The organism is Streptomyces sp. NPDC002580 (assembly GCF_042889485.1).
Lineage (GTDB): Bacteria > Actinomycetota > Actinomycetes > Streptomycetales > Streptomycetaceae > Streptomyces.
In genome coordinates this window covers 276318-391660 of sequence record NZ_JBIAQZ010000008.1, presented here as the reverse complement: position 1 = coordinate 391660, position 115343 = coordinate 276318, and the positions used below count along the sequence as shown (strand labels likewise).

The 115343-nt window shown below is 72.4% G+C and carries 87 protein-coding genes, 3 pseudogenes and 2 riboswitches (1 of these 92 only partly in view); of the genes and pseudogenes, 22 read left to right on the top strand and 68 right to left on the bottom strand.

Annotated elements, in window-relative coordinates; all coding sequences use genetic code 11:
- Complete coding sequence (locus tag ACFYW7_RS25565; protein WP_389506224.1) at positions 1–1635, bottom strand: FAD-dependent monooxygenase; 1635 nt, start codon at positions 1633–1635, stop codon at positions 1–3.
- A gap of 216 nt (positions 1636–1851) precedes the next feature.
- Here ACFYW7_RS25565 and ACFYW7_RS25560 point away from each other — a divergent pair, with 216 nt between their 5' ends.
- Entirely contained in the window at positions 1852–2448 is a 597-nt protein-coding gene (locus tag ACFYW7_RS25560) for a hypothetical protein (RefSeq protein WP_389506222.1), read from the top strand.
- Between the two features lie 64 nt (positions 2449–2512).
- On the opposite strand, the gene ACFYW7_RS25555 is transcribed toward ACFYW7_RS25560, so the two are convergent.
- Positions 2513–3673: a PP2C family protein-serine/threonine phosphatase gene (locus tag ACFYW7_RS25555; protein WP_389506220.1), complete on the bottom strand. Its 1161-nt coding sequence runs from the start codon at positions 3671–3673 to the stop codon at positions 2513–2515.
- A gap of 189 nt (positions 3674–3862) precedes the next feature.
- Entirely contained in the window at positions 3863–4318 is a 456-nt protein-coding gene (locus ACFYW7_RS25550) for a hypothetical protein (RefSeq protein WP_389506218.1), read from the bottom strand.
- Positions 4319–4517: 199 nt separating this feature from the next.
- On the opposite strand from ACFYW7_RS25550, the gene ACFYW7_RS25545 reads away from it, so the two are divergent.
- Positions 4518–5156: a TetR family transcriptional regulator gene (locus tag ACFYW7_RS25545; protein ID WP_389506216.1), complete on the top strand. Its 639-nt coding sequence runs from the start codon at positions 4518–4520 to the stop codon at positions 5154–5156.
- A gap of 234 nt (positions 5157–5390) precedes the next feature.
- Here the strand turns inward: ACFYW7_RS25545 and ACFYW7_RS25540 are convergent, their stop codons facing one another.
- A complete protein-coding gene (locus tag ACFYW7_RS25540; protein WP_389506214.1) occupies positions 5391–6953 on the bottom strand; it encodes an MFS transporter in 1563 nt (520 codons plus the stop codon).
- 419 nt (positions 6954–7372) lie between these two features.
- The gene (locus tag ACFYW7_RS25535; RefSeq protein ID WP_389506212.1) at positions 7373–7990 is read right to left on the bottom strand and encodes a GNAT family N-acetyltransferase; all 618 of its coding nucleotides are present in this window, start codon (positions 7988–7990) and stop codon (positions 7373–7375) included.
- A 100-nt stretch (positions 7991–8090) separates the two neighbouring features.
- Between ACFYW7_RS25535 and ACFYW7_RS25530 the strand changes: the two genes are divergently transcribed.
- Entirely contained in the window at positions 8091–8849 is a 759-nt protein-coding gene (locus ACFYW7_RS25530; protein WP_389506210.1) for a siderophore-interacting protein, read from the top strand.
- 188 nt (positions 8850–9037) lie between these two features.
- On the opposite strand, the gene ACFYW7_RS25525 is transcribed toward ACFYW7_RS25530, so the two are convergent.
- The 14 genes and pseudogenes from ACFYW7_RS25525 to ACFYW7_RS25460 form a co-directional block, all read right to left on the bottom strand.
- Positions 9038–9760: an FAD binding domain-containing protein gene (locus tag ACFYW7_RS25525; RefSeq protein WP_389506208.1), complete on the bottom strand. Its 723-nt coding sequence runs from the start codon at positions 9758–9760 to the stop codon at positions 9038–9040.
- 184 nt (positions 9761–9944) lie between these two features.
- Positions 9945–10256 (bottom strand): hypothetical protein, encoded by a 312-nt coding sequence (locus ACFYW7_RS25520; RefSeq protein WP_389506205.1) that lies wholly within the window; start codon positions 10254–10256, stop codon positions 9945–9947.
- Positions 10257–10372: 116 nt separating this feature from the next.
- Positions 10373–11107 (bottom strand): hypothetical protein, encoded by a 735-nt coding sequence (locus tag ACFYW7_RS25515; protein WP_389506203.1) that lies wholly within the window; start codon positions 11105–11107, stop codon positions 10373–10375.
- Between the two features lie 54 nt (positions 11108–11161).
- Complete coding sequence (locus ACFYW7_RS25510; RefSeq protein ID WP_389506201.1) at positions 11162–12685, bottom strand: catalase; 1524 nt, start codon at positions 12683–12685, stop codon at positions 11162–11164.
- Between the two features lie 153 nt (positions 12686–12838).
- A pseudogene (locus ACFYW7_RS25505) lies at positions 12839–13048 on the bottom strand (DUF6328 family protein); the annotation flags it as partial.
- 25 nt (positions 13049–13073) lie between these two features.
- Positions 13074–13253 (bottom strand): annotated as a pseudogene (locus ACFYW7_RS25500) (DUF6328 family protein); the annotation flags it as partial.
- A gap of 147 nt (positions 13254–13400) precedes the next feature.
- Positions 13401–13727 carry a plasmid stabilization protein gene (locus ACFYW7_RS25495; RefSeq protein WP_389506199.1) on the bottom strand — a complete coding sequence of 109 codons (327 nt, stop codon included), beginning with the start codon at positions 13725–13727 and terminating at the stop codon, positions 13401–13403.
- Between the two features lie 236 nt (positions 13728–13963).
- Positions 13964–14434 (bottom strand): hypothetical protein, encoded by a 471-nt coding sequence (locus ACFYW7_RS25490; RefSeq protein WP_389506197.1) that lies wholly within the window; start codon positions 14432–14434, stop codon positions 13964–13966.
- A 144-nt stretch (positions 14435–14578) separates the two neighbouring features.
- Positions 14579–15250: an HAD family hydrolase gene (locus ACFYW7_RS25485; protein WP_389506195.1), complete on the bottom strand. Its 672-nt coding sequence runs from the start codon at positions 15248–15250 to the stop codon at positions 14579–14581.
- Positions 15251–15455: 205 nt separating this feature from the next.
- Positions 15456–15812, bottom strand: coding sequence for a hypothetical protein (locus tag ACFYW7_RS25480; protein WP_389506193.1), 357 nt, complete (start codon positions 15810–15812; stop codon positions 15456–15458).
- 105 nt (positions 15813–15917) lie between these two features.
- Positions 15918–16193, bottom strand: coding sequence for a hypothetical protein (locus ACFYW7_RS25475; RefSeq protein ID WP_389506191.1), 276 nt, complete (start codon positions 16191–16193; stop codon positions 15918–15920).
- Positions 16194–16322: 129 nt separating this feature from the next.
- The gene (locus ACFYW7_RS25470) at positions 16323–16781 is read right to left on the bottom strand and encodes a hypothetical protein (RefSeq protein ID WP_389506189.1); all 459 of its coding nucleotides are present in this window, start codon (positions 16779–16781) and stop codon (positions 16323–16325) included.
- 165 nt (positions 16782–16946) lie between these two features.
- Complete coding sequence (locus ACFYW7_RS25465; RefSeq protein WP_389506187.1) at positions 16947–17471, bottom strand: STAS domain-containing protein; 525 nt, start codon at positions 17469–17471, stop codon at positions 16947–16949.
- Positions 17472–17740: 269 nt separating this feature from the next.
- On the bottom strand, positions 17741–18055 hold the full coding sequence (locus ACFYW7_RS25460; RefSeq protein WP_389506185.1) for a helix-turn-helix transcriptional regulator: 315 nt from the start codon (positions 18053–18055) through the stop codon (positions 17741–17743).
- An 84-nt stretch (positions 18056–18139) separates the two neighbouring features.
- Between ACFYW7_RS25460 and ACFYW7_RS25455 the strand changes: the two genes are divergently transcribed.
- The gene (locus ACFYW7_RS25455; protein ID WP_389506183.1) at positions 18140–18499 is read left to right on the top strand and encodes an STAS domain-containing protein; all 360 of its coding nucleotides are present in this window, start codon (positions 18140–18142) and stop codon (positions 18497–18499) included.
- 713 nt (positions 18500–19212) lie between these two features.
- On the opposite strand, the gene ACFYW7_RS25450 is transcribed toward ACFYW7_RS25455, so the two are convergent.
- Entirely contained in the window at positions 19213–21621 is a 2409-nt protein-coding gene (locus ACFYW7_RS25450; RefSeq protein WP_389506181.1) for a SpoIIE family protein phosphatase, read from the bottom strand.
- A 1279-nt stretch (positions 21622–22900) separates the two neighbouring features.
- Here ACFYW7_RS25450 and ACFYW7_RS25445 point away from each other — a divergent pair.
- Positions 22901–25666, top strand: coding sequence for an ADP-ribosylglycohydrolase family protein (locus tag ACFYW7_RS25445; protein WP_389506179.1), 2766 nt, complete (start codon positions 22901–22903; stop codon positions 25664–25666).
- A gap of 258 nt (positions 25667–25924) precedes the next feature.
- Here ACFYW7_RS25445 and lpdA read toward each other — a convergent pair whose 3' ends face one another.
- Both lpdA and katG read right to left on the bottom strand, forming a co-directional pair.
- A complete protein-coding gene (gene lpdA / locus ACFYW7_RS25440) occupies positions 25925–27325 on the bottom strand; it encodes a dihydrolipoyl dehydrogenase (protein ID WP_389506177.1) in 1401 nt (466 codons plus the stop codon).
- A 194-nt stretch (positions 27326–27519) separates the two neighbouring features.
- A complete protein-coding gene (gene katG, locus ACFYW7_RS25435; protein WP_389506175.1) occupies positions 27520–29742 on the bottom strand; it encodes a catalase/peroxidase HPI in 2223 nt (740 codons plus the stop codon).
- A 592-nt stretch (positions 29743–30334) separates the two neighbouring features.
- On the opposite strand from katG, the gene ACFYW7_RS25430 reads away from it, so the two are divergent.
- On the top strand, positions 30335–30745 hold the full coding sequence (locus ACFYW7_RS25430) for a Fur family transcriptional regulator (protein ID WP_389506173.1): 411 nt from the start codon (positions 30335–30337) through the stop codon (positions 30743–30745).
- Positions 30746–30939: 194 nt separating this feature from the next.
- Positions 30940–31410, top strand: a complete 471-nt coding sequence (locus ACFYW7_RS25425; protein ID WP_389506463.1) for a GNAT family N-acetyltransferase — start codon at positions 30940–30942, stop codon at positions 31408–31410.
- Positions 31411–31465: 55 nt separating this feature from the next.
- Here the strand turns inward: ACFYW7_RS25425 and ligA are convergent, their stop codons facing one another.
- The 10 genes from ligA to ACFYW7_RS25375 form a co-directional block, all read right to left on the bottom strand.
- Entirely contained in the window at positions 31466–33550 is a 2085-nt protein-coding gene (gene ligA, locus ACFYW7_RS25420) for an NAD-dependent DNA ligase LigA (RefSeq protein ID WP_389506171.1), read from the bottom strand.
- Positions 33551–33756: 206 nt separating this feature from the next.
- Positions 33757–34179, bottom strand: coding sequence for an ArsR/SmtB family transcription factor (locus ACFYW7_RS25415; protein ID WP_389506168.1), 423 nt, complete (start codon positions 34177–34179; stop codon positions 33757–33759).
- A 233-nt stretch (positions 34180–34412) separates the two neighbouring features.
- Positions 34413–34787 carry a hypothetical protein gene (locus tag ACFYW7_RS25410; RefSeq protein ID WP_389506166.1) on the bottom strand — a complete coding sequence of 125 codons (375 nt, stop codon included), beginning with the start codon at positions 34785–34787 and terminating at the stop codon, positions 34413–34415.
- Between the two features lie 235 nt (positions 34788–35022).
- The gene (locus ACFYW7_RS25405; protein ID WP_389506164.1) at positions 35023–37026 is read right to left on the bottom strand and encodes an acetoacetate--CoA ligase; all 2004 of its coding nucleotides are present in this window, start codon (positions 37024–37026) and stop codon (positions 35023–35025) included.
- A 28-nt stretch (positions 37027–37054) separates the two neighbouring features.
- Complete coding sequence (locus ACFYW7_RS25400) at positions 37055–37633, bottom strand: RBBP9/YdeN family alpha/beta hydrolase (RefSeq protein WP_389506162.1); 579 nt, start codon at positions 37631–37633, stop codon at positions 37055–37057.
- The gene (locus ACFYW7_RS25395; protein WP_389506160.1) at positions 37630–38988 is read right to left on the bottom strand and encodes an MFS transporter; all 1359 of its coding nucleotides are present in this window, start codon (positions 38986–38988) and stop codon (positions 37630–37632) included. The genes ACFYW7_RS25400 and ACFYW7_RS25395 overlap by 4 nt, the downstream gene beginning before the upstream one ends.
- Before the next feature lie 34 nt (positions 38989–39022).
- Positions 39023–39931, bottom strand: a complete 909-nt coding sequence (locus ACFYW7_RS25390) for a TauD/TfdA dioxygenase family protein (RefSeq protein WP_389506158.1) — start codon at positions 39929–39931, stop codon at positions 39023–39025.
- Between the two features lie 47 nt (positions 39932–39978).
- Positions 39979–40953 carry a quinone oxidoreductase family protein gene (locus ACFYW7_RS25385; RefSeq protein ID WP_389506156.1) on the bottom strand — a complete coding sequence of 325 codons (975 nt, stop codon included), beginning with the start codon at positions 40951–40953 and terminating at the stop codon, positions 39979–39981.
- Positions 40954–41254: 301 nt separating this feature from the next.
- Entirely contained in the window at positions 41255–42307 is a 1053-nt protein-coding gene (locus ACFYW7_RS25380; protein WP_389506154.1) for a 3-keto-5-aminohexanoate cleavage protein, read from the bottom strand.
- Between the two features lie 343 nt (positions 42308–42650).
- A complete protein-coding gene (locus ACFYW7_RS25375; protein WP_389506151.1) occupies positions 42651–43652 on the bottom strand; it encodes an AraC family transcriptional regulator in 1002 nt (333 codons plus the stop codon).
- A gap of 80 nt (positions 43653–43732) precedes the next feature.
- Here ACFYW7_RS25375 and ACFYW7_RS25370 point away from each other — a divergent pair, with 80 nt between their 5' ends.
- Entirely contained in the window at positions 43733–44884 is a 1152-nt protein-coding gene (locus tag ACFYW7_RS25370) for a TauD/TfdA family dioxygenase (protein ID WP_389506148.1), read from the top strand.
- Positions 44881–46374 carry a long-chain fatty acid--CoA ligase gene (locus ACFYW7_RS25365; protein WP_389506146.1) on the top strand — a complete coding sequence of 498 codons (1494 nt, stop codon included), beginning with the start codon at positions 44881–44883 and terminating at the stop codon, positions 46372–46374. Before ACFYW7_RS25370 ends, ACFYW7_RS25365 begins: the two co-directional genes overlap by 4 nt.
- Positions 46375–46703: 329 nt before the next feature.
- Here the strand turns inward: ACFYW7_RS25365 and ACFYW7_RS25360 are convergent, their stop codons facing one another.
- From ACFYW7_RS25360 to sigK, 8 genes are all read right to left on the bottom strand, one after another.
- Positions 46704–48359: a cation acetate symporter gene (locus ACFYW7_RS25360; protein ID WP_389506144.1), complete on the bottom strand. Its 1656-nt coding sequence runs from the start codon at positions 48357–48359 to the stop codon at positions 46704–46706.
- Entirely contained in the window at positions 48356–48784 is a 429-nt protein-coding gene (locus tag ACFYW7_RS25355; RefSeq protein WP_389506142.1) for a DUF485 domain-containing protein, read from the bottom strand. Before ACFYW7_RS25355 ends, ACFYW7_RS25360 begins: the two co-directional genes overlap by 4 nt.
- A 369-nt stretch (positions 48785–49153) precedes the next feature.
- Positions 49154–49801 carry a hypothetical protein gene (locus tag ACFYW7_RS25350; RefSeq protein WP_389506138.1) on the bottom strand — a complete coding sequence of 216 codons (648 nt, stop codon included), beginning with the start codon at positions 49799–49801 and terminating at the stop codon, positions 49154–49156.
- A 296-nt stretch (positions 49802–50097) separates the two neighbouring features.
- The gene (locus ACFYW7_RS25345; protein WP_389506136.1) at positions 50098–50589 is read right to left on the bottom strand and encodes a peptidylprolyl isomerase; all 492 of its coding nucleotides are present in this window, start codon (positions 50587–50589) and stop codon (positions 50098–50100) included.
- A gap of 418 nt (positions 50590–51007) precedes the next feature.
- The gene (gene glpK, locus ACFYW7_RS25340; RefSeq protein WP_389506134.1) at positions 51008–52525 is read right to left on the bottom strand and encodes a glycerol kinase GlpK; all 1518 of its coding nucleotides are present in this window, start codon (positions 52523–52525) and stop codon (positions 51008–51010) included.
- 24 nt (positions 52526–52549) lie between these two features.
- Positions 52550–53395 (bottom strand): MIP/aquaporin family protein, encoded by an 846-nt coding sequence (locus ACFYW7_RS25335; RefSeq protein ID WP_389506132.1) that lies wholly within the window; start codon positions 53393–53395, stop codon positions 52550–52552.
- A 196-nt stretch (positions 53396–53591) separates the two neighbouring features.
- Positions 53592–54326: an anti-sigma factor domain-containing protein gene (locus tag ACFYW7_RS25330; RefSeq protein ID WP_389506130.1), complete on the bottom strand. Its 735-nt coding sequence runs from the start codon at positions 54324–54326 to the stop codon at positions 53592–53594.
- Positions 54323–54916, bottom strand: a complete 594-nt coding sequence (gene sigK, locus ACFYW7_RS25325) for an ECF RNA polymerase sigma factor SigK (protein WP_389506128.1) — start codon at positions 54914–54916, stop codon at positions 54323–54325. The genes ACFYW7_RS25330 and sigK overlap by 4 nt, the downstream gene beginning before the upstream one ends.
- A 438-nt stretch (positions 54917–55354) precedes the next feature.
- Here sigK and ACFYW7_RS25320 point away from each other — a divergent pair, with 438 nt between their 5' ends.
- The 5 genes from ACFYW7_RS25320 to ACFYW7_RS25300 all read left to right on the top strand — a co-directional run bounded on the left by ACFYW7_RS25320 (position 55355) and on the right by ACFYW7_RS25300 (position 59291).
- On the top strand, positions 55355–55708 hold the full coding sequence (locus ACFYW7_RS25320) for a hypothetical protein (protein ID WP_389506126.1): 354 nt from the start codon (positions 55355–55357) through the stop codon (positions 55706–55708).
- Between the two features lie 307 nt (positions 55709–56015).
- Entirely contained in the window at positions 56016–56375 is a 360-nt protein-coding gene (locus ACFYW7_RS25315) for a DUF6204 family protein (RefSeq protein WP_389506124.1), read from the top strand.
- A 61-nt stretch (positions 56376–56436) separates the two neighbouring features.
- Positions 56437–56895: a MarR family transcriptional regulator gene (locus ACFYW7_RS25310; protein WP_389506122.1), complete on the top strand. Its 459-nt coding sequence runs from the start codon at positions 56437–56439 to the stop codon at positions 56893–56895.
- 298 nt (positions 56896–57193) lie between these two features.
- Positions 57194–57952 (top strand): IclR family transcriptional regulator, encoded by a 759-nt coding sequence (locus tag ACFYW7_RS25305; protein ID WP_389506120.1) that lies wholly within the window; start codon positions 57194–57196, stop codon positions 57950–57952.
- A 91-nt stretch (positions 57953–58043) separates the two neighbouring features.
- Positions 58044–59291, top strand: a complete 1248-nt coding sequence (locus ACFYW7_RS25300; protein WP_389506118.1) for a PP2C family protein-serine/threonine phosphatase — start codon at positions 58044–58046, stop codon at positions 59289–59291.
- Between the two features lie 115 nt (positions 59292–59406).
- Here the strand turns inward: ACFYW7_RS25300 and ACFYW7_RS25295 are convergent, their stop codons facing one another.
- The 4 genes and pseudogenes from ACFYW7_RS25295 to ACFYW7_RS25280 all read right to left on the bottom strand — a co-directional run.
- Complete coding sequence (locus ACFYW7_RS25295; RefSeq protein ID WP_389506116.1) at positions 59407–60366, bottom strand: expansin EXLX1 family cellulose-binding protein; 960 nt, start codon at positions 60364–60366, stop codon at positions 59407–59409.
- A 190-nt stretch (positions 60367–60556) separates the two neighbouring features.
- On the bottom strand, positions 60557–61831 hold the full coding sequence (locus ACFYW7_RS25290; RefSeq protein WP_389506114.1) for an acyltransferase family protein: 1275 nt from the start codon (positions 61829–61831) through the stop codon (positions 60557–60559).
- A 549-nt stretch (positions 61832–62380) separates the two neighbouring features.
- Positions 62381–62575, bottom strand: coding sequence for a hypothetical protein (locus ACFYW7_RS25285; protein WP_389506112.1), 195 nt, complete (start codon positions 62573–62575; stop codon positions 62381–62383).
- Positions 62576–62642: 67 nt separating this feature from the next.
- Positions 62643–62933 (bottom strand): annotated as a pseudogene (locus tag ACFYW7_RS25280) (RNA polymerase sigma factor); the annotation flags it as partial.
- Positions 62934–63148: 215 nt separating this feature from the next.
- Between ACFYW7_RS25280 and ACFYW7_RS25275 the strand changes: the two are divergent.
- Positions 63149–63421, top strand: a complete 273-nt coding sequence (locus tag ACFYW7_RS25275) for a hypothetical protein (protein WP_389506110.1) — start codon at positions 63149–63151, stop codon at positions 63419–63421.
- A gap of 209 nt (positions 63422–63630) precedes the next feature.
- Here the strand turns inward: ACFYW7_RS25275 and ACFYW7_RS25270 are convergent, their stop codons facing one another.
- The 14 genes from ACFYW7_RS25270 to ACFYW7_RS25205 form a co-directional block, all read right to left on the bottom strand.
- Positions 63631–64401 carry a cell envelope biogenesis protein OmpA gene (locus ACFYW7_RS25270; RefSeq protein WP_389506108.1) on the bottom strand — a complete coding sequence of 257 codons (771 nt, stop codon included), beginning with the start codon at positions 64399–64401 and terminating at the stop codon, positions 63631–63633.
- 118 nt (positions 64402–64519) lie between these two features.
- Positions 64520–64585 (bottom strand): putative leader peptide, encoded by a 66-nt coding sequence (locus tag ACFYW7_RS25265; RefSeq protein ID WP_323178258.1) that lies wholly within the window; start codon positions 64583–64585, stop codon positions 64520–64522.
- Between the two features lie 36 nt (positions 64586–64621).
- A riboswitch (SAM riboswitch) is annotated at positions 64622–64767 on the bottom strand.
- Positions 64768–65141: 374 nt separating this feature from the next.
- Entirely contained in the window at positions 65142–65933 is a 792-nt protein-coding gene (locus ACFYW7_RS25260) for a VOC family protein (RefSeq protein WP_389506106.1), read from the bottom strand.
- 198 nt (positions 65934–66131) lie between these two features.
- A complete protein-coding gene (ssuE, locus tag ACFYW7_RS25255) occupies positions 66132–66689 on the bottom strand; it encodes an NADPH-dependent FMN reductase (protein WP_389506104.1) in 558 nt (185 codons plus the stop codon).
- Between the two features lie 227 nt (positions 66690–66916).
- Positions 66917–67693 carry an alpha/beta hydrolase gene (locus tag ACFYW7_RS25250; RefSeq protein ID WP_389506102.1) on the bottom strand — a complete coding sequence of 259 codons (777 nt, stop codon included), beginning with the start codon at positions 67691–67693 and terminating at the stop codon, positions 66917–66919.
- A gap of 1 nt (position 67694) precedes the next feature.
- Complete coding sequence (locus ACFYW7_RS25245; RefSeq protein ID WP_389506100.1) at positions 67695–68744, bottom strand: LLM class flavin-dependent oxidoreductase; 1050 nt, start codon at positions 68742–68744, stop codon at positions 67695–67697.
- Positions 68745–68840: 96 nt separating this feature from the next.
- A complete protein-coding gene (locus ACFYW7_RS25240; RefSeq protein WP_389506098.1) occupies positions 68841–70181 on the bottom strand; it encodes an LLM class flavin-dependent oxidoreductase in 1341 nt (446 codons plus the stop codon).
- 61 nt (positions 70182–70242) lie between these two features.
- Positions 70243–71079, bottom strand: a complete 837-nt coding sequence (locus ACFYW7_RS25235; protein WP_389506461.1) for an ABC transporter ATP-binding protein — start codon at positions 71077–71079, stop codon at positions 70243–70245.
- Between the two features lie 134 nt (positions 71080–71213).
- Entirely contained in the window at positions 71214–72143 is a 930-nt protein-coding gene (locus ACFYW7_RS25230) for an ABC transporter ATP-binding protein (RefSeq protein WP_389506096.1), read from the bottom strand.
- Entirely contained in the window at positions 72143–73030 is an 888-nt protein-coding gene (locus ACFYW7_RS25225; RefSeq protein ID WP_389506094.1) for an ABC transporter permease, read from the bottom strand. The genes ACFYW7_RS25230 and ACFYW7_RS25225 overlap by 1 nt, the downstream gene beginning before the upstream one ends.
- A gap of 2 nt (positions 73031–73032) precedes the next feature.
- On the bottom strand, positions 73033–74061 hold the full coding sequence (locus ACFYW7_RS25220) for an ABC transporter permease (protein ID WP_389506092.1): 1029 nt from the start codon (positions 74059–74061) through the stop codon (positions 73033–73035).
- 31 nt (positions 74062–74092) lie between these two features.
- Positions 74093–75664 carry an ABC transporter substrate-binding protein gene (locus ACFYW7_RS25215; RefSeq protein ID WP_389506090.1) on the bottom strand — a complete coding sequence of 524 codons (1572 nt, stop codon included), beginning with the start codon at positions 75662–75664 and terminating at the stop codon, positions 74093–74095.
- Between the two features lie 596 nt (positions 75665–76260).
- Positions 76261–77205 (bottom strand): DsbA family protein, encoded by a 945-nt coding sequence (locus ACFYW7_RS25210; RefSeq protein ID WP_389506088.1) that lies wholly within the window; start codon positions 77203–77205, stop codon positions 76261–76263.
- On the bottom strand, positions 77202–77636 hold the full coding sequence (locus ACFYW7_RS25205) for an RrF2 family transcriptional regulator (RefSeq protein WP_389506086.1): 435 nt from the start codon (positions 77634–77636) through the stop codon (positions 77202–77204). Before ACFYW7_RS25205 ends, ACFYW7_RS25210 begins: the two co-directional genes overlap by 4 nt.
- A gap of 138 nt (positions 77637–77774) precedes the next feature.
- Between ACFYW7_RS25205 and ACFYW7_RS25200 the strand changes: the two genes are divergently transcribed.
- The 4 genes from ACFYW7_RS25200 to ACFYW7_RS25185 all read left to right on the top strand — a co-directional run bounded on the left by ACFYW7_RS25200 (position 77775) and on the right by ACFYW7_RS25185 (position 81040).
- Positions 77775–78284 carry a cupin domain-containing protein gene (locus ACFYW7_RS25200; RefSeq protein ID WP_389506084.1) on the top strand — a complete coding sequence of 170 codons (510 nt, stop codon included), beginning with the start codon at positions 77775–77777 and terminating at the stop codon, positions 78282–78284.
- Positions 78285–78535: 251 nt separating this feature from the next.
- Positions 78536–79597, top strand: coding sequence for an enoyl-CoA hydratase/isomerase family protein (locus ACFYW7_RS25195; RefSeq protein ID WP_389506082.1), 1062 nt, complete (start codon positions 78536–78538; stop codon positions 79595–79597).
- A 255-nt stretch (positions 79598–79852) separates the two neighbouring features.
- Positions 79853–79998: riboswitch (cobalamin riboswitch) on the top strand.
- Positions 79999–80038: 40 nt separating this feature from the next.
- Positions 80039–80260 carry a CbtB-domain containing protein gene (locus ACFYW7_RS25190; RefSeq protein WP_389506080.1) on the top strand — a complete coding sequence of 74 codons (222 nt, stop codon included), beginning with the start codon at positions 80039–80041 and terminating at the stop codon, positions 80258–80260.
- A gap of 21 nt (positions 80261–80281) precedes the next feature.
- Positions 80282–81040: a CbtA family protein gene (locus ACFYW7_RS25185; RefSeq protein WP_389506078.1), complete on the top strand. Its 759-nt coding sequence runs from the start codon at positions 80282–80284 to the stop codon at positions 81038–81040.
- 170 nt (positions 81041–81210) lie between these two features.
- Here ACFYW7_RS25185 and meaB read toward each other — a convergent pair whose 3' ends face one another.
- From meaB to ACFYW7_RS25150, 7 genes are all read right to left on the bottom strand, one after another.
- On the bottom strand, positions 81211–82194 hold the full coding sequence (gene meaB, locus ACFYW7_RS25180; protein ID WP_389506076.1) for a methylmalonyl Co-A mutase-associated GTPase MeaB: 984 nt from the start codon (positions 82192–82194) through the stop codon (positions 81211–81213).
- Positions 82191–84362, bottom strand: coding sequence for a methylmalonyl-CoA mutase (scpA, locus tag ACFYW7_RS25175; protein WP_389506074.1), 2172 nt, complete (start codon positions 84360–84362; stop codon positions 82191–82193). The genes meaB and scpA overlap by 4 nt, the downstream gene beginning before the upstream one ends.
- Positions 84362–86170 (bottom strand): methylmalonyl-CoA mutase family protein, encoded by a 1809-nt coding sequence (locus tag ACFYW7_RS25170; RefSeq protein ID WP_389506072.1) that lies wholly within the window; start codon positions 86168–86170, stop codon positions 84362–84364. Before ACFYW7_RS25170 ends, scpA begins: the two co-directional genes overlap by 1 nt.
- A 192-nt stretch (positions 86171–86362) precedes the next feature.
- On the bottom strand, positions 86363–87424 hold the full coding sequence (locus ACFYW7_RS25165) for an iron-siderophore ABC transporter substrate-binding protein (protein ID WP_389506070.1): 1062 nt from the start codon (positions 87422–87424) through the stop codon (positions 86363–86365).
- A gap of 10 nt (positions 87425–87434) precedes the next feature.
- Positions 87435–89273, bottom strand: coding sequence for an ABC transporter ATP-binding protein (locus tag ACFYW7_RS25160; protein ID WP_389506068.1), 1839 nt, complete (start codon positions 89271–89273; stop codon positions 87435–87437).
- Positions 89270–90964 carry an ABC transporter ATP-binding protein gene (locus ACFYW7_RS25155; protein WP_389506066.1) on the bottom strand — a complete coding sequence of 565 codons (1695 nt, stop codon included), beginning with the start codon at positions 90962–90964 and terminating at the stop codon, positions 89270–89272. The genes ACFYW7_RS25160 and ACFYW7_RS25155 overlap by 4 nt, the downstream gene beginning before the upstream one ends.
- Positions 90965–91128: 164 nt before the next feature.
- Positions 91129–92475 carry a lysine N(6)-hydroxylase/L-ornithine N(5)-oxygenase family protein gene (locus tag ACFYW7_RS25150; RefSeq protein WP_389506064.1) on the bottom strand — a complete coding sequence of 449 codons (1347 nt, stop codon included), beginning with the start codon at positions 92473–92475 and terminating at the stop codon, positions 91129–91131.
- A gap of 83 nt (positions 92476–92558) precedes the next feature.
- Between ACFYW7_RS25150 and ACFYW7_RS25145 the strand changes: the two genes are divergently transcribed.
- Both ACFYW7_RS25145 and argB read left to right on the top strand, forming a co-directional pair.
- Positions 92559–93506, top strand: coding sequence for a methionyl-tRNA formyltransferase (locus ACFYW7_RS25145; RefSeq protein WP_389506062.1), 948 nt, complete (start codon positions 92559–92561; stop codon positions 93504–93506).
- Complete coding sequence (gene argB, locus ACFYW7_RS25140) at positions 93503–94369, top strand: acetylglutamate kinase (RefSeq protein WP_389506060.1); 867 nt, start codon at positions 93503–93505, stop codon at positions 94367–94369. Before ACFYW7_RS25145 ends, argB begins: the two co-directional genes overlap by 4 nt.
- An 88-nt stretch (positions 94370–94457) precedes the next feature.
- Here argB and ACFYW7_RS25135 read toward each other — a convergent pair whose 3' ends face one another.
- From ACFYW7_RS25135 to ACFYW7_RS25125, 3 genes are all read right to left on the bottom strand, one after another.
- A complete protein-coding gene (locus tag ACFYW7_RS25135) occupies positions 94458–95339 on the bottom strand; it encodes an ABC transporter ATP-binding protein (protein ID WP_389506058.1) in 882 nt (293 codons plus the stop codon).
- 112 nt (positions 95340–95451) lie between these two features.
- On the bottom strand, positions 95452–96471 hold the full coding sequence (locus ACFYW7_RS25130; protein WP_389506459.1) for a FecCD family ABC transporter permease: 1020 nt from the start codon (positions 96469–96471) through the stop codon (positions 95452–95454).
- Positions 96472–96571: 100 nt separating this feature from the next.
- Positions 96572–97597, bottom strand: a complete 1026-nt coding sequence (locus ACFYW7_RS25125; protein ID WP_389506457.1) for a FecCD family ABC transporter permease — start codon at positions 97595–97597, stop codon at positions 96572–96574.
- A 190-nt stretch (positions 97598–97787) separates the two neighbouring features.
- Here ACFYW7_RS25125 and ACFYW7_RS25120 point away from each other — a divergent pair, with 190 nt between their 5' ends.
- A protein-coding gene (locus tag ACFYW7_RS25120) for a non-ribosomal peptide synthase/polyketide synthase (RefSeq protein WP_389506056.1) crosses the window boundary here: on the top strand, positions 97788–115343 show its 5' portion. It continues 4722 nt past the right edge of the window; the window shows 17556 of its 22278 coding nt (coding positions 1–17556); the start codon lies at positions 97788–97790; the stop codon falls past the right edge of the window.

Sequence of the window (115343 nt, the reverse complement as noted above, 5' to 3'; positions counted from 1 at the left end):
CTACGGTCCGGTGTCCGGGGCGAAGGTCCGGGCGAGGTGGGCCGTGAGTCCCGCGGCCGTCGGAGGACGGAGACGGGCGCCGACGTACCCGTCCGGGCGGATCAGGAAGGCCGTCGCCCCGTCGGAGAGTCCGTAGAGCCGGGCGAACTCGCCGCTCGTGTCCACGTACGACGGCGGGCCGGCGGCCTCCGGGGCGGTCCCGGCGGGCAGGATCACGCACGTGTCCACCCGTCCGCCCGAGAACTCGCGCGCCGCGTCGGCGAGTTGTTCCGCGAGGTCGCCGCCGCCGTACACCAGCAGCACATGTCCGCGATCCCGCAGGACGTCGTACAGGCGCAGCCGATGGGTGGCGATGTGCGTCGACAGGCCCGCGCAGTCCGGTGCCCGGTCGCCCGGCTGGGGCCCGGGCCCCTCGGACGCCGCGTCCACGAGCGGGCTGCCGCGGTAGCCGACGAGGAGCTGGGCCTCGCGCAGCATCAGGGTCCCCGGATCGGCCGGGTCCGCCGGCATGCCCTGGGTGGCGTGCCGGACCGTGCGTGCCACGACTTCCTCACCGACCGGCCGCCGCTCGGCGTCGTAACTCGCCGCCAGACCGGGGTGCGCGCCGCCCTCGAGGGCGAGGGCGAGCTTCCAGGCCAGGTTCCAGGCGTCCTGGATACCGGTGTTCATGCCCTGGGCCCCGGTCGGGGGGTGGATGTGCGCCGCGTCCCCGGCGACGAACACCCTGCCGTGACCGTACCGGTCGACGATCCGGTGGCTGATGCGGAACACCGAGGACCAGCGCAGCGCCGAGGCCTTCGTGGGGCGCGGGGACAGCCGGTCCAGCACCGCCTGGATGTCGGACAGCGCGGGCGCGTGCCCGCCCTCCAGACCGTGCGCGACCTCGTCGGCGGGCGCGTCCCCCCGCGCCGCCGCGGAGAGTTCGGGCGGCACCTTCATCGACATCCGGTACCGTCCCCGGCCCGGCAGCGGGATGCACACCAGCAGGTCGTCCACCTCGCCCGCGGCGTCCAGGTGCGTGGCGCGGACGCCGTACCCCCGCGGCAGGTCCCAGTCCACCTCCACGTCGCCGAGCATGTACTCCTCGGGGAACGCGCTGCCCTCGAAGGTGAGGCCCAACCGCTTGCGCACCACGCTGTGCGCGCCGTCGCACCCCACCAGGTACCGGGCCCGCACCTCCTCCTCGGCGCCGGATGCCGACCGCAGCGCGACCGTCACACCGTCCGCGTCCTGGTCGAACGAGACCAGTTCGGTGCCCCGTTCGATCGCGGTCCCGAACCGCGCGAGGAACGTGTCGAGGATGCGCTCCGTCTCGTACTGCGGCAGGGCGGCGAACCCGTACGGGACCTCGGGCGGCAGGAAGAGGTCGATCCGGGCCTGTTCGACACCGTTCACGTACGCCAGCTGTCCGAGCATCGGCACCGCCGCCTCCAGCGCGGCGCGCGCCAGCCCCATGCGGTCCCACACCTCCAGGGTGCGCGGCTGGATGCCCACCGCCTTGGCGTACGGCAGGCGGGCCGGAAGCCGGTCGACGATACGGCAGCGCACCCCGCGTCTGCGCAGTTCCGCGGCGGCGGTGAGGCCCACCGGGCCGCCGCCCGCGACCACCACGTCGGTTCCGAAGGTGCGTGCCACGGGCGCCTCCCTGCGTACGCCCCCCTGTACCGGGTCGATCTCCCTCCATCGTGGCGGCGGGGAGACCGGCCGCGCCACTCGATCACGACGGCGGGGCCTCCCGCGGAGCGTCGGGCGGAACGGATCACCGGATGCGAACGGGGCAGGCGGAAGCCACGATGGACCGTGAGGGGAGGGGCATCGGGCCTCGCCCTGGACAGCCACGGGAGGTGCGCGGTGGCAGGCGCCGAGCCGGGCGGCAGGACGGGCAGCATCTTCTTCGGGTTCGCGCCATGGATCATCTTCGACGTGGTGGCGAGCCCCAGCACCTGGGAGTACGCGGCGCTGGCGGCCCTGGTGGCATCGGTCGTGCTCAACGTCGGCGACATCCGCCGGGGCCGGCCGAAGATCCTGGAGGTGACGGGGATCGTCTTCTTCGCCGTCCTCAGCTTGCTGGCGCTCGTGGTGGACCGGCACGAGCTCATCTGGCTGGAGACGTACGCGCAGGTGGTGGCGAACGGGCTGATCGCGGTGGTGGCCCTCGGCTCCCTCGCCTTCGATCCGTTCACGGCGCAGTACGCGCGTGAGACGACGCCGCGCGCTTACTGGGAGTCGCCCGCGTTCCGGCACATCAACCGGGTCCTCACGGCGGTCTGGGGTGTCGTCTTCGTGGCGATCGCCGTACTCGGCCTGCTCGCCATCCACACCGACGGGTCCTCCGACTGGCTGAACTGGGTCCTCCCCGTGGCTCTGCTGGTCCTCGCCGTCCGGTTCACCGAGCGCTATCCGGACCGGTACACCGCACGCGGGGCCGACGGACGCGCCGCCGTCTGATCTCCTCCGGAGTTCGACCGGCCGATCGAGCCCCCGGCTCCCCGCCGTCCGGCGCGGAGCCCGCTCAGCGCCGGACCGGAGGGGGCGATCCGTCGGACCGCGGCCGGGGGTGGCCGTTCAGCGGCCGGTGCGGGAGGTGGACGTGGTGGGAGGCGGTGCGTTCGAGGATCAGGAAGGCGGCGTCGTCCCCGGGCTGGTCGCCGATGTGACGGACGAGGTCGTCGTGGATCCGGCGGAGCAGGGCGTCGGGTCCGGAGGGGGGAAACGAGGCGACCCGCTCGGCCAGCGGGTAGAACTCCCCCTCCGGCGAGCGGGCCTCGATCACACCGTCGGTGCAGAGGAGCAGGAAGTCGCCGGTCTCGAAGGCGAACGGGTCGGTGTGGTGGTCGGCGGCGGGCAGTTCGCACAGGCCCAGCGGAGGCACGGGGTGTCGTGCGTGCAGCACGGTGACCTCGTGGTCGCGCAGCAGCAGCGGCGGCGGATGGCCGCAGTTGATCATCTCGGCCGGGGTGCCGTCGTCGGGGATGTCGAGAACGAGCGCGGTGATGAAGTGCTCGCCCGGGTCGTACCGGGTGTCGGCCACCTCGTCCAGGTCCCGGCACACGCTCACCTCCAGGGCCGCCGTCAGTTCCGGCAGCGTGCCGTAGCGGTGGGCGCCCTCGCGGAAGGCGCCCAGCACCACCGAGGCCTCACCGATGGAGGCCAGTCCGTGACCTCGTACGTCCCCGATGATGACGCGGGTCGAGGAGTCGGCGGAGCGGGTGACCGCGAACAGGTCGCCGCCGATCTGGGTGTCGTCCTCGGCGGCCAGATACAGCCAGGCCACCCGCAGCGGACCGATCCGGCGGGGCGGCGGCCGCAGCAGGACCCGCTGCGCGGTCTCGGCCACCGACCGGGCGCGCACCAGCTCCCGCGCCCGGCGCTCCCGGACATGGCACACGAACACCACCAGGGCGGTGAGTACCACCAGCGCGATGAGCTGGGCGATGTGGTTGGTGGTGCCGATCCCGCCGTGCAGGACGGCGATGACCACCTGGGCCGCCACGGCCAGGATCCCGACCAGGGCTGTCAGCAACGGCCCGGAGAGCGAGGCGGTGAGGGTCGGCGCGATGACCAGCAGCGGCCCCAGGTGGACGTCCGTGGGGGACCGGACGTCCACCACGGTGATCACGACGATCAACGCCAGCGGGATCGCCACCAGACCGCGGCCCGGCGGTTGCTCCACGAGACGGTCCACTGAAACGCGCCGGTTGCCCACGTGCCCCATTTTGTACCTGTTTCTGCGGCTGTGGGGTCCGGGCGGCATCGGCCACGGTGTGTGCCACACGCGAACGCCGTGCGCTGGGTGAGCCCCACCGGAGCGGCCCCGGGCCGGTGTGCCGGCGTGCGACGCCGTGTCACCGGCGGGCGGGTGTCAGTTCCACAGCGGGTACGTGACCGTGTGCGCGTATCCCTCCGGCCGGTCGCCGGTGTAGACCAGCGTCATCTGCGAGTAGTGCCGCACCTGCGGCTTCTTCTTCCACGGCTGGGACTGGTCCAGCAGGACGACGACCGGATACGCGTGGAACTTCCCCGCCGCGCAGTACGGCTTGCAGTCGTTCACCAGGTTCACGCCCTCGGCCACCGCGGAGTTCTGGTTCCAGTGCGACCAATGGAGCGAGACGAGGCGGCTGTTGCCGTCGCCGCAGGCCAGGATGAAGTTCGCGGGCTTCACCTCGGGGTGCCAGAAGCAGTCGACGAGTACGGGCGTCGTCGGCCGCGGCTTCACGGTCGGCGAGGCCGGAGGAGCGGCGGAGGCGGTTCCCATGACGGCGGCGAGCGACGCGGCCGCGCAGAGGGTGATCGCTGTTCTCACTGAATTTCTGCGCATATCTGCTCCGTGCGGGACGCTCTGCGATGGGTGATCAGCGTTTCGCTTCTGCCTCGACGCTACGGCCCCGAAACGGGATGCACCACTCATACGGATTAACGACATCATTTCGTGAGAAGTGGCCCGGCGGGAACCGCACCGGACGCCGGCCGACCCGGTCACCGGACCCCGGCGGGCACCGCGCCACTAGAATTCTTCCGTGACGAACGGATCCGGGCCGCTGCGCGGGCGCCGTCCGGGAAGCCCGGACACCCGGGCCGCGATCCTGGACGTCGCACGGCGCCGCTTCCTCGAGGACGGCTACCACGCCGTGACCCTGCGGTCCGTAGCGGCCGAGGCCGAGGTCGACATCGCCCTGATCAGTTACTACTTCGGTTCGAAGAAGGGGCTGTTCGGGGCCGCTCTGGCGCTGGGCGCGAACCCGGCCGAGGTGCTCGCGCGCGTCGTCGAGGAGGGAGACCTCAGGACGCTTCCCGAACGGGTCGTCCGTCAGGTCGTCGACGTCTGGGACGATCCCGTGACGGGGCCGCCCCTGATCGCGATGCTGAAGAGCGCGATCGACGACGACTCGGTCGGTCAATTGGTCAGACAGGCGATCGGGCGCGAGATCGTGGACCGGATCGCGAGCCTCGTCCCGGGACGCTCCGCCCGGCAGCGCGCCGCCTCGTTCACCACCGTGATCGCCGGACTGATCGTCACGCGCCACTTGCTGCGCATGGAGCCGATCGCCTCCATGACGGCTGACGAGGTGGTCCGTTTCGTGAGCCCGCAGGTGCGGCAGGCGCTGCGCGGTCCCGGTCGCCCGGCGGCGAGCGCCGGCCCGGCACCGCCCGCCTGACCCTCCCCGCCCCAGGGCCCCGGCGGACACCGACACCGACACCGGCACCGGCGCCGACGAGGGGTCCCTCGCCGCCCGCCGCCCGCCGCTTGCGGTCGTACGGGGAAGTGGGGGGGGGGGCGGGGAGGCGGGCCGGGGACAGGGAACGAGGCGGTTCGTCCGCCGGGTCACGGCCGCGGACGACAACGCCGGAACCGGCGTCTCGCACGGGGCGGGACGCCGGTTCCGGTGCCTTCAGAGGTACGAGGCCTGCTTCTCGGCATCGACGGGACGCGGCACCTCGTGGTCGTCGTCCGACGTTTCCGGCAGCGGAGCGGAACGCAGCAGCAGGGCGACCGCGACGGCGGCGAGCAGGGCGGCCCCGGCGGCGCCCAGAAGTGCGAGGTGCATGCCGTCGACGAAGGCGGTCGTCGCCGTGTCGGACACCGGGCCGCCGATGGCGTGGGCGGCGGCGAGGGAGGAGCGCGCCGCGTCCGCCAGGTGGTCCGGCAGCCCCGGCAGGCTCAGGTGATCGCGGTAGGCGGCGCTGAGCAGGCTGCCGAGAACAGCGATCCCCAGCGCACCGCCGAGCTCGCGCGCCAGGTCGTTCATGGCGGAACCGATGTTCTGCAGCGAACGCGGCAGAGCGTCCGTGATGGACGTCGTGGCCGGTGTCATGGCGAGACCCATCCCCGCGCCCAGCGGCACGAGACCGGTGGCGATGAGCCAGTACGGGCTGGACGCGTCGAGCCGTGAGAGCACTCCCATCCCCGCCGCGACACCGGCCAGGCCGGCCACCCAGGGCCCCCGGAAGCCGAACCGGGCCGTCAGGGCGGGGGCGGCACGGGAGACCGGCACCATGGTCACGGCCATCGGCAGCATCGCGGTGGCCGCCATCAAGGCGCTGTCGCCACGCACCAGTTGCAGGTACTGCATCATCACGAAGATGAACCCGAAGAACACGAAGAACTGAAGCATGATCGACAGCGAGCCCGCGGAGAAGTGGCGGTTGCGGAACAGCCGGGGGTCCAACAGCGGGTGCTCCCGGCGCAGTTCGAACAGGACGAATCCGATCAGCACTGCCAGGCCGAGGGCGATCTCCGCGAGCGTCACCGGGTCGGCCCACCCGCGGGTCGGGGCCTCGATCACCGAGTGGACGAGCGCGACCAGGCCCACCACGGAGAGGACCGCGCCGCCGACATCGAGCCGCGGCTGCCGCGGTTCCGCGGACTCGGGCACGAAGAGCAGCGTGCCGACGAGGGCGACCAGGGCCAGCGTGACGTTCAGCAGGAACACCGAGCGCCACGACCACCCTTCCAGGAGCGCTCCGGTGGCGAACAGGCCCACCAGGGCGCTGGCCCCGGCGACGGCGGCCCAGACGCTGACGGCCTGCGCGCGCTGGGCCCGCGGGAAGGTACTGGTGATCGTCGACAGCGTGGCGGGCATGACCAGCGCCGCGCCCACGCCGAGGACACCGCGCAGGGCGATGAGTGTGGAGGGTTCGGTCGTCAGCGCGGCGGCGGCCGATCCGGCCCCGAACAGCGCCAGTCCCGCGAGCAGCGCCCGCCGGCGCCCGAAGCGGTCGCCGAGGGCGCCGGCGGGCAGCAGCAGCGACGCGAAGACGAGGCTGTAGGAGTCGATGATCCAGGACAGCTGCGTCTGCGTCGCGTGCGTCTCGCGGGCGAGATCGGGGAGCGCGACGTTGAGCGAGGCCATGGCGGCGACGACCGTGCCGAGGGCGAGGCAGGTGACCACCAGGATCAGCCGGTGACGTGCGGCCGGCGCGGAACCGGCGGCAGGGGCGCGCGTGGAGGGCATGGTGCTGTCCTTCGTCCGAGCGGTCCGGGGGGATCCCGGCGCCTGGCTCCAGAGTCGGGAGTCCGTCGGATGATTTCCATGCCGATGAATTAGCGGTACGCCCCGGCGGCCGGCCGTCAGGGGCCGTGCCCGGGCGCGGCCCCTCGCGGTCGAACGAGGTAAATGTGCTGTTCAAAGGACTGGATTGGCCGAGCCCGTGGCTGGTCGGAGGCGGCTCCGCTCGCCGGACCGGCCTCGGATCGGTGAGCCGGGCGGGCGCTTGTTGAATTAAGTCCGAGCGAAGCCGCTGCCGAAGGTTCGCGGTCCGGTTCGGCGGCCCGTCCGGCCGTCGGCGGCGTAACCGCTTGTGGCGCGCACCCGCGGATGCCGCCCGACAGCGACGCGACCGCCCTCCGGGAGGCGCCGGTCCGAACGGGTCGTCAGGATCCGTCGGGGAAGGCGACCTCTCGCGGCAGGAAGGCCAACCGGGCCCGCTTCTCAGGGAGTTGTACCTCGGGAAGGTCGACTCTGGGGAGCACGACCTCCGGGCCGGCGAGGAATCCCTGTCTGCGCAGTCGACTGATCGCCTTCTCGTTGCGGACGTCCGGATCCGTCACGACCCTGTTCCGGTCGAGGGTGCGCAGCACGTACGAGGCGAGGACCGCGGCCAGTGACGCCGTCCAGCCGGCCTGTCCCCCCTCCGGGCTGGCGGGGGCCAGCAGCAGATGGACCCCGATGTCCCCGGGGCGGACGTCGTAGCACTCGCTGATGCGGTCGGCCGCCGGTTCGTAGGTCTGCAACAGCGCGACCGGCGCGCCGTCCTTCCTCACCAGGTAGGCGTTGTGGGTGCTGAGCGAGTTCATGTGGGTGTAGATGTCGGCGACCTGTTCCCGGGTCAGACCGTTCATGCCCCAGAAGGCGGCGCGTTCCTGGTCGGCCCAGCCGTGCACGGTCTCCGCGTCGGCCGTCGCGTCGAGAGGCTGGATGCGGAACGTGCCCACGCCGTCGATGTGCTCCTCGTGGACGAACGGACGTACAGGGGTGCATATTTCAGACATTTGTCTCCTCGGGCCGACCGACCGCGCGCGACCGGAATCATTGATATTAGGTTAGGCTTGCCTAATAAGATCATGAGGTCATTTCGAAGGGAGAAGCCGGATGGGGCAACGACGTGGATGGGAGGGTGCGGTCCTCAAACTGCTGCGTGCCAGGGACTTCGTCCTCACGGTGACGGACGTGGAGGAGGTCACCCCGCTCTACCGGCGACTTCGGGTCAGTGACGGAGGCCTGCTCGCGGCGACCGGCATCCACCCGACGATGTGGGTCCGGCTCTGGTTCGCGGGCGCCGGGCGGCCTCACCAGCGGGCCTACACACTGGTCGCCCCGGATCCGGCCACAGGGACGTTCGCGCTGGAGTTCGCGCTGCACGAGGGGCGCGCGAGCGACTGGGCGCGGGCCGCGAAGCCCGGCGACACGGTCGAGGCGACCGTACAGGGAACGGACTTCCAGGAACCGGTGCCGGCGCCGTCCCGCCTGTACGCGATCGTCGACCCGGCGTCGCTTCCGGCGCTCAACTCCCTGCTCGGCTCGCTGGGTTCGGCACCCGCGACGATCTGGTTCGAGGGGGATCCGGAGGGGCTGCCGTGCGACGTCGATCCGTCCCGCCACGACCTGCGGATCGTCCCGCGCCGAGACGGGGGCGGGCACCTGGTGGAGCGGGTGCGGGCGGAGCTGCCGGAACTCCTGCGCGACGACCCCGACCCTTATGTCTGGACCACCTGCGACACCACGACCACGCGGACCCTGGCGTCGTACGTACGGAAAGAGCTGAACGTGCCGAAGCAGCGGGTCCACGCGCTGGGGTACTGGCGAGCGGTCGAGGCCGCGGCGCCGGTCGGCGGCGCCGTCGACGCGTAGGACCGGACGGTCGGGGAGGCGCGCGGGCCCGCGCGCGAGCGCCGCGTCACCTCGGACTCGTCGCATCGGACGCCGTGCGCCGCCTGGCGGCTCGCCACGTCGGACGTCGCGCGCCGGGTCGGACGCCGTCCGGCCGCTCGCCGCGTCCGACGCCGTGAGCTGATCCGGCGTCGGACGCGGGACTGTCCTCAGGCGTCGGCGGGGCGGGCCGGCAGATCCGTGACGTGCCGGTGGACGGAGTCCCAGGTCGCGGCCTGAAGTCGGCCGAAGGGTCCGTCGCGCAGGGTGCGGAGGTCCTGGTCGACGTCGCCCCGGGATACGACACTGTCGCTGAACACCTCACCGTCCTCGCGGACGGCCACCCGAAGGCACCGCTGTCCGTCGTCGGCTGAGTGCAGCGCGGCGGCGACGACCAGGGGCGGCGGCCCGCCCGCCTCACCCACGGCCTTCTGGTAACTGCTGGCGATCGGCGCGCGCCAGCGCAGACTCAACAGCAGGTGGCGCTTGGCCAGCACCTCGGCCAGATCGGTCTCGTGGACGCCCTCCGGGTCCAGGACCACCGCTTGCGCGTCCAGGACGAGTGCCGCGGGCAGCAGGCAACGCAGCGTGCTGCCGACGAGGTTGCCACCGACCGTGGCCGTCCGGCGCACGGCTCCGGTCCCCACCGTGGAGGCCGCCCGGCGCAGCGCCGCGGGCAGGCGGTCGTCCATGCGATGGAGCAGTACGGCCGCGCCGAGGGTCTCGTGTCCTATCTCGTTGGCCTCCGGGAGTTCGCGCAGCGACATGGCGTGGTCCGGGAATCCGTCCCGTTGCCAGGCGGCCCACACCAGTGTGGCGCCGCCTATCGGCACCGCACCCTCGATCAGGCACTCCTGTGCTTCGGACACGGACGTGGGGAGACGCAACAGCACGGCAGCCGACCTGCTTTCGTTTTGGCTTGGCGGCGGGATACGTGATGTCCCGGCCACATGGCCGTCGACAGGCGCATTTTCGCCGCACGGACGGGGGCGCGTACAGAGCTCACATATTCAATCGATGCGCCCCGTCGGTGCGTTGACCGACGGGGAGGCACTTGGCCGGGCCCGCGCCCGTTGTTCACGCCCCACTCGGCGGCAGCCGTTCCGTTCCTCCCGGTCCTGTGCGACGGCTTGCTGCGGATGCTTCAACTACCCTTGTGGAAGCCGGAACATGCCGCCCCCCCCGTCCTTCGTGCCGGACCACGGTGACCCGGCGCCCGAAGCAGCGGGTCATCCAGGAATCCGTCAGGGTCTCGCCGACGGGACCGAGCGCGAGGAAGCGGCCCGCGAGCAGCAGCAGGGTGTGGCCGACGGCCGGGGACGGTTCCTCCAGGTGGTGGGTGACCGCCACGGTGGCCAGGTCCAGGCGGCTCTCGGCAGGCCTCTGCACGCCCCACACGTTGAGTGCAGGGGCGTCTTGTTGTTCCGCGTGTCCGCTTCGTGGGCCGTGGCGCGGGCCTGTGCGCCGAGGACGGGACGGCCGGTTCCGGCCGGGGCGGGTGAGGGTCACTGCAGGATGTTGACGGCCCGCGCCACCACCAGCACCACGGTCACCAGTGAGACCGTGGACTGGAGCATCATCAGCATCTTGGCCCAGCGGGACAACGGCATCACGTCGGTCGGGCTGAACGCGGTGGAGTTGGTGAACGAGAGGTACAGGTAGTCCAGGAACGCCGGCTCCCAGTCCGGCGGCGCGGCCTCGGGGCTCTGCATCTGTACGAAGAGGAAGTCGGCGAACTGCCGGTGGCCCATCATCCGGTCGGCCGGGCCGCCTCGGTCCCACTCCCAGTACCACAGCGCGAACACGATGACGTTCGTCAGCCAGATGTTGCCGCCGGTCAGCAGCAGCGCCCCGGCGTTCGAGCCCTCGGTGCCGTTCACCAGGCCCCTGACGAGTTGGGCCGCCGCCCAGCCGTTGGCCAGGCTGATCACACAGATCAGAGCCAGTCCCAGCCACCGCAGCCGCTTGTTCCGGAGTTCCACCCGCCGGGGGTTCGCGGCGATCAGGCCCGTCAGCAGGACCACTTCCAGGACCGGCAGCGCCCAGGAGGGCGACAGGGTCAGCCGCTCCGGCAGTTTCGACTGGAGGGTGACCGCCACCAGGATCGAGGCGGTCACCGCCCAACGCGGCTCACCGTGTGTCACCCTCCGCCAGGCGGGGGCAACTTCGCGTTCGCCGGACTCCAGGAGGCGCTCGATCCTGGCGAGTCGGCCCTCGGTGTCGCTCGATCCGTCGTTCATGGAGACGATTGTCGCGCCCCGCGTGTCGATCGAGAGGCCGGCCGGCTGTTCGACTCAGGCCTTGTCCTGCATGCTCCGCCGCGCGGGACTGCCCTGCTCCGAGGCCTTGGGGTCCGTCTCGTCGGCCTTCGCGCGCACTCCTTGCTCGATGCGCTCACCGATCGCCTTGTCGATGTTCGACCAGTACGCGAACGCCCGTCGCAGCACGGGCTCGGTGACCCCGTTGAGCAGGTGGCCCACGACGTTGTCCACGAGCCGGTCCCGCGCCGCGTCGTCGAGGACCTCGCGCACCATGGTGCCTGCCTGGCCCCAGTCGTCGTCCTGCGGGTGCGAGACGTAGGCGGCCCGGGTGATGTCTCCGTCGGCGTGCCAGCTCGGCGGGTTGCCGTAGCGGTCGGTGTCGGCGGCCGGACCGCCCTTCGAGTTCGGGGCGTAGACCGGATCGGAGGTCTTGCGGTACGCCATCGCCCCGTCCTTGGAGTACGTGTGCACGGGCGCGACGGGGGCGTTGACGGGCAGTTGCTGGTAGTTGGACCCGATGCGGTGACGGTGTGCGTCGGCGTACGAGAACAGCCGCGCCAGCAGCATGCGGTCCGGGCTCGGGCCGATGCCCGGGACCAGGTTGTTCGGCTGGAAGGCCGCCTGCTCGATCTCGGCGTGGTTGTCGGTGGGGTTGCGGTCCAGGGTCATCCGCCCCACCTTGATCAGCGGGTAGTCGCCGTGCGGCCACACCTTGGTCAGGTCGAACGGGTTGAACCGGTAGTCCACCGCGTCCTCGTACGGCATGACCTGCACGTACAACGTCCAGCTCGGGTACTCGCCGTCGCGGATGTGCTCGAAGAGATCGCGTGTGTGGTAGTCGGTGTCGACCGCGGCCATCTGGTCGGCCTCGTGCTGGGTGAACGTCTGGATGCCCTGGTCGGTCTTGAAGTGGTACTTCACCCAGGAGCGCTCACCGCGCTCGTTGATCCACATGTAGGTGTGGGAGGTGTAGCCGTTCATGTGGCGCCAGCTGCGCGGGATGCCGCGGTCGCCCATGAGCCAGGTGACCTGGTGGGCCGACTCGGGGGAGAGGGTCCAGAAGTCCCACTGCATGTCGTGGTCGCGCAGGTTGTTGTCCGCGCGGCGCTTCTGGGACCGGATGAAGTGCTGGAACTTCATCGGGTCCTTCACGAAGAACACGGGGGTGTTGTTGCCCACCATGTCGTAGTTGCCCTCGCTGGTGTAGAACTTCACCGCGAAGCCGCGAGGGTCGCGCCAGGTGTCCGGGCTCCCGCGCTCACCGGCGACGGTGGAGAACCGGGCGACCAGCTCGGTCGTGACGCCGGGCTGGAAGACGGCGGCCTTGGTGTACGCGCTGACGTCCTCGGTCACCTCGAAGCGGCCGAAGGCGCCACTGCCCTTGGCGTGCGGCTGACGCTCGGGGATCCGCTCCCGGTTGAACTGGGCCATCTGCTCGATCAGGTAGGAGTCCTGGAGCAGGATCGGTCCGCCGGGCCCGACGGTGAGCGAGTGCTCGTCACTCTCCACCGGGGCGCCGGAGTCCGTGGTCGTCGGGTCGTGCGAGGTGTCGGTCATTCTCGTCTCCGCTTCGTGCTGGGGAAGTGCGGAAGGTCGTTCGGGGCGTCGAACCGGGGCCCCACGTCTCGGCCCGGTCGGCAACGAGGCCGGAGGGACCACCTGAGCGCGTCCGAGCCGACCGGCATCGCCCCGCTCTTCGGTCATCCGGCACTAGTAACCCGGCATCGTCAGGATCAAACACGGACGAGTGGGAAGAAAACGAACCAGGTCGAGCGCCGTCGGCCGGGCGGCCCGGGTGACCGCCGCGGGTTTGCTGCGGCGGCTCGACATGACCTGGTGGAACGCGACCGGTGCGACCGGAGCGCCGGTGGCCGTGGCCCCGAGGACGATCGTGACCATGCACAACGTCCGGTCCGGCTCGGAGAGTTGCCGGGTGGGCCGGCTGGAACACCACCGTCAGCAGGAAGCCGAACAGGATCCGCACACCGGTCTGGGCGACACGGATCTCTTGGAGCAGGCCGACCCACATGCGGTCTGCCCGCTCCTGCGGCGTCTCGTCCCGCCCCTCTCCCCGGTTGTCGCTCCGCACGACGTTCCCCTCTCCGAGCCCCGCCGCGGGGGCCATGCCCTGGTCCCGTCGGATCGTCCGCACGAGCGATCCGTCGAACGGGCCCCTGGCGGGCCGTCGAGGCCCGCCTCCGGCTCCCGGGGGTGTCGTGAGCCGGGCGCTGACAGCCGTCCGCGCCCGGATCTGACCGTCCGCGGACGGCTGTCAGCGCCCCAGCGCGTTCTTCAGCTGCTGTTTGTCCATGGACGAGCGGCCGTGGATGTCACGCTTCCTGGCCTCCTCGTACAGCTGGTCCCTGGTCGGTCCCTGCGCTCCGGTACGGGATCGCCGGCCGCCACGCTCCGATGCCGACAGCGGATCACGCAGGGACGCCTTGCTCGCGGTCTTCGACTCGCCGGCCCTGGCCCGCTCCTTGTTCACCGTGCGGGCCGCGATCTCCTCCGCGCGGCTCGTCGACTCCCCGCGGTCCTGTGCGCTCTTCTTGATGTGTTCGTACTGCCGCTCGCGTTTCCTGTTCGATCCTGCCGGCATGGCGGGCCCTTCCCGGTGTGTCCCTCTGGTGCGGATGCGAGTACCCCGACGGTGGGCGTGCTCACCGCCCCGCCCGGATTTCGCGCCCGACGGGCGGGGGAGACCACCAGGACACCACGCCACCGGGATCTCGCGCCCTGACAGGCGAGAGACCCCGCCCCATCCGGCCCGGGAGATGTCGGTCCTGGCCGGACCGGGTGGGGCCCCGGTCCTGTGGCGGCTCCGAGCCGCCCCCCTCATCCCTTCCCGCGTCGGAGCAGCAGCCATATGACGACCGCGGCACCCGCCGCGGCGGCCAGGAGGGGGCGGTTGTCCCGTGCCAGCCGCGCGCCGTGGGCCGCCTGCCGCCGCACGGGTTCGGGAGCCCTTTCCTCCCACACGCTCCCCGCCTGAGCGGCCTTGTCCCGAACCTGCGAGGTGGCCTGGGCCGCCTTGTCCTTGACCGCATCGGGCAGCTTGTCCTGGACCGAATGCGCGGCCCTGGCGGTTTTGTCCTTCAGCTCTCCCGCCTTCGACACGGCCTGCTCGGCCAGTTCGCCGGTCTTTTCCTTCACTTCGGTGCTCCTCCGCTCGGCGCCGGCCTTCACACCGGCCGCGTCGGCCGGTGCCTGCGCGGTTCCACCACGCTCGGCGCGGATCTGTTCGACCTGCTCACGCACTGCTTCGGGAGTGGTGGGGGTCCGCTCGCCATCGAACGGCTTGCTCATGGGTGGTCACTCCTTCCGGTCCGGGCCGCTTCGGCCTCTGACGTGCTCGCCATCGGTCGGGAAGCGAGTACCCGGAAAGCGGGACTTCAGGAGTCGGCGGCGCGAGAAGGGGAGCACGACCCGGTGAGGACGCCGGGAGTCCCCTCAGTCCCGGTCGGCGAAGACGCTGGTGTCCAGGTGGTCGAGGAGGTCGGCGGGATCCCGGTACACCGCGCGGGCACCGGCGGACTCCAGGTCGGCTCGCGGTATCCCGCCGGACAGCACGGCCACAGGGGTGACCCCGTCCCGTACGGCGGCTTCCATGTCCCAGACGGTGTCCCCGACGAACACCGCTCGTTCGCTCGGTACGCCGGCGACCTCCCTGGCCTGCCGGACGGGGCCGGGGGCGGGTTTGCCCTCGGCGACGTCGTCCGCGCCGGCCGCCCCGAGGATGACGTCGTCCGCGCCGATGGCACGGCGGAGCGCCGACAGCTCCGCATCGCCGGCCGAGCTGGCCAGGACGATCTCCCAGCCCCGCCGGGACAGCGCGCGCAACAGCTCGGCCGCCGACTCGAACGCCGACAGCCGGTCGAAATACGTGGCGTAGAGGGCGTGATGGGCCGCGACGAACCGCTCGTCGTCGGCGGGGTCACGGTCCTCGCCGAGCAGGTGCTCGATCAGGTCGCCGCCGGGGAGGCCCACGGCCCGCAGGATCTCCCGCGTGGGGACGCGGTGACCGCCCTGCCGGAAGGCCTCCCACCAGGTGACGACGTGCAGGTGGTTGGTGTCGACGAGCGTCCCGTCGACATCGAAGATGGCGGCGCGTTTCGTGGTCATGTGGATGTCCTCGCCCTCTCACCGTTCCCGAAGAGCGGGAAGCAGTCCGCGCTCGGCCCGTTCCAGGCAGGGCTCCTGGTGGTCGCCGCCGATCCGGACGCGAGCGACCTCGATCGCTCTCCTCCTCGTGGGCGGACATCACCGGGAGCGGGAGGCCCGGCCGGTCCGGCGCCCCGAGCGGCCGCCCGCCCCGTACGCCGGGCCGTCATCCGTCTCGGGAACGCTTGGCCCGCAGCTGCAGATCGACCTCCTTCTCCTGGTCACCCGACGCCGTGCCGCGCTCCTCGACGGCGAACGCGCCGTCCAGGGCCGCACGCAGCAGGTCCACGGCGGCGTAGCCGCCCTGCAGCGTCGCGGTGACCGAACCCTCCAGCGGTGCCGGACCGGTCGGGATCCGTTCCTCGGTCGGTTCGAACAGGGAGGTCCATACGAGAGGCCGGCCGGCCGGCTGTTCGTGCGGCACCTCGTCGGAGGGGCGGTCGAGCGGGAACGCCGTTCGCAGGACGTCGAAGACGCTGGCGGCGTCCTCCCGGGACCCTCCGGTGAGAGACACGGTGACCATCGGGTCACGCTCCTTTCGCTGGGTTACGACGGTGTGCTCGGGCCCGTCCGCGGAGGCGAGGTCCGCCGCGAACACCCCGAAAAGCGGATACGGGCGGCCGGGGTGTCAATCGGAGGGTTCGTCGGGCACGGGCTGTTCGGGATGCGGGCCGGCGGAGTGCGGGGCGCCGTCGCGGCCGGTGCCGGCTTCGTCGGTGTCGGGGATCTCGGGGTCGGGAACCCGCCGGTCGGTCCGCTCGTCGAGGGCCGCCTGCATCTCCGCTCCGACCACGTCCCAGGGATCCTCGTCCGAGGTGGCCTGCTGGTCGGGGAGGTCCCTCGGTATCGGCTGCGGAATCGGGTCCCCACCGTTCCCGGAGCCTTCCGGGCGGCGATCGGTCACGGCGCTCTCGCTTCCTCGCGTCCTCACGCGGGACGCGGCACCCTGCGCGAGTACCCCACCGGCCGACGGTCTCACCTCCGGCTTTCTCGTGCCCCGCGCTCCTCGGCATGCCTGGCGTGCCCGTTCCGCTCAGGGGTGCGGGAGTTGGGCCCGGACGAGCGCGTAGAGATGGGACCTGATCTGCGCGTTCGACCTGGAGATCGCCCGCAGGCGCCTTCGGGCCGCACGGGGCGGTACAGGTCGACCGGGGTCGCGGTCCGCCGCCGCGGCCTCGGGCGGGGGAGTGCCGAGGCGCACCTGGTCGCGCAGGCCGGCGAGCTCAAGGAGGCGGGCCGCCCGTGGATCGGGTACGACGACACGCAGGACGACGCCGTGCGCGTCGGCGGCCCGACGCAGGTGGAGCAGCAGGCGCAGGGTCGCGGCGGTGACGGTGGGGGCGCGCAGGACCAGGACGACGGAGCGCGCCGAGCGGTGCGGCATGAGCCGGATCAGCTCTTCCTCGATCGCGGGTTCGTCGCGGTCGCTGACGACGTCACCCAGTTCGATGACCTGGTCCTCTCCGCGCAGACGGTACGTCGGGGCAGTCACAGTTCACTCCGGTGAGCGGGATGTGGAATCGGCCGCTTCCTGACCGCGAACCTCGGAGTTCCCACCTGTTCCAGGCGCAAACCCGGCGCCGTGGCCGGGAGGGGGTCCGTCCCGGAGATGCCGCGGCGGCCGGGCGGTGGTCTTGGCGTGGCGGACGCGGGGCCCCTATGGCCGGGCGGTGCCGCCCGGCGGTTCTCCCGGACGTTCCACGTCGTCCACTTCGACCAGGTCGTCCTTGCGGAGAGGCGAGGAGACCGGCAATGCGGAGACGTCGGAGCGGGGCGCCGTGAAGCGGGCGGTGTGCGGTTCGTCCGTGTCGTCGCGGGGGCGGTCCGTGAGCAGATCCCGGGTGCCGGTCAGCGCCAGCAGTCTCTCCACGGCGGGGCTGGTGGCCCGGACGACGAGGGTCTTGCCGTCCGCCAGGGCGCGACGGCGCATGCGCAGTACGACGTTGAGACTGGAGCAGTCACAGAAGCCGACCGCGCTCAGATCGAGGTCGACGCCGCTGACGGAACCCTCCAGCGCCGCGCTGAGCGCCAGGTGGAAGGCGCGCTCGCTGCTGAAGTCGATGTCACCGGTCGGCGCCGCCGTAGTCCGGTCGCCGACCACGTGGGTGGCCGTCCTCAGCGGTGAACGGCGGGCGGAGAGGGCCGAACCCGCGTTGTCGGGGGAAGCGCTCTTGTCCGGCATGGTGGCCTCACTCGGGGAGCTGCCAGTTCCGGTTCCAGCTTCACCCGCGACCCGATGGACGTCAAGAGGTACATGAAATGCGGTTCATGCTTTTCGTTGCCTGAATTCTGCGTCGCATGCGGTGGGGCGGGGTGGGGGGGCGATCGCACGCGGGACGGGCGGCGCGAGGATCACGGCCGCCACTCGGTTCCGTGAACGTGCGGGCATGCGGGCATGCGGGGGTGGCCCCGAGGGGCCGGACCGCTCGGCGGGACGTCCTCGCCGTGCCGCTACGCCCGCTGGGGCGTGTTGTGTCGGGCGAGCAGGCGGAGCAGCTCCGCGACGGTCGGCCCGTTGTCCGCGGGATGCCTCAGGAAAGTGCCCGGTTCGATGCGGTAGGCGTTGGACCGGCCCTGCCGCGTGTGCGTGAGGTACCCGCCCTCCTCCAGATCCGCGATGATCTTCTGCACGGCTCGCTCGGTGAGCATGCATCGCGCGGCGATGTCCCGGATGCGCATGTTCTGGTCGTCGGCGATCGCGACCAGCACACGGGCATGGTTGGTGAGGAAGGTCCATCCGGTGTGTGTCTCGGAAACTTCACCCATCCCCCCAGCATACGGTCCAGGATTCACGCTTTCAAAGAGGCGAAAAAAAATTCATGTATCCCTTGATGCCTGTGCGGGGCGGGGGTGAACCTGGTGACCGCAGCCGGTGTGAACCTCGACCTGAGCGCTGTCCCCTTCAGCGACTGCTCCGGTCTCGACGTCCTGCTGCGGGCACGCCACCACGCCGAGGCCCAGGGCAAGACGCTCGCGCTCCAGGCCACCAGCCCGTCGGCCGAGACGCTGCTGATGCCGACGGACACCCGGCACCTCTTCGGCGACGCCCGGGCGCCGGGCGGCCGGCCGCGCGACCACGCCCGGCCCGGCGCTCCATGCCGCGCCCTCGACGGAACCGGGAACACCGCTCCGACGCCGGACACCGAACTCGAACAGCTCCGTCGGGCCATGGCGACGCGGCGACCATCGATCTCGCGCGCGGTGTCCTGATGGCGACCTTCCGGGCCAGTCGGCCGCGGCGGTCGAGGCCGAGGGGACGGTTTCCCACCGCCCCCGTCGCCACCCCGTGACGAGGATCGGCTGACGACGGGCGGGCAGCCGTCCCGCTGAAGGCTGCCACCCGGCCGGCGGGCCACGGCGGTGACCTGTTCGCCCGTTGGCGCGATGACGACCCTCTTTGTAGCAATCGTGTCCGGTGCCTTCCCCGGAAAGACCGGCGGAGGAAACTGAGTGGTGAGAGAGGCCGCGTCGCACCGTCCGGGCGGCGGACGACGGTCGTTCGTCGGTGTGGCGGCCGCCGCCGGGCCGGGCGGGCAGCGGCGGCCGCTCGAGGACGGCACAGGCTCCCCTCGTGTGTGCCGTCCTCGCCGAGGGGCCGTCCTCACCGGCCTTTCCAGGGGTGCGCGGGATCACCCCGGGCTCCAACCGGCCGGTGAGGACGGTGGGCGGGGCGGAGCCGGCGCGTGTCGGTGATCCGGCCCCGGCCCACCATGGGCGGCGCCCGAACCGGTGCCGGGAAAAGGCGCGAGATCCCGAGCGCCGGCGCGGACACGGAGCTTGGTCCCAACTCCCCTGCACCGAGAAGGCTAGAACGCGGAGCCGGGTGAGGGTAAGGACGGTATACGGCCACTTTGGGCTCCAGCGCTCACACGCGTCCGACCACCTCCGCCTCCCTGTCCGCCGCCACGGAGCGGCCGGTGTGGTCAGCCGATCTCCGGGACGGGCGCCGGCCGGGAGCTGTCCGGGGACGGAAGGGGCTGCTCGGCCCAGATGGTCTTCCCCCGGGCGGAGTAGTGGGTGCCCCAGCGACGGGCGAGCTGGGCGACGAGGAACAGGCCGCGGCCACCCTCGTCGGTCTCGTAGGCGTACCGCAGGTGCGGGGAGGTGCTGCTGCCGTCGCTGACCTCGCAGATCAGCGCGCGGTCCCGGATCAGGCGCAGGCCGATCGGCCCCGCTCCGTAACGGATGGCGTTCGTGACGAGCTCGCTGACGATCAGCTCGGTCGTGAAGTCGAGCGTGTCCAGGCCCCAGGTGGCGAGCTGGCCCAGACTCACCGAGCGGGCCGTCGCGACGACCGCCGGGTCCTCGGAGAAGGTCCATGACGCGACGTCGTCCGTGGCCAGCACCCGGGTCCGGGCCAGCAGCAGGACGAAACCCTCGTCGCCGTCGGGCCGGTGCGCACGGACCACCGCGTCGCAGGTGCCCTCCAGCGTGCGCTGGGGATCACCGCCCAGGACGCGGCACAGGGCGCTCGTGGCGGCGGCCCGGTCGGCACCGCCCGACGGCAGCAGGCTGGGCGTGAACAGCGCGAGCGTGCTGCCCTCCCGCAGTTCCACCTCGACGGTCCGGTAGGGCGGGTGACCGGTGCCCAGGGCAGGACCCTCGGGGACGTCGAGCGTCTCGACCCCACCCTGCGGGGTGACGGCGACCGGCGCGGGATGGCCGGCCCGGGCGAGGGTCCAGCGGCGCGAGACGGGGTCGTAGATCGAGTACAGGCAGGTGGCGCCCTGCATCTGGGCGTGGGCCGGGGCTCCCCGGGCGTCGGCGGTGCTCTCGTCGCTGTGTCCGGTCACCAGGTCGTGCAACTGGCCGAGCAGTTCGTCGGGGGCCAGGCCCTGGGCGGCGAGAGTGTTGATGGCCATGCGGAGCTGCCCCATCGCGGCGGCGGCGTCGATGCCCTGGCCCGCCATCCGGCCCACGACCAGGGCGACCCGCGCGCCGGACAGGGGGATGACGTCGAACCAGTCCCCGGGACTGCGCGCGGACTCGTGGCGCCAGGCCACCTCCACGGCGTTCTGCGGCGGGACGGACCGCGGGAGCAGGGTGCGTTGCAGAGCCAGGGCGGCGCCGCGCTCGCGGGTGTACTGACGCGCGTTGTCGATGCACAAGGCCGCCCGGGCGCCCAGTTCGGTGGCGAGCAGCAGGTCGTCCTCGTCGTAGGGGTCCGGCTCGGTAGCCCGGTAGAAGCTGGCCAGGCCCAGGACCACGCCGCGGGCGGCGAGGGGGACGACCATCAGGGAGTGGGCCGCGTCCGCGCGGATGCGCGCGGTGCGACGGTCGCTCGCGGACAGTTGGTCGCCGTGCAGACGAGGGACCAGGACGGGCCGCAGTTCGGTCAGGGCGGCGGTGTGCGAAGGGAGCATGTACTCGACCAGGTCCCCGGCGGCGTAAGCCGGCCGCGCGCGCAGTTCCCCGGTGCTGCGGAAGGCCGCGCGACGAAGCCGGGTGGCCCCGCCGACCGGTCCTGGCGCGGACGCCTCGCCGTGGAGCACGTCGTCGAGCACGTCGACCGTGACGATGTCGGCGATGGCCGGGACCGCGGCGTCGACCAGCTCCCGCGCCGTGGTGACGACGTCGAGCGTGGTGCCGATCCGGGTGCCGGCCTCCGCCAGGAGGCTCAGGCGCTCCTCGGCCCGCTGCCGCTCGGTGATGTCCTGGGAGGCGACGAAGACCCCGATGCTCTGCCCCGCGGAGTCCTTCAGGGGCAACAAGGTCACCGAGTAGACGTGGTCGTGGGCGGGGTCGGTGGGAGGACGGCCGCGGTGCACGAAGCCCAGCGGCCGGCCGGTCTCGACCACCTGGTGGATCTGCCGCTCGACCCGGTCGTCGACCAGCCCCGGCGCCACGTCGCGGACGTGCCGGCCGATGGCCTCCGCGCCCACCACTCCGCGGACCCCCGGACCGGCGAGGTTCAGGCGCAGCAACCGCAGATCGCCGTCGACGGCTTGGACGGCGAGCGGGGAATCGGTCAGCAGCGCCCGGAGCAGTGCGGCGTCGATCTCGTCCTGAGCCGCGTCCGACGCGGTGGTCAGCTCCACCGACCAGTGCAGGGCTCCGCCGGGTCCGGACAGCGGACCGACCGTCGCGCGGACGGGCACCCGGTGGCCGTCCCGATGCCGTGCCGCGACCTGTCCGGGGGGCCCGGAGAGGCCGGACGGGGGCTGGTCGAGGAATACGGTGACGTGCCGGCCCAGAGCCTCCCGCGCGTCGTAGCCGAGGAGCTGCTCGGCCTCAGGGCTCCACCGCGCGACGGTGCCCCGCTCGTCCAGGACGAGCCGGGCGTCGCGCGGCCGGGCGCTCAGTGAGCGGGCGTCACCAGGGGGAGCGACCATGTGCCGTTCAGCACCTCCCGCTGCGGCCGGTCCATGGGCGGCGTCCGGTCGGACGGCATGTTCTGAGCCGGTCGCCGGTCGGACTCCTCCCGGGCCGAACCCGCGTGCCGCCCGTACGGGGCGATCGCGCCGCCGGGTTCGAGGCGGTCCCGGCGTCCTGACCGATCGGGTCCCGGACCGCGGCCTGGGGGACACAGCCGTGTCGCACCCCGGCGGCGGATGGCGCGGCCAGGCGTTTGAGCTGCGGATTCGCTGCGGCGCCCCGATACGCCCGCACCGCACGCCCATGAGACCCCGGCAGGTATTTCCAGCCGGACGTCAGGGCCGGTGTCCCTCTCATGAGTTCCATCTGACCCTCTGCGAACACACCCCGCATCCCGGGAGGACCTCGCCTGTCCGGCGGGACCGAGCCGGGATCCGGCCTCGCGGCACGGAATGTCGCCGGAATGCGGGAGGAACCGCGGCACATCGCGGGGAGGGGACGGCCGGCCGCGCGCTCACTCGGCGCCGCAGGAAATCGCGGAGATGAGGGCCGGATCGCTGCGCCCGGGAGGCGTTCCTCGAGGGGCACGGGTCCGCGCCGTCCGCGCTGAGGGCCCTCGGGTCAGGGAGGACGTCGGGCCAGCCACGTCCCGTCGCGCATGACGACGCGCCCGCGGAGTTCCGGCTCGCGGTGACCGACCCGGTGCTCGGGCCGGCGGCTTCGGTTCTCGCGGCGGCCGGCTTCCGCGCTCGGGCGACCTGCTCCGGTGCTCGGAGCGGTCGGTGGACCTGCTCGCTCCCACTTGTCCCGGCCGCTGTGGGCACCTTCGGCAGCCGCGGCCTTCGACGGGTCCTGCCGCTTCCGCCCTGCCGTGCCGCTTCCGCACCGGTCGTTATCCCCGCGTCGGGCGAACCCTCCCTCACCCGTGGGCCCTTGGTGATGTCCGAGGCGCGATCGCCATCAGCGCCGAACCCCTCATCGGGCCTCCGACCCCAGCCCGGCCTCACGCGCAGCCCGCCGCCCGGCCGGCGGTCCCACCGTCCGTATGCGCACCGGCGGTTGAGGCCGGACGTCCGTCGGCACGCGCCCGGCAGGATTTCATAGCGTCCCATTGACGATAAGTGGGTCCTCGTGTGAGGCTGACGCAGCCGTCACGCCGGAGGTCGTGGCATGAGCGTCTTGCTGTGTCCAGCGCTTTCCCGGCTACGTCGATCCGGACGACCGACCACTCCGTCCCCGGATCACACCACCCGCCCGGCCCGGTTCCCGAGGGCCGTCGCACCACCTGGAGTCCTCATGGCCCGCGTTCCCGTACCCGACCCCGAGCTGGACGCGCGGGCCGCCGACCGCGCCGCCGGAGTGCTGCTCGGCGCGGCCGTGGGCGACGCGCTGGGCGTGCCGTACGAGTTCAAGGCGACACTGAGCGAGGATCAGCAGCCGAGGATGATCGGCGGCGGCCTGGGGCCGTACGAGCCCGGCGAGTACTCCGACGACACCCAGATGCAGGTCTGCATCGCCCAGGTCGCCGCCACCGGGGCGGACCTGCGCAGCCCCGAGGCGCTGGACGCGATCGCCGCCAACTTCCAGGGTTGGCTGGGCGAAGGCGCCAGCGACGTCGGAAACCAGACCAGCCTGATTCTGAGCGTCGCCGCCCGCGCACCCGGGTCGGCGGGCACGGCGATGCGGGAGGCCGCCCGCGAGTACACCGCCGGTAACGCGCGCAGCGCGGGGAACGGCTCGCTGATGCGCACCGGGATCGTGGCCCTGGCCCATCTCGGCGACGCCGCCGTGATGGCCGAGGCCGCCGTCGCCGTCAGCGCGCTCACCCACCCCGACCCGGACTGCGCCGACGCCTGCGTGCTGTGGTGTTCCGGCATCCGTACCGCGGTGCTGGACGGGACCTTCGACGGCGTACGCGCCGGCCTGGACCTCCTGCCCGCCGAACGCCGGGCTCTGTGGGCCGAGCGGCTGGACGAGGCGGAGGCCCGCCCGCCGCACCACTTCGCCAACAACGGCTGGGTCGTCCACGCGCTCCAGGCCGCCTGGTCGGCGATCACCCGCACCGCCGTACCGGAGTTGAACCCCGCCGAGGGCAGCTTCCCCGCGCAGCACCTGCGGTCGGCCCTGGAGGCGGCGGTACGCGCGGGCACGGACACCGACACCGTCGCCGCGATCGCCGGCGCCCTGCTCGGCGCACGCTGGGGCTGTTCCGGTGTCCCGCTGGAATGGCAGCGCGCCGTCAACGGCTGGCCGGGCCTGGACGGGACCGATCTGGTCCGGCTGGCACTGCTCACCTCCCGCGGCGGCAGCGACGACGCCGCCGGCTGGCCCTCGACGCCGCGACTGGTCTCCTCCCACCCCGGCTTCGCCCTGCCGCACCCGCACGACCCCGCAGTGGTGCTGGGCAACCTGACCACGGCCCAGGGAACCGAGCCGGTCGAGGTCGACGCCGTGGTGTCGCTGTGCCGCATGGGCACGGGACCGGTCCTGGCCGGCAGCGACGTCGAGCACGTCCGCGTCTGGCTGGTGGACAGCCAGGGAGCCAACGCCAACCTCCACTACGTGGTGGACCAGGCCGCCCGTGAAGTGCTGCGGCTGCGTCAGGAGGGCAAGCGGGTCCTGCTCCACTGCTACGCCGGGCAGAGCCGCACCCCGGCCGTCGCCGCCGCCTACAGCCACCTGGCCACGGGCATCGACCCCAAGATCGCCCTGAAGGACCTGCGCGAGACCCTGGTGAACGGCTGGCACCTGGAGGCGCACCCCGAACTGCGCGACGCGGTCCATGAGTTGGCCGCCCCGGCGGCGCCCGAGGCGAAGACGGCCGGAATCGCTTCGCGGAGCACCGAGACGCACGACGCCACGGGGAGCGCCCGGACGACGGACGGCAGGACCGGTCCCCGCGACGACGCCTCCGCCGAACAGGAGGCGCGTTTCGCGGGGAAACAGGGCGGGGACCGGGAACCCCGGGAGTTCCTCAAGGAGAGGCACGCAATGTCGCGGGTGCGCGGGCTGCTGCTCGGACTGGCCGTCGGCGACACGCTCGGCCGCGCCAAGGGCGAGCTGCCGGCCGACGGTCCGTTGCGGGCCGGGGTCAGCACCCAACTGGCCTGCTTCACCGCCGAAGGCGCCGTTCGCGCGTGGGTCCGCGGCGACCACAGGAGCCTTTCCTACGCCCCGGTGACAGCGGTCTGGCACGCCTACTGCCGGTGGGCCACCCTTCAAGGACTCCCGGCCCAACGCTGGGGATCGGGCGATCAGATGTGGCCCGACGGATGGCTCGCCCAGGTGCCCGCCCTGGCCGAACGACGCGGCTCGGCACCGGCGACCGTGGCCGCGCTCGCCAAGGGCGTGCGCGGCCCCGTGGAGAGGCCGACGACCAGTCGCGGCTGCCACGCTCTCACCCGTACGCTTCCGGTCGCCGTGCTGGGCTCCGCCCACGGCTTCGAGCCGGCAGCCGACACGGCCCGCGCGATCGCGGCCCTCACCCACGGCGACCCCGCCGCGCACACCGCGACTGCCCAGGCGGTGGTGCTGGCTCAGCACTGCCTGACCGGCCCGACCGAGGTGGACGCTTCGCCCGGCGGCCGGACGCGGGTGCGGCAGGCGCTACGGGAGGGCCTCAGCGCCCTTCGGACCATGGACGCCGGTCCCGCCTCCGGTGAACTCGACCGGCTCACCGCCGTATTGGAGGAATCCGCCGCGCACCCGGCCGACGCCGAGCGGCTCGCGAAGCTCGCACCGGACGCCACCGCGCCCTCGGCCCTGCTCGGTGGCGTGTACGTCGCCGCCTCCTTCCCCGAGCGGGACCGGACGGCGGCCGCGTTGAGCTTCGCCGCCGGGGCGCCGGACGGCGACTCGGTCGCCTGCGTCGCCGGCGCGCTGCTCGGAGCGGCCCACGGCGCCGAGGCCCTGCCCGTCGACGTGGTCAGCCGCCACGAACTGGCCTGGGTCCTCGACACCCTGGCCCGCGACCTCGTCGCCCAGCTCACGGACGCGCCCAGCGGCAGCGAGTACGAAGGAGGCTGGGACCCGAACTGGAGGGACCGCTACCCCGGTTGGTGATCCCTCACCGAACACCCCGCGACCGCGTGACCCGCGCCGGGCGGCTGACGGCGGGTGGGCCGGGGAGACCGCCTCCACCCGACCGCGTGCCCCCGTGCCGAGCGACCGTGGAGGCGGGTGACCGGAGGCGGCTGAGCTGGTGGAGGAGCAGGAGGGCTGGGGGGCGGAGAGCTGGAAGGCCGGAGGGGCGGAGGTGCCGCCGCACCGCTCCCGACGCGCGTCCGTTCGGGTCGGCGCGGGTGCGGCGGCACTCTCGACTCACATGTTGATCATGTGGCCGGCCAGTCCGTGGACGGCTTCCTTGACTGCCTCGCCGAGGGTGGGGTGCCCGTGCACATTGCGCGCGACCTCGTGGACCGTCAGGTCCCACTGCTGAGCGAGCGTCAACTCCGGCAGCAACTCGGTTACTTCGGGCCCGATCAAGTGGGCCCCGAGCAGCTCGCCGTGGCGCGCGTCGCTGAGGAGCTTCACGAAACCGGCGGTCTCGCCCAGGCCGTGGGCCTTGCCGTTGGCGGTGAACGGGAACTTCGCCACCTGGACGTCGAAGCCCCTCTCACGGGCCTGGGCCTCGGTCCAGCCGAAACTGGCGATCTGCGGCTGGCAGTACGTCGCCCGCGGGATCATGACGTAGTCGAGTTCCATCGTCTCCGCGTCGGCGATCGTCTCGGCCGCCACGATGCCCATCGACTCGGCCGCGTGGGCCAGCATCAGCTTCGCCGTCACGTCACCGATGGCGTAGAGGTGCGGCACGCTCGTACGGCAGCGGGCGTCGATGTCGATCGCCCCGCGGTCCGTGAGCTTCACACCGGTGTTCTCCAGGCCGTATCCCCGCACCCGCGGCTGGAAGCCGATCGCCTGCAGGACCTTGCCGGCCTCCAGCGTCTGCCGCTGGCCGCCGGTGGTCACCATGACCTTGACCCTGTCCCCGGAGTCGTCGATCGCCTCGACACGGGTGGACGTCAGGACGTTGATGCCGAGCCGCTTGTAACGGCGGGCCAGCTCCGCGGAGACCTCCTCGTCCTCCAGCGGGACGATCCGGTCGAGGAACTCGACGAGGGTGACGTCGACGCCGTAGTTGTGGAGCACGTAGGCGAACTCGACGCCGATGGCCCCCGCGCCCGCGATGACGATGCTCTCCGGCAGCGTGTCCGAGAGGATCTGCTCCTCGTACGTCACCACGCGCTCGCTCAGTGAGGTTCCGGGGAGCAGTCTGGTCGTGGCGCCGGCGGCGATGACGCAGTGGTCGAAGGTGACCGTCTCCGTCCCGCCGTCCGACAGGGCGACCCGCAGCGTGTGGTCGTCGTCGAAGGTGCCGCGCCCCGTGTACTGGGTGATCTTGTTCTTCTTCATCAGGTAGTGGACGCCCTTGACCCGTCCGTCCGCCACCTTGCGACTGCGGGTGAAGGCCGCGCCGTAGTCGAAGCTCACCTCGCCGTCCACCCGGATGCCGAAGGTCTTCGCCTCCTGGGTGAAGATGTGGGCCAACTCCGCGTTGCGCAGCAGTGCCTTCGACGGGATGCACCCCACGTTCAGGCACACACCGCCCCAGTACTTCTCCTCGACGATCGCCGTGCTGAGTCCGAGTTGGGCGGCTCTGATAGCCGCGACATATCCTCCGGGGCCGGCGCCCAGGACCACCACGTCAAAGTGTGCGCTCATGGCAGCCACCCTAGAGCGCCACCCCATCGGATCACCGATGCCGCAGGTCCCGCGGGCCGTGGCACGCCGTGGCAAGCCGGGACCGGGGCCAGGGCCCGCGCCCGAAAGAGTCCGGGCCGGCCCCCACTGGGGGCCGGCCCGGACTTCAAGCGTCAGACGTCGGACATCGGGTGTCAGGCGTCGGACATCGGGTGTCAGACGAGGTCGAACCGGTCGAGGTTCATGACCGTGTCCCAGGCGGCGATGAAGTCGTTCACGAACTTCGCCTGGGCGTCGTCGCTCGCGTAGACCTCCGCGAGCGCGCGCAGCTCGGAGTTCGAGCCGAAGACGAGGTCGGCACGCGTGCCGGTCCACTTGACCTCGCCGGTGGCGTCGTCGCGGCCCTCGAAGGTGGTCGCGTCCTCCGACGTCGCCTTCCACGTCGTGCCCAGGTCGAGCAGGTTGACGAAGAAGTCGTTGGTCAGCCTGCCCGGGGTCCCGGTGAGGACACCGTGCGAGGAGCCCTGGTGGGTCGCGCCCAGGACGCGCAGTCCGCCGACGAGGACCGTCAGCTCCGGCGCGCTCAGGGTCAGCAGGTTCGCCCGGTCGAGCAGCAGGTACTCGGCCGGCAGGCGGTTGCCCTTGCCGAGGTAGTTGCGGAAGCCGTCCGCCCTCGGCTCCAGAGCGGCGAACGACTCGGCGTCCGTCTGCTCCTCCGTCGCGTCGACGCGACCCGGGGTGAAGGGCACCTCGACGTCGTGACCGGCGTCCTTGGCGGCCTTCTCGACGGCGGCGCTGCCGCCGAGGACGATCAGGTCGGCCAGGGAGACGTTCTTGCCACCGGCGTTGAAGTCGCGCTGGATGCCCTCGAGCGTGCGCAGCACCGACGCCAGCTGGTCGGGGTCGTTGGCCTCCCAGCTGCGCTGCGGCTCCAGACGGATGCGCGCGCCGTTCGCGCCGCCGCGCTTGTCGCTGCCGCGGAACGTCGAGGCAGACGCCCACGCGGTGGAGACCAGCTGCGCGACGGTCAGGTCCGAGTCGAGGATCTTCGCCTTGAGGGCGGAGACGTCCTCGGCGCCGATGACCTCGCCCTCCGCCTCGGGCAGCGGGTCCTGCCACAGCAGGGTCTCCGCGGGGACCTCCGGGCCGAGGTAGAGGGACTTCGGGCCCATGTCGCGGTGGGTCAGCTTGTACCAGGCGCGAGCGAAGGCGTCCGCGAACTCGGCGGGGTTCTCGTGGAAGCGGCGGGAGATCGGCCCGTAGATCGGGTCGAAGCGCAGCGACAGGTCCGTCGTGAGCATCGCCGGAGCGATCTTCTTCGAGGAGTCGTGGGCGTGCGGGACGGTGCCCTCGCCCGCGCCGTCCTTCGGCTTCCACTGGTTGGCGCCGGCGGGGCTCTGGGTCAGCTCCCACTCGTAACCGAAGAGGATGTCGAAGAAGCTGTTGTCCCACTGGGTGGGCGTGTTGGTCCAGGTGACCTCCAGGCCCGACGTGATGGCGTCGCCGCCCTTGCCCGTGCCGTACGTGCTCTTCCAGCCGAGGCCCTGCGCCTCGATCGGGGCGGCCTCGGGGTCGTCGCCGACGCTCTCGGCCGGGCCAGCGCCGTGGGTCTTGCCGAAGGTGTGACCGCCCGCGATCAGGGCGACCGTCTCCTCGTCGTTCATCGCCATCCGGCGGAACGTCTCACGGATGTCGCGGGCCGCGGCGATCGGGTCCGGGTTGCCGTTGGGGCCCTCGGGGTTGACGTAGATGAGGCCCATCTGCACCGCGCCGAGCGGGTTCTCCAGCTCACGGTCGCCGGTGTAGCGCTCGTCGTCGAGCCAGGTGGTCTCGGGGCCCCAGTACACGTCCTCCTCGGACTCCCAGACGTCCTCGCGGCCGCCGGCGAAGCCGAAGGTGTCGAAGCCCATCTGCTCCAGGGCGACGTTGCCGGTGAGGATCATGAGGTCGGCCCAGGACAGGCTCTGGCCGTACTTCTTCTTGACCGGCCACAGCAGACGGCGGGCCTTGTCCAGGTTGCCGTTGTCCGGCCAGCTGTTGAGGGGGGCGAAGCGCTGCTGCCCGGCACCGGCGCCGCCGCGGCCGTCGCTGATGCGGTAGGTGCCCGCGCTGTGCCACGCCATGCGGATCATGAGGGGGCCGTAGTTGCCGAAGTCGGCGGGCCACCAGTCCTGCGAGGTGGTGAGGACCTCGGCGATGTCCGCCTTCACGGCCGGGAGGTCGAGGGACTCGAAGGCCGCGGCGTAGTCGAAGTCCTCGCCGAGCGGGTTCGCGACGGCGGGGTTCTTGGCGAGGATCTTCAGGTTGAGCCGCTCCGGCCACCACTGGCGGTTTCCGCCGCCCTGGGTCGGGTGCGGGGCACGCTGGTGCGCGACGGGGCAGCCACCTCCGGTTTCCGTCTTCGGGTCGGTGACGATCGCGTCATGGTTCTCGGACATGGGAATCCTTCCGGGCGGGGTGGATCTCGGTGCTCAGAGACTGTGGGTGGGGGAAGCTCCGGGGCGGGGGCCCCGGTGGCCGGCCCCGGAGCCGTCGACGGAGTCGACGGGGAGGCCAGGGGGAGCGGGCGGGAGAGGGCAGGGGCGCCTCCCTCCGCACACGCGAGGGCGTGGTGGACCGCTCGCACCGGGCCGGCCGGGCCGGACCGACGCGGGGTGCGAGTCTCGCCGCGGTGGGCGGACGGAGGGCCGTATGAGACGTGAGGAGAGACGCGACGCCGGGTCGGCGTGCTCCGGAACCGGAAGCGTTCGCCTCGTCGCCGAGGCGGTTCCGGACACCGGGAACGACCCCAGCAGCGTGTCACGGGCGGCCGTCACTCGCAGGCCGGCGCCGTGCGGTTCCACGGCGGGTCCCGACATGATCTGTGTCTCCTGCCCGTACTGAAGTCATTCTGTCCCTTGGCCAGCGCCAAAACCGATCCTACAATGGACAGAGTCCAAGTCAAGAAGGGCGCCAAGCCCATATCCGATCGGACCCGGATGCGCACCGATAAGCTGCGGGCTCCCGCCGAACCTGAAATGGTGAACCGATATGAGTGACCTGCTGGAGCGACTGCGAGGGCGCGGCTGGCGCATGACCTCCCAGCGGCGTGTCGTTGCGGAGGTCCTCGACGGCGATCATGTGCACCTGACGGCCGACGAGGTGCACGCGCGCGCGGTCGAGCGGCTGCCCGAGATCTCCCGGGCGACCGTGTACAACGCCCTCGGGGAGCTGGTCTCCCTCGGTGAGGTCCTGGAGGTCTCCACCGACGGCCGGGCCAAGCGCTACGACCCCAACGCGCACCACCCCCACCAGCACCTGGTGTGTTCCAGCTGCGGGACCGTGCGTGACGTCCACCCGAACGGCGACCCGCTGACCGACCTGCCGGCGACGGAACGATTCGGTTTCACGGTGGCCGCCGTCGAGGTCACCTACCGGGGCCTGTGCCCTTCGTGCGCCTGATCCGTGCCCCGCGTCCGGGACGGGACCGTTCCCTCCCGGACGGGTGCGCGGCCGGTTCCCGTGTGATCCGCGCGGTGCCGGACCGGCACGGTCGGGTCGCGCCCGGCCGTGCCTAGACTCCCGCCGTGAACGCCACCGCACCAGCCATACGCATCCGGCCGGGAGGCCCGGCCGACGCACCGGCCATTCTGGACATGCTCGACGCCGCCGTGGTCTGGATGAACGACCGCGGCAACACCGAACAGTGGGGCACGACGCCGTACTCGCGGACGTCGGGCGGGGCGGAACGGGTCCGTCGGTACACGACCGAGAACGCCCCCTTCATCGCGGAGGCGGGCGGAACACCCGTGGGAGCCCTGGTCCTGGACTCCGGGCCCAACCCGCTCATGCCGATCGGGCCCGCCGGAGAACCCGAGCGGTACGTCCGGCTCCTGGTGTCCGACCGGCGGCATGCCGGGCGGGGCATCGGGGCGGAGCTGCTCGCCCGCGCCGCCGAGGAGACCCGGCGCGCCGGGGTCGCCCTGCTGCGCGTCGACTGCTGGGCGGGCGGCGGGGGCGAACTGGTCGCGTACTACGAACGCAACGGGTTCACCCCGACCGAGCGGTTCCTGTCCGGGACCTGGCCGGGACAGGTGCTGGCCCGACGTCTCGGCCCACGGCCCTGACAGGGCTCCCCGCGATGACCGCCGGGGGCGTTCCCCGGGGATCGGGACCGCCGGCTCAGCCGAGGTGGTCGGCGATCAGCACGGCGAACTCCTCCGGCGCGGCGAGCCGGATCCCGAGGGTCTCGGCCTTGGCACGCTTGGACCCGGCGCCCTCCCCGGCGACGACCAGGGTCGTCTTCTTCGACACGCTGGAGGAGGAGCGTCCGCCGGCGCGCTCGATGAGTTCGTTCATCTGGTTGCGGCTGAGCTTCTCCAGCTCCCCGGTCATCGCCCCGGTGACCACGACCGTCATCCCGGCCAGCGGCCCGGCGGACGCCGTGTCGGCCTCCGTGCCCGGGTCGGTCTCGTCGGCCGGGGCGGGCGGGGTCGCGCCGGGCTCGGTCATGTTGACCCCGGCGGCGACGAGTCTGTCGATGAGCGGGGCGAGTTCGGCCAGTTCGGCCACGATCGACGGAGCCTTCTCCGTGCCGATGCCCTCGACCCGCTGCATCGTTTCGGCATCCGCCGCGCGCACGTTCTCCATGGTGGCGAAGTACCGGGCGATGCGCCGGGACATGGAACGGCCGGTGCCGCGGACACCGAGCGCGCACAGCACCCGTGACAGGGGCTGGCCCTTGGCCGCCGTGATCGCGGCGAGGAGGTTGTCGGTGCTGGTCTCGCCCATGCGCTCCAGACCGAGGAGCTGATCGCGCGTCAGGGAGAACAGGTCGGCGAGATCGGCGGCCAGACCGGCCTCGACGAGCTGGACGACCCGCGTGTGGCCGAGCCCCTCGATGTCGAGCTGGTCGCGGCCGGCGGCGTACGACAGCGCGGCCACCAGATGGCAGTTGCGGCCCTGTTCGCAGCGCCAGCGCTGCTCGCTGGTGTCGATGCCGGAGCCGCAGTTGGGGCACGTCTCGGGGAACGCGATCGGCCGCTCCTCGCCGGTGCGCAGATGGGCGACGGGCGCCTCGATGCGGGGGATGACGTCACCGGCGCGATGGACCATCACATGGTCGCCCAGCCGCAGATCGCGACGCGTGATGTCCGCCGGGTTGTGCAGGGTGGCGTACGTGATGGTCGAGCCGTCGATCTCGACCGGCTCCAGTACGGCTCGCGGGGCGATGATCCCCGTACGGCCGACGTTCCACTCGACCTCCAGCAGCCGGGTGATCTTCTCGACGGCGGGGAGCTTGTACGCGATCGCCCAGCGCGGCGCGCGAGAGCCCGACCCCGCGGCCCGCTGGTCGGCGGCCAGGTCGGCCTTGACGACGATCCCGTCGATCCCGAACGGCAACTCGGCCCGCAGCGCGCCGATCTCCTGGACGCGGGCCAGTACCTGCTCCGCGGTCGCCGCCGTGACGCCGGGAACCGCGGTGGTGGCGGGTGTGTTCACGCCCAGCTCCGCGGCACGCGCCATGAGGGCGCTGTGCGCGAGCTCGCCCAGCTCCGCGGCCGTCTCGTCCTCGGCGCCGGGCAGGGGGAGCAGGCCGTAGCCGAAGAAGGTCATCGGGACGGTGTAGGCGCGGTCCTTGGCGCGCAGGGTGCCCGCCGCGGCGTTGCGCGGGTTCGCGAACGGTTGCCCGCCGTGCGCGGTGCGCACCTCGTTGGCGTGCTCGAACTGGGCCGTCGTCATGAGGACTTCGCCGCGCACCTCCAAGGTGAGCGGTTCGGTGAGTTCGGCGGGAAGGCCCTCGACGGTGCCGATCGCGTGCGAGACGTCCTCACCGGCGGTTCCGTCGCCGCGGGTGATCAGCCGGGTGAGGCGTCCCTGGCTGTAGCGCGCGGCGACGGCGAGTCCGTCGAGCTTCGGCTCGACGCTGAAGTGCTCCACCTCGTGACCGACGCGCCGGGCCAGCGAGAGGGTCCAGGCGGTGAACTCCTCGGGGGAGAACACGTTGTCCAGGCTCAGCATGGCCACCGTGTGCGGCACGTCGCCCTCCACGGCGCCGCCGGCGACCTTCCCCGTCGGCGAGTCGGGCAGTACCTGATCGGGGTGCTCGGCCTCCCACGCGGCGATCCCGCGCACGAGCCTGTCGTAGGCGTCGTCGTCCAGCACGGACGTGCCGCCCTCGTAGTAGGCGGCCGAAGCCTTCAACGCGTCCTCGACCGCCTGCGCGTAGGCGACGGCGTCCACGATCACTGCGACTGGTGTTGTCATGCCCCTCATCCTGCCTGCCACCACTGACAACGCCCTCCCGCCGCGTCGCGGAACAGCCCCCGCGGAGGTCGCGTCGGGGGTGTCGGCAAGGGAGGCTCGGGTCGGCCGGAGATGTCCCGTCGGCCGCCGGGTCCGGGCTCCCCGGCCATGTGGTGCGCGCGCAGGAGCGGGGCCCGCAGGACCGGGGCCGGGCCGAGGGTGTGGGGTCAGTGTCCCCGGACGGCGGAGGAGGCGCGCGCCGGGCGGGTGACGACGAGGCCCGGTTCACGTGGATCGGGAGCCAGGCCCGTGTCACGGTCGGCCTGGCGGAGTTCGGCCAGCAACTCGGTCTGTCCGGCGAGCAGTTCGGTGAGGATGCGGCGGGCGGCCCGCAGCAGCTCGGCGACGTCGCCGCCGGCCAGCGCGTAACTCACGGTCGAGCCCTCGCGGATGGACACCACGATGCCCGAGCGGCGCAGCACGGCCAGTTGCTGCGAGAGGTTGGAGGGTTCGATCTCGATCTCGCTCAGCAGGTCGCGCACCGAGACGGGGCCGCTCTGCAGCAGTTCCAGGACCCGGATGCGGACCGGGTGTCCGAGCATGCGGAAGAACTCGGCCTTGGCCTGGTAGAGGGGGACCTGTCTGGTCAATCGTTCGCTCCCTGCCGCCTGGGACGGGCTGTTGCGCCGGCTGGTGCGGTGGCTGTCCGCCCGCCGTCGCGCTCGGTGTCGGGGCCTGAGTACCTGCCGCCGCCAACGGTGCCCTGGGGACAGATCCTTGCGGCTCCGCCTCCGCACGCCCACGGGATTGACCCGATCTGGATGTACCGAATTGAAGAAGTCTTCAAGTCGTGGGCATGCGGAGGTACGGAGAAGGCGGTTTGTCAGACCTCGAGTTCGGATTCGATGCGTGCGAGCTGGTGGCGGGCCATGGCCAGGTTGGAGGTCGCCTTGTTGAGTACGAGGTACAGGAACATCCCGTTGCCGTTCCGGCCGGTGATCGGCCGGATCAGGTGGTACTGGGCCGAGAGCGTGATCAGGACGTCCTCGATCTTGCTCTTGAGCCCGAGGTGCTCCATCGTGCGTACCTTGGCCCGGATCACGTCGGTGTTGCCCGCCGCGGCGACATTGAGGTCGAGGTCCTTGCCGCCCCCCAGGGTGCCGAGTGCCATGCCGCTCGTGTAGTCGACGAGGGCGACGCCCAGCGCGCCCTCGATGGACGTCATCGTCTCCTTGAGGGAGATCTCCACATTTGCCATACCGATGTCTCCTCCTGGTCACCGCGCGAGCCGAGGGTTTCCGGCGCGGTCGGTGACCAGGACCCTACGGACCGTCCGGGGCGGGCAGCCGAGTTGTTCCGGGACTGGCGGAAGGAGTATCGAAAGGCTTGCCGGTCGGTGCTGAACTGACCGATGTTGCTCGCCGAATGATCGCGAACCGTGCTCGGGGCGATGGCTGGGACAGCCGGAGTGGGACGGCTGGAGCGGGGGCGAATCAGTCGGCCGAGGCGGACGCCGAACCCGCCCGGTCCCGCGCGAAGTCCGCGAACCAGGCCAGCATCTCCGGGTGGGTGACGGAACCCTCGCTGCTGACCTCGGAGCTGCGGGCACCCTGGAGGATGCGTTTGACCGGCACTTCGAGCTTCTTGCCGGTGAGCGTGCGGGGGACGGCGGCGATCGGCACGATCAGGTCGGGCACGTGGCGCGGGGACAGCCGGCCGCGGATGGCCGTGGTGATCCGCCGGCGCAGGCCGTCGTCGAGCGGGGTGCCCTCGGCGGGTACGACGAACAGCGGCATGAAGTACGCGCCGTCCTCCTGTTCCACGCCGATGACGAGGCTGTCGGCGACCTCGGGGAGCTGGTCGACGACGGCGTAGATGTCGGCGGAGCCCATGCGGACGCCCGAGCGGTTCAGCGTGGAGTCGGAGCGGCCCGCGACGACGACCGACAGGTCGGGGTCGATCGTGACCCAGTCGCCGTGCCGCCAGACACCGGGGTACGTCTCGAAGTAACTGGCCCGGTAGCGGGCGCCGTCGGGGTCGCCGACGAAGCGGAGCGGCATGGACGGCAGCGGCGCGGTCACCACCAGCTCACCCTGTTCACCCGTCAGCGGCCGCCCCCGGGGGTCCCAGGAGGCCAGGGCGACGCCGAGCGCGGGAGCCTGGATCCGGCCCACGCGGACGGGCAGCAGCGGGGTGCTGCCCGCGAGGACCGAACACACGTCCGTGCCGCCGCAGATGGACTGGAGCCGTACACCGGGGGTCAGCCGGTCGTGGACCCAGCGCCAGGTACTGGGCGGCAGGGTCGACCCGGTCTGCAGGACGGTGCGCAGCCGGTCGAGCCGGAACGTCTCCGCGGGACGGACGTCCGCCTTCTCCACGGCGGTGAGATAGGCGGCACCGAGGCCGATCACGGTCGCGCCGGTCCGTTCGGCGATCTGCCAGGCGCCGTCGACGCCGGGATGGGTCGGACTGCCGTCGTACAGGACGACCGTGCTGCCGTGGAGCAGTCCGCCGACGAGGAAGTTCCAGACCATCCAGCTGGTCGACGTGAGGAAGAGGTAGCGGTCGTCGGGCCGCAGGTCGACGCCCAGGCCCAGGGCCTTGAGCAGTTCGACCACGATGCCGCCGTGCCCCTGGACGATCCCCTTCGGAATCCCCGTGGTTCCCGACGACCACAGGATCCACAGCGGATGGTCGAACGGAACGTCGGCGAACTCCAGCGGTCCCCCGGCAGCCGGCAGCGCGGACCAGGCGTGCTGCTCCACGTCGGCCCGATCCGACCACGGTCCGGCCGGGACCGGGAAGAGGCTGTCGACGGCGAGGAGGTGGCGGACGGTGGGCAGGCCGGCCGCGAGCTCGGCGACGTCCGGGCGTTTGTCGTAGGTCTTGCCGCCGTAGCGGTACCCGTCCGCGGCCACCAGGACCGTCGGCCCCGCCTGGCGGAGCCGGGCGAGCACGCTGGGCGTGCCGAAGTCGGGGGAGCAGACCGTCCACACGGCGCCGACGGCGGCCGTGGCCAGCAGCGCCACCACGGTCTGGCGGAGGTTCGGGAGGTAACCGGCCACACGGTCGCCGGGCTCCACGCCCATCCGGCGCAGGGCGGCCGCGACGTCGGCGACCTGCCGGCGCAGCTCGTCCCAGGACGTCTCCTCGGGAGTGCCGCCCTCGGTCAGGCTCACGAGCGCGGGGCGGGTGTCCGTGGCCCGGGCGAAGCAGCGTTCGGCGAAGTTCAGCCGGGCGCCGGGGAACCAGACGGCTCCCGGCATCGACGCCTCGGCCAGTACCTCCTCGTACGCGGTGACCGCGTCCAGCCCGTAGAACTCCCACACCGCCGACCAGAAGCCCGCCAGGTCGGTGGAACTCCACTCCCACAGTTCGGCGTAGTCGGAGAAGCGGAGCCCCCGTACCTCGCTCACCCAGTCCATGAAGCTCGCGACGTTGGAGTCCTCCAACTCGGGGCGACCGGGAGACCACAGCAGGTCGGTGTCGGTGTTCATCGTTGCCCTCCTGGGCTGGACGCGGCGTTCAGCCGGCTTCTACTTCGCGGAGCAGGTCCTCCGCGCGGGGCCACGGGCCGTGTCCGGACGCGGGGTTGAGATGGCCGACCTCGCCGAGTTCCACGAGGCGGCCGCCCCAGTCGCGGGCCAGTCCGGCGACCCGCTCGACCGTGCCGAGGGGGTCGTTCGAGCTGGCCGCGACGACGCTGGGGAACGGCAGGGGTGTCCGGGGCACCGGCGTCCAGCCGTTCTCGGCGAGTGCCTCGGGGGTCGGATAACCCTCGGGCAACGGGGTCTCGAAGTCCGGCGGGGTCGCGAGCAGCGCGCCGCGCACCTGCGCCGTGCTTCCCTGGGCCCAGTGGACCGTGGTCATCACACCGGCGCTGTGCGCGACGAGGACGACGGGACCCTCGACCTCCGAGACCACCTTGTCGAGAGCCGCCACCCGCGCCGCACGACTCAGGGGGTCCTGGGTGAGCGGCGGGACGGTGCGGACGGTGCGTCCGGCCTCGGTCAGCCGGTCCGCCAGCAGGGTCTGCCAGTGGTCGGCGACGTGATCGCGCAGTCCCGGGACGATCACGATCACCGGGTCGGTTCCGGGACTCACGCGGTCACCACCGCGTCCTGCGGTTCCACCGCGGGGGCGGGGGCGCTCGTCAGACGGAGCAGATCACGGTCGTAGAAGTGGCGGCCGATGAAGAAGACGACGGTGGCGGCGACCGCGGTGAGCGGGACGACCTGCAGGGCGCCGCGCAGGCCCATGCTGTCCGCGAGCGCGCCGGTCACGGCCGGCCCGGGAGCCAGACCGATCAGGCTGTTGGCGAGGGTGAGGGTGGCGAACGCCGTCGCGGAGATCGACGACGGGGTCAGATTGGCGACCATGGCGGTCGCGGGACCGGCGGTACCGGCCGAGAGCAGCGCTCCGAACGCCAGTGCCGTCAGCTGGAGCGGGCCGGTCGGCAGCCGGAAGGCGGCCAGGAGCAGGACGAGCGAGCCGATGCTGCAGGCGATGGCGACCGTCCATTTGCGGATGGGGTAGGCCCGGCAGATGCGGTCCGAGACGATGCCGCCGACGATCATGCCGATGCCGATGACCAGGATGAAGATGCCGGCGGTGGCTCCCGCTCTGGCTTTCGGCATGTCGTAGTAGCGGTTGAAGAAGCTGGGCAGCCAGGCCATGAGGGAACCGGCGATGAAGAGCTGGAGACCGCTGCCCACGTAGGCGCTGATCACCGAGACCGAGGAGAACAGCCGGGGCAGCAGCATCCGCAGCCGGCCGCGGACATCCGGATCCGGATCCGGGTCCGCGTCGGGGGAACCGCCGTCCGGCGTCAGCCTCTTCTCCGTGACGACCAGGCCGTAGATCACGGCCAGGACCAGACCGAAGATGCCCATCACGCCGAACGCCCAGCGCCAGCCGAAGCTGTCGGCCACGGCGCCGCCGATCGACACGCCCATGACCGATCCGAAGGCGCCGCCCGCGATGAAGGCACCGGAGAGGGTGGCGCGCAGACCGATCGGGAAGATGCTCAGGACGACGGCGATGCCGACGCTCCCGTACGCGGCCTCGCCTATGCCGACGAAGAGGCGTCCGACGAACATCTGGTCGTAGTTCGCGGAGACGGCGCAGCCGAGGGTCGCCACGCTCCACATCGTCGCGGCGAGCAGCAGGCTCTTGACCCGGCCCCAGCGGTCGGCCATCAGCGACATGGGGAAGGTGAGCAGGCCGACCATGAGGGCGACGACGCCGCTGAGGGTGCCGAGCCTGGCGTCCGTGAGGAGCCACTCGCTCTTGAGGTCCGGGAAGACGGCGTTGAGGACCTGCCGGGACATGTAGTCGGACAGCAGTAGGCCGAAACTGAGGGCGAAGACCACCCAGGCGTAACGTCGGGACACGGGCCATCCGGACGAGGCGGTCTTGTCCGTCTCGGAGATGGGTCCAGCAGTGGTGTGCAACTCCATCGTCATCACCTCACGCGCTGTTGGGGAAAGGGATCTAGAAGGGTCTGTCGCCGATGATCCCGGCCCGCTCCATCCGGCGGACGGCGGGCCAGTAGTCCTGCACGGCGTAGTGCTGGGTGGAGCGGTTGTCCCAGATGGCGACACTGTTCGGGGTCCAGCGCCAGCGCACCTGGTACTCGGGGACGGCGGCCTGGCCGATCAGGTAGTTGAGCAGGAGACCCGCGCCGGGGGCGAAGTCCTGCCCGAACCGTACGTTCTCCGGTGTGTGGTAATTGACGAAGTGGGTGGTGAACGCGTTGACGAAGAGGATCTCCTCGCCGGTCTCGGGGTGGACGCGCACCACCGGGTGCTCGGCGTCCGGGAACTGCGCCTTGAGCGCGTGCCGCTTCTCCTGCGGCATGACGGCGCCGAACGTGGCCTCGATGCTGTGCCGGGCCCGCAGACCACGGATCTTGGTACGGATGTCCTCGGGCAGCCGGCGGTAGGCCTCGGCCATGTTGACCCAGATCGTGTCCCCGCCGACGGGCGGCCCCTCGATACAGCGCAGCACCGCGCCCATGGACGGGTTCTCGCGCCAAGTGCCGTCGGTGTGAAGGGCGTTCTCGTAGTGCTCCGCCGGACTGTCCAGGTCCTTGTAGATCCGCACCAGTCCCGGGTGTTCGGGGTCGCTGCCGGCGACTGGGTGGTCCTCCAGCGCGCCGAACCGCTCGGCGAAGGCGACGTGTTCGGCGCGCGTGATGTCCTGGTCCCGCAGGAACAGCACCTTGTACTGGAGCAGCAGGGCCCTGATCTCGTCGAACAGGTCGTCGTCGCGGGACGCGTCGCCGAGGTTCACGCCGGAGAGTTCCGCACCGATGTTGCAGGTCAGCGGTTCGACCCTGATCGAGCCGCGGGTGTGGGCGTGGACCGCCGGGCCCTCGGGCGGAGCGAGCGTGTGTTCCATGGTGCTTCCTCCTGGAGTCAGTGGAGTTGGCCGCGGGAGTTGTCGGTTCAGAGGACGAGGACGGACGAGCCGGTGGTCTTTCCCGTCTCCAGCTCGCGGTGTGCCTGGGCGGCGTCCCGCAGGGCGAAGCGCTGGTTGACCTCGATGGAGATGCGGCCGGAGGTGACGTGGTCGAAGAGTTCGCCCGCGAGTTCCGCCCGCTCGGCGGGGTCCGCGATGTAGTCGGCGAGTGCGGGCCGGGTGACGAACAGGGAGCCCTGGACGGCGAGTTGCATGGCGTCGATGGGCGGGACGGGACCCGAGGCGGTGCCGAAGCAGACCAGCAGACCGCGGCGCCGCAGGGACGCGAGCGAGTCGGCGTAGGTGGTCTTGCCGATGCTGTCGAAGGCGACCGGGACCCCGGCGCCGTCGGTGAGTTCACGGACCCGCTCGGCGACGTTCTCGTGCCGGTAGTGGATGACGTGGTCGCAGCCGTGCGCGCGGGCCAGCTCGGCCTTCTCCTCGGTGGAGACGGTGCCGATGACGTTCAGACCGAGCAGCTTGGCCCACTGGCTGACGATGAGGCCCACCCCGCCCGCCGCCGCGGTCAGCAGGATGGTGTCACCCGCCTTGAGGGGGTGGATCCTGCGGAGCAGGTAGGCGGAGGTCAGACCGCGCATGGTCATCGCGGCGGCGGTCTCGAAGGAGATGCCGTCGGGCAGCCGGATCAGGGAGTCGACGGGCATGACCCGCTCGGTGCTGTAGGCGCCGAGCGGACTGCCCGTGTACGTGACCCGGTCGCCCTCGGCGACCTGGGTGACGCCCTCGCCCACCGCCTCCACCACGCCGGCGCCCTCGACGCCGAGCCCGGCGGGCAGCGGCGCCGGGTAGAGCCCGGTGCGGAAGTAGGTGTCGGCGAAGTTGAGTCCGACGGCGTGGTGGCGGACGCGGACCTCACCGGGGCCGGGGTCGCCGACGACGACCTCCTCCCAGCTCAGGACCTCGGGGCCGCCGGTCTCCTTGAATCGAATGGCGTGAGCCACGGGAGCGCTCCGTTGTTGGTGTCGGGTGACGGGGACGGGGGCGGGGAAGGGGCCGCCGGAGCCGGGGGGTCTGGCTCCGGCGGCCGCGTGGCGTGACGGGCGGACGGCCCCGAGGCGGCCCCGGCCGCGATCGGCCGAGGCGCGGCCTGGGGGAAGGGCCGTCGTTCGAGCGGGTGACGGGGTGTGACCGGCGTGCGGGCCGCGGCCCGTCGCCGGACGGTCGTCCTCGCCGCGGCCCGGCGGGCCCGGACGGGGATCCGGGCCGCGGCCGGGCCCGCCGGCGTGGTGGTGCGCGGTCCGGTCAGGCGTCGCGCAGCATGAAGCCGCGTCGGCCGGGAACGCGGTTCGGGACCATGCCGAGGCGGGCCAGCGTCTCGTCGGCGCCCGAGTAGGTCTCGCCGAGCTTGTAGATCTTCCGGGCCTCCGCGCCGGTCGCGATGTCACGGCCGAGCGCCTCGGAGATCTGCACCATCTGCTCGACCTGCTCGACGCTGGACATGCGCTCGCCCTTGCGCCGCCACAGGTTGTCCTCGTTGCCCACCCGGACGTGCACGCCGAGCGCGATGCCGATCGCGTTCATGGGCGCCACGGCGCGCATGGAGGCTTCGATCGTCAGGACGGCGCCGTCCGGGGCGCGACGGACGAACTCGATGAGGTCGGCCGGGTGACGGCCGGCGAAACCGCCGCCGATCGCCACGTAGTTGAGGATCAGCGGTCCGGTGTGGATGCCGGCGCGGATCAGCCGCTCGACGGTCTCGAGCTGGGCCAGGGTGGCGAGCTGGAAGTGCGGCTGGATGCCGCTCGCGGCCAGGCGCTTGAGGTGCTCCAGGTAGAAGTCCGGACCGGCCTCCAGGTACATGTCCCGGTACGCCTTGTAGTAGTCCGGCTTGGCGATCGAGGTGCCTTCCAGATCGTCGTCGGTCATGATCTCGACGATGTTCATCTGGCTGGTGTTGATCGCGATGGTGACCTGGTCGGGCTTCGGGTCCAGGTCGGCGAGCATGTGGCGGCTGTCGAAGTCGAGCCACTTGGCGTCCGAGCCCTCGCCCTCCGGGGCGAAGGAGATCGATCCGCCGATCTGCAGGACCATGTCCGGCACGGCCTCGCGCAGCCGTCCGATGAGCTCGTTGAACATGGACAGCCGCTTGGAGCCCTTGCCGTCGAGCTCGCGCACGTGGATGTGCAGCACGGTGGCGCCGGCGTTGTAGCAGTCGACGGCCGCCTGTACGTGCTCGTCCATCGTCAGGGGAAGGTCGTCGGCGTCCCCGGGAAGCCATTCGGGCCCGTAGGGAGCGGCCTGGATGACCAACTTCTCCTGGTTCTCGGGGAACAGTGAGTCGTCGTGGAAGTGCACGGTCCGTCTCCTTCGTCGGATCGGTGATCACTCGCCGGGGACATCGCCGCGTGCTGCGCGCGGCTGGGATGTCCGGCGGGATCGATGCGGGTCACCGGTGGCAGCGGGCGCGAACCGGCCCGCTGTGGTCGGCCGTTCAGGAAGGAGCGCGGGGGGTGGCACGGCTCCCTTCCGGCGGCCGACCGCGTCTTCTGTGCGGTGGTGCCAAGGTAGGGCCGGTCACAGGGGTGTGCTTGCCGCCACGGGACAGATGATTTGTCATTTGGGGACATCTGTTGCCAGGTGCTTCGAGAGGGCGCGCCGGCGGACCTACCCGTCCCGCCCGTCCCGGCAGGGGAGTTGACTAAGAGGGCCGGCTGCCGCGCCACTCCCGCGGACTGCAGCCGAACTGCTCGCGGAACCAGCGGGAGAAACCGCTCAGGGAGGAGAAGCCCAGCAGATCGGAGATCTCCGTGAGCGAGCGCCGAGGGTTGGCGACGAACTGCTCCGCGAGGTGGCGGCGGGTGGCGTTCAGGAGGGACGAGAACGTCTCGTCCGTGGCGGCCAGTTGGCGGTGGACGGTGCGCCGGTCCACGCCCAGGCTGCGCGCCACCTGCTCGACCGAGCAGCGTCCCGTCGGGAGCAGGACCTCGATCAGTTCGCGCACCCGGTCGGCGGCGGTGGTGTCCTTGGGCACGGCGATCGCGTCGAAGTACTGGCGGGCGTACTCGCGCAGCAGCGGGTCGGCCATGGCGTTGGGCGCGTCCAGGTCGTCGGCGTAGAAGACGATGCCGTCGATCTCGCGGCCGAACTCCACGCTGGGTCCGAACGCGTGCACGTGTGCCGAGACGTCGGTCGGCGCGGAGTGCCGGAACCACACGGAGAGCGGCTGCCAGTCGGTGTGCAGGAAGGCGCCGAGGATGCGGTGGAAGGCGGCCACGGCCAGCTCCGTCGCCTGCCGGGACTCCATCACCTCGCCCAGCCGCAGATCCACCTTCAGCGTGGCCAGCCCGTCCCCCTCGGACAGCCGGGCGTGCAGGATCTCGTTGTACATGTACTGGTGGCGGATCAGCAGTTCCAGCGCGCTGCGCACGTCGGGCTCCTCGCGGACCACCAGGCTGATGGGCCCGAGGTTGGAGAAGCGGCGGAACTCGGCCAGCCGTACCCCGAAGTCCTCGTGGCCGGACTCGGCGGCCGACAGTTCGAGCACCTGGACAGCGGCCGTGCCGGAGATCCACCGGTCCTGGACGGTGAGAGCGGCGGTGTCCAGACCCACCCGCTTCAGGAGCGCCTGCGGGTCGATGCCGAGGGATCGGCACAGTTCGACGTAGCCGCTCAGGGCGGCTGTGCGGACCAGGGGTCTCATGAGCACACTCCAGGAATGTCCCGAAAAGCCAAATCTCCTGTCCCGTCACGACAAGCGCGGCGGTGGTCGAGGAACCTAGCATGACGCCGTTCACCGGCCGGGCCCGCTCAGGGAGAGCCCTCGCCGGCAGGTGGACGCGCGACGGATCGGAGGCGAACATGACCGGAACGACGGACGCGGACCAGGCGCTGCCCACGCCCCGCCCGGACCCCTCGGTGTGGAAGGGCCCGGACCTCGCACACTCCGAGGAATGGCGACCGCGCCTCTCGGCCGCGGGACTCGCCGAGATCGACTCGGCCCTGCGCGAGGCGCGCAGACGGGACCGCACCCTGCTGAGGCTGACGGCCGCCGACTTCCCGCTCCCCACACTCGCCGGCGAGCTGGCCCGCGTCGCCGACGACCTCGCACGGGGGCGCGGTTTCGCGGTCGTCCGGGGAATCCCCGTGGAACGCCTCGGCGAGACGGCGGCGAGCACCGTCTTCTGGGGCCTCGTCCGGCACCTGGGGCACCCCGTCCCCCAGAACGCGGACGGACTCGTCCTCGGCCATGTCCGGGACACCGGACACGGCCGAGGCGGCCCCGCCGCACGCGGCCACGGCACGCGGGAGGCGCTGCCCTTCCACACCGCGGGCGCCGATCTCCTCGCCCTGCTGCCGCTGCGGACGCCCCGCTCGGGCGGCCACGTCTCCCTGGTCAGCTCGGCGGCGGTCCTCGAAGCGGTACGGGACCTGCGCCCCGACCTGGCCGAGCGCCTGTACCGCCCGTACTGCTTCGACCGCCGTGACGAACAGGCTCCCGAGGAGGCGCCCTGCACGACCGCCCCGCTGGTTTCCCGCCACGACGGCTCCGCGGACGCGCTGACCCTGCGCTACGACCGGTACTGTCTGGAATCGGCCCAGCGCTTCCCCCAGGTGCCCCGCCTGGAGCCGGCGGACCGTGAACTCTTCGACCTCATCGACCAGGTGTCGGCCTCCCCGGAACACCGGCTCGACCTCGACCTCCGGGCCGGTGACCTGCTCCTGGTCAACACGCACCGGGTGATGCACGCCCGATCGGCGTTCGAGGACCATGAATCGCCGGAACGCAGAAGCCATGCGCTGTGCCTCTGGCTGGCCTTCCCCCAGGGGCCCGGCGGCCAGGCCACCCGGCACCGGGTCACCCTTCGTGATGTGATCCGACCCCGTGACACCGCCTCGCCCAGCGGAACGAACTCTAGGAGATCCCCGGCATGACCGACCTCGTCACCCTCCTGGCCGCCTCGGCCGCCGCCCACGGCGACCGCGTGGCCGTCCGCCACGACGACAGCACGCTGACCTACGCCGAACTGGACGACGCGAGCGCCCGGCTCGCCACACTCCTGCTGGACCGCGGTCTCGCGCCGGGCGACCGGGTCGCGATGACCATGCCCAACGTCCCCCTGTTCCCGGTCGTCTACTACGGCATCCTGCGGGCCGGCGGTGTCGTCGTCCCCATGAACCCGCTGCTCAAGGCCCGCGAGGTCGCCTTCACCCTGCGCGACTGCGGAGCGCGCGTCGCCCTGGTGTCCCCGCTGTTCGCCGACGAGGTGACGAAGGCCGCCGCCGAGACGGGGACCGAGGCCCTGGTGACCGAGCCGGAGGCCTTCGGCGCCCTGCTGCGCGGCCACGAACCGCTGCGCGAGGCCGTAGAGCGGACCGAGGACGATCCCGCCCTGATCCTCTACACCTCGGGAACCACCGGAACGCCCAAGGGAGCCCAGCTCACCCACCGGAACCTGGCCACCAACACCCTCACCACGTCCGAGACGCTGCTCCAGGTCGGACCCGACGACGTGCTCTTCGGCGGCCTCCCCCTCTTCCACGCCTTCGGCCAGACCTGCGCGCTCAACACGGCCGTCGCCGCCGGCGCCACGCTGACCCTGCTGCCCCGGTTCGACCCGAAGCGAGCCCTGGAGATCATGGCCCGGGACGGGGTCACCGTGTTCCTGGGCGTGCCGACGATGTACGCGGCGCTCCTCCACGCCGAACTCCCCGACGGGCTCGACCTCGGCCGGCTGCGCCTGGCCGTCTCCGGCGGTTCCGCGCTTCCGGTCGAGGTGCTGCACGGTTTCGAGCGGCGCTTCGACGCTCCCGTGCTGGAGGGGTACGGACTGTCCGAGACGTCACCGGTCGCCGCGTTCAACCACCCGGACCGCCCGCGCAAGGCCGGGTCGATCGGCGTTCCCATCCGCGGCGTCGAGATGCGGCTCGTCGCCGAGGACGGCGGTGAGGTCGCGTCCGGCGAGGTCGGCGAGATCGCCATCCGCGGCGAGAACATCATGACCGGCTACTGGAACCGCCCGGACGCCACCGCGGACGCGATCCGCGACGGCTGGTTCCACAGCGGCGATCTCGCCCGCGTCGACGACGACGGCTTCTACTTCATCGTCGACCGCAAGAAGGACATGATCATCCGCGGTGGCTACAACGTCTACCCGCGGGAGATCGAGGAGGTGCTGTACGAGCACCCCGCCGTCGCCGAGGCGGCCGTCGTCGGTGTGCCGCACCCGCTGCACGGTGAGGAGGTGGCCGCGGTGGTCACGCTCCGGCCCGGCGCGAAGGCCACGGCCGAGGAGATCATCACCCACACCAAGGAACGGGTCGCGGCGTACAAGTACCCGCGCGTCGTCACGATCGCGACCGAACTGCCCAAGGGGCCCACGGGCAAGATCCTCAAGCGCGAGATCGTCGTCAGCGGCCCGTGAGGCGCTGAGGGCGGGGGACGGTCTCCTCGCGGCGGCAGCGAGGAGACCGGCCCGTCCGCGCCCGATCGCGCGGGGCCGGCTACGTACGACCCCGGCCGATGGACCGGAACGCGGAAGAACCCCGGTGCCTGAACGCGGGCGAGCCCCTGCGCCGGAACGTGGGTCGTTCCCCGTGCTCGCGCGGCGCCGTCTGCCGGACGTACGGGACCGTGAACGGACGGAAGGCGAGGGCGGCGGCCGACCCGGCTCCCGGCGGGACCCGTCCCGTCGGCGGAGCCCCCGGGACCACGGCCTCGCCCCCGCGACCGCGGAGGTGAGGCACCGCCCCGTCACGGATCCGGCCTCCAGGACGGTGGCTGGACCGCCCTGCCGCCGTCGGCGCTCCGGCGGCGGGGCCCGGCGAGGATCAGGCTCTCGACGGCCTCGTACCGTCCCCGCTCCCGGGTCGCCGCGCGGCGACCCGACAGCACACTGCCGAGCCAGCCGAAGGCGAAGCCGAGCGGGATCGACACCAGCCCCGTGGTGGTGAACGGGAACCAGTTGAAGTCGGCGGTGGGGAAGGCGGACGTCGGCGAGCCGGACACCAGCCTGGTGCCCGGCATCAGGATCAGGACGCCGAGGGTGCCGCCGATGAGCGTGCTCATCAGACCGGCGCGCGTGTAGCGGCGCCAGAAGAGGCTGTAGACCAGGGCGGGGGCGATCGCCGAGGCGCCCACGCAGAAGGACAGCGTGGCGAGGGGTTGCAGACTGCGGTGCTGGACGAGGACCGCGAGAGCGATCACGGGGGCACCGACGACCAGGGCCGAGCCACGCGCGAAGGCCGTCTCCCGCTGCGGTGACATGTCGGCCTTCCCGCCCGCGAAGATGTCGTGGGCCAGCGAGTTGGCGCAGGCGAGTGTCATCCCGGCGACCGAGGCGAGCAGCGTGAGGAAGATCGCGGTGGTGACCGTGGTGAGCACGAGGGTCTCCGCCCGGGACACCGCCGGCCCGAACGCGGCCCGCGAGCCCAGCAGATAGGCCGTGTGCCCGCGCGGGTCCGCGGCGGCGACGCCGGCCCGGCCGACCATCGCCGTCGCGCCGATGGCCACGACCCCCGCCACCAGCATGAACAACGCCACCGAGGACACCGCCCAGGACATCGAACGCCGTACCTGGCGGGCGCTGTTCGCGGTGAACATGCGCATCGTCACATGCGGCAGACAGGCGCCGCCCAGCACGATGGCGAACTGCGTGCTGATCATGTCGAGCCGCGGGTGCGGGCCGCCGGCGAACTGGAGCCCGCCGTGCAGGAATTCGTCCGGAGCGCCACTGCGCTTCGCGGCCGTGGTGAACAGGTCCGCGGGATTCCAGTGGAACCGGCTCAGCACGAGCACGGCGACGACCGTTCCGGAGCCGAGGAGCACCACCATCTTCAGGATCTGGATCAACGCGGTGCCGCGCATGCCCCCGATCGCCGCGTAGGTGATCATCAGGCCGCCGACCCCCATGATGCAGCCGGTCTTCGTCGCGTTGTCGGAGAAACCGAGGATGAACGCCAACAGCTGCCCCGTACTGGCGAGTTGGACGAGCATCATCGGGACGAGCGCGGCGATCGTGACACCGCACGCGGTGATCCGTACGCCGCGTCCGGGCATCCGGCGGGCCAGCACGTCACCCATCGTGAACTTGCCCGTGTTCCGCAGGGGTTCGGCCAGCAGGAACATCAGCACCAGCAGGGACAGCAGGGTGCTCAGCGCCAGGACGACACCGTCGAAGCCGCAGAGGGCGATTACACCGCCGATGGTCAGGACGGTCGCCGCGGAGATGTAGTCGCCCGCGATGGCCAGTCCGTTGCGCAGCGGGGAGAGCGAGCGGTAGCCGGTGTAGAACTCGGCGAGGTCGTCGCTGTCGGGGCCGGTCACCACGCACAGCAGCAGCGTGATCGTGACCGCTACGGAGAAGGCCACGAGGGACCAGGACTCCGTGGAGCCGCCGAAGGCGTTCACCTGTCCCGCTCGGCGCTCGTCCAGGGGGTGCTGCGGTTCACGCGGCGGGCGAGGGGGTCGACGTAGCGGCGGGCGGTGCGCTCGTAGAGCAGTACGGCGAGCCAGGTGGCCGGGATCTGGGAGAGGGCGATCACCAGCCCCGTCGGCAGACCTCCGGAGACGGGACGGGCCATCAGGCCGGGGCAGCCGGCCGAGAGTCCGAGGAAGACGGTGAAACAGCCGAGCACCGTGAACGTGGTCACGCGCCGCTGCCGCCGGTAGGCGCGGCGCAGGATGCGCAGATCGCGATGGTGCCCGGTCCAGGTGCGGGGTGACGCCCCGCCGCGTAACGGTTCCCCGGCGGGCTCGGGGGCCTGAGGCACGGGGTCGCCGTACTGTCCTCGGGTCGGTCGCTCGGGATGCGGGACGGAGCTGTCGTACGACATGCCGGTCTCCTGGTGGGGGTGCGGCCCGGCGTACATGGACCGTGGGACGGTGGGGGAGCGGCTCGGGTCCTCGCACGCTATTCGGCCCTTCGGCCCATGCGAAGCGGTTTCCCTCAAGTGCCTGGTCGGAGTGCGTCCAAGCCGCTGACCTCGCCTGTTGTCGGTGAAACCGCTGTGGTGGCGGGGCCCGGAGTGAGGGATGGGGCGCGCTGGGCGGAGACCTTCCGCGCACGGGACGCGTCGTCCCTCCGGCCCCGCCGGAGGGCGCCCGGGGTACGGGGGACGAGCGGTGGGGCCGTCGTCGAGCCGGTCCGGCGCGGTGCGCCCGGCGCGGATCCCGCGGAAGCCGGCGGTCACGCCCGTCCGCGGTCAGGAGGAGTCACTCAGTTCGTGCAGCGGCGTCCCGTGCGCCCAGCGCGTGAGGCACGAACCGTCGATCAGACGGACGCCGCCCTGCCGACGTGCCCACTGGACGTCACGCCGGCTGAACGCCCCGCGGTGCACCACGAGACGAAGCGGGGGGCCCGTTCGGTCCGGACGGGCCGTGCGGGAGGGCGCGTCCTCGTCGGGCAGCGGTTCCGCCACGGGCCGGAAGGCGACCTCCAGACGCCGCCCGTGACCGTCCCGCGCGCGCACCCGTACCCGGACGCGGTCCTCGGTCCTCGGCGGAGCGAGGACGCGCCACCCGTCCCGGCGCAGCATCCGCGACACGGCGAGGGCCAGCCCTTGCGTGTCGAGCTCGGAGAGTTCCTCGGGTGTGTAGAAGCCGCGGCGGCGCCGGGCGAACGGCCGGTGACGGAGCATCGCCGCGGGGGCGCCGACGGCCAGCAGGACCAGCGCGCCCAGAGGCACTGCCATGCCGGCCGCGCGGTAGCCGACGGCGAGTCCGGCGACGACCGCGCACAGGGTGGCGACGACCACGGCCAGGGCGGGCAGCACGTCACGAAGCGCGGGCCCGTACGTTCCCTCCGCGCGCAGCCTGCGGATCGTCCGCCGCCGTTGCGCGCGTCCGGACAAGTCCGTTACGGACGGCCGCCCCCTCCGTACCACTCGGGTCCCCCAACCCTCGCGCGGTTTCGATCTGCGCTAGGGGCTACCCCTCGGAGGCGGGCCGGTCCCGCCGAAGCGGTATCCGGCCACGAATCCGGCTGAACTCTTTCCTGCCCGGGCGACAGGCGGGTCACGATCGCTTCCGGGGGCCGCTGGGTCCCGCGTGACGGGTCGCGCGGCGCGCACCCGACGGGGGCGGCGGGTGGTGCGCCGCCGCCCCCGTCGGCACGCGTCCCCGGGACGGACCCGGGCCGTCGGACCGGTCAGACGGTGCCGCAGTCGGAGATGACGAGCTTCTTGGAGGTGGTGCCGGAGCGGCTGCCGAGCGCCTCGATCGCCTTCACGACGTCCATGCCCGACACGACCTCGCCGAAGACGACGTGCTTGTTGTCCAGCCAGTCGGTGACGATGGTGGTGATGAAGAACTGCGAGCCGTTGGTGTTCGGGCCCGCGTTGGCCATGGACAGCAGTCCCGGCTTGGTGTGCTTCAGCGTGAAGTTCTCGTCGGCGAACTTCTCGCCGTAGATGCTCTTGCCGCCCGTGCCGTTCTGCCGCGTGAAGTCGCCACCCTGGAGCATGAAGTCCGGGATGACCCGATGGAACGGCGAACCCTTGTACCCGAAACCGTTCGTGCCGGTGGCGAGCTCACGGAAGTTCCGCGCGGTCTTCGGGACGACGTCGTCATAGAGTTTGAACTCGATGCGGCCCAGCGGCTCGCCGTCGGCGGTGACCTCGAAGAAGACGTTCTCGCTCATTGCTCTGCTCCTCATGGATGCGAATGTCGCCCCCGAGCATAGAGAGGCTGAGGGGTCGGACGCGTGACCGGGGGTGATCATTCGCCGTGTGGCCGTGGTCACGGAGCGCTGAACCGCCGGCGAACCGCGTTCCGGACATCACCGAGATTTCCACCAGGGCGGAACCGGTCGACCCGGCGGCCGGATCCGCGCCCCAGCGGGCCGGGAACCGCGCGTCCGTCCGCCCCGAACGGTCCACGCCTTCGGCGGGCCGCCGAACGGGGGACTTCGGGAAGGGCGCCTCGATTCACGGTTCCGGCAGGCCGGTTCGCGACCGGATCTGAGGACACCGGCAGGTCCGGCCCCTCACGCGCCACGCGTCAGGAGCCGGACCACGGGCCCTCGGCCGCGCGGGGGCGACCGGGGCCCGTCGACGTGCCTATTCGACCTTCGCCCAGTCGAGTGTGCGTTCCACCGCCTTCTTCCAGTCCGCGTACCCCTGTTGACGCCGGTCCTCGGACCACTGGGGTTCCCAGCGCCTGGACTCCTGCCAGTGGGTGCGCAGTTCGTCGGTGTTCCGCCAGAAGCCGGTGGCCAGACCCGCCGCGTAGGCCGCGCCGAGCGCGGTGGTCTCGGCGACGACGGGGCGGCTGACCGGTACGCCGAGGACGTCCGCCTGGATCTGCATGCACAGCTCGTTGGCGGTCACGCCGCCGTCGACCTTGAGCACGTCGAGATGGACACCGGAGTCCTGCTCCATGGCCTCGACGACGTCGCGGCTCTGGTAGCAGATGGCCTCCAGCGTCGCCCTGGCCAGATGGGCGTTGCTGTTGTACCGGGCGAGTCCGACGATCGCGCCGCGCGCGTCGGAGCGCCAGTACGGCGCGAAGAGGCCCGAGAACGCCGGGACGAAGTACATCCCGCCGTTGTCCTCGACGGTGCGGGCCAGCGTCTCGCTCTCGGCCGCGTCGGTGATGACCTTCATCTGGTCGCGCAGCCACTGCACGGCGGATCCGGTGACCGCGATGGAGCCTTCCAGGGCGTACACGGCGCGGCTCCCGCCGAACCGGTAGGCCACGGTGGTCAGCAGGCCGTGCCGCGAACGGACCAGCTCCGTACCGGTGTTGAGGACCAGGAAGTTGCCGGTTCCGTAGGTGTTCTTGGCCTCCCCGGGCGCGTAGCAGACCTGTCCGACGGTGGCCGCCTGCTGGTCGCCGAGCACCCCGGTGACGGGGATGGGGGCGCGCAGCGGCCGGGACGTGCGGGTCGTACCGAACGCCTCGGGGTGCGACGAGGGGTTGATGGCGGGCAGCATGGCCCGCGGCACACCGAAGAAGCCCAGCAGTTCGTCGTCCCAGTCGAGGGTCTCCAGGTCCATCAGCATGGTGCGGCTCGCGTTGGTCACGTCGGTGGCGTGGACGCCGCCGTCGGGACCACCGGTGAGGTTCCACAGGACCCAGGCGTCCGTGTTGCCGAAGAGGGCGTGTCCCTGTTCCGCCGCCTCGCGGACGCCGTCGACGTTCTCCAGGATCCATTGGATCTTTCCCCCGGAGAAGTACGTCGCCGGTGGCAGGCCCGCCTTGCGCCGGATGACGTCCCCCCGGCCGGACCGCTCGAGGGCCGCGGCGATGGAGTCGGTCCGGGTGTCCTGCCAGACGATGGCGTTGTAGTACGGACGGCCGTTGCGCGGGTCCCACACGACCGTGGTCTCCCGCTGGTTGGTGATGCCGATCGCCGCCAGGTCCTCCGCGGACAGGTTCTTGTGCCGCAGGGCGTTCTGGATCGCCGAGTTGGTGCGTTCCCAGATCTCCACCGGGTCGTGCTCGACCCAGCCGGACCGCGGCAGGATCTGGGCGTGTTCCAGTTGGTGCTTCGCCACTTCGTTGCCGGCGTGGTCGAAGACCATGAATCGGGTGCTGGTGGTCCCCTGGTCCACCGCGCCCACGAAGTCAGCCATGGGATGCCGCCTCTGTCGGGGGTGTCAGGCCTCGGAGGCCGGGACGCGTCCGGGGGGCTCGGGCCCGGCGGTCGGCAGGAACCGGCCGATGAAGAGCTTGTACATGCCGGCGCCGAGCACGCCACCGATCAGCGGACCGATGATCGGGACCCAGAAGTAGAGGTTTCCGTACTGATCTCGCCAGGCTCCTCCGTATCCGGTGAGGAAGCTGGCCAGCCGTGGGCCGAAGTCACGCGCCGGGTTGATCGCGTAGCCCGCGAGTGTGCCCCAGGCCATCCCGATGCCCACGACGAGCAGGCCGATGACGAACGGGCCCATGTTCGCGCCGGGCGGGGTGTTGAGCATGTCCGTGACGGCCATGATGACCAGGAGCAGGATTGCGGTGCCGATGATCTGGTCGCGGAACGCGCCCCACTCGTGGACGGGCAGGTTCGGGTTGCCGTTGGCGGGCAGCGTGGAGAACACGCCCTGGGTCTTGATCGTGTGGCCGGGGTCGGCCTTGGCGAGCGCGTCCGTGTAGTTCCAGCGCACGACGAGCGCCGCCACGAAGGCGCCGACGGTCTGGGCCACCACGTAGGGCGCCACCTTGCGCCAGGGGAATCCCCTGAACATGGCCAGTGCGACCGTCACCGCGGGGTTGAGGTGGGCGCCGCTCAGCCGTGCCGCGACGTAGACACCCATGGTCACGCCGATGCCCCAGGCCCACGCGATGCTGTCGTGGTTTCCCAGGCCGCCCGGTGGCGTCGTGAGTGCTCCACCGGCGACCACCTGTGCCACCACGCCGCATCCGAAGAGGATGAGAATCATCGTGCCGAGGAACTCGCCGGACAGCTCGCCGATCAGCCCCGACCTTCCGAACCGTTCGCTCATGGAAGCCCCCTTCCCGCCGGTCCGGGACCGGCCGCCCGCCGACGCCCGGGCCCCGCTTTCCCATCAGCATAGGATGATCAAGAGCTAATTGCACCAAAAGGGGCAGAATATATCATTCAGTCTCAGGTGGGGGTTCGGGGCGGTGGGGTGGCGGAGCGGCATGTCCGCGAAGTCGGCGGAACGGACGCGGAAGGTGTCATGCCGGAACCGTGACGATGCCGAGCGGCTCGCTGGTGGGCCGGCGTGATCCACCGGCGGGCTCCGTGGTGATCCCCACGGCGCTGACGTCGTCCAGGGAGCCGCGGAGCACCTGGGCGTGCGCGCCGCCGGAACCCGGGAGCAGGCCCGCCGGGCGCAGCTCTCCGTTGTCGGCGGCGTACCAGAGTTCGTAGACCCGGCCGTCGTCGAGGCGCGGAAGGTCCGACGCGACGACGGCCGCCCGGCCCGTGGACCGGGAGGCGATCACGCTCATGTCGGCCCCGTCCGGCAGTTTCCGCGTGCTGATCGTGGCGTCCGGGGCGGTGAGGATGTCGGTGAGGGCGGAGGTCCGCGTCTGCCGGCGCACGACCTCGGCGCGTGCGTCGTCCGCCTGGGTGTGCTGCCACACGGCGACGCCGCCGAGCGCGGCCGCGAGGGCGAGGCACGCGGCCAGCGCGAGGCGCGCCGCCCGCCGCCGGACCGGAGCGCGACCGGGACGACGCTCCTGAGGCGTGCGTGCGATCCGGTCGAGGACACGGCCGCGCAGCTCGGCCGAGGGGGCCGCGTCCTCGGCCGAGGCGAGCCGAAGGGTGACCGCGGAGAGCTGGGCCACCTCCTCCCGGCACGCGGCGCAACCCGCGAGGTGGTTCTCGAAGGACGCCTCCTCCGCCGCCGGCAGGGCGTGCAGCACGTACGCGCCGACGAGTTGGTGCGGGTCCTCGGCGGCGGTCATGACCTGGCCTCCAGGCAGGCGCGCAGGCCGCGCAGCCCGGAGCGCATCCGGGACTTCACGGTTCCCGCCGGAGTGGCCAGGCAGGCGGCGACCTCCAGATACGTCATGCCCTGGTAGTACGCGAGGACCAGCGGCACGCGCTGATGCCGTTCCAGCGCGGCGAGGCAGCGCCGGACGCGATGGTGGTCCTCGTGCCGCTCCACGGTCTCCGCCACCTCGTCGAAGGGCGGATCCTCCGCGAGCAGCGCGCTGCGGCGCTCCCGCGTCGTGCTCGCCCGTACCTGCCGGACCCGGTCGACGGCCCGGCGGTGCGCGAGGGTGAGCACCCACGCCCGGGCGCCGCCGAGTTCGGCGCGGTAGCGGTCTGCGGTCCGCCAGAGCTCCACCATGACGTCCTGCGTCACCTCCTCCGCCTGCGCCTCGTCCCGCAGCACGCGGCAGATCAGGCCCTTGACCGGGCGCGCGAGGGTGTCGTAGACGTCGGCGAACGCGTCGTGGTCGCCCTGTGCGGCACGTTCGAGCCGGGCGTCCAGCCACTCCTCCGCGGAGTGCCGTGGCGCCGCGTGCCCGTCCTGACCGGTCGTGGACATCACTCGGGGAATCCGTCCGTCGCCTGCTTCTCGTCTGGCTCGACCTTCCGTCCCGGGAGCCTCCTTCGCAGCTCGACAGGGCCGTTCGCCGACGCGCGCGCACCCGGCCGGGTCGATGTCGCCCCGAGCCGCGCGGAGGCGGACGTCGTCACCGGGTATACGTAGCCGTTCCGCCCCGCGGATGAGCGAGGAGCGCCCCGAAGTCGCCGTTTCCCGGACGCGGGACGCGGCGGGCAGGGGGTGGCCGGGGTTCGCACCGCCCGAAAACTCGTACCAGAAACTTATGTTGGTCTATCCTCATACGTACCTTTGGCTGCTCCGAATACCTTATGTTCCGCACAGTGCGAGCCTCGGAACGTACCGACCGTTTCGGCGCGAACTCCCGTGACACCGGCTCCCGTTGTGCACGTCACGAAGAATCCGAGGGAGGTGAGTCCGATGACCACACGCATCAGCGCCCGGCGCCTGCTGGCCGGTGCGGCCGCGACGGGCCTGCTGGCCGGCGGGGCCGCACTGGGAATGTCCGGTACCGCCGCGGCGGCCCCGGCGCCGGCGTCCGCGCCTTCAGTGGTGACCGGTGACCACCATGGTCACCACGACCGCTGCGAGTGGAAGAAGGGCCACTGGGAGAAGAAGTGGGTGCCCGGGCACTGGGAGAAGAAGTGGGTCCACCACGACACCTGGCGCCACGGCCACCACAGCCACGAGTGGAAGGTCAAGTGGGTCTACGTTCCCGCTCACTGGGACCACGTGTGGGTCAAGGCTCACTGGGACTGCCATCACCACCACTGAGTGATCCGGCGGGGGAGTGAGGACCGGGCGTGTCCGTTCCGCTCCCGGTCCGCACCCCGCCGATCCGCCGCTGTGGGCGATGTCTCCGCGCGGCGTTACGAGCGGTGCCGCCGGGGGTTGCGTCGGCTTGTCCCGGTTCGGCGGGAGGGACTCCGGCCCGGCGTGCGACCGTGCGGGGACGGGGCGTGCGCCGGACCGGTACCACCGGCCGCGGCGTGGACACCGTCGCCGTTCCGGGCGGTCGCGGACGGGGGTCACGCCGGGAACGGGGTGGAACCGCGTCGATCCGGCTGGTTAGGCTCACCGGATGAGTACACGCACCTTCCGCATCACCGTTCGCGGAGTCTTCGACGGACTCGGCGCCGACCAGCGCGCGGAACTCCTGGCCCGCGCCCCGGAACACGACGTCCTGAAGGCGTCCTTCACCCCCGAGGGGCACCTGAGCTACGACCTGGCCGCCCGGCCCGCCTTCACCTTCCGGTTCCTGGACTCGGGAGAGGCCGAGGAGGACATCCTGGAAGCGGTCGAACGGGCCGAGACCGCCGCGACCGCCTGGCTGACCGAGCGCGGCTACGGTTTCAGACGGCTCAGGGCCCAGGGCGAGGACCTCTCGCAGGCGCCCCTCGGTAAACGACAGCGCCGGGAGATCGCCCGGAACACCCCCTGATCCCTCGTACCTCGTGGGCGGTTCACGCTCCGGATATGCTTGAGCAGTCAAGGAGATGTCAATGAGTACAGGGCTGGACACGGCACTGCGGCTGGTACGGGCACAGGCCACCCTGGTGAAGCGGTTCGACGCGAGTCTCGGCGGACTGCACGGGGTGAGCCTGGCCGATTTCACGCTGCTGCTGCGGTTGTCCCAGGCCCCGGGTGACCGGATGCGCCGGGTGGACCTGGCCGAGGCGCTGGGGCTGACCGCCTCCGGTGTCACCCGGGGGCTCGTCCCCCTCGAGCGCATCGGGCTGGTCAGGCGGGACGCGGACGCCCGTGACGCCAGGGTGGCCTACGCGGCACTGACCGGGACCGGGCGGGAACGGCTGGCGGAGATGCTGGTCACCGCCGAGCACGTCGCCGAGGAGGTCTTCGCCGAGCCGACGTGGACGAAGGAGGAGACCGCTCAGCTCGCCGGCCTCCTCGGCCGCCTCGGCGGCCCCGGCCTCGGCCGGCGGGAGGCGACGCGCTCCTGATCCCGTCACCGGGGCCCGGACCCGTGACCCGGACCTGGGACCTGGACCCGTGATCCGGACCTGGGACCCGGCCCGTGATCCGGACCTGGGACCCGGACCTGGGACCCGGAGTCAGGCGAGGTCTCGGTTCTCCGGCGTTTCGGCCCGGAGAGTCCGGAACCCCTCGTGGTCGGTCCGGCGTCCCTCGCGGTCGGTACGGCACGGGTCGTCCCCCTGGACGGCCCGTACCGGCGGTCGCCGGGAGGCGGAGGGGGCGTGACGCCTTGCCTGTTCGCGGGCCCCGGCGCACGCTGGTGGCATGGGAGCTCGTGAGGGCCCGACGCTCATCACCTCGGTCCAGCGGGCCTTCCGCCTGCTGGAGGCGGTGAGCGCGCACGAGAACGGCGCGCCCGCGAAGCAGCTGGCCCGGGAGACCGGGCTGCCCCTGGCCACCGCCTATCACCTGCTGCGGACCCTGGCCCACGACGGATACATCCGCAAACTCGACGACGGCGGCTTCGTCCTGGGCGACAAGGCGCACACCTTGCACACACGGGGCCGCGGACAGGCCCTGCTCAGCCGCGTCCGCCCCACCCTCGCCGCTCTGCGTGACGAACTCGCGACCGCCGCCTACCTCACGTTCTACGAGGACGGCGAGATCAGGGTCGCCGAGATCGTCGACGGCCCCCGGACCCCCCGGGTCGACCTCTGGGTCGGGTTCGAGGACGCGGGGCACGCCACCGCGCTGGGCAAGTCCGTACTGCGCGAACTCGACGAGGAGTCCCGCAACGACTACCTCGCCCGGCACACCCTCGCGGACCTGACACCGCGAACCATCACCAGCCGCCCGGAACTGCTGCGGCGCCTGGCCTCGTCGCCCCTGGCCCCGGCCGTGACGGACCTGGAGGAGTACGCCCTCGGCACCGTCTGCGTCGCCGTACCCGTCTACAGCGGGGACACGCTCGGCTCGCTCGGCGTCTCGCTCCCCGCCGAACGGCTGCCCCGCCTGGAGGACGTGCTGGCCCGGCTGATCCCGACCGCGAACCGGGTGACGAGGAGCCTGTCGCTCACTATCTGAAATTCCCGTGCTTGTGGCATCCGCCGCGACCGTCTTTCCTGAATCAATCGGACATTCCAGTGATGAACCCAGGTGAGGACTGCGGACGAACATGAGTCAGGCCCGAGAGCGCGGTAGCGAGCACTGGCGGAAGCAGACGTTCCGGAACCGGAGCGAAAGCTCCGCGGTGGCGGGCCGCAAGCGCGCCGCCACCCACCTCGCCTTCGGCACGCCCGCACTGCCCTTACTGCTCGTCGGCGCCGTCGTGCTCGTCGACCTGGCCGGTGGGGCGGGAGTGATCTGGCTGCCGCTGCTCGCCGCCGGACCCGCTCTGGCCGCCACCACCAGCGGTCCGCGGGGAGTCCTCTGCGTCGGGCTCCTGGCCGCGGTACTGAGCGCGCTGCTCGGAACCCGGGACGGGGTCCCGGGCGGCGAGCTCGCGGCCGTCCTGTCCGCCCTCGTGGCCGTCACCCTGGCGAGCGCCCTGGCCAGCGCCCTGCGCTGGCGCCGGGAACGGGTCCTCGCGGCCGTCCGCTCCGTCGCGGAAGCCGCCCAGCACGCGCTGCTCGCACCCATACCGTCGAGTGTCGGACCGTTCCAGGTGGCCGTCCGCTACAGCGCCGCGGCGGCGGAGGCCCGGATCGGCGGGGACCTCTACGCGCTGGTGCCCACGCCCTACGGGGTCCGAATGATCATCGGCGATGTCCGCGGCAAGGGGCTGCCCGCCGTGGGAACGGCCGCGCTCGTGCTCGGCGTCTTCCGCGAGGCCGCCTACGACGAGCCCGATCTCCTCGCCGTCGTCGCCAGGATCGAGCGGAGCCTGGCGCGCAACCTGGGATACGACGACTTCGTCACCGCCGTGGTGGCCGGATACCCGGAGCCGGGCCGCCTGGAAGTGGTCAACTGCGGACACGCGCCGCCGCTGCACGTACGCGCCTCCGGCGTCGTCTCCTCGGTCGAGCCCGTCGACCCCGCACCGCCGCTCGGGCTGCGGGCCCTCACCGGGGAGACCCCGAGCCTCCAGGTGCTGCCGCTGGCCGACGGCGATCAGCTGCTGCTCTACACCGACGGGGTCACCGAGGCCCGCGACCACGGCCGTGAGTTCTACGCCCTGGCGGAAGGGCTGGCCCGGCACGTGTCCGACGAGCCCGCGTCGACCCTGGCCGCGCTGGAGGCCGAGCTCCAGACGCATGTGGGCGGCCGGCTGCACGACGACGCGGCGCTGCTCCTGCTCCGCAAGCCGGCCGAGGCCGGCCGGGCACCGGAGGCCGTCGTGGGCCGTGGCTCCGCCACGGTCCCCGCCCCGCTGCGACCGCCCGCCGCGGGCGCGGGTGTGGGCTGCGGCCGGAACGCCGAGTAGCGCCCGGGAGGCGTCACCCCGGGTGTTCGCCTCCCTCGTCGTACGAGCGGCGAACACCATGAGTGCCGAAGGGTCGTCCCGAGCGGTTCGGTGCCGGGCGAAGGGGAGCAGCGGTTCAGTGCCGGGCGAACTGGAGCCGGGTCGCCTGCACGGTGTCGGGGCGCACCGCGGCCTCGCCGACGGTCAGCCGCTCGCCGTAGATGTCCGTGATCCTCACCGTGCCCCCGCAGCCGACGCCGTTCTCGGCGAGGAAGTAGTTGTACTCGGTCCGGGGCAGCTGCCGCCATCCGCCGGAGCTCGTGCGGAGTTCGAGCCGGGCCACCGGATTCCGGTGGCCGAGCACCTGGAGCGCGCACCAATATCGGCTGGACCCGGTCTTGTACCGGACCGAGAGCGTGCCGGGCCCGGCCGGGCTCAGCAGTTTCCAGGTGACCGGGATACGGCCGGCCGAAGGATCGGCGAGTTCGGCGAAGGCCGCCGCGCTGAGGTCGAGCTGTCCGGGCGCGCAGGGCAGCGGGCACTCGTTGGTGATCCGGACCGTGACGCTCGCGCCGCCGGCCGCGCGGACGAGCACGTACGCGCCGCACGCCTTGGACGTCTCGTAGTCGGTGTGGTTCATCGCCGCGGTCATACGGTCGTCGGTCGGACCGAAGGAGCAGGCGCCGTCGCCGGTCCCCGTGTCGTAGGTGGTGGCCACTCCCCGATAACCGACGCCGGGACGGATCCTCCCGGCCGCCGACGCCGCCGAGGACGTGCCCCGGGTGGTGGCCGGGGCGGACGGCCGGGCCGGTGCACCGGTCGCGTCGGCCGTCGCGGCCGGGGACGCCGTGCCGCCCGGCGACCGTGCCGCCGTCGGGGAGCCCGAACCGGCAGGAGCCTTCCGCGCGGGCGTCGGGGTCCCCCGGGAACCGGCGACGGTGGCGCCCGCGGAGTGCCCCGCGTCCGCCTCGTGGCCGGAGCGGAGCGACAGCGTCAGACAGACGAGGGCTCCCACCGTGATCAGCGCGACCGCGGTGCCCGTCGCCACGGTGAACCGGTGCCTGCGGCGCCGTGCGGCCTGCCTCGTTGCCTTCATGTGCGTCCGTCCGGAGATCGAGCCGATGGTGTACTCGTCAGTCGCCGCGGAGAGTCGAAAGGTTGCCGTCCGATTCCGCCCGGCGCGTGGCCGTGGGAGTCGCTCCCGGTCGTGCCGCGGCCGTCCCCGACCGCCCGCGGCCCCCCACCGGGCACGTCATCCCCTTCCCGCGAGGTCCCCGCCGAGGCGGTCACATGGGCCGGCCGCGACGGGCGCGCTCTCGGCCCCAGGCCCGGCCGGGCGCTTCGACGCGCCGATAGGTCAGCAGGGACAGCGGCAGCAGCACCGCGAAGAAGGCGGCTTCGAGCACGGGATTGTCCCGCCGCCACCGGCCGATCACGCTGTCGCTCACCGCCAGCAGCACCGGATGCACCAGATAGACCGAGTAACTGATCGTTCCCAGCCCGGTCAGCATCCGGGGGAACGTCCGGCGACGCGACGCCAGCGCGGCACCGAAGGTGAGTACGGCGAGCAGGAAGGCCGTGATCCAGCCGCGCCGCGCGAAGTGGTCCCCGTCGCCGTACCCGTACGCACTCCCCACGGCACACCCCACCACCACGACGGCGGTGCGGGCCGCGGCGGACCAGGTGATCCGACCGTTCTCGGCCCGCTGGACGGCGGAACCGAGGAACATCACGGCGAGGATCACCAGGCCTTCCCACAGGGGGACCGTGCCGTTGGAGGGGACGAGGACCAAGGCCAGCACACCGCCCGCCACGCCCCCGGACACGCGCAGCGCGGACGACCCGGAACTCGCGCAGCAGACGGCGATCACCAGCAGGCTCGTCACGAGTGCTACCAGGGTCCCGACGCCGATCGCCGCGGACAGCGCGGAGGCCGGCGGGACGACCCCGGCCGTCACGCTCGCGGCGGCCAGCACGCCCAGCACGACGGCGACGGTCGCCGACCGCCGGTGCAGACGGACCGTGAAGAGGCCGACGACCAACAGGTAGAAGGCCATCTCGTACGACAGTGTCCACAGGACGAGGAGGACACTGGGAGTCCCCAGCAGTTCCTGGAGCAACGTGACATGGGCGGCCGCCACGGTGGCCGGACTCCGACCGGCGAAGCGGGCGTGCGTGCTCGCGACGCCCACCAGATCGAGGATGAGGACGGACCCGACCACGACCGTCCACAGCGGGTACACGCGGAAGATCCTGCCGATCCAGAACGTCCGGACGCAGCCCCGGCGTTCGAGGGACATCGGGATGACGTAGCCACTCACCAGGAAGAACATCAGGACGCCGTAACGGCCGATGTCCACCGCGGGCGTCAACTGCCCCCGCAGTTCCGCCATGAAGGCGTACGACGAGTGGTCGAACGCGACGAGCAGCGCGGCCAGGCCACGCAGTGCGTCGAGCCAGCCCGAGCGCCCGGGACCGGCGGGCCGGTCGGAGGCGGGTGGCAGCGAGGCGGCGGAGGAGGGGCCCTTCAGCGGCGGAGGGAAGGGCAGTGCGGGCTCCATGAGGTTCCCTACCTGGACGGGGATTCTTGAGGTGCGGGCTCGTCGCGAGGGACGTGCGGCGGGCGTCCGGCCGTCAGCTCGCGTGCGGAGGGCATGGTGAGGTCAGGCCGAAGGCATGAGGAGGGAGGGGCCGGTTCCGGTGACCGTCCGAGCCTCGCTGTCCCATCGAAGTGCGGCGCCGGAGCGGCGCGGCGCGGGACACGCTTCGATGAGGCGGCTTTCGCCGGGATTGTCTACACGCTGATCAGCGGTTGTGCGTAGCGGGCGGGGAGCCACCACCGTCGGCGGGGCGAAGCCGACCGCGCCGACCGGCTGCCGTGTGGTGGGCCGCAGTGCGCCGGGTGGCCCCCGCCGGGCGGTGGACCGCTGCGCGTGACGCGCACCCGGTGGCTTCCACCCGTCGCCGTGGGGTCCGCCCCGGGCTCCTCGTGCTTCGGGCTTCCGCGGTGTTCGGGCGGCCCGGGCCGCCCGGGCGGTGCGGCCGGGTCGCGCGGGCGGTGCGGCCGGGTCGCGCGGGCGGTCGCTGGCCGTGGGGCACCGGGGTGGGTCTCACCGGGACGAAGGGTCCTGGTCCTTGACGGTGAGGGTGACACTGCCGTCACCGTGGCGTTCCACCGCGTACGCCGCCGGGGCGGCCGGTGAACCGGGCGCGACCAGCGTCGCGAGGGCGGCCACCGCGCAGCCCGCCATGGCGACGGCGACCCGGCGCCCGGTGCACAGCCGACGTACCCGGGCGGGTTTCACACCTTCGCCGGCTCCGGCACCGTCCGGCACCGTTCCTGACTCGCGCAGCTCGATCTCGCGCGTCAGCTCGGCCAGCAGTCGGTCCTCGAAGGTCGGCCTCCCGGGCGACCCGGCGGCGTTTTGAGGAGACGACGTTGCGCGCGATGCCGTACGGCCAGGCCGTCTCGCTGCCGAGGCGCGGCCGGTAGGTGCGGGCCGAGTCGAGGACAGCCAGGAAGTTCTCGGCCGTCAGGTCGGCGGCGGTGTGCGGGTCGTCGACCCGCCGGGCCACGAAACGTGTCACGGCGTCGACATGTCGCCGGTAGAACGCTTCGAAGAGCCGCGGGTCCCGTACCGCGGCGGCGGGCCCGCCCCGTATCCGTTCCGCGCCGTCCGCGGGCGTCTCCCCTTCCTGTCGCGGTCTCCTCGGCTCTCCCGGGGAGGTTCCTGGAGCGCTCCGAAAGCCGCTTCACCTGTTCTTGGGCGGCGGCGCGAAAAGCGTCAGAGGGTGAACCCGGGTCGAGCCATGGCGGGCGCTCCGTGGTCGGGGTGGTTGGGCCTGCGTTGTCGGCGTGCATGCGACACAGTGGTGGCATGGGCCATCTGTGGATGACGTGGTCGCTCGAAGGAGTCGGATCGGCCGGTCAGAACGTCGCGGACGTCGAAGCGGCCTGCCATGCCCTGATCGGGTCCGTCGAGCGGTCGCGACGCGCCTTCGACGAGCCGGAGCCGTGGGAGGCACTTCGTCGATCGGCGCTGATCATCCAGGACCAGATGCTCGGCACGGGGCGCGAGGTCCTCGACCAGGGCAGGGAATGGACCTCGACCCTGAAGGGCGTGAGCATCGTCCTGATCCCCCGCGACTGACGGGGCCGGACGCCGGTCGGGTACCGCGGTGGCACCGCAGGCCGATCGCTGAGGAGTTCGCTCACGCCTGGGGCGGGCGGGGAGCGCGGTCGTCGCCCGGACCGGCGACCGGTGGAACGGTGCGCTCGGCCCGGGCCGCGTTCAGCCGCCGCGGGGCCCCCGGTCGGCGGCCCGTGACCCGGGGACGCCGGCCGTGCTCGGGGTGCTCCTCACCGCGGCCCGGTGGAACGCCCGCCCCGGAAGGCGGGGTGGTCGCCGAGGCGGCGTACGTAGTCCTGGAGTCCGGGGAACGAGCGGAGGCTGTCGGCGAGGGCCGGTCGGGTGAGGGCCACCCAGACGTCCACGTCCGCCGCCGTCAGCGTGTCGCCCAACACGTAGGGCCGTACGGCGAGTCGGCAGTCGAGCAGCTCCAGGGCCGCCGAGAGGGCCGAGGGCGACGCGGACGCCGTGACATCACGGTCCAGCAGGTCGCGGAGGGCCCGGATGTCCGAGGCCAGGGCCGGCGGGCGCAGGGTGGAGGGGCACTCCGCGCCGTGGCCGGAGAGGAGCCCCGCGAGGTCGCGGAGGATGTCGGGGGTGTGGTTGCTGACGATCCGTCCGCTCCACCGGTCGCACAACGCGGGCGCCGTCAGCGGTCCGTGGTAGTGGTGCTCGGTGGCCTCGTAGGCGCGGCGCAACGAGGCGAACGCGTCGGGCGTCTCGCCGGGATGCGTCAGGAACGTCGTGGCGACGGAGTCCTCGAGGCCGAGCAGGCCGAGGGTGATCTCGATGCGCAGGGACTGCGGACAACTCACCGTCAGGTAGAGCTCGTAGCGGTGCGGCGCCGGATAGAAACCGCCGGCCAGACCGACGCCGATGCGGGACTGGTGGGGGAGGACGGAGGGCGTGGCCGCTTCGAGGCGGAGCCCGGCGGGGAACGGAACCTGGTCGCAGGGACCTGCGTCGGTGGTGCTGGACGTACGCGAAGCTGTCTCGGGCATGACTCTCCCTTGGGGAACGAGGAAGCCACCGCTGCCTCGTGGGCATGAGCGATGAGCGGCCGAATGCGGAGCGACTGCGCTGGACGCGCCGGTCCGGATCGAACGGACCGGCCACGGATCAGTAAGCGCTGGAGACACGCAACAGATCGATGTGCAAGCGCCTCGTCAAGTCGTTCCTGGGCATTCTCACCGGTCCCACCTGAGGGGCTCGCGAGACGCGAGACCACGCTTGTCCCGCCGCACCGGCGGGACCCGGTCGTCACCCGGGGCACCCCGTCGCGGCGGAAGGGTTGCCTGTCAGCGGGCCGGGGCCGATGACCACAGGCGCGGGACGAACCCGCGCCGTGGGCGCTGACAATCGTGACCGTCCACGCCAGTCTCGGGCTGCCCTGAGGTGGCGTCAAGAAGGCCGCGTGCACGGTCTCACCTGGTGGTCACCCACAAGGACATCCCTTTGGGGACGGATCGCGGGCCTGCCGTGAACCGCCCTGCCGCATAAGGCACTTGACGCGGAGGAGGGAAGCGCCCCCGCGGCCAAGCCGCTGCTCCCAGGTTCCGCCGTGCGGCCGATGACAGGCTCCGTTTCGAGCCGGTGAGGGCCGCTGCCGTCCCGGCATGCCCCTCTGCGTCCCGTCCTCGTTCCCCGGTGCCCGTGCGCCGCCTCGTGCCGGACACCGCCGTCGACGAGTCCGGCCGGGGCCTCTCGGCCTCGGCCGGACGGGCCTCGTCGGCCGGGAGTGTCACCTCCGCGGATCGGGCCTCAGCAGCGCGAACGCCGCGCCGAAGGGGTCCGCGACCCAGGAGATCCTGCCGACCTCCGGGACGTCCGCGGCGGGCATCAGCACGGACCCGCCGTGGGACCGCGCGGCCGCGACCGTCGCGTCCACGTCCTCCGTGTGGAAGTACGGCACCCAGCGGGGCCGCTCGGCCCCGTCTCCCGCGCCGTCGCCCGTCGGCGCGACGCCGCCGAAGGACGCGTCCTGCTGGTCGCCGTCCTTCGTGCTCAGCACCCGGTACGTCATGCCGGGCACCGTCATGTCCTGGCTGCGCCAGCCGAAGAGGCCTTCGTAGAAGCCGATGGCCGCGGCGGGGTCGGGGACGTGCAGTTCCGCCCAGACCAGGGTGTTCGGGGCCGAGGCGATGCCCAGCCCGGCTGTCCTGCCGGGCTGCCAGAGGGCGAACTCGGCTCCCTGCGGGTCGGTGGCCTGGGCGAGCCGACCCTCGCCCATGACGTCCATGGGCTTCATCCGGACGACACCGCCACCGGCCCTGACGGCCGAGACGGTGGCCTCGATGTCATCGGCCTTGAAGTGGATCATCCAGGCGGAACTCGCTCCCTCCTCGGTGAGCGGCCCGAGGGCGGCGACGGTCTTCCCGTCGACCTGGAAGAACCCGTACCCGCCCGCCTCGGGCCCCGCTGAGGCGAACCGCCAGCCGAAGACGGCGCCGTAGAACGCGGAGGCCGCCTCGGTGTCGGGGCTGCCGAGGTCGAGCCAGTTGGGCGATCCGGTACTGAAGTCCGTACTGAGCATGGGAGTCCTCCAAGGCGTGGTCGCGTCGGTCCGGGGCCACGATGCCGACCCTGTCCGGAGCGGGCCACCCGTGACCGTCGACGGGCCTCGGGCTTCCCCTGTTCGGAGGAATCCGCGGCACCGGTCCGGGCGACGGTCAGGCGTCGCCCGTTCTCGACGACCGACATCGACGGTGCGCACGGTATGGCGTCGGCCGGCTCATCCGGTCGACGCGAGTGCGGTCGTACGGCCTCCGAGCGCGGCGGAGAAGTGGTCCGTCACCTGTTCCAGCGCCTGGGCGGCGGCCGGCGCGATCACCGGGGCGCCGTCGTCGCCGAGGGCCACGTCCTTGTCGAGCGTGAACCAGCCCGGCACGATGTGTGACGCGCCCATGGAACTCAGCACCGGACGCAACGCGTAGTCGATGGCGAGCACATGGGCCGTACTGCCGCCGGTCGCGAGGGGCAGCACCGTCTTGCCGGCCAGCGCGTACTGCGGGAGCAGGTCGAGGAGGGACTTCAGCAGGCCGGAGTAGGCGGCCTTGTACACCGGTGTGCCTATCACGACGCCGTCCGCTCCCTCGAACAGGGCCGTGGCCTCGACGATCGCCGGATGCCGGAAGTCGGCTCCGAGCAGCGCGTGGGCGGGCAGCGTACGCACCTCCAGGGGGGTCACCTCGTGGCCCTGGCGGCGTAGCCGGTCGTCGAGGTGACGCAGGAGTCGGGTGGTGCGGGACGTGGGAGAGGGACTTCCGGAGACGGACACGATCGTGGCCATGGGTGACCTTCCGGGTCGGGACGCGGATGCGTGGAGAAGGAAGCGGAGGTACGACGAACGGAGGAGGAGGGAGAGGGGAGCAAGGGGGAGAGGGACGTGCGGTCACGGAGGTGCGGCGGCGGGGCGGGGCGTCCGGTGGGGCCGGGAGGCGGGGCGGTCGCGTGGTGGTGCGTCGGCCGGTCCGGCGGCGCCGCCGGGCGTGCGGCGGCGGTCTGGGGGCCGGGCCGTCACCAGGCGCTCGACCGTACGCTGATCAGCGGCCGCAGGTCGGCTCGCAGCGTTTCGAGGAAGGTGACGACCTCGGCCGCCACCGAGCGGTGCTGGAGATCGTTGAGGACGTCGTGGTGGGCGCCGCGGACCACCGAAAGGCGGGCTTGGGGAAGCGACTTGGCCACGCGGGCCAGTGCCTCGTGGTCGGCGAGCGGGTCGGATTCGCCGGCGAGCAGCAGGGTCGGGAGCGGGACCTCGCCGGCGTAGGCCGCGTCGAGCACGTGCTCCGGGACCGGCTCGCCGAGCGACCCGCGCCGCACGTGCGGGTCCTGGGCGAGGACGCCCCGGTGGGCGGGGCAGGAGGTGCGGACGTCGAGCTCGTGGTCCCAGGTGTCGGCCGAGGCGCCGGACCCGGTGGACGGGCCGGGAAGGCCGGCGAGCACGAGGGCGTCGGGCCGCCAGGCCGCCGGAGCCCCCGCCCGGCCGAACAGCGCGGCGAGGGCGGCGGCCCCCGAGTCCGCCCCGACGAGGACGACCGGCCGTGCCGCCCCGTCCTCGGGCGCCGTGCCCTCGGCCGCTGCGGCGAGCCGGGCGGCGAGAGCGGTCAGGGAGGCGGCCGGGTCATCGGCGGCGGGATCGGGGGCGTCGATCACCCGGACGCGGTAGGCGTCGGCGGCGAGCCGCCGGCCGAACCGCGTGTAGGTCGCCGGGGTCTCGCCACGCCCGGGAACCACGAGGATCGTGCCGCGGACGAGGAGCCCTTCGGGCCCGTGGTGGTCGCTGTACCGGGTCATCTCATACTCCTGTGGCTACGGGCTCGACGGGGACCGAACCGGCCGGGGACGCGGGCTTCCAGCCCAGGGCGGGTGCCACCTCGGTCGCGATGAGTTCGAGGGCGCGCACGGCGGCGTCGTGGTCGGGGACGGCCGGGTTGAACTGGGTGATCAGGTCGGTCGCGACGGGCAGGACCCGCTCCCGCCGCAGGGCTTCGACCACCTCGTCGGGATGGCCGTAGAAGGCGTGGAAGCGGCGCAGCGCCTCGTCCTCGCCGAGGCCCCTGGGGAACGCGCCGCTCTCCGCCATGCGCAGCGCCGCCCGGTGCACGTCGCCGCCGATCGCGCGCAGGGCCGTGCGCCGGTCCTTGGCCGGGAACACGAAGCGGGACAGGCCGACGCGCGGGCGGTGCGGCTGGTCCCAGGCCGCGAGGAAGGCGTCGGCCCAGGGGCGCTGCACCTCGTCGGTGGGGGCGTCGAAGCCGTAGGCAGCCCGGTTCAGCAGCAGGTTGGAGCCACGGCTCGCGGCGTACGCGGCTCCCTCGGCGCTGAACACGCCCTGCCAGACGCGCCGGGTGAAGTCACCCGGCCGGGGCTGCACGCGGAAGCCGGGCGTGCCCACCTCGTCCCGCGCCAGGGCCCGCCGCAGCACGTCGAGGTTCTCGCTGGTCAGTTCCCGCTTGCGGGCGACGTCCTTGGCGAACGCGGCGTACTCGAGACCGCTCCCTCCGCTGCCCACGCCGACCTCGACGCGACCGCCGCTGAGGGCGTCGACGGTGGCGACGTCCTCGGCGAGGCGGACCGGGTCCTCCAGGGGAAGGACCGTGACGGCGGTGCCGAGCCGGATCCGGGTCGTGCGCGCCGCCGCGTGGGCGAGGAAGGTCCAGGGCGAGGACAGTCCGCCGCCTTCGAGGGAGACGTGGTGCTGGGCGACCCAGCCGACGTCGAAGCCGAGTTCGTCGGCCACGGTGAAGAGTTCCTGGGCGTTGCGGTAGGTGCGGGCGGTGTCCTGGTCGTGTCCCTGGACATGGGTGAGGAAGCCGAGTCTGAAGCGTGGCGGCTCGCTCGTCATGGGTGGGCCTTTCGGTGTCGGGCCGCCGCGCGACCCGGCCGGGGTGGGCCGGGCCGGGGCGTGCGGCGAGGGGCGCGCCGGGTCCGGGCGGGAGCCTCAGCCGTTCACGAGCCCGTCCTCGCGGCTGTGGCGGTTGGCCGGGACGGGCAGGCCGAGGTTGCCGCGCAGGGTGTCGGCCGCGTACTCGGTGCGGAACAGCCCGCGCTTCTGGAGGAGCGGGACGACGCCGTCGACGAAGAGGTTCAGCTCGTCCTCGGTGCGGAAGGCGAGGTTGATGCCGTCGAAGGTGCCGGCGTCGAACCACTTCTCGATGGTGTCGGCGACGGTCTCGGGCGCGCCGACGAACGGGGAGCTGCGGAACTGGTTGACGGAGGCGGCGACCTGGCGGAGCGTCAGGTTCTCCGTCCGGGCCCGCTCGATGAGGTGGGCCGCGCCGGTGCGGCCGCCCTTCTCCGCGAGGTGGGCGACGTCGGGGAACGGCGCGTCCAGGTCGTGTCCGCTGAAGTCGTAGGCGCCGAAGGACCGGCCGAGCAGGGCGAGGTTGGCGGCGAAGTCGTTGTCCTCCTCGAAGATCTCCCGTTCGCGGCGCCGGGCGGCCTCGTCCGTGGCGGCGACGACAGGGCCCCCGTGGATGAAGATCTTGATGTGCTCGGGGTCACGGCCGTAGGAAGCGGTCCGCTTCTTGATGTCGGCGTAGTACTCCCGCGCCTGCTCGAGCGTGCCGCCCGGCGCGTAGATGCCCTCGGCGACCCGCGCGGCGAGGTCGCGGCCCTCCTCGGACACCCCGGCCTGGAAGATCACCGGCTGGCCCTGCGGGGACCGGGAGATGTTCAGCGGTCCCGCGACGTCGAAGTGCTCACCCCGGTGGTCGAGCGCGTGCAGCTTCGCCGGGTCGAGGAAGACGCCCCGGTCCACGTCGGCGGGGAAGGCGTCGTCCTCGTAGGAGTCCCACAGTCCCCGGGCGACCTGGACGAACTCCAGGGCACGGCCGTATCGCGTGGCGTAGTCGAGGTGTTCGTCGAGTCCGAAGTTCCGGGACGTGCCGGTGTCGAAGCTGGTGACGACGTTCCAGCCGGCCCGGCCGCCGCTGATGTGGTCGAGGGAGGCGAACCGGCGTGCCAGGTTGAACGGCGAGTTGTAGGTCGAACTCGCCGTGCCGACCAGGCCGATGTGCCGGGTGTGGGTGGCGACCGCGGACAACAGGGTCAGCGGTTCCAGGCGGTTGAGGTAGTGCGCCGGATAGGTGGCGTTGATGAACTGACTGTCGACGATGAACAGGGCGTCGAAGAGGGCGTGTTCGGCCGCCTTCGCCAAGCGGATGTAGTAGTCGATGTCGATGCTGGCGTTCTTCGCCACGCGCGGGTCCTTCCACAGACCGTGCTGGCCGGGACCGCCGACGCCGTAGGGGTGCAGGGCGAGATGGATCGTGCGGGACATGGTTCTGTTCCTGTCTGTCGTGGCTTCGGGGATGCGTTCGGGCGGGCGGTGGGGTGTGTGCTCAGGCGTGGAGGAGGGCGCGCAGGGCCTCGCGCTCGGCGCGGTCGGCCGACGCGGAGTGCAGGGTGGGCGCCGAACGGACGAGCAGGCGTGTGTAGGGGTGCCGCGGCCGGGTGATGACGTCCCGGGCGGCACCGGCCTCGACCAGTTCGCCCTGGTACAGCACGGCGATCCGGTCGGCGATCCCGGCGACGGAACCGAGGTCGTGGGAGATGAAGACAAGGGCGACGCCGTCGTCGCGGAGCTCCTTGAGGATCCGCAGGATCTGGACGCGATTGGCGGAGTCGAGGGCGCTCACCGGCTCGTCGAGGATGACGAGACGCGGTTCGGTGACCAACGCCCTTGCCACGGAGACGCGTTGGCGCTGGCCGCCGGAGAGTTCGCCGGGCAGCCGGTCGAGCAGGTCCTCGGAGAGGCGCACCCGGGCGAGGAACGCGCGGACCCGGCGTGCCGCGTCGTCGCGGGCGACACCCCTGACGAGCAGCGGCTCGGCCAGGGAGGCCTCGACGGTGAGGTCCGGGTCGAGGCTGCGCAGCGGGTCCTGGAAGACGTACTGGATCACGCCGCGGCGGCGCAGCGTCCGCCACTGGCGGGCGCCGTAGGCGCTGACGTCCTCGCCGTCGACGACGACGGACCCGGCCGAGGCGCGCACCAGGCCGAGAACTGCCCGCGCCAGGGTGGACTTGCCCGAGCCCGTCTCGCCGATGACGCCGACGGTCTCGCCCGGCGCGAGGCTCAGGGAGACGCTGTGCAGGGCGCGCCGGCGTCGTCGGCGCGGTCCGTAGTGGACGTCGAGGTCCCTGATCTCCAGGACGGGGCTCGCGGACCTCCCGGCGATGTCGGGCGCCCGGTCCTGATCGACGGTCACGGGGCTGTCGGGCGCACCCTCGTGGCGCACGTCATCGGTGGTCACGGCGTCCTCGGTCGTCAGGTCATCGGTGGCTGCGTGATCGGGTGTCACGGTGTCGTCGTTCACGCGTCCTCCTCGGGCGTGAGGAACCTGTCCAGGCCGTACTGCTCGTGTTCGGCGATGAGCAGGCGGGTGTACTCGTGCCGCGGACGGTGGAGCACGTCATCGGTCGGGCCCTGTTCGACGACCTCGCCCTGCCGCATGACGAGCACCTCGTCGCACAACTGGGCGACGACGGCCAGGTCGTGGGAGACCACGACGAGGGCGAGCCCGGTCCGCTCGCGAAGGTCGGCCAGCAGGTCGAGGATCTCGGCCTGGACGGTGACGTCGAGCGCGGTGGTGGCCTCGTCGGCGATGAGGATCCGCGGGCCCGCGGCGATCGCCGCGGCGATCAGCACCCGCTGGAGCATGCCGCCGGACAGCTCGTGGGGGTACTGGCCGTGGACCAGTTCCGGGTCCCGCAGATGGACCGCGCGCAGCAGTTCGATCGCCCGGCGGTGTGCCGCGCGCCGCTTCAGCCCCTGCTTGACCCGGACGACCTCGGCGATCTGGACGCCGACGCGGATCGAGGGATTGAGATAGGACGCCGGATCCTGGAAGACCGCGCTGATGGTGCTGCCCCGCAGGGCCGTCCACTCCGCGGGCGACAGGCCGGCGATGTCGACGCCGTCGATCTCGACCGAACCGCCGTCGATCTCGAAGTGGGCGGGCAGGATCCCGAGCGTGGCCCGGCAGGTGAGGGTCTTCCCGCTGCCGGACTCGCCGACGATGCCGACGGTCCGGCCGGGGGTGAGCGAGAAGCTCACGCCGTGCACGATCTCCCGGCCGCCGGCCCGGTCGCTGATCCGTACGTCGCGCACGGCCAGCACCGGTGCCTGCGGACCGGCCGGGTGGCCGGTGCCGGTCCCGGTGATCTCCCTGGTTCCGGTGATCTCTGGGGGCTCGGTGATCTCCCCGGTCTCGGTGAGGAGTCGGTCGGACAGGGTGGTCATCACACACCTCCTGCGGGAGCGGGGGCGGCCTCGCCGCGACGGTTGGCACGGGCCTTGCGGTCGTTGGCCAGTGCCCGGCCCGCTTCGCCGGAGACGTCGCGGATCGCGTCGGCGAGGAGGTTGCAGGCCCAGACGGTGACCATGATCAGCAGGGCGGGGGCGAGCGGGGCCCACGGGCGGTGGCTGAGGTAGCCCAGGTCCGAGGCGAGCAGGCCGCCCCAGGTGGGCGCGGGAGGCTGGACCCCGATCCCGAGGAAGGTCAGGCTCGACACGATGACGAAGCCGACGCCGATGGTCTGGGCGAGCGCGACCGCGATCGGCGGGAGCACCTTGGTCCAGACGTGACGGCGTACGATCCGGCCGACGGAGGCACCGGAGACGATCGCCGCCTCCACGTACGGCGAGCGGGCCACGGCCAGGGTGGCGGCGCGGGCCACGCGGTAGAACAGCGGCGACACGAGCACGCCGGTGACCAGCATCGCCTGGCCGAGACCGTTGCCGAGCAGGGCGATCACGGCGACGGCGAACAGCAGGAACGGAAGGGCGACCAGGGTGTCGGTGAGCCGGAGGGTGACCCATTCGAAGACCCGGCCCAGGTAGACCGACAGGATGCCGGGTACGGCTCCGACGGCCAGGGCCGTGAGCGCCACCTCCAGCGAGCCGAGGACGCTGACGCGGGAGCCGTCGAGGAGGCGGCTGAGCACGTCACGGCCCAGGTGGTCGGTGCCCAGCCAGTGGGCTCCGGAGGAGGCGGCCAGCGTGTGGTCGCTGGTGGCCAGGGGATCCTGCGGGGCGAGCAGCGGACCGAGCAGGGCGAGCAGGGCGATCGCGACGAGGACGGCCACGGCGATCCGGCCGGAGGTGAGGGAGAGTACGCGGCGGACCATGGTCACACCCCCCGCTGAGCGGCCGGCGTCACGCGCGCCAGCACCAGGTTGACGATCAGGTTGAAGGCGACGACCAGGACGATCGACACCACCAGGACGCCCTGCACCGCCGGTACGTCACCGGCCTGCGCCGAGTCGTTGGCGAACCGCCCGAACCCTTGGAGCCCGAAGATCCACTCGGTGACGACGGAGGCGCCGACCAGGGCGGGGAACTTCAGGCCGAGGGTGGCGAGCGCGGGCCCGAGGCCGTTGCGCAGCACATGGCCGAAGAAGATCCTGCGCGGACTCAGTCCGCGGACCACCGCGCCCGTCACGTAGTTCTCGCCGTAGGCCGCGACCAGACTCGTGCGCAGTTGCCGGGCGACGTCGGCGACGACGTCGAAGCTCAGCGCGACGGCCGGAAGGGTGATGTGGGCGAGCCAGGGCCCGATCCCCTGCGCCGCCGGGACGTATCCGGCGGACGGGAAGAGATGGAGTCCCACCCCGAACACCGCGACCAGCACGATCCCGACGACGAAGGCCGGCATGACCGAGACCACCGTCACGAAGCCGGTGATCGCGCGGTCGATCCAGGTGGTGCGGCGCAGTGCCGCGACCGTGCCGAGGGCGAACCCCACGACCACGCCGATGAGCAGCGCGAAGGTCGCCACCGACAGGCTCACGCCCAGGCCGAGGCCGATCAGCGTGGAGATGTCGGCGCCGTTGGTCCAGCTCGTGCCGAGCCGGCCGTGCAGGACGCCGCCGAACCAGTCCCCGTACTGGACGAGGAAGGGCCGGTCGAGGCCCCAGTGGGCCTCGACGCGGGCGATCGCCTCGGGAGTGGCTTCCTCGCCCAGCTGGATGCGCGCCGGACTGAGCCCGCTCAGCGACCGCAGAGCGAACGTCACGAACGTCGCGACCAGGAACACGGGCACGAAGATCGCCACCGTGCGGGCGAGGGTGGTCAGGACGCGGCCCAGCGCGTTCCGTGTCCGGGCCGCGGCGGCCGGGAGACGGACGTCGGGTGCGGCCGGTGCCTCCGTCGTCGTCATGGGTTGCCCCCTCTCTGTGATGGACGGGGTGTCAGTTGCCGCCGGCGATGGTCACGCCGGTCCAGTCGAGGTGGGCGGGGTTCTTCGGCAGGGCGGACACGGACCTGCTCTTGGCGATGAGGTTGGGCGAGGCGTACGTGAAGACGAGCGCCCTGCTCTTCAGCCCGGCCCGGGTCGCCGCCCGGAGGACCTCGGTGTAGTCGGGCGAGTCCAGCGGGGTCCGGCGGACCTTGGCGATGGCCGCCTCGAAACCGGCCGGCGCGTAGGGCGAACTGAGGTTGAGCGGGCCGTCCGGGCCGAAGTGCGCGGTGAGGGTCTGCGCCGCGGAGTCACGCCCCGTCGTCCCGTACAGCGAGAACTTCAGGTCCTTGGCGAAGAACGGCGTGGCCCAGTTCTTGTCGATCTTGATGGTGACGGTGATGCCGACCTTCGCCAACTGCGCCTGGACGATCTCGGCTTGGGGGTCCTCGGCCGGGATGACCAGATCGAGCTTGATGTCGCCCGCCTTGTGACCGGCCTCCCGCAGCAGCTTCTTGGCCTTCGCCGGGTCGTAGGCGTAGGCGTTCTCCGACTCGGGGTCGTAGGCCACGTACCCCTTGGGGAACGGCTGGTCGGTCACCGAGCCGTAGCCGAAGGTCAGTTTGTCGACGAACTCCTGACGGTCGACCGCGTGGCGGACCGCGTCGACGACCCTGTCGTCGTCGAAGGGCGCCTTGTTAGTGTTGAGGCTGATGTTGGCCGCGTTGAAGCCGGGCTGCACGAAGACGTCGAGTCCGGCCTTCTTGGCCGCGTCGGCCTGACTGGGCGCGATGTCGGCGAAGTTGTAGACACCGGTCTGGAGGCCGGACACGACGGTGGAGGCGTCCGGGGCGGAGGTCAGTTCGACGTTGTCGATGTGGATGTTCTCGGCGTCCCAGTAGTCCGGGTTCTTCTTCAGGACGGCCTTGGTGCCCGGGACGAGCTGGGTGACGGTGAACGGGCCCGCGCCGACCGGGTTCTGGTCCAGCTCGCCGGGGGAGGCGGCCGCCTTGGGGCTGGCGATCTGCAGGACGCGCTCGCCGAGCAACTGGGGGATCTGGTAGTCGACCTGGCTGAGGTGGATCACCGCGTCGAGGCCCTTCGCCTCCACCGACTCGATCGACGTCAGGTCGCCGAAGAGCGCCGAGTTCTTCTGCTTCTTGGCCCGTTCGATCGCGGCCTTCACCGCGGCGCCGTCGACTGGCGCGCCGTCGCTGAACTTCAGGTGGGGGCGCAGGTGGAAGGTGATCACATCACCCTTGTTGTTGTACTCCCAGCTCTTGGCGAGATCCGGAACCGCCTTCCCCTTCTCATCGGTCCGGGTCAACGAGGCGTACACGAGGGCGAGTTCACGGAACTGGGCGCCGCTGCCGCTCACCACCGGGTCCCAGTGCGTGGGGAAGTAGGAAGAGGTCCACTTCAGCGCGGCGCCGCCGGAGGCCGACGAGGCCTCACCGCCGCAGGCGCCGAGGGCGGGGACGAGCACGGAGACGAGGGCGGTCCCGAGGGCGGCGGCGCGCAGCCGGCCGGGCCGTGCGGCGGATCGGAGGGCGGCGGGGACGCGGGGCGTGACACGTGCGGACATCTGCTTCTGCTTTCGGGAAGGCTCCGCCCCGCGCCGGGGCGGCGGGAGGGGGAGCGAGGGCGGCACACCCCGCCGGCCGGCGTCGCACGGCCCGGGAACGGGCATGCCTGAGCGCGCTTCGGCGCACACGGGGGCATGCCGCGTTCAGGGCATGTGGCGTCGGCGGATCGTCGCGGGGACGGCCGGAAGACGGAGGGAGCGGTGAGGAGGGAACGCTGAGGGGCGGACGTCACGGAACGCCGAGGGGGCGTGTGCGGCGAAGCGCCGGGGGAGCGGCGCGCTGTGACGGGTCCGGGCGGCGAGACGGCGGGAGGCCGGTGCCGGCGGGGACGGCGTCAGGCGCCGGGGGGCCGCGGTTGGCGGGCGGTCAGCGACAGAGAGCGCTGCAGGTGCGCCGCAGGTCCACGTAGCGGCACACCACGCCGGGGTGCGTCGTGAGCATGCTGCACATCCTGGGGCCGCGTCTCGGCGGCTGTCAATGGACACCAATTGGTGTCTCATTGGTCGGGACGGACCTGACCACCGGTCAGCTGCCCTTCGGGGAAAGGCGGGAGAGCCGACCGCCGGCCGCGCCCTGACCGCTGGTCAGAAACCCGTCAGGGCGCGGCGGTCGCGTCGCGGCCCCCGGCCGGGTGTTCCGCGGCCTCGTCCGGGTGCAGCCACACGGGGCCGTTGCCCGTCCCGACCCGGACGGCCCCGGCGGGGGGCCAGGGGCCGTCGGTCAGCACGGCGCGCTCCGGGTCGGTCAGGCTGCGGTACCGGGCGAGCGCCTCCGAGGGGGCCGCCCGCACGGCGTCCGCCGCCAGTGAGGGTCTCACCGCGTCGAACGCCGCCACGTACTCCTCGTACGGCCGCCAGCCGGGCACGACACGGCACCCGGTGGGAGCGCGGACCAGCAGGGTCGGCAGCGCGTAGCGGTACCCGCCGTCGGCGGTCTCCTTGAGGGTTCCGGGATGAGGTGAGGCGCCGCCCGCCGACAGCACCTCGCGGACCGGCCGGCGTGCCTCGGCGCGGTCGGCGCGCACCGCCTCCAGCACGGCCGCCGAAGCCGCGTCGGCGCGGAGCCGGTCGAGGTCCAGGCCGGGCACGCCCCGTACCGCCGACTCCGCGAGCGCGGCGGTGTCCGCCGGCTCTCCGAGGACGAAGACGCTCTCCCGCAGTCGTCGCAGCACCCGATCGGCCACCACGTCGCCCTGCCGCTCGGCGGCCTTGGCGACCAGGGACGCGGGCCACGAACTCGCCGCGACCCGGCTCAGCCGCGGTGCCCGTGGCGCCCGCGTGTGGGCGCTGATGTCCTCGACGTACCGCGCGTACCAGGCGGTCTCCGCCGCCGGGTCCGGCGGCGGGTCGTCGTCGTGGTCGAAGAGCACGCAGTACGCGCGGCGCCAGTGGACCCGGCCCGCCAGTCCGGCGCGGAGCCGGCGGAACACCGGCTCCGAGCCCCAGGCCCACGGACACAGCGGATCGGTGTACTCCACCACCTCCACCTCCACCTCCACCTCCACCGCGTCCGGGGCCGGCGGTGTCGGCGGGGCCGTCACGCGGCTCCCTTCCGGGCCCGCGGTCCGTCCGCCTCGGCGGGCAGCAGGGTGGACAGCGTGGTGCCGCCCAGAACCGCCGCCGCCTCCGCCTCGATACGGCGCCACAGTCCAGGCAGTCCGGAGGCGGGGCCCGGATAGTCGAGCCCGGCCAGCGGCTCACTCCGCAGGGTGATCAGTTCGCCGTCCATGGCGCGCAGGACGTCGAGCAGGGAGATCTCTTCGGCGGGCCGGCCGAGCCAGTAGCCGCCCTCGCAGCCGCGCTGGCTGCGCACCAGGCCGGCTCTGCGCAGTTCGCCCACCACGGACTTGAGGAACCGGAACGGGATCTGCTGCGAGGAGGCGATGGCCTCGCAGGTGAGCGGGCGGGCCGGTTCGCGGGCGAGTTCCAGCAGGGCCCGCGTGGCGTAGTCCGCCTTCGCGGAGATATGCATGCGCACATGATGCCCGACACGGTGTCCGCCAAGACGGTTTCCACGGGTTCCCCACGAACATTGCGGGAACATTGCCGCAGGTGAAGGGCAATGGACACCTCTTGACATCCTTTTCCGGGCCGCTCTAGCGTCCCTGTCATGAGCGAGTCGTTGACCACCCCCGGCGAAGGTTTCCACCCCCATCTCCAGGACGCCGCAGGGCAGTCGGCATCACCCCTGCGCACCCGCCTGCACCACGTCCGTGCCGACGCCCTCGACGGCGGGACGGCGCAGACCGGCGGCATGCGCAGGTTCGCCGCCGTCAGCGGGGCCACCGTCGGCTCCGAGAAGCTGTGGATGGGCCAGACCCACGTCGCCCCCTCCACCTCCTCCTCCGACCACCACCACGGGGCGTCCGAGACCGCCATCTACGTGGTGAGCGGACATCCCGAGTTCGTCTTCCTCGACGACTCGGGGGCCGAGCCCGAGGAAGTACGCCTGCGCACCTCCCCCGGTGACTACATCTTCGTGCCCCCGTTCGTGCCGCACCGCGAGGAGAACCCGGACCCCGCCGAAGAGGCCGTCGTCGTCATCGCCCGCAGCACACAGGAGGCGATCGTGGTCAACCTGCCGCAGCTGTACGTGCTCCGGCCCGGGGACGGAGCCTGAAGGAACCGGCCGCCGGGTCGACGCGCACCCCGGTCGACGTGTTCTCCAGCACGCGTTCCCCTCGCCCCGATGGGCCGCCCGTCATGACCCGGAGTCGAGCGCCCCGCGCTTCCCGCACCCGCGCGGGAGCCGCGACGGCCGGTGGGTACCGTAGCGAGAAGACCGCCGTGACCGGCGAACGCACCGGACCCCGGAAGGAACCGACGAGACATGCGCGTCATCGTGGCCCGCGCCCTGACGGAGGCGTTCGGATGAACGGCACCGGGGCACACGGCGCCGAGGAACCCGTCCTGCTGCGCACCGAAGGACGCGCCGCCCACATCATCCTCAACCGGCCGAGGGCGCTGAACGCGCTGAACCACGCGATGGTGCGCCGGATCGACCGGGCGCTCGCCGCCTGGGAACACGACCCGGCCGTCGAGACCGTGGTCATCACCGGCGCCGGCGAGCGCGGGCTGTGCGCGGGCGGCGACATCCGCGTCGTCCACGACGACGCGCGCGACGGGGACGGCACCGCCTCCGCCGCCTTCTGGCGCGACGAGTACCACCTCAACGCCCGCATCGCCCGCTATCCCAAGCCGTACGTGGCCGTCATGGACGGCATCGTCATGGGCGGCGGCGTCGGTGTCTCCGCGCACGGCGGCGTCCGGGTCGTCACCGAGCGGTCGAGGATCGCCATGCCCGAGACCGGGATCGGCTTCGTCCCCGATGTCGGCGGCACCCACCTGCTCGCCCTCGCCCCGGGCGAGCTGGGCACCCACCTCGCCCTCACGGGCGCCTCGATCGGCGCGGCCGACGCCCTGCTGTGCGGCCTCGCCGACCACTACCTGCCCTCCGCGTCGCTCCGGGAGTTCGTCGCCGACCTGGCCGACAGACCCGTACGGGAGGCTCTCGCCCGCCACGCGCGGGCGGCGCCCCCGGCCGAACTGGCCGACCGGCGGGAGTGGATCGACGCCTGCTACTCCGCCGACACGGTGGAGGAGATCCTGCGACGCCTGTTCGCGGTCGGTGACCCGGCGGCCAAGGAGACCGCCGAGATCCTCCTCGGCAACTCGCCCACCGCGCTGAAGGTCACGCTGGCCGCCCTGCGCCGCGCCCGGCGGCTCGGCCGGCTGGAGCCCGTCCTGGACCAGGAGTTCCGGGTCTCCTGCGCGGCCCTGTCCGCCCCCGACCTCGTGGAGGGCGTCCGGGCCCAGATCATCGACAAGGACCGCGACCCGCACTGGTCCCCGGCCACCCTCGCCGAGGTCACCGACGCCGACGTCGAACGCTTCTTCGTCTCCTTGGGAGAGGGCGAACTCGGGCTCGCGTGACCGGCACCGCGCTGACGCGGGCGGCCGGGCGGGACGCTCGCGCCCACGGCCCCGGCCGCCCCGCGGCGGCCGGGGGCCCCTCGGAGTTCGTTCCGAACTGCCTTCAGCTGTAAGTGAGTTGTGAGGGACGCGTACCGAACTCGGCAGGCCCGACAGCCGGGTCGCCCGCCGGGGCGCGGGTGACCCACCCCGTCCCAGGAGACCCGTCACCTGGGACGAGAGGAAGATCACGGCGGACGGCGCGGTCTTGGCGGTGAACTCGCCAGGCGGTACGGTCGGTCCGATATTGATGACGTCAAGACGGAAGCCGGTGGAAATCCGGCACGGTCGCGCCACTGTGAACGGGACGCCCAGCCATGCTGGGCGCCGCGTGAGTCAGACCCGTAGGCGTCATCCTGTGCACCACCGAGATGGGACGCGAACTCCCGAGGAGGTCCTGCCATGGCGCAGACCGTCGCTCCGCCGACCGCCACCACCCCCGCCCTTCCGGCCAAGCTGCCGATCGGCGCGATCGCCCCCTGGGCGGTCTTCTTCGGCATCCTGATGCTGGTCCTGCTGTACTTCGTCGGCGCCGAACAGGGCGCCACCTCCGTCGTCTCGGGCGAGGACGTCCACGAATGGGTGCACGACGCCCGCCACCTGCTCGGTTTCCCCTGCCACTGACGCGAGGGACAGCACTCACCCATGAACTCCGCAACGGTAAGAAACCTGCTCGTGCGAGGCATGCTCGCCGGTCTCGCGGCCGGTGTACTCGCCCTGGTCGTCGCCTACTTCCTCGGTGAACCGAGCGTGGACAGCGCGATCGCCTTCGAGGAGGCCCAGGCCTCCGGGCACGAGCACGAGGTCGAACTCGTCTCCCGCAGTCTCCAGTCCACCGCCGGACTCGCGACCGGTGTCCTGCTCTACGGCATCGCCTTCGGCGGCATCGCCGCGCTCGCCTACTGCTTCGCGCTCGGCCGCGTGGGCCGCCTCGGCCCCCGCGCGACCGCGCTGCTGCTGTCGGGGACCGCACTGATCGCCGTCTACGTCGTGCCGTTCCTGAAGTACCCGGCCAACCCGCCGGCCGTCGGTGACCACGAGACCATCGGCAAGCGGACCACCCTGTACTTCCTGATGATGGTCCTCGGTGTGCTCCTGGCGATCGGCGCCACCGTCCTCGGCAAGCGCCTCGCGCCGACGGTGGGCACCTGGTACGCGACGGTCGCCGCCGTGGCGGCCTTCGTGGTCGTGATCGGCCTGGCCTACGAGTTCCTGCCCGCGATCAACGAGGTGCCAGGTGACTTCCCGGCCACCGTGCTGTGGCGGTTCCGGCTCTCCGCCCTGGCCATCCAGACGGTCCTGTGGGGCGGATTCGGCCTCGTCTTCGGCGAGTTGGCCGAACGCGTGCTGAACCCCAGGCCCGCCGCGGTCGCGGCCGGACGATCGGTCCCGGCCGCGCGCTGATCCTTCGGGACGTGCGTTTTCGGACGTGCCTCCGGTACGGAGAAGGGCTCCTCGGAATCCTCCGAGGGGCCCTTCCGCGTTTCGGTGCCCAGGCGGCCGGGTCGTGGCGGATACCGCGAGGCCTTGGGGCGACGGGCGCGGGACCGGTGGGTCATCCGCCCCCGCGTGGCTCAGGGCGCTTCGCGGCCGAACGCCTTCAGAATGCGTTCCGCGGCGAGCGTCGCCGTCAACCCGCCCTCCCGCACCTGCCGTTCGAGGTCGGGGGCGAGCGCCCGTACCGCCTGGTCGGAGTGCAGCCGGCCGAGGAGTTCGTCGCGGACCATCGTCCAGGTCCAGTCGACCTGCTGGTCACGGCGTTTGTCGGCGAGGCGGCCGGTCGAGTCGAGCAGGGTGCGGTGCTGTTCCAGACGCTCCCAGACGGTGTCCAGACCCGACGACTCCCGGGCGCTGCAACTCAGCACGGGCGGCGTCCACACCGCGTCCTTGCCGTGCATCAGCCGCAGGGCGCCCGCCAGTTCACGCGCCGCCGACTGCGCGTCGCGCTCGTGCGGGCCGTCCGCCTTGTTGACGGCGATCACGTCGGCCAGCTCCAGGACACCCTTCTTGATGCCCTGCAACTGGTCTCCGGTGCGGGCCAGCGTCAACAGCAGGAACGAGTCCACCATGTTGGCGACGGCCGTCTCGGACTGGCCGACCCCGACCGTCTCCACCAGCACCACGTCGTAGCCGGCCGCCTCCATCACCACGATCGACTCGCGGGTCGCCTTCGCCACCCCGCCGAGCGTGCCGGCGGTGGGGGAGGGGCGGATGAACGCGGCCGGATCGACGGCCAGTCGCTCCATCCGGGTCTTGTCGCCGAGGATCGAACCGCCCGTCCGGCTGGACGACGGATCGACGGCGAGCACCGCGACCCGGAACCCGAGCTGGGTCAGCATGGTGCCGAAGGCGTCGATGAACGTCGACTTGCCCACCCCCGGCACCCCGCTGATGCCGATCCGCCGCGCCTTGCCGCTGTGCGGGAGCAGCTCGGTCAGCAACTCCTGCGCCAGCGCCCGGTGCTGGGGCCGGGTGGACTCGACGAGCGTGATGGCACGGGCGACCAGCGCCCGCTTCCCGTCGAGCACACCCTTGACATAGGTGTCGAGTTCGATCACAGGTCGTGCCCGAGACCGGCAGAGAGCCGCTCGACGAGGTCGTACGCCGCGTCCGGGATCACCGTCCCGGGTGGGAACACGGCGGCCGCGCCCATCTCCAGCAGCGTCGGCACGTCCTGCGGCGGGATCACCCCGCCGACCACGACCATGATGTCCTCGCGGCCCTCCGCCGCCAGCTCCTCGCGCAGCGCGGGGACGAGGGTGAGGTGCCCGGCGGCCAGCGAGGAGACGCCCACGATGTGCACGTCCGCCTCCACGGCCTGGCGGGCGACCTCGCCCGGCGTCTGGAACAGCGGGCCGACGTCGACGTCGAAGCCGAGGTCGGCGAACGCGGTCGCGATCACCTTCTGGCCGCGGTCGTGACCGTCCTGGCCCATCTTCGCGACCAGGATGCGCGGGCGACGGCCCTCGGCCTCCTCGAACGCGTCCACCAGGGTGCGGGTGCGGTCCACGGACGGCGACTCCCCTGCCTCGTTGCGGTACACGCCGGAGATCGTACGGATCTGGCCCGCGTGGCGCCCGTACACCTTCTCCAGGGCGTCGGAGATCTCCCCGACGGTGGCCATCGCGCGGGCCGCGCGGACCGCCAGTTCCAGCAGGTTGCCCTCACCGGCGGCCGCCCGCGTCAGGTCCTCCAGCGCGTCCTGGACGGCCCGGTCGTCGCGCTCGGCCCGCAGCCGCCGCAGCTTCTCGATCTGCTGGGTGCGCACGGAGGAGTTGTCGACCTTGAGGACGTCGATCTTCTCGTCGGTCTCCACGCGGTACTTGTTGACGCCGATGACCGGCTGGCGGCCGGAGTCGATGCGGGCCTGGGTACGGGCCGCCGCCTCCTCGATCCGGAGCTTCGGGATGCCGGCGTCGATGGCCTGCGCCATGCCGCCCGCGGCCTCGACCTCCTCGATGTGCTGCCAGGCCCGGCGGGCGAGGTCGTACGTCAGCTTCTCGACGTAGGCGCTGCCGCCCCACGGGTCGATGACCCGGGTCGTACCGGACTCCTGCTGGATCAGCAGCTGCGTGTTGCGGGCGATCCGCGCGGAGAAGTCGGTGGGCAGGGCGAGGGCCTCGTCCAGGGCGTTGGTGTGCAGCGACTGGGTGTGGCCCTGGGTGGCGGCCATGGCCTCCACGCACGTACGCGTCACGTTGTTGAACACGTCCTGGGCGGTCAGCGACCAGCCGGACGTCTGCGAATGGGTGCGCAGGGAGAGCGACTTGGCGTTCTGCGGGTCGAACTGCTTTACCATCTTCGCCCACAGCAGGCGCGCCGCCCGCAGCTTGGCGACCTCCATGAAGAAGTTCATGCCGATCGCCCAGAAGAACGAGAGCCGCGGCGCGAACGCGTCCACGTCCAGGCCCGCCTCCCGGCCCGCCCGGATGTACTCGACACCGTCCGCGAGCGTGTACGCCAGCTCCAGGTCGGCCGTCGCGCCCGCCTCCTGGATGTGGTACCCGGAGATGGAGATGGAGTTGTAGCGCGGCATCCGCTGCGAGGTGTACGCGAAGATGTCGGAGATGATCCGCATCGACGGCTTCGGCGGATAGATGTAGGTGTTGCGGACCATGAACTCCTTCAGAATGTCGTTCTGAATGGTTCCGGCCAGCTTCTCCGGCGGTACGCCCTGTTCCTCGGCCGCCACGATGTACAGCGCGAGGACGGGCAGCACGGCGCCGTTCATCGTCATCGACACGGTCATCTTGTCCAGCGGGATGCCGTCGAAGAGCTGACGCATGTCGTAGATGGAGTCGATGGCCACGCCCGCCATGCCGACGTCGCCCGTCACCCGCGGGTGGTCGCTGTCGTAACCCCGGTGCGTGGGCAGGTCGAAGGCGATCGACAGGCCCTTCTGGCCCGCCGCGAGGTTGCGGCGGTAGAAGGCGTTGGACTCCTCGGCCGTGGAGAAACCCGCGTACTGGCGGATCGTCCAGGGCTGGTTGACGTACATCGTCGGGTACGGACCGCGCAGATACGGCGCCACGCCCGGGTACGTCTCGAGGAAGTCCAGGCCCTCCACGTCACGGCCGGTGTACAGCGGCTTGACCGCGATGCCCTCCGGGGTCTCCCAGAACGTCTCGCCGCCGGTGGCCTTCGCCGCGGCGGCGCTCCACTCGTCGGCGCTGCCTTCGGCGGTGGGCGTCCCCAGTTCGATTCCGGAGAAGTCGGGGATTCCCATCAGGACACTCCCATGCGGTCGAGGGTGGCGGAGAGGACCGCGACGGCGTCGCAGCCCGCAAAGACGTAGGCGTCCACCCCGGGGTACTCCCCGGGACGGCCGGCCAGGAAGACGTGCCGGGCACCGGCCGCGGCGAGGGCCTCGGCCGTGCTCGCCGCCTGCTCCTCGTACAGCGCGTCACTGGAGCACAGACAGGCCTCGGTGGCGCCGCTGTCCTCGAAGGTGCCGTCCGTGACGGGTTCGATGCCGCCGGCCTGGAACAGGTTCGCGACGAAGGTCGACCGGGCGGTGTGCGCGGCGGCGGGGCCGATCGTGGCCAGGTAGACACGGGGCCGGGCCCCGGTGGCGGCGAGATGCGCGTCGGAGCGGGCCCGCAGCGCCTCGTACGCCTCGTCACGCCGTACCCGCGGCAGGCCGCCGGACGGCGCGGCGGGAGCGGGCACGCGCTCGACCGGGCGCTCGGCGAGATGCGGGAACTCGCTCACGCCGGTGATCGGTTCGCGCCGCTTCGCGAGCTTCACGGAGCGCGCCGCCCAGGTCTTCGCCAGGTCCTCGCCGAGGCGGCCCGAGCGCAGCGCGGCCGCCTGGCCACCGGTCCGCTCGATCTCCTGGAAGAACTCCCAGCCCGCGTGGGCGAGTTCGTCGGTCAGCTTCTCCACGTACCAGGAGCCGCCCGCCGGGTCGATCACCCGGGACAGGTGCGACTCCTCGATGAGGATCGTGGAGGTGTTGCGGGCGATGCGCCGCGCGAAGGCGTCCGGCAGGCCGAGCGCGTCGTCGAACGGGAGGACGGTGACCGCGTCGGCGCCGCCGACCCCGGCCGCCAGTGTGGCGACGGTCGTGCGCAGCATGTTCACCCACGGGTCGCGGCGCGACATCATCACCGGCGAGGTCACCGCGTGCTGGACCTGCCCACCCGCGTTCGGTGCCCCGCTCGCCTCGGCGACCCGCGCCCACAGCCTGCGCGCCGCCCGGAACTTGGCGATCGTCAGGAACTGGTCGGCGGTCGCCGCGTAGCGGAACTCGATCTGGGCGAGGGCCTGTTCGACGGAGAGCCCGGCCTCGGTCAGCTCCCGCAGATAGGCGACCCCGGTCGCCAGGGAGGCGCCGAGCTCCTGGGCGGCCGAGCCGCCGGCCTCGTGGTACGGCAGCGCGTCCACGGTCAGCGCCCGCAGCCCCGGGTACTCCTCGGCACAGCGCAGGGCGAGCGGGAGCACCGTGGCGAAGTCCATCGCGGTTCCCGTACGGGCCTCGTGGCCGAGCGGGTCGGCGCCGAGGCTGCCGCGCGCGGCACTCGGCGCGACGCCCCGGTCCTCGTACAGCCGCAGCAGTTCCCGGGCCGCCGACTCGACGTCACGTCCCGCGTCGAGGACGACGGGCGCCAGGTCGAGGAGGACGCCCTCGAGGACCCCTTCGAGCGAGGAGAGGGGAATGCCGCCCTCGCCGACGACGAGCCACAGCGAGGTGACGCCGTTCTCGAGGTCCCCGAGCACCAGGGAGTTGTCGGCGGCCGTGTGCCGTTGGCGTACGTCCCAGCCGCCGGCGGTGTTGCCCTCGGGCCGGCCGGCCCGGACGAAGGGGGCGAATCCGGGGAAGCCGGGATCGGCGGCCGTGTCGTGCGCGGTGTACAGGGGCCTGGTGGCGAGCCCGTCCTCCAGTGAGGTGGACAGCGCGGCCTCGGCTGTCGCGCTCGAGACCTCCTTGCCCGATTTGCGCAGCACGCCTTCTACCAGGAGCTGCCACTGGTCATGGGTCGCGGAAGGGAACTCGGCGGCCAGCGCGAGCCCGTCGTTGGGCAGGACTGTCATGCTCGGATGCTAGGTCAGAGTTCTGCAGCGACAGCAGAGGCGAAGCCTGTGACCTTGACCTCTCGGCTCCGGTGATCCAGATCTCAGCCGTCCGGCCCGACGCCGTACGGGGTCCGCCGCCCGGGGCGCGAGCCGGTCCGAGGGTACGGGTGCCCGTGCCCCGGACCGGTCCGGCCGACCGGTCCGAGGGTGTCATGCCGCCGGAGCGGGCACCTTCGTCGCGGGGTCCCCGTCGACCGCCGCGGCCAGCTGGGGGACCAGCCGGTCGAGCATGTAGGGCAGGCTGAGCACCGTCACGAAGGAGACCGAGTTGCCGTAGTCGGCGGTCTCCTCGATGTAGACCTCACGCTGCTGCCGGGCCACCTTCAGGTCGCCGTACAGGGCATCCTTGTGCAGTTGGGCCTCGTCCTTGGCCGGGTCCCCGGCGATCCACACGATCGCGTCGGTGTCCAGCAGGTCGGTGCGCTCCTTGCTGATGTTGGCGCCGAACTCGTCGCCGATGACCTTGTCCAGATCGGCCGGCAGGGCGAAGCCGAGGTCGGTGAGGACGCGCGAGCGGGGGTCCTGGCTGCCGAAGACGAAGATGCCCTCGTACGGGGTGGCCATGACGGCCTCGGCTTCGGCGAACGCCGGGTTCTTCGCCGAGGCCGCCTTGAAGTCGGCCTCGACGCCGCTCACCACCGACGTGGCCTTCGCCTCCTGGCCGAGCGCCTTGCCGATGATCTCGGTCTGCTTCTGCCACGGGACACCGAAGTCGTTGTACTCCTTCGGCTGGGCGACGACCGGGGCGAACTTGGACAGGGTCGTGTACTGGGCCTTGGTGAGGCCGCCGTAGACCGCGAGGATCAGATCGGGGCGCAGCGCCGCGATCTTCTCGGTCTGCGGGCCGGTGCCGGTGTCCTTCAGCACGGTCGGGACCGCGGCACCCCCCAGCTTGTCCGCGGCCCAGGGGCCGACGGCACCCTTGTATCCGCCGAGCCACTCGGTGGTGCCGACGGGCACCTTGCCCAGGGCGAGCACCGAGTCCTGGTCGGTCAGGCCGACCGTGACGATGCGCTGCGGCTCGGACTTGACGGTGGTGCTGCCGTATTTGTGCGCGATGGTGACGGGGAAGGCCTTGTCCGTCGAGGCGGCGGGCTTGTCGGTACCGGCCTCCGACTTGTCCGACGAGCCGCAGGCCGCGACGGTGACGAGGAGCATGAGGACGCAGGCGAGCGCCGCAGCGGGCCGGGTGCCTTTCGAGGAGCCGAGCATCAGTGGTCCTTCACGGTCGGAGCGGTGGTGGTGTACGGGGGTGATCGGGGGTCGCGCGGGTGCCGGACCAGGCCTGCCAGAGCGACGCGTAGGTCCCGTCCGCGGCGCACAGCTCGTCGTGCCCGCCGCTCTCGACGATCCGGCCGTCCTCCATGACGACGATCCGGTCCGCGGCGGCGGCCTGGGTGAGGCGGTGGGCGACGACGAGCGCCGTGCGGCCCTCGACCGCCCGGGCGGCGGCCTGCTCCAGGAGCCGGGCGCCGGTGCTGCCGGCCTCGGCCGTGGCCTCGTCGAGCACGGCGACCGGCGGATCGGCCAGCACCAGCCGGGCCAGCGCGAGTTGCTGGACCTGGGCGGGGTTCAGCCGGTGGCCGTCGTCGCCGACGACCGTGCCGAGGCCCTCGGGGAGCGCCTCGACCCAGTCGAGCGCGTCGACCGTGGCCAGGGCGGCGCGCAGTTCCGCGTCGGTCGCGGCGGCCCGTGCCAGCCGCAGGTCCTCGGCGAGCGGCCCGGCGAAGACGTGCGTCTCCTGCGTGACCAGGGCGACCGGCACATCGCCGTCGGATCCGCCGGACCCGTCGGTCAGCCGGATCGAGCCGGACGTCGGGCGGTGCACGCCGGCGATGAGCTTGGCGAGCGTCGTCTTCCCCGCGCCGCTCGGGCCCACCAGGGCGACCCGTTCTCCCGGGCGCAGGGTGAGGTGGACGTCCCGCAGGACGGGCCGTCCGGGCTCGTAGGCGTGGTGGACTCCGGTCACCGTGACCGTGCCCGGTCCGGCGCCCGCGGCGAGCGGTGTCGGTGCCGGGGTCGCCTCCTCGGTCCCGGAGCCGGGGCCGTCGGCAACACCGACCAGCCGGTTGAGCGCGGCGGTGGCCGTCTGGGCGTCGTCGAGGAGCACCAGTGCGGAGTTGACCGGCGTGAACAGGCTGTGGAAGTAGAGGGCCGCGGCCGTCGCGGTGCCGATGGACACCGATCCGGCGCGTACCAGGAGGAACCCGGTGACCAGGACGGCGGCGAGACCCGCGTACTCCGCGACGTGCAGCCGGTTGTAGAACCGCAGCACCAGTTCGACGCCGCGCATGATCAGGCCGGCCGCCGACGAGGAGCGTTCGGTGACCCGCTCGGTGTGTGGTTCCTCCAGCCGGTACGCGCGCACGGTGCCGGCGCCGGCGATGGTGTCCAGCAACTGCTGGTGCTGGACACCGGTGGCGATCCGCTCGCGGGCGTACAGCGGCACGGCGTTGCGCGTGTACCAGCGGGCGGTGTGCGCCTGGACGGGCACGGCGACGAGGGCGGCCAGGAGGAATCGCCAGTCCAGCGCGGTCATCGCCGCGAGGGTGAGCACGATGGCCAGCGCGGAGCGGACCAGTTCCGGCAGGGCGGAGCGGACGGCCTCGCCGACCCTGGCGACGTCGCGGGTGACGCGGGCCGTGAGGTCTCCGGTGCCCGCCTTCTCGACCTGTTCCAGGGGGAGCCGCAGGGCCCGGTCCACGAACCGCTCGCGCAGTCGGGCGAGGACGCTCTCGCCCAGTTCGGAGACGAGGGACAGGCCGAGCGCGGTGGTGCCGCCCTGGACCAGGGCCACGACCACCAGGAGGACGACGGGGAGGGTCAGGTCGCCCGGCGGCCCGTGGTCGGCGACCACGTCCACCATGTACCCGAGCAGCGGCTGGACGAGCAGTCCCACCGCGGTGGCGGCGATCATCGTCGCGAGGGCGGCGACCGCGGTGCGCCGGTAGGGCCGGAGCAGTTCGCGCAGGGCGGCCCGCGTGCGGACCGGGGTCGCGGTGGGCAGGAGTTCGCGGGTGGTCACCGTGTCCTCGTTCCGGTCCGCCGGGGTGTCGTTCATGCCAGGACCGCCGAGCGGTAGATCTCCTCGCGGCCCACCAGTTCGGCGTGCGGGCCGGTGTCCGTGACCTGGCCGCCGTGGAGGAGGACGACCCGGTCGGTGACCGAGAGCAGCGCGGGGCTGGTCGTCACGAGGACCGTGGTGCGGCCCTTGCGGATCTCGCGGATCCCGGCGGCGATACGGGCCTCGGTCACCGTGTCGACCGCGGTGGTCGGATCGTGGAGCACCAGGACGGGCCGGTCGGCGGCGAGCGCGCGGGCGAGGGCGACCCGTTGGCGCTGGCCGCCGGAGAGCGAGCGGCCCCGCTCGCCGACGGCGGTGTGTTCGCCGTCGGGCAGGGTCTCGGACACCTGGGTCACACCGGCCGCCGTCATCGCGGGTTCCGGCTCGGTGGACTCGGGGGCGGCGGCCGTGACGTTGCCGCGGACGGTGCCCTCGAAGAGGTCCGCGTCGTGCTCGGCCACCAGCACCACCGCCCTGATCCCGGCCGGGTCCAGATCGCGCAGGGACACCCCGTCCAGCTCCACCGATCCCGCGTCGGGGTCGGTCTGCCGGCCCAGACAGATCAGCAGATCGGTGGCGTGCGCCGGGTCGGTAACGACCACCCCGAGCAGTTCGCCGGGGGCGATGTCCAGGTCGAGCCCGCGCAGCCCGCCGTGGGTGAGACCGTTCAGCCGTACGGCGCCGCGCACCGGCTGCGGAAGCGAAGCGCCGCCCGCGGTGACGGCGGGCGCGGTGGCCAGCACCTCCGCGATCCGGGCGGCCGAGGCGCGGCCCTGGGCGAGCTCGGCGTTGACCCAGGCGAGCACCTCCAGCGGGCCGACCAGGAAGAGGGCGAGACCGACCGCCGACACCAACTGGCCCAGGCTGATGGTCCCCTGGGCGGCGAGCCGGCCGCCGACCAGCGCGACGGCTGCGATCAGACAACCGGTCAGCGCCAGGACCATGCCGCTCTGGAAGGCCTGCGCGCGGGCGGCGCGCAGGGTGGCGCGCAGCGAGTCGCGGCTGGTGGCGCGGTAGCGGTCGATCGCCGTCGACTCGCCGCCGATGCCCTTGAGGATCCGCAGTCCGGTCACCAGGTCCGCCGCGATCGCCGAGGCGTGGGCGGCCCGTTCCTGCTCGGCCTCGCTGCGGGTCTCCAGCGGCTTGCTCAGCAGGTGTCCCAGCCACAGGAGGACGGGAGTGCCCAGCAGGACGACCAGACCGAGGGTGACCGAGGTGCGCAGCAGCACGACCGCGCAGGTGGTGATGCCCACCAGGGCCGCGAAGCCGAGGGGGAGTGCCAGGTTGACGGCGCCCACCCGCTTGGCGTCCTCGGTCGCGATGCTGGCCAGCGCGCCGGGGAGCCTGTCCCGCTCCGTGCCTCCCCGGGGGTCGAGGACCCGCCGTACGAGGGTGACGCGCAGGCCGTGTTCGGCCCGGACGGCGGCCAGTTCACCGGACCAGGCGCCGATCCGGAAGCTCAGGGCCAGTCCCACGTAGACCGCGGCCAGTACCGCGAGCCACAGCACGAGGGCACCCGTGTCCGACTTGGTGACGGCGCGGTCTATGACGACGCCGATGAGGGCGGGGACCAGGGCTTCGCCGATCTGGTGCCCGGAGCCGAGGAGCGCGCTGAGCGCCACGCGCCCGCGCTGTCCCGTGACCGATTCCCTCAGGACGCCACGTCCCGACGGATGTGCAGCACTCATCCGACCCCTCCGGGAAAGGACGACGAAAACTTAGGTGAGGCTACCTTAAGTTCGAGCCCCGCACGCCGTGCGGACACGAACGGTTCCGCCCTCGCGCGGGACAGGACGCCACAAGGCGTCGTGTCGTCCTGTCCGATGCGAACTGCCGTTCATCTAACGGGAGTTCACGCGGGTGCGGCGGTCCGCGCGGCCATGTCGCCCGCGCGCCGGGTGAGCAGGGAGTCGAGGATCTCGCCGGACCGTACGGCGGTGGTGGACAGCAGGGTGGAGGTGAGGCCGTGCGTGTGCTCGGTCGCTCCCTGGACGTAGACGCCGGCCGTCACCTCGGGCGAGAACTCCACCCGGTGGTCACGGCCGACGAGCACCGCGTCCTTGTCGTCCCGCAGGCAGAGCTTCGAGGCCCGGCCCAGCAGCGTGTCGAGGTCCCTGGGGCGGTAGCCGGTCGCGTGGACGAGGAGGTCGGAGGAGATGATCTCCCGTTCCCCGGTGGGGAGATACTCGACCGTGACGTCCAGCCGGTCGTCGAGCGCCGACACGTCCCGGATGCGGGAGACGTTGCGCAGCCGGAGACGCTCCTTGCCCAGCACCTTCTCGCGGTACATGGTCGCGTACAGCGCCTCGATCAGGTCCATGTCGACCACCGAGTAGTTGGTGCCGCGGTGGTAGTCGACCAGGGACTGTTTCACCTCCGGGGAGGACCGGAAGTAGACGTCCACCGCCTCCGGGTCGAAGATCCGGTTGGCGAAGGGGCTGTCGTCGGCCGGGGTGTAGCCGTACTTGGCGAAGACCGCGCAGATCTCCGCCTCGGGGAAGGACCGGTGCAGGTAGTCGACCGCCTCCGCCCCGCTCTGACCCGCGCCGAGGACCAGGATGCGGCCGACCGGGGCACCCGCCCCGGTCAACTCGGCCACCCGCGGCACGAGTTCGCTGTTGTGCCAGACCCGGTCCGACAGGGCGGTGTCCGGAGGCAGGTGGGGTTCCAGGCCGACGGCCACCGAGATGTTGCGGGCCCGCCGGGTGGTCGTGCGTTCCGGGTGGCCGGGAACCCGGCTGGTCACGTCGAACCAGCGGACCTCCCCGTCCTCCCGGGTCACCGGCTCGACCGAGACGACCTCGGAGTCGTAGCCCACGAGGTGCGAGAGCCGGGCCGCGGCCCACTCGAAGTACGCGTGGAACTCGATCCGCAGGGGGAAGAGCGTCTTCGCGTTGAGGAAGTCCACCAGCCTGCCGCGCTCCCGCAGGAAGCAGAGGAAGGTGAAGTCGCTGGTCGGGTTGCGCATCGTGACCAGGTCCTTGAGGAACGAGACCTGCATCGTCGCGTCGTCGATCAGCATGCCGCGGTGCCAGCCGAAGGAGGGCTGTCGCTCCAGGAACTCCGCGCGGATCCGGTCCTCGGCCGAGGCTCGGGCGTTGTGCTCCTCGATGGCGATGGCCAGTGCGAGATTTGACGGCCCGAAACCGATCCCGAGCACGTCATGAATGGCGTCAGGTTCGTCGTGCAGTGCGTTCACCGCAACTTCCCTTCCCTTGGGCGCCCCTGATGGTAAATAAGGTTAGCCTTACCTTGCAATGGTGCTCGAAGAGAGGATCGACTATGCGGGTCGTCATGTTCGGCTACCAGACCTGGGGCCATCGCACGCTCCAGGCGCTCCTGGAGTCCGACCACGAGGTGGTCCTGGCGGTCACCCACCCCAAGAGCGATCACGCCTACGAGAAGATCTGGGACGACTCCGTGGCCGACCTCGCCGAGAAGCACGGCGTCCCGGTGCTGCTGCGCAACCGGCCCGACGACCCCGAACTCCTGGCCGCGCTGCGGGACTCGGCCCCCGACATCATCGTCGCCAACAACTGGCGCACTGTTCTGCCGCCCGAGGTCTTCGACCTCCCCGCGCACGGCACGCTCAACATCCACGACTCCCTGCTGCCGGCCTACGCGGGCTTCTCGCCCCTCATCTGGGCGCTGATCAACGGGGAGCGCGAAGTCGGCGTGACCGCGCACCGGATGAACGCCGAACTCGACGCGGGCGACATCCTGTTGCAGCGGGCGGTCCCGGTCGGCGCGACCGACACGGTCACCGACCTCTTCCACCGCACCGTCGACCTGATCACGCCCGTGGTGACCGAGTCCCTCGACCTGATCGCGTCCGGTCGGGCCCGCTGGACACCGCAGGACCGCAGCCGGGCCAGTTTCTTCCACAAGCGGTCCCCGGAGGACAGCCGGATCGACTGGACCTGGCCTGCCGAGGACCTTCAGCGTCTCGTCCGCGCCCAGTCCGACCCGTACCCCAACGCCTTCACGCACCACCGAGGTGAACGGCTCCGTATCGTCGAGGCCGGGGTGTCGCGGGGCTGCTACGGCGGTACCCCGGGGCGGATCTTCATCCGCGAGGGCGACGGGATCGTCGTCGTCGCCGGGGCGCAGGCCAGGAACGGCCGGCTGCCCGGGCTGCTGGTCCGGCGGGTGCGCACCGAGGACGGCGCCGAACACGCGGCCACCGACTACTTCCGGACCATGGGCGGCTACCTCACCGCCCGTCCGTGAGCGGCCTGCCGGGGCTCGCCGACCGGGCCGTGTCACCGGAGCGACTGCGTGGCCGTACGGTCGTCGTCAAGTACGGCGGACACGCCATGACCGACGAGCCGCTCCGGCGGGCCTTCGCGAGAGACGTCCTCGCCCTGCGGCAGGGCGGGGTCGACGTGGTCGTGGTGCACGGGGGCGGCCCGCAGATCGGCGCCCATCTGGACCGGCTCGGCCTCGAGTCCGCCTTCCTGAACGGACTTCGGGTCACCACGCCCGAGACCATGGACGTCGTGCGCATGGTGCTCTCCGGCAAGGTCCAGAAGGAACTCGTCGGACTGCTCAACGAGGACGGCGCCTTGGCCGTCGGGCTCAGCGGCGAGGACGCGCGCACGCTCACCGCCGTCAAACGCTTCGCCGAAGTGGCCGGTGAGCGTGTGGACATCGGGCTGGTCGGCGACGTCGTCCGGGTGAACACGGCGGTCCTGGGCATCCTGCTGGAGCATCGTCACATTCCGGTGGTCTCCTCCGTGGGCCGGGGCGAGGACGGCCAGGTCTACAACGTCAACGCGGACACCGCCGCCGGGGCGGTGGCCGCCGCGCTCGGCGCGTACGCGCTGGTCGTCCTCACCGACGTGCCCGGACTGTACGCCGACTGGCCGGCCGGTGACCGGGTGGTCGACCGGATCGCCGCGCGGGACCTGGAGTCGCTGCTGCCCCGGCTCGGCGGCGGGATGGTGCCCAAGACGGAAGCGTGCCTGCGGGCCGTCCGCGCCGGAGTGGAGGAGGCCCGGATCCTCGACGGCCGCGTGCCGCACGCCCTCCTCGCCGGCCTGTCGGGGGACGGCGGAACCGGCACGACCGTCCTGCCGGACACCAGGGCGTAGCCGCCCCGCGGCGGACCGGCACGGCCACGGTCGCACGAGGTGCCCCGTGCGACCGCGCGCCTGTGGGGGAGGGATGGTCGCGGCGCTCTCAGTCGGCGGCCCGTGCCGCGGTCTCCAGCGAGGGCGCTCCGTGGTGTCGGCCCATCGGAATCACCAGCGGGGTGCCGCTGACCGGGTCCGTGGTGATCCGGCAGTTCAGGTCGAAGACGTCCTCGACGGTCTTGACGGTGATGACCTCGGCCGGGGTGCCCTCGGCCGCGATCCGTCCGGACTTCATGGCGACGACGTGGTCGGCGTACCGGCATGCCTGGTTCAGGTCGTGGAGCACCATCACGACGGTCCGGTGCTCCCGTCGGTTGAGATCGGTGATCAGGTCGAGCACGTCGATCTGGTGGGCCAGGTCCAGATAGGTGGTCGGTTCGTCGAGCAGCAGGACCTCGGTGCCCTGGGCGACCGCCATGGCGATCCAGGCGCGCTGGCGCTGGCCGCCGGAGAGTTCGTCGACGGGCCGGTCCGCGAGGTCGGTCATGCCGGTGGCGGCCAGCGCCTGCCGTACGGCCTGCTCGTCCGCCCGCGACCACTGCCGCCACCAGGTCTGGTGCGGTGAGCGGCCGCGGTTGACCAGGTCGACGACGGTGAGTCCCTCGGGTGCGACGGGAGACTGCGGCAGGATGCCGAGGCGCTGGGCGAGTTCCCTGGAGGGCATGGAGTGCAGTGCGCGGCCGTCCAGCCGGACCGTGCCCGCGCGGGGTGCCATCAGCCGTGCCAGGGCGCGGAGCAGGGTGGACTTGCCGCAGGCGTTGGCGCCGACGATCGCGGTGATCCGGCCCGGCGGGACGACGAGGTCGAGGCCGTCCACCACCAGTCGGCTGTCGTAGGCCAGCCGAAGGCCGCTCGCCCGCAGATCCGGCCCCGCGCCCGGACCGGGACGGTCGGCCGGGAGCGAGTGGGCCGGAAGCGGGTCGGCCACAAGCGAGTCGGCCGGAAAGGAGCCGGTCGGAGGGGAATCAGGTGGGCCGGAACCAGCCGGGTCGGAACCGGCCGGCAGGGATGTCGTCGACAAGGGCTCAGCCGACATGCAATCAACCTCCTGAACCCGCGCGGTTGGCGCGGACGAGCAGCCAGAGCAGGATCGGCGCGCCGAGGACGCCGGTGACGATGCCGACCGGGAGTTCCGTGTCGGAGAGGAGCGTGCGGGCGATGAGGTCGCTGCCCAGGACCACCAGGGCCCCGGTGAGCGCCGAGGCGACGGTGGGCGGCCAGGCGGTGCGGGCCAGGCGCTGGGCGATCTGTGGGGCGGCGAGCGCGACGAAGGCGACGGGTCCGGCGGCCGCCGTGGCGAAGGCGATCAGCCCGACTCCGGTGAGCAGGACGGAGAGCCGGACGAGCTGGACCCGGGTGCCGAGGCCGGTGGCGACGTCGTCGCCGAGCTGGAGGGTGCGCAGCAGCCGGCCGAGCAGGAGTGCCGCCGGTGCCAGGAACGCCAGCGCGACGGCGAGGGGACGGGTCTCGTCCCAGGTGCGGCCGTTGAGGTTGCCGACCAGCCAGCCGAGGGCGGCCTGTGCCTCGAACCGTCCGCCCTTGGCCATCAGGTAGTCGGTGGCGCTCGCGCACATCCAGGAGATCCCGATCCCGACCAGGATGATCCGGTAGCCGGTGGTGCCGTGCCGCCACGCGAGAAGGTGGACGAGCAGGGCCGTGGCCAGCGCGCCGAGCAGTCCCAGGGTCTGGGTTCCCAGGCCCCCGTCCCACCCGAGCACGATGCCCGCCACCACCGCGGTGCCCGCCCCTTGGGTGAGGCCGATCATGTCGGGGCTGGCCAGGGGATTGCGGGTCATGGTCTGGAACAGCGCGCCGGAGGCGCCGAACGCGAGGCCGGCCAGCAGGCCGACGAGGGCGCGCGGCAGCCGCAGGTCCTGGACCACCAGGACGGTACCGGGGTCGCCGGAGGCGCCCAGGGCGCGTACGACGTCCGCGAAGGCGATCGGATAGTCGCCGATCGTCAGGCCCCAGCAGAACAGCAGGAAGGTGCCGGCACCCAGCACGGAGCACAGGGCGACCAGCCGGGGCCGCAGGATTCCCGAGACCGGCGGGACGGCCAGACGGTAGGCGCGGAAGGAGGACGGGAGCGGTGGCGGGGCCGAACCGCCCCGGTCGGCAGGCGGGTTCGTGGTGGGCAGGACGGAGACGGGTTCGGGCACGTTACACCTCGGCCAGGCGTTGGCGGCGGACCAGGGCGATGAAGAAGGGTCCCCCGATGAAGGCGACGACGACACCCGCCTGGACCTCGGTGGGCCGGGCCACGACCCGTCCGACGATGTCGGCGGCCAGCAGCAGGCAGGGGGCGAGCACGCCCGACAGCGGAAGCAGCCACCGCTGGTCCGGGCCGATCCCCGCCGCGCGGGCGAGGACCCGGGCGATGTGCGGGACGACCAGGCCGATGAAGACGACGGGGCCGATGACCGAGACGGCCGCACCGGTCAGCAGGGTGATCGCGGTGACCCCCTGGAGCCGGACCAGCCCGAGCCGGCGTCCGAGCGAGGCCGCCACGTCGTCGCCCAGGGCCAGGCTGTTGAGGGCCGGGGCGCAGGCCAGTGCCAGCACCGCGCCCACCGCGAGGAAGGGCAGGATCCGCAGGACGGTGGCACCGTCCTGGTCGGCCATGGAGCCCGCGGACCAGAAGCGGTAGCGGTCGAGCGCGTCCGGGTCGGTGAGCGCGATGGCACTGGTCAGGGAGGACAGCATCGAGGTCACGGCGACGCCGGCGAGCGCCAGTTTCACCGGGGTCAGGCCGGAACGGCCCAGCCTGCCGAGGAAGTAGACGAGCACGCTCGCCGCGAAGGCGCCGGCGAAGGCGAACCAGACGTATCCGTAGAACGATCCGAGCCCGAAGGCGCCGACGGCCACGACGATGGCGAAGGAGGCCCCGGCGCTGACCCCGAGCACACCGGGGTCGGCGAGCGGATTGCGGGTGAGGGCCTGCATGAGGGCACCGGCCAGTCCCAGGGCCGCTCCGGCGGTGAGCCCCAGCGTGGTGCGGGGGACGCGTGCCGTCCAGACGATGTTGTCGACGAGCCGGCTCGGCGGATGCCCGAACAGCGCCCGGACCACCGCGTCCAGGGGAATTCCGGCCGCGCCGACGGCTACGGACAGCAGGCAGAGCCCGGCCAGGACGGCGCTGAGCGACGCCACGAGAAAGAGTGGGCGGATGTGCTTGCCCCCGGTCATCTTGCGGTCTCCAACGGCCAACTCCCTTGGGTAAGGCAGGCCTTAATCGTAGTGGGCGACTGGGGGACGCCGCCGAGAACAGGGCCTTTTGGTTAGGTAATCCTTACCTTAGTATGGCCGCGGTCCTCCGGCTGAGCCGGTTCCGCGCATTCGGGAGGCACGGTCACCTGTGTCCGGTATCGAAGATCGTGTGTCGGGTATCGACGACGGTGTGGCGGCGTACTGGCGTCGGCGGCTCGATCCGCTCCCCCAAGAGGCCGCTCTGCCCGTCGACTTCCCCTACCCGGCGCAACCCGGCGACGCGTGGCGGACCCTGGGCCACGCGCTGCCCCGCACGGCCGACGAGACGACCCTGCTGGCCGCGTACGTGGCCCTGCTGTACCGCTACGGGGGCGCGCCGGACGTCACCGTCGGACACGAAGGGCTGCCGGTCAGGGTCGCCCTGGACGGCGGCACCCCGTTCGCCGAGCTGGTGCGCCGGGTGGCCTCGGCACGTATGGAGGCGCGCGCCCACCGGCTCGAACTCGACCGGCTCGTGGAGCTGTTGCGCCCGGAACCCACCCGCGGCGGCGGACTCCTGTTCAACACGGAGTTCCGTACGGCGTCCTCCTCCCCGTCCCTGCCCGCGGCCGGGGACGGGGAAGCGGCGCGGAGCGACACGCGCGCACCGCTGGACCTGGCGCTCGAAATCGCCGCGGACGGTGCGCGATGGACGTACCGTCAGGACCTCTTCGAGGACGCGACTGCGCGGCGCGTCGCCGGCCACTACGCGACCCTGCTGGCCGATGCCCTCGCCCGGCCGCGAACCGCCGTCGGCGAACTGGAACTGCTCGGCGCCGAGGAACGCCACCGGGTCCTCGAGGAGTGGAACGACACCGCTCACGACGTCGTCTCCCGGACCTGGCCGGAGATGTTCGCGGAGCAGGTGCGCCTGCGCCCGGACGCTGTCGCGCTGGTCTTCGAGGACGTCCGGCTGACCTACGCCGAACTCGACGGGCGCGCCAACCGGTTGGCCCACGCCCTGATCGCGCGCGGCGCCGGACCCGAACGCGTCGTGGCCCTCGCCGTCCCCCGCTCCGCCGACCTGATCGTCGCCGAGGTCGCGGTGCTCAAGGCGGGCGCCGCCTATCTCCCCGTCGACACCGACTACCCGGCCGACCGCATCTCCTACATGCTGGCCGACGCCGGCCCCGCCTGTCTGGTGACGACCGCCGAGTCGGCGGCGGACCTCCCGCCGCGCGAGGGCATGGACCTCGTGATCCTCGACGAGCCCGGCACGGTCAGGGAGTTGGCGGCGCGCCCCGCCCATGATCCGGGAACGCCCGACCGTGGTCCGCTGGCTGTCACGGGCGCCGCCTACGTGATCTACACCTCCGGTTCCACCGGCCGCCCCAAGGGGGTCGTGCTCTCGCACGCCGGTGTCGCGGGGCTGGTCGCCACCCAGCGCGAGCGGTTCGGGATCGGACCGCACAGCCGCGTGCTCCAGTTCGCCTCGCCGAGCTTCGACGTGGCCTTCTGGGACCTGTGCCTCGGCCTGCTCTCCGGCGGCCGGCTCGTCGTCGTCCCCACGGAACTGCGCGTGCCCGGCGCTCCGCTCGCCGACTACGCCCACGCGCACGGCATCACCTTCATGATCCTCCCGCCGGCCCTGCTCGCCGCCATGCCCGAGGACGTCGAACTCCCGCCCGCCACCCTGCTCGCCGGAACCGAACGGGTCTCGCCCGAACTCGTCGCCCGCTACGCACGCGGCCGGATGATGTTCAACGCGTACGGTCCGACCGAGGCCACCACCAACTCCACCCTCGGCCTGTGCGACCCCGACACCCCCGCCGGGACCATCGTGCCCATCGGCGTCCCCGACCCGGGCACCCGCGCCTACGTCCTCGACGCCCGGCTGGAACCCGTTCCGGCAGGTGTCCCGGGCGAGCTGTACCTCGGCGGCGCCGGACTCGCCCGCGGCTACCTGGGGCGGCCCGACCTGACGGCCGAGCGGTTCGTCGCCGACCCGTTCGGGGACCCCGGCGAGCGGCTCTACCGCACCGGCGACCTCGTCCGCCGGAAGGCCGACGGGCGCCTCGAATTCCTCGGCCGCGCCGACTCCCAGGTCAAGATCCGCGGCTTCCGCATAGAACCCGGCGAGATCGAGTCCGTCCTGCGCGGGCACCCCGCCGTCGATCAGGCCGCGGTCGTGATCCGCGAGGACCGGCCCGGCGACCGCCGGCTGGCCGCCTACATCGTGCCCTCCCTGGAGACCGGGGCGGACCGGAACGGCGGCGAGCGGCTCCAGGAGTGGAAGGACCTCCACGAACTCCTGTACTCCGCCGCGGGCACCGAAGGCCACGCCGACGACTCCGGGACCGTCGAGGGCACTTCCACGGGTTTCCGGGAGAACTTCGCGGGCTGGAACAGCATGTACGACGGACTGCCCATCCCCGTCCAGGAGATGAGGGAGTGGCGCGACGCGACCATCGCCCGCATCGGGGAACTGGAGCCGCGCCGGGTCCTGGAGATCGGCGTCGGAAGCGGCCTGATCCTCTCCCGCCTCGCGCCCGGCTGCGAGGAGTACCGGGGCACCGACCTCTCCGAGGAGGCGGTGCGCGCCCTACGGGCCCAGGTGGAGGCGACGGATGGACTCGCCGACCGCGTCACCCTCGACGCCCGCCCCGCCCACGACACCGCCGGGCTGCCCCGGAACCACTTCGACACCATCGTGCTCAACTCCGTCGCCCAGTACTTCCCCGGCGCCGACTACCTCGCCGAAGTACTCCGTGCCGCAGGGGAGTTGCTGGCTCCGGGCGGCAACCTGTTCGTCGGCGACGTGCGCAACGCCCGGCTGCTGAGCTGTCTGCGCGCCGCCGTCGAGACCCGGCGGGCGACCGACCCGAGGGACAAGCAGGCCCTGCGGACCGCCGTCGAGCGGTCGGTGGCCTGGGAGGGCGAACTGCTCCTCGACCCCGACTTCTTCGCGGCGCTGGACGGCTTCGACGCCGACATCCGCGTCAAGCGCGGCAGCCACCACAACGAACTGACCCGCTACCGGTACGACGTGGTCCTGCGCAAGCGGGCCGACACCACCGGGGCGGTCCTGGCAGGGGAGACGCCGCACGCCGTCGCGTGGTCCGGGCTGGGCGGCCTCGACGCCGTCGACGCGCTGCTCGCGGGCGGCCGGGCACCGCTCCGGATCACGGGCGTACCCAACGCCCGCCTGACGGAGGACCTGGCGGCACTGGCCGCACTGGACGACAGCAGCCGCACCCCGGCCCCCGCCGAGGCCCCCGACCCGGAGGCGTTCCACACCCTCGCGGCCCGGCACGGCCACCGGGCCGCCGTCACCTGGAACGGCTCCGCCGCCGACGGGGGCCTCGACGTGCTCCTCGCCCCCGTCGGCACACCGCTCGCCGGACCCTACGAGACCGACGGCGTCGTCCCCCGAGCCAACCGTCCGGCTCCCTTCCGGGACGTCAACTCCCTGATGAAGAGCCTGCGTTCATACGTCGCCGGGCAGCTTCCCGAGTACATGGTCCCCGCGGCCCTGGTCCCCCTGGACCGTCTGCCGGTCACCCCCAGCGGCAAACTGGACACCGCCGCCCTGCCCGTCCCCGACCACGGCGCCCTCAGCTCCGGCCGCCGGCCGCGCGACGCCCGCGAGGAACTCCTCTGCGCCGCCTACGCGGAGGTCCTCGGCCTGGACTCGGCCACCATCGACGACGACTTCTTCGCGCTCGGCGGCGACAGCATCACCGCCATCCAGCTCCTGGTGCGGGCCCGTGGAGCGGGCCTGCGGCTCAGCTCCCGCGACGTGTTCCGGCACCGCACGGTCGCCGCGCTCGCCGAAGCCGCCGTCGAACGGATCGACCGCGCCGCCGACGGTCACGACGCTCCGCTGGTCACCTCGACCGCCACCGAACGTGCCGCGCTCCAGGGTGAACACCCCCTCACGGTCCAGGAACTGCTGCCGCTGAGCCCGCTCCAGGAGGGCTTCTACTTCCACTCCGTCATGGACGGCGGAGCCCACGACGCCTATGTCGTGCAGCAGGCCCTGGAACTGTCCGGGCCGGTCGACGCGCCGACACTGCGCCGCGCCGCCCAGCGCGTCCTGGACCGGCACGCCCCGCTGCGCTCCTGCTTCCGCCCGCTCACCGACGGCCGCCCGGTGCAGATCGTGGCCGCCGGGGTGGAACTGCCCTGGCGCGAGGTGGACCTCTCCGCCCAGGGCAGCGAGGTCGGGGCGCAGCTCGCCGACGCCGTGGCCGCCGACGAACGCGCCCGCCGCTTCGACCTCGCCCGGCCCCCGTTGATGCGCTGCACGCTCCTGCGGCTCGCCGACGGCCGCAGCCGACTCCTGCTGACCTTTCATCACATCGTTGCTGACGGCTGGTCGTTGCCCGTGCTGCACCGGGAGCTGATGGCTTCCTACGGGGACACCCCGGCACCCCTGCCCGAGGTCGCGCCCTACCGCTCGTACCTGCGCGCCCTCGCCGGAGCCGACCGGGACGCGGCCCGTGCGGCCTGGCGCGGCGCCCTCGCCGGGATCGAGGAACCCACCCGGCTGGTCGAGGCGCCCGCCGACGGACGGCCGGTCGAACCCGCGCAGGTGCGCGTCGAACTCCCCGAGCACGTCACCGCGCGACTGGGCGCCCGTGCCCGCGAGGCAGGCGTCACGCTCGGCACGGTCGTCCAGGCGGCCTGGGGACTCCTGATCGGGCGGCTGACCGCCCGGCAGGACGTCGTGTTCGGCACCACGGTCTCCGGCCGGGACACCGAGGCCGAGGGCATCGAGTCGATGGTCGGCCTCTTCATCAACACCCTGCCCACCAGGTTCCGCTGGGAGCCCGCGGACACCCTCGCCGGGCTCCTCGGCCGGCTCCAGGACGAGCAGGCCGCACTGCTGGACCACCAGCACCTCGGCCTCGCCGAGATCCAGCGGCTGGCCGGGCACACGGGCGGCGGCGAACTCTTCGACACCCTCGTCGTCTTCGAGAACTACCCGGCCGCGACCGGCCTCGCCGACCCCTCGGGCACGGTCCGCCTCACCGGCCACGAGTTCCACGACACCGTCCACTATCCGCTCGCGCTCATCGTCAAGCCGGGCCGACGGCTCGACCTGCGGCTCAAGCACCACGCCCGGCGGCTCGACACCGACGCGGTACGGCGGATCGCGGACCGGCTGACCCGCATCCTGCTCGCGCTGGCCACCGACCCCGGGCAGCGCGCCGCCGGCCTCGAACTGCTCTCGGCGAGCGAGGAGGAGACCGCGCATCCGACGGGAGCGTCCGTCCGGGTGCCGGACACCACACTGACCGCCGCCTTCGAGGCCCAGGCCGCCCGCACCCCGCGAGCCGTCGCGGTGGTCCACGAGGGAGGCACCCTCAGCTACGGCGAACTCGACGCCCGGGCGGCCGGGCTGGCGCACCGGCTGAACGCCCGAGGCGCGGGCCCCGGCGCCGTCGTCGCCGTCGCCGTACCGCGCTCGGCCGACCTCATGGTCGCCCTGCTCGGCGTGCTGAAGTCCGGTGCCGCCTACCTTCCGGTCGACGTGGACTACCCGGCGGACCGGGTGGCCCACATGCTCGCCGACTCCGGGGCGGCGACGGTCGTCACCACCATCGGCACGGACCCCCGTCTGCCGTCGGTGCCGGGCCTCACGGCACTGTTCCTGGACGCCCCCGCCGAATCCGGGTCCGATGCCGATTCCCCGTCCGTGGGCGCGCCGGTCCCGGCCCGCCCGGACGACCCGGCCTACCTGATCTACACCTCGGGCTCCACCGGCCTCCCCAAGGGCGTCGTCGTCACCCACCGGGCCATCGTCAACCGGCTCGCCTGGATGCAGGGCCAGTACGGTCTGACCGCCGACGACCGGGTGCTGCAGAAGACACCGGCCAGCTTCGACGTCAGCGTCTGGGAGTTCTTCTGGGCGCTGTGCGAGGGCGCCTCCGTCGTCCTCGCCCGCCCCGACGGCCACCGCGACCCGGCCTATCTCGCCGAACTGATCCGCGAACAGGGCGTCACCACACTGCACTTCGTGCCGTCGATGCTGGAAGCCTTCCTGCAGTCCGAGGACATCACCGCCGACCCCGCCTGGGCGCTCTCCCTGCGCCGGGTGTTCAGCAGCGGCGAGGCCCTGCCCGGCGCGGCCGCAGCGCACTGGGACGAGCTGACCGGCGTGCCGCTGCACAACCTCTACGGCCCCACCGAGGCCGCGGTCGACGTCACCCACCACCCCTACGACGGCACGCCCGCCACGACCGTGCCCATCGGCCGCCCGGTCTGGAACACCGGTCTGCGCATGCTCGACTCCTGCCTGCGCCCGGTCCCCGAAGGCGTCCCGGGCGAGCTGTACCTGACAGGTGTCCAGCTGGCCCGCGGCTACCACGCCCGGCCCTCCCTCACCGCCGAGCGGTTCGTGGCCGACCCCTATGGAGGCCCCGGCGAGCGCATGTACCGCACCGGAGACCTGGTCCGCCGCCGAGAGGACGGCGTCATCGAGTACCTGGGACGCACCGACCGACAGGTCAAGATCCGCGGCAACCGGATCGAACTCGGCGAGATCGAGGCCGCCTCGGTCCGCCTGGCCGCCGTCGCCCAGGCCGCCGTCACCGTCGTGGGCACCGCGCTGACCGTCTACGTCGTCCCCGACCGCGGCGCCGCGCCCGAACCCGCCGAACTCCTCGCCGCGCTCGCCGAGTCGCTGCCGGCGCCGATGGTGCCCGGCGCCTGCGTCGTCCTGGAGACCCTGCCGCTGACCCCGAGCGGCAAGCTCGACCGCGCCGCGCTGCCCGCCCCCGCGACCGTACGCGCAAAGGCCCGCGCCCCCCGAGACGAGCGCGAACGGACTCTCGCCGAGATCTTCGCGGCGGTCCTCAAGCTCGACGAGGTCGGCGTCGACGACGACTTCTTCCTCCTCGGCGGCGACAGCATCTCCTCGATCGGAGTCTCCAGCCGCGCCCGCCGGGCCGGTCTGGAGATCGACCCCCGGGACGTTTTCACCCACCGCACACCGGCCGCCCTCGCCGCCGCGGCCGTCAGCGCCGAGCCGACCCGCGCCCTGTCCTCCGCCTTCGCCCTCACTGCCGAGGAGACCGAACGCGTCCACCGGCTCAGCCCCCATCCGGTGGAGGACATCTGGCCGCTCGCCCCGCTCCAGGAAGGGCTGTTCTTCCACTCGACGTACGACGACAGCGCCCTGGACGTCTACACGGTCCACGAGTCCTTCGACTTCGCCACCCCGCTCGACGCGGAGCGGCTGCGCCGGGCCGCCCGGGTACTGCTGGAACGCAACCCGAGCCTGCGCGCCGGATTCACCAGCGAGGGACTGCGCCAGCCGGTGCAGTTCATCGTCGAGGACCCCGGGATCCCGCTCGAGGAAGTCGACCTGTCTGTCCTCCCCGACGCCGAACAGGACGTCCGGCTGCGGGAGTTGATGGAGACCGAACGCGGCCGCCGCTTCGAACTGACCCGCCCGCTCCTCTTCCGCATGCTGATCGTCCGGCTCGGCGCCGAGCGCGGCGACCGGCTGGTCGTCGGCCGTCATCTGCTGCTGTGGGACGGCTGGTCCGCCTGGACCTTCCTCGACCAGCTCTTCGCCCTGTACGAGAACGGAGGCGACGCGACCGCTCTGCCCGCGCCCGGTTCGTACCGCGACTACCTGACCTGGCTGGAGATCCAGGACACCGAGGTCGCCACCGGCGCCTGGCGCACCGCGCTCGCCGGTCTGGAGGAGCCCACGCTCCTAGCCGCCGCCGACCGGGGCCTGGAGCCGGACATCCCGGAACGTCTGGACGTGACCCTCCCGGCGGAGCTGAGCGAGCGGCTCAGGGACTCGGCGCGACGGCACGGCCTCACCCTCAACTCGGTGCTCACCGCCGCCTGGGGACTGGTGCTGGCCAGCGCCACGGGCCGTACCGACGTCGTCTTCGGCACCACCGTCGCGGGGCGGCCGAGCGAGGTGCCGGACATCGAGCACGTCATCGGCATGTTCCTCAACACCGTCCCCGCCCGCATCGCCTACGACCCCGCCGAGCCGGTGCTCGACCTGCTGCGCCGGGTCCAGGACGAACGGCTGGCCGTGATGCCGTACGAGTACCTGGGCCTCGGCGTCCTCCAGGCCGAGACCGGCCACCGGCGGCTCTTCGACACCCTCTTCGTGCTGCGCAACAGCGACACCGAGGAACGGCTCGCCGAACTGGCGGACCGGCACGGCGCCACGGCCGTCGCCAACGTCGACGCCACCCACTACCCGGTCAACCTCGTCGTCACCCCGGGACACCGCATCCAGGTCATGCTGGCCCACCGGCCCGACGTCGTCGACCGCCCGCGGGCCGCGGCCCTCCTCGACCGCTTCACCCTGCTGCTGGAACGGCTCGGCGACGACCTGAGCGCTCCCGTGGGCGGCCTGGACCCGCTGCTGCCCGCCGAGCACGCGGCCCTGGAGCGCGAACGGGCCGCGAGCCGTGTCCCCGACCCCGAGGACACCGTCGCCGACCTGCTCGCCGTCCAGGCGGCGGCCACCCCCAGCACCACGGCCCTCGTCTTCGGCGACACCACCCTCACCTACGCCGAACTCGACACACGCGTCAACCGGACCGCCCGGCTCCTGCTGGCCCGGGGCGCCGCGCCCGAACGGGTCGTCGCCCTCGGCCTGCCCCGCTCCCTGGACATGGTCGTCGCCCTGTTCGCCGTCCTGCGCACGGGTGCCGCGTATCTGCCGCTGGAACTGGACCACCCGGACGACCGGCTCAGGGCGATGCTCGACGACGCTCGCCCGGTCCTGCTGGTCTCCACCGCCGCGGTCTCGGCGCGGCTGACGGACGCCGCCCCGGACACCCTCCGTGTCCTCCTCGACGACCCGGCTGTGGTCGCCGAACTGGCCTCGCTCCCGGGCGACCTGCCCCGGCGGGAATTCAGCCTGGAACACCCGGCGTACGTCATCTACACCTCCGGTTCGACCGGCCGGCCCAAGGGCGTCGTCACCCCGTACCGCGGTCTGACGAACATGCAGCTCAACCACCAGAAGGAGATCTTCGCCCCGGCCATCGCCTCGGCCGGCGGCCGACGGCTGCGCATCGCGCACACCGTGTCCTTCGCCTTCGACATGTCATGGGAGGAACTGCTCTGGCTGGTCGAGGGCCATGAGGTGCACATCTGCGACGAGGAGCTGCGGCGCGACGCCGAGGCACTGGTCGCCTACTGCGAGACGCACCGGGTGGACGTCGTGAACGTGACCCCGACCTACGCCCACCTCCTCATGGAACAGGGCCTGTTGGAAGGACACCGCCCGCCGCTCGTCCTGCTGGGCGGCGAGGCGGTCTCCGAGACGGTGTGGAACCGGCTCCGGGATACCGGGGGAACCTACGGCTACAACCTCTACGGCCCCACCGAGTACACCATCAACACCCTCGGCGGCGGCACCCTCGACAGCTCCACCCCGACCGTCGGCCGCCCGATCCGCGGCACCCGCGCACACATCCTGGACCCCTGGCTGCGACCGGTGCCCGAAGGCGTCCCCGGCGAGCTGTACATCGCGGGGATCGGCCTGGCCCGAGGCTACCTCGACCGGCCCGGTCTGACCGCGGAGCGCTTCGTCGCCGACCCGTTCGGCGAACCCGGCGAGCGCATGTACCGCACCGGCGACCTCGTGCGCCGAAACCCCGACGGCAACCTGGACTTTCTCGGCCGCACCGACGACCAGGTCAAGGTGCGCGGCCACCGCGTCGAGCTGGGCGAGATCGAGACCGCCCTCGTCCAGCACCCCCGCGTCGCGCAGGCCGCCGTCATCGCCCGCGACGACCCCTCGGCGCCCGGCACCCAGCGCCTCGTCGGCTATGTCGTTCCCGCCGAACGCTCCGGTGCGGAAAGGGAGTCGGCGGAGCGGGAACATGTCGGCGAATGGCAGGACGTCTACTCCGACGAGTACGAGCGGATCAGCACCGCCGTCCTCACCGAGGACTACGCGGGCTGGGACAGCAGCTACGACGGACAGCCCATCCCCTTCGAGGAGATGAGCGAATGGCGGGAGCGGACCGTCGACCGCATCCGGGAACTGCGCCCCCGCCGAGTCCTGGAGATCGGCGTCGGTTCCGGCCTGCTCCTGTCGCGCCTGGCCCCGGAGACGGAGGCCTACTGGGCGACCGACTTCGCCGCCCCCGTGATCCGCAAGCTCGGCGAAGACCTGCTCCGGGTACCGGAGTCGGCCGCCAAGGTCGAACTGCGCTGCCGGCCCGCCCATGACACCGAGGGCCTGCCCGAGGACTACTTCGACACCGTCGTCATCAACTCCGTCATCCAGTACTTCCCCGGCCTCGACTACCTCACCGAGGTCATCGAGGGCGCCATGCGCCTGCTGAGGCCGGGAGGCGCGCTGTTCGTCGGTGACGTGCGCAACCCGCGGCTCGCCCGCACCTTCCACACCGCGATCCAGCTCACCCGCGCGGCGCGGGACGCCGACCCGGAGGCCGTACGCAAGGCCGCCGAGCGCGGTCTGCTGCTGGAGAAGGAACTCCTGGTCGACCCCGACTACTTCACCACCCTCGGACACGGTGTCGACCTGCGCACCAAGCGCGGCCACCACCACAACGAGCTGACCCGGCACCGTTACGACGCCGTCCTCTACCGCGAGGGCGCCGACGCGGTCGATCTCACCGAGGTCCCGGCCGCGGCCTGGCCGTCCGTCGACCTCGGCGCGTGGCTGCGCGCGGAGCGACCGGAGCGGATCCGTGTCACGGGGGTTCCCGACGCCCGCACCGCCGGTGAACTCGCCGCGCAGCGGGCGCTGGAAGAGGGCGGAGCCGTCGGCCCCGAGGGGTCCGGCGGGGGAGTGGACCCGGAGGAGCTGCACGCGCTCGGGGCCTCGCTCGGCTACCGCGTTCTCACCACGTGGTCCGGTGAACTCGGCTACTACGAAGCCGTGTTCATCCTCGAGAACCGAGAGAACCGAGAGGGTGAAAAGGGCCGAGAGGGCAGAGACGAACGGGAGGACCAGGACGACCGGGAGGACGGGCGTGCCCGGGTGACCGTGGGGCTCTACCGGCCCGGTGGCGGTGAACCCCCGTACGCCAACTCCCCGACGGCCGCGCGCGACAGGGACAACCTGATCCGGCGGGTGCGGGAGGACCTGAAGACGCGGCTGCCCGACTACATGGTGCCCGCGGCCTTCGTCACCCTCGGCCGTCTCCCCATGAACGACAACGGCAAGCTGGACGTCCGAGCACTGCCCGAGGCCGAACCGGCCGTCGCGCTCGGCACCGGCCGGGGCCCGCGCACCCCGCGGGAAGAGGTCCTCTGCCGGCTCTTCGCCGAAGTCCTCGGACTGCCCGGAGCCGGCGCCGAGGACAGCTTCTTCGACCTGGGCGGACACTCCCTTCTCGCCACCCGGTTGATCAGCCGGGCCCGCACCGAACTGGGCGCCGAGCTGGCGATCCGCGACCTCTTCGAGGCTCCCACGCCCGAACTCCTCGCGGCCCGCGCGGACGGCGGACGCCTGGCGCGGCCCGCCGTCGCTCCCGTCGCCGACCGGCCCGGACGCGTCCCGCTCTCCGCCGCCCAGCGCCGGCTGTGGCTGGTCGAGCGGATCACCGGCGGCGAAGCCGCCTACAACTTCCCGCTCGTCTTCCGGCTGCGCGGCGGCCTCGACCCGGTCGCCCTGCGGCGGGCGCTGCACGACGTCGTCGAGCGGCACGAGTCGCTCCGCACGGTCTTCGGGGAGCACGACGGCGAACCGCATCAGCGCGTCCTTCCCGCGTCCGAGGCGGAGGTCCCGTTCACGGTGCGGGACTGCGCGGAGGCCGAACTGACCACGCTGATCGAGGCGGCGCAGCGCCGGCCCTTCGACCTGGCGCGTGAACTGCCGCTGCGGGCAACGGTGTTCCGGCCCACGGCGGAGAGCCCGAGCGCACGCGAGCACGCGGGCGACGGCGCGGGCAGGCGCCCGGGCGACGCGACGGGCACGGGATCCGCGACCGGGAACGGCCCCTACGACGACTGCGTGGTCGCCCTAGTGCTGCACCACATCGTCACCGACGAGTGGTCCGACCGGCCCTTCCTGGCCGACCTGAACGCCGCCTACAGCGCCCGGACCGCCGGCGCCGAACCGGACCTCACGCCGCTGCCCGTGCAGTACACCGACTACACGCTCTGGCAGGCGGACCTCCTGGAACAGGTCGGCGAGCGGCAACTGGCCTACTGGGCCGACACCCTGCGCGGGCTGCCCGAGGAACTGACCCTGCCCCTGGACCGGCCCCGCCCCGCCGAGCCCACCGGACGCGGCGCCACCTTGCGCCGCGAGCTGCCCGAGGACGTGGGCGCTGCGCTGCGCGACCTGTCCGGGACGACCGGCACCAGCATGTTCATGCTGTTCCAGGCCGCCGCCGCCGCACTCCTGCACCGCCTCGGGGCGGGTGACGACATCCCGCTCGGCGCGCCCATCGCGGGCCGCACCGACAGCGCGCTCGACGAGCTGGTCGGCTTCTTCGTCAACACGCTGGTCCTGCGCACCGATCTGTCCGGATCCGAACTGACCTTCCGTCAACTGCTGTCCCGGGTAAGGGAGTCCGACCTGGCGGCGTTCGAGAACCAGGACCTGCCCTTCGACCGGGTCGTGGAGGCGCTCAACCCGCCGCGCGTGGCCGGCCGCAATCCCCTGTTCCAGGTCATGCTGGGCTACCACTACCGCCCCGACGGCGACCAGGACCTGCTCGGCCTGCCCACCGAGTGGTCCGACCTGGACACCGGCACGGCCAAGTTCGACCTCGACCTCACCTTCGTCGACGAGGGCGCCGGCGGCCGGGTCACCCTGCTCCTGGAGTACGCCACCGACCTGGTGGACCCGGACACCGCCGCGCTTCTCGCCGAACGGCTCGTCCTGCTGCTGCGCCGGGCCGCCACCGCCCCGGACCTGCCCCTCGCCGCGATCGACCTGCTCACGGACGCCGAACGGGAAGCCGCCGCGGGGGCCTGGAACGACACCGCCCGGCCGGTGGAGACACGGAGCGTGCCCGAGCTGTTCGCCGCCACGGCGACGGCCCACCCCGCGCGGACCGCCCTGGTGACGGCCGCCGGAAGCCTGACCTTCGCCGAACTGTCCGCCCGTGTCGACGCCGTCGCCGCCCTGGTGCTCGAACACGGCGCGGGCGAAGGCACGGTGGTGGCCCTGGCCCTGCCCCGGCACGAGATGGTGCCCGCCGTCCTCGGCGTACTCCGCGCGGGAGCCGCCTATCTGCCCCTCGACCCGGAACACCCGGCCCACCGGCTGGAGCACATGCTCACCGACGCGGCCCCGGTCTGCCTGCTCACCACGGCCGAACTGGCCGACCGGCTGCCCGAGCCGGACCACGTGGAGCGGCTGCTGCTGGACGGCCCCCTGCCGTCCGGTGACCACACGCCGCCCCGGCCGTACCACCCGGAGTCCGCCGCCTGCACGATCTACACCTCCGGTTCCACCGGCACCCCCAAGGGCGTGATCGGCACCCACCGCGGTCTGTCCAACCTGTTCGCCTCCCATCTGCGCGATCTGATCGCACCGGCCGTCGAGGACACCGGCCGGGACGTCCTGCGGGCGGTCCACGCGGCCTCCTTCAGCTTCGACGGGTCCTGGGAACCCCTGCTGTGGCTGCTCGCCGGACACGAACTGCACGTCGTCGACGAGGCCACCCTGCTCGACCCGGCCGCCCTGCTCGCCACCCTGGACGACCGCGCCATCGACTTCGTCGACCTCACCCCGACCTATCTGGGCGAACTGCTCCACCACGGCTTCCTCGCCCCCGGCAGCCGGATCCCCGCCGTGATCGCGGTGGGCGGCGAGGCCACCCCCGCCGCGCTGTGGCAACGGCTGAACGACCTGCCCGGCACCGCCGTCCACGACCTGTACGGGCCCACCGAGTGCGCCGTCGACGCGTACGGCTGGCACGGAGGCCGTACCGGACGCGCCGCCTGGGCCGCACCGCTCGACAACATCCGCGCCCATGTCCTCGACGACCGGCTGAGGCCCACTCCCGCGGGCGTCCCCGGCGAGCTGTACCTCGCGGGGGCGGGCCTGGCCCGCGGCTACCTGGGCCGCCCGGCCCTCACCGCCGAACGTTTCACCGCCGACCCGCACGGCGCCCCCGGCGCCCGCATGTACCGCACCGGCGACCTCGCCCGGCGCCGCGCCGACGGCACCCTGGAGTTCCTCGGCCGCGCCGACGAGCAGGTCAAGCTGCGCGGCTTCCGCATCGAACCCGGCGAGATCGAATCCGCCGTCACCGCCCATCCGGACGTCGCGGCGGCCGCCGTCGTCGTCCGCGAGGACACTCCCGGCACGCGGCGCCTCGTCGCGTACGCCGTTCCCGCCGCGTCCGCGACGATCGACCCGGCGGCACTGCGCGCCCACCTGTCCGCCGTCCTGCCCGCACCCATGCTGCCCGCCGCGTTCGTTCCGCTCGGCGCGCTGCCCCGCACGACCAGCGGCAAGCTGGACCGTGCCGCGCTGCCCGCCCCGGACCTCACGGCGACGGCCGGCGGGCGGCTGCCCCGCACCCCCCGCGAAGAGGTGCTGTGCGAGCAGTTCGCCGCCGTGCTGGGCGTGGACCGCGTCGGCGTCGACGACGACTTCTTCGCGCTCGGCGGTCACTCGCTGCTGGCGATGCGCCTGGTCAGCCGGGTCCGTGCCGCCCTGGACACCGAGGCGTCCCTGCGTACGGTCTTCGACGCGCCGACGCCGGCCCGGCTCGCCGCCCGGCTGGACGAGACGCGAACGGCCGCCCGGCCCGCGCCGACCGCCGCCCGGACCCGCCCCGAACGGCTGCCCCTCTCCTCCGCCCAGCGCCGGCTGTGGCTGCTCCACCAGGTCGACGGACCGAGCACCGCCTACACCGTCCCGTCCGCCTGGCGCCTCACCGGCACCCTGGACCGCGCCGCCCTCGAAGCGGCGGTGTGCGACCTCGTCGCCCGGCACGCCACCCTGCGCACGGTCTTCCCCACCGACGCCGACGGCCTGCCGTACCAGCACGTCCTCGAACCGGAGCGGGCCCGGCCCACCATCGCCACCGAGCCGGCCGACCGCCTCGCCGAAGTCGCCGCCCACGGCTTCGACCTCGCGACCGAACCCCCCTTGCGCGTCACCCTGTTCGAGACGGCTCCGGACGAGCACATCCTGCTGCTCCTGCTCCACCACATCGCCACCGACGAATGGTCGGACCGGCCGCTGCTCGCCGACCTGGGCACCGCCTACGCGGCCCGCACGGCCGGCCGTGCCCCCGACTGGGCGCCGCTGCCCGCCACCTACGCCGACTACACCCTCTGGCAGGACGACCTCCTGGCGGCGAGCGGCGACGAACTGCTCGCCCACTGGACCGAGCGGCTGCGCGGCCTCCCCGAGGAACTCATCCTGCCCACCGACCGGCCGCGCCCCCGCGAGTCCGGCCACGAGGGCGGCACCGTCGGGTTCACCGTCCCCCCGCGGCTGGAACGGGCGCTGCGCGAACTGGCCCGCGGTGAGGGCGCGAGCATGTTCATGGTCGCCCAGGCCGCCGTGGCCGCGCTCCTCCACCGGCTAGGCGCCGGGGACGACATCCCCCTCGGGGCACCCGTCTCCGGGCGCGGCGACGAGGGACTGGAGCACCTGGTCGGGTTCTTCGTCAACTCGCTGGTGCTGCGCACCGACCTGTCCGGCGCCCCCGGCTTCACCGAACTCCTGCACCGGGTACGGGAGACCGACCTCGCGGCCTACGACCACCAGGACCTGCCCTTCGAGCGGCTGGTCGAGGCCCTCAACCCGGAACGCTCCCTCGCCCGCCACCCCCTCTTCCAGGTCATGGTCGTCCATCTGAACGAGCCGGGCGGTACCCCGGACCTCCCGGGCCTGACCGCGCGACGCGAACCGCTCGGACAGCGGAGCGCCAAGTTCGACCTGAGCTTCGACTTCATCGAACAGGGCGAAGGGGCGGGCATCCAGGGCTGGATCGAGTACAGCGCCGACCTGTTCGACCACGCCACGGCCGAACGGCTCGCCCGACGGCTGGTCCGGTTGCTGGAGCAGGTGGCCGCCGACCCGGCCCGCCCCGTGCGGGACCTCGACGTCATGGACGGGCCCGAGCGCCTGCTCGTCGTCGAACGGTGGAACGCCACCGCACACGAGACGCGCCCGACCACCCTCCCGGAGCTGTTCCGTGCCCAAGTGGCCAGGACACCCGACGCCCCCGCGGTGGTCCTCGGCGAAGTGCGCCTGACCTACGCGGAGTTGGACGCCCGGGTCGAGCACACCGCACGCGTGCTGGCTGGTCTCGGCGCCGGACCGGACCGCACGGTGGCCCTCGCGCTGCCGCGCTCGGCCGACCTCGTCGTCGCCCTGCTCGCGGTGCAGCGCGCCGGAGCCGCCTATCTGCCGCTCGACGCGGACCACCCGCCGGAGCGGCTCGCGCTCATGCTGGACGACGCCCGCCCCGTGTGCGTCGTCGACGGGGCGCTGCCGGACGGGCCCGAGGGGGAACTCCCGCTCTCCTACGACCCGTTGAGCCCGGCCTACGTCATCTACACGTCCGGCTCGACCGGGCGACCCAAGGGCGTGGTGGTACCGCACCAGGGCATCGTCAACCGTCTGCTGTGGATGCAGGACGCGTACGGGCTGACGGGTGCGGACCGTGTCCTGCAGAAGACTCCCGCCGGCTTCGACGTGTCGGTGTGGGAGTTCCTCTGGCCACTGATCACCGGGGCGACCCTGGTCCTCGCCCGACCGGACGGACACAAGGACCCGACGTACCTGGCCGCGCTGATCCAGGAACAGGGCGTCACCACCGTGCACTTCGTCCCCTCCATGCTCCGCGCCTTCTTGGACGAGCCCTCGGCCGCGCGATGCACCGCACTGCGCCGGGTGATGTGCAGCGGTGAGGCCCTGCCCGCCGATCTCGCCGACCGCTTCCACTCGCTCCTCCCGGCCGACCTGCACAACCTGTACGGCCCGACCGAGGCGTCCGTCGACGTCACCGCGCTCCAGGTGCCGTCCGGCGCCGCCACCGTCCCGATCGGCCGACCGGTGTGGAACACCCGCGTGTACGTCCTGGACGGGGCCCTGCGACCGGTCCCGCCCGGCGTCGCCGGGGAGTTGTACCTCGCGGGCGTCCAGCTCGCCCGGGGATACCTCGACCGCCCGGGGCTGACCGCCGAACGCTTCGTCGCCGATCCGTACGGCGAGCCCGGCACGCGCATGTACCGCACCGGCGACCTCGCCCGCTGGACCCCGGCCGGCGTGGTCGAATATCTCGGCCGCACCGACGACCAGGTCAAGATCCGCGGCTTCCGCATCGAACCCGGCGAGATCGAGGCCGTGCTCTCCCGGCACGAGGCGGTGGCCCACGCCGCCGTCGTCGCCCGCGGACAACGGCTCGTCGCGTACGTCGTCCCGGCCCCCGGCCGGACACCGGCGACCCCGGACCTGCGCGCCCACCTCGCCGCCGTCCTGCCCGAACACATGGTCCCGGCCGCCTTCGTCCCCCTCGACGCGCTGCCGCTCACCCCGAACGGCAAGCTCGACCGAAGGGCCCTGCCCGCACCCGACTTCACCACCGAGACCTCCGACACCCTGCCGCGCACCGCGCGGGAGGAGGTGCTGTGCGGCCTGTTCGCGGCCGTCCTCGGCCTCGAACGGGTCGGCGTCGACGACGACTTCTTCACGCTCGGCGGCGACAGCATCGTCGCGATGCAACTCGTCGCCCGCGCGCGGGCGGCACGACTGGCGATCAGCCCCCGCGACGTGTTCCGGCACAAGACGGCGGCGGGC

Coding starts and splice junctions, on each gene's coding strand:
- ACFYW7_RS25550 (WP_389506218.1), bottom strand. CDS start 4,318: ATGCGCAGAAATTCAGTGAGAACAGCGATCACCCTCTGCGCGGCCGCG.
- ACFYW7_RS25540 (WP_389506214.1), bottom strand. CDS start 6,953: ATGCCCTCCACGCGCGCCCCTGCCGCCGGTTCCGCGCCGGCCGCACGT.
- ACFYW7_RS25535 (WP_389506212.1), bottom strand. CDS start 7,990: ATGTCTGAAATATGCACCCCTGTACGTCCGTTCGTCCACGAGGAGCAC.
- ACFYW7_RS25530 (WP_389506210.1), top strand. CDS start 8,091: ATGGGGCAACGACGTGGATGGGAGGGTGCGGTCCTCAAACTGCTGCGT.
- ACFYW7_RS25515 (WP_389506203.1), bottom strand. CDS start 11,107: ATGAACGACGGATCGAGCGACACCGAGGGCCGACTCGCCAGGATCGAG.
- ACFYW7_RS25510 (WP_389506201.1), bottom strand. CDS start 12,685: ATGACCGACACCTCGCACGACCCGACGACCACGGACTCCGGCGCCCCG.
- ACFYW7_RS25495 (WP_389506199.1), bottom strand. CDS start 13,727: ATGCCGGCAGGATCGAACAGGAAACGCGAGCGGCAGTACGAACACATC.
- ACFYW7_RS25490 (WP_389506197.1), bottom strand. CDS start 14,434: ATGAGCAAGCCGTTCGATGGCGAGCGGACCCCCACCACTCCCGAAGCA.
- ACFYW7_RS25485 (WP_389506195.1), bottom strand. CDS start 15,250: ATGACCACGAAACGCGCCGCCATCTTCGATGTCGACGGGACGCTCGTC.
- ACFYW7_RS25480 (WP_389506193.1), bottom strand. CDS start 15,812: ATGGTCACCGTGTCTCTCACCGGAGGGTCCCGGGAGGACGCCGCCAGC.
- ACFYW7_RS25465 (WP_389506187.1), bottom strand. CDS start 17,471: ATGCCGGACAAGAGCGCTTCCCCCGACAACGCGGGTTCGGCCCTCTCC.
- ACFYW7_RS25460 (WP_389506185.1), bottom strand. CDS start 18,055: ATGGGTGAAGTTTCCGAGACACACACCGGATGGACCTTCCTCACCAAC.
- ACFYW7_RS25450 (WP_389506181.1), bottom strand. CDS start 21,621: ATGGTCGCTCCCCCTGGTGACGCCCGCTCACTGAGCGCCCGGCCGCGC.
- ACFYW7_RS25445 (WP_389506179.1), top strand. CDS start 22,901: ATGGCCCGCGTTCCCGTACCCGACCCCGAGCTGGACGCGCGGGCCGCC.
- lpdA (WP_389506177.1), bottom strand. CDS start 27,325: ATGAGCGCACACTTTGACGTGGTGGTCCTGGGCGCCGGCCCCGGAGGA.
- katG (WP_389506175.1), bottom strand. CDS start 29,742: ATGTCCGAGAACCATGACGCGATCGTCACCGACCCGAAGACGGAAACC.
- ACFYW7_RS25430 (WP_389506173.1), top strand. CDS start 30,335: ATGAGTGACCTGCTGGAGCGACTGCGAGGGCGCGGCTGGCGCATGACC.
- ACFYW7_RS25425 (WP_389506463.1), top strand. CDS start 30,940: ATGCTCGACGCCGCCGTGGTCTGGATGAACGACCGCGGCAACACCGAA.
- ligA (WP_389506171.1), bottom strand. CDS start 33,550: ATGACAACACCAGTCGCAGTGATCGTGGACGCCGTCGCCTACGCGCAG.
- ACFYW7_RS25410 (WP_389506166.1), bottom strand. CDS start 34,787: ATGGCAAATGTGGAGATCTCCCTCAAGGAGACGATGACGTCCATCGAG.
- ACFYW7_RS25405 (WP_389506164.1), bottom strand. CDS start 37,026: ATGAACACCGACACCGACCTGCTGTGGTCTCCCGGTCGCCCCGAGTTG.
- ACFYW7_RS25395 (WP_389506160.1), bottom strand. CDS start 38,988: ATGGAGTTGCACACCACTGCTGGACCCATCTCCGAGACGGACAAGACC.
- ACFYW7_RS25390 (WP_389506158.1), bottom strand. CDS start 39,931: ATGGAACACACGCTCGCTCCGCCCGAGGGCCCGGCGGTCCACGCCCAC.
- ACFYW7_RS25375 (WP_389506151.1), bottom strand. CDS start 43,652: ATGAGACCCCTGGTCCGCACAGCCGCCCTGAGCGGCTACGTCGAACTG.
- ACFYW7_RS25370 (WP_389506148.1), top strand. CDS start 43,733: ATGACGCCGTTCACCGGCCGGGCCCGCTCAGGGAGAGCCCTCGCCGGC.
- ACFYW7_RS25365 (WP_389506146.1), top strand. CDS start 44,881: ATGACCGACCTCGTCACCCTCCTGGCCGCCTCGGCCGCCGCCCACGGC.
- ACFYW7_RS25355 (WP_389506142.1), bottom strand. CDS start 48,784: ATGTCGTACGACAGCTCCGTCCCGCATCCCGAGCGACCGACCCGAGGA.
- ACFYW7_RS25345 (WP_389506136.1), bottom strand. CDS start 50,589: ATGAGCGAGAACGTCTTCTTCGAGGTCACCGCCGACGGCGAGCCGCTG.
- glpK (WP_389506134.1), bottom strand. CDS start 52,525: ATGGCTGACTTCGTGGGCGCGGTGGACCAGGGGACCACCAGCACCCGA.
- ACFYW7_RS25335 (WP_389506132.1), bottom strand. CDS start 53,395: ATGAGCGAACGGTTCGGAAGGTCGGGGCTGATCGGCGAGCTGTCCGGC.
- ACFYW7_RS25330 (WP_389506130.1), bottom strand. CDS start 54,326: ATGACCGCCGCCGAGGACCCGCACCAACTCGTCGGCGCGTACGTGCTG.
- sigK (WP_389506128.1), bottom strand. CDS start 54,916: ATGTCCACGACCGGTCAGGACGGGCACGCGGCGCCACGGCACTCCGCG.
- ACFYW7_RS25320 (WP_389506126.1), top strand. CDS start 55,355: ATGACCACACGCATCAGCGCCCGGCGCCTGCTGGCCGGTGCGGCCGCG.
- ACFYW7_RS25315 (WP_389506124.1), top strand. CDS start 56,016: ATGAGTACACGCACCTTCCGCATCACCGTTCGCGGAGTCTTCGACGGA.
- ACFYW7_RS25310 (WP_389506122.1), top strand. CDS start 56,437: ATGAGTACAGGGCTGGACACGGCACTGCGGCTGGTACGGGCACAGGCC.
- ACFYW7_RS25305 (WP_389506120.1), top strand. CDS start 57,194: ATGGGAGCTCGTGAGGGCCCGACGCTCATCACCTCGGTCCAGCGGGCC.
- ACFYW7_RS25300 (WP_389506118.1), top strand. CDS start 58,044: ATGAGTCAGGCCCGAGAGCGCGGTAGCGAGCACTGGCGGAAGCAGACG.
- ACFYW7_RS25295 (WP_389506116.1), bottom strand. CDS start 60,366: ATGAAGGCAACGAGGCAGGCCGCACGGCGCCGCAGGCACCGGTTCACC.
- ACFYW7_RS25290 (WP_389506114.1), bottom strand. CDS start 61,831: ATGGAGCCCGCACTGCCCTTCCCTCCGCCGCTGAAGGGCCCCTCCTCC.
- ACFYW7_RS25275 (WP_389506110.1), top strand. CDS start 63,149: ATGGGCCATCTGTGGATGACGTGGTCGCTCGAAGGAGTCGGATCGGCC.
- ACFYW7_RS25270 (WP_389506108.1), bottom strand. CDS start 64,401: ATGCCCGAGACAGCTTCGCGTACGTCCAGCACCACCGACGCAGGTCCC.
- ACFYW7_RS25260 (WP_389506106.1), bottom strand. CDS start 65,933: ATGCTCAGTACGGACTTCAGTACCGGATCGCCCAACTGGCTCGACCTC.
- ssuE (WP_389506104.1), bottom strand. CDS start 66,689: ATGGCCACGATCGTGTCCGTCTCCGGAAGTCCCTCTCCCACGTCCCGC.
- ACFYW7_RS25250 (WP_389506102.1), bottom strand. CDS start 67,693: ATGACCCGGTACAGCGACCACCACGGGCCCGAAGGGCTCCTCGTCCGC.
- ACFYW7_RS25245 (WP_389506100.1), bottom strand. CDS start 68,744: ATGACGAGCGAGCCGCCACGCTTCAGACTCGGCTTCCTCACCCATGTC.
- ACFYW7_RS25240 (WP_389506098.1), bottom strand. CDS start 70,181: ATGTCCCGCACGATCCATCTCGCCCTGCACCCCTACGGCGTCGGCGGT.
- ACFYW7_RS25230 (WP_389506096.1), bottom strand. CDS start 72,143: ATGACCACCCTGTCCGACCGACTCCTCACCGAGACCGGGGAGATCACC.
- ACFYW7_RS25225 (WP_389506094.1), bottom strand. CDS start 73,030: ATGGTCCGCCGCGTACTCTCCCTCACCTCCGGCCGGATCGCCGTGGCC.
- ACFYW7_RS25220 (WP_389506092.1), bottom strand. CDS start 74,061: ATGACGACGACGGAGGCACCGGCCGCACCCGACGTCCGTCTCCCGGCC.
- ACFYW7_RS25215 (WP_389506090.1), bottom strand. CDS start 75,664: ATGTCCGCACGTGTCACGCCCCGCGTCCCCGCCGCCCTCCGATCCGCC.
- ACFYW7_RS25205 (WP_389506086.1), bottom strand. CDS start 77,636: ATGCATATCTCCGCGAAGGCGGACTACGCCACGCGGGCCCTGCTGGAA.
- ACFYW7_RS25200 (WP_389506084.1), top strand. CDS start 77,775: ATGAGCGAGTCGTTGACCACCCCCGGCGAAGGTTTCCACCCCCATCTC.
- ACFYW7_RS25195 (WP_389506082.1), top strand. CDS start 78,536: ATGAACGGCACCGGGGCACACGGCGCCGAGGAACCCGTCCTGCTGCGC.
- ACFYW7_RS25190 (WP_389506080.1), top strand. CDS start 80,039: ATGGCGCAGACCGTCGCTCCGCCGACCGCCACCACCCCCGCCCTTCCG.
- ACFYW7_RS25185 (WP_389506078.1), top strand. CDS start 80,282: ATGAACTCCGCAACGGTAAGAAACCTGCTCGTGCGAGGCATGCTCGCC.
- scpA (WP_389506074.1), bottom strand. CDS start 84,362: ATGGGAATCCCCGACTTCTCCGGAATCGAACTGGGGACGCCCACCGCC.
- ACFYW7_RS25170 (WP_389506072.1), bottom strand. CDS start 86,170: ATGACAGTCCTGCCCAACGACGGGCTCGCGCTGGCCGCCGAGTTCCCT.
- ACFYW7_RS25165 (WP_389506070.1), bottom strand. CDS start 87,424: ATGCTCGGCTCCTCGAAAGGCACCCGGCCCGCTGCGGCGCTCGCCTGC.
- ACFYW7_RS25160 (WP_389506068.1), bottom strand. CDS start 89,273: ATGAACGACACCCCGGCGGACCGGAACGAGGACACGGTGACCACCCGC.
- ACFYW7_RS25155 (WP_389506066.1), bottom strand. CDS start 90,964: ATGAGTGCTGCACATCCGTCGGGACGTGGCGTCCTGAGGGAATCGGTC.
- ACFYW7_RS25145 (WP_389506062.1), top strand. CDS start 92,559: ATGCGGGTCGTCATGTTCGGCTACCAGACCTGGGGCCATCGCACGCTC.
- ACFYW7_RS25125 (WP_389506457.1), bottom strand. CDS start 97,597: ATGACCGGGGGCAAGCACATCCGCCCACTCTTTCTCGTGGCGTCGCTC.